The following is a 103,925-nucleotide window of genomic DNA, read 5'->3' on the forward strand; positions in this document are numbered from 1 at the left end:
ATAATGCTCATCCACATGTTTCAGGTGATGTAGCTGTTGTACATAATGGTATTATTGAAAACTACCAAGACCTTAAAGATGAATTACAAGCGCTAGGTTATGTCTTTACCTCACAAACAGATACTGAAGTTGTTGCTCATCTTGTCAACGACGCTTTAAAGCAAACTGATAGCTTACTTGAAGCTGTACAAAAAGTTATTCCTCGCCTAAAAGGCGCTTTTGCACTGGGTATTGTGCATACCGCACACCCTGATGAACTGATTACTGTGCGTGAAGGTTCACCATTGGTAATCGGTGTAGGTATTGGCGAGAACTTTATTAGTTCAGACCAATTGGCTTTATTACCTGTTACTAATCGCTTCGTCTATCTCGAAGAAGGTGATATTGCGCGCTTAACACGTACTAGTATTGAAGTTTTTGTCAATGGAACCCGTGTTGAACGTCCAATCAAAGAATTGGATGCAACTGTCAGCAATGCATCAAAAGGCGAATATAAGCATTTCATGCTCAAAGAAATTTATGAGCAACCAGAAGCGATTCAACAAACGATTTCACAAGCATTGAATGGCAATAATTTGCGTGAAGATTTTCTTCAACATGCCAATGCGGATTTTGACAAAATTCAGCAAGTACAAATCATTGCCTGCGGTACCAGCTACCACGCAGGTATGATTGCAAAATACTGGTTCGAGCAATTGATTGGTGTACCTTGCCAAGTTGAGATTGCAAGTGAATTCCGTTATCGCACGCCTGTCATTGTTGCTCATACACTGTATATCTGTATTTCTCAGTCTGGAGAAACTGCGGATACCTTGGCCGCATTACGCGAAACACAAAAACGTGCTCAAGCTCAGAACATCGACATTAGTACCATGACCATTTGTAACGTTGCCACTTCATCAATGGTTCGCGAAACAGATCATCATTTACTCACGCTTGCTGGTCCTGAAATTGGGGTGGCATCAACTAAAGCCTTTACCACACAACTTGCAGCATTGATGTTGTTAATCTTGAAAGTTGGTCAAGTTAAACAACGTCTTGCAGATGCTCAAGTGAATGAAATTACAGAAGCGCTATGGCATTGTCCGAAAGTGATTTTAGATACTTTACAAGGCAATACTGAGATTCAGCGCCTATCAGCACTCTTCGTTGAAAAGAACCACTGCTTGTTCTTAGGACGTGGCACACACTTCCCTATCGCATTAGAAGGCGCATTGAAACTGAAAGAAATTTCATACATTCATGCTGAAGGATATGCGGCTGGTGAACTCAAGCATGGTCCATTGGCTTTAGTAGACAATGAGATGCCTGTCGTGATCTTGGCTCCACAAGACGAAATGCTCGATAAGTTAAAATCGAATATGGAAGAAGTTCAAGCTCGTGGTGGGGAACTCTTTGTTTTTGCTGATGAAAACAGTGGTATTCATAGCAAAGATCGCCAACATGTCGTTCATGTTCCAGCTGTCAATGAATGGTTAGCACCAATTGTGTACAGTATTCCTGTGCAATTGCTCTCGTATCATGTTGCTGTATTACGTGGTACCGACGTTGACCAACCACGTAACCTTGCTAAGAGCGTAACAGTCGAATAATTACAAAATAAAAAAAGGAGGGTTAACCCTCCTTTTTTATTGCCATTGATGGTCATTTTTAAGCCACATAACGACTGCTTTTATGATTCAAAAGAATAATTGAATTTAAAATAACAGCCCCTAAAATTGAAATTAGAATCAATTTCCAATCTACGAAAAACAACGAAACTAATAAGATGGTAACATCAATTCCCATCTGCACTTTACCTGCTGGAATGTTAAAGCGTTCTTGTAAATATAGAACTAAGAGGTTGATTCCTCCTAAGCTTGAGCGATGGCGAAATAAAATCAGAAAGCTTACCCCCATCAACACATTCGCAAAAATCGTAGCATAAATTGGATTTACACTAGATAAATGAAAAAAATGAGGAATAATTTCGGTAAAACCAGCTAATAATCCAACGGCAATAAATGTCTTGACGACTAATGCCATGCCCATTTTTTTATAGGCAAAATAATAAAATGGGATATTGATCAGGAAAAATAAAACACCAAATTTGATGTCGGTAATGTAGTGGAGCAATAAAGATAAGCCCGCTGTACCACCTGTCATAATCCCTGCTTGCTGCAATAAAGTCATGGCAAACGATAGAATGAATGTTCCAATTAACATTGCCAATCCATCTTCAATCTTAGAGTGTTGGTCAATCACGGGCATGACTGGACTGACCAAAGATATATTCTGATCGGTATTCATAAGGATACAACTCAATAGGAGAACAACAGCAGGGAGAAATATCTTTCAAAGAAAGATATGGCATATTTGATCATTTTTATTCAAATTTCGCAATTTATTCTTATATTTTACCATAAATGCAATTTATACTCAAAATATTCTTTTTTGAATAATCTTTATGCAGTACAGTCCAATGCTTCAGTTTGAATGATATTGATCTAAGAGAAAGATTTTTTACTTAATCGCAATCCCATTTTCTTTTAATTTTTCCAACACAATCGATGTATTTAAATTACTGACGCCAAAGTTACTAGATGACAAAATCCCAATCAACTTGACCATTTCATCTAAATTTTTGACTGCAACCTTCAGTGCAAAATCATAACTTCCTGTGAGTTTATGAATATCTTTCACCGCAGGTTCATTTAAAAGAAACTCAACAAAGCGATCGTGTGTCGCATCATTGTAGTTTTGCAATTTTACTTCAATAATACCCATGATCGGTGTCGGATCTGCGCTTAATGCGATTTGCGCATAGTAACCCGTAATAATTTTATTTTGTTCAAGCTGAATACGACGACGTGAACATTGAGAAGTTGATAATCCCACCAATTCTGCTAATTCTTGATTAGCTAATCTTCCATTCATTTGTAAATAATGAATAATTTTCTGATCAAAATCATCAAGTTCAACTGACATAAAACGCTCAATTCTGTCTGAAGTTAGAGTTTAACTGATATTGATTTATCAGTTTTAGAAGTTTAACGCCTTTAGATCAAACGGCTCAAGCTTATGACAAAATTGTAGTCGATTGAATACGCTCAATCCCCTGCTCTAACATTGTTTGCCATGCGCTTTGTAGTGAACCATCCAAATCAATCGCTTTACAGGCATCTTCAATAACATAAGTTTTAAAGCCCATCTGTGCAGCATCTAAGGCTGTCCACGCAACGCAAAAGTCTGTGGCAATCCCTACGATATATACTGTATCAATTTGATGTTCTGTTAAATAACCCTTCAAACCCGTTGGTGTTTTACGATCTGCTTCCATAAAAGCAGAATAACTATCAATATCGGCATGAAAGCCTTTACGAATAACCAGTTGTGCAGTTGGAACATCCAGATCAGGATGAAATTCCGCATCGTGAGTGCCTTGAACACAATGTTTCGGCCATAACACTTGGGTTCCATACGGCAATTCAATGGTTTCAAACGGCACTTTATTGTCGTGATTATCTGCAAAAGAAATATGTTGCTCAGGATGCCAGTCCTGTGTTAGCACGATATGCTCAAACTTTTTTGCAAGTTGATTAATAATCGGAATAATTTGATCTGCTTTTGCAACGGCCAAATTCCCCCCAGGAGTAAATCCATTTTGGACATCAACAACAATTAATGCGACATGATGAGATTGTGTCTGCATACCATGCTCCAGTTTAAAACTTGTATTTTTACAATACCCTGCTGATTATGTTCTGGCTACTCATGTTTTCACTTTTACAAAAGATGAAAACAATTCAAGATAAAGATGAATTAAAGTTTTCCACAGTTTGACTAAAGCATATTGTTCTTATGCCTCCGATCAGTCATAATTTGCGTAATTGTCATTCAACCCGATCGAATTGTTGGGTGACCAATCAAAATACTGCAACCATCCAATATTTCGTTTCAACTAATTCAATCTCGGATGGGAAAATAGGATAGTTTTTTAAAATGACTCAGCTAGCACAGAATATTCAAGGCTCAATTGTCGCAATCGTCACCCCTATGTTTGAAGATGGCAGCGTAGATTGGAAGAGTCTTGAGAAGCTCGTTGAGTGGCATATCCAACAAGGTACACATAGTATTGTTGCGGTCGGCACGACGGGCGAAGCGTCTACATTAAGCATGGAAGAACACACACAAGTCATCAAAGAAGTGATTCGTGTAGCCAACAAACGTATTCCAATTATCGCAGGTACAGGTGCAAATTCAACGCGTGAAGCGATTGAATTGACTAAAGCTGCAAAAGAATTAGGTGCTGATGCGGCCTTACTCGTTACGCCATATTATAATAAACCAACACAAGAAGGCCTATATCAACACTACAAAGCTATTGCTGAAGCTGTTGATATTCCACAAATTCTTTATAATGTACCAGGTCGTACTGGTGTCGATATGCAAAACGAAACCGTTATTCGTCTTGCTGATGTTAAAAACATTGTTGGTATTAAAGATGCAACAGGCGACGTACCACGTGGTCAAGCCCTCATCGAAGGTTTAAATAATAAAATCGCTGTTTATTCAGGTGATGATGAAACTGCTTGGGAACTCATTTTACTGGGTGCAAAAGGTAATATCTCTGTAACAGCCAATGTTGCACCAAAGCAAATGAGCGAAATTTGTGAAGCTGCGTTAGTTGGAGATAAAGCAAAAGCACAAAGCTTGAATCAACAAATTGCAAATCTACACAATATTTTGTTTTGCGAATCAAACCCAATTCCTGTGAAATGGGCATTGCACGAGATGGGATCAATTGGTACTGGCGTACGCTTACCATTAACCGCTCTAGCAGAACAATATCGTGAACCGCTCCGCACAGATTTAAAAGCTGCGGGAATTATTTAATACGAGCAATTTATGATGCAATTACGTCTTGGTGTTGTCCTAGTCATTTCAGCTTTGAGTTTGACTGGTTGTGGTCGTTTTGCCCTCAATAATCATTCTTTAGATTATAAAAAAGCTCAAGCCCTTGAACCACTCAAATTTCCTGAGGGCATAACGGCAAGACCATTTACGCCATTGTATCCAGCGCCTACGGTTGACCCACTTGCAATTGAGCATGCGCCAAAGCTTGAGAATGAAAGTGGCAACCGCTATGCATTGCCTCGTCCAAAAGCGATGCAAAATTCAGCCGATAATACTTCAGCAACCGCTTCAACAGTGGGTCGCCCACAGCTCGTCACTGATGGGAATAAAAACCCATTACTCAAAGTTGATGGCCCAACAGCAGGTGCGTGGCAATATACTTTTGCAACATTGAGTAGCCTCAACTACAAAGTTATTTCTCAAGCAGAAAATGGCTATGAAGCAACGATTAAAGTAGGCGATCAAAATTACCTACTGAAATTATCGGCTGTAGGCTCAAGCAATACAGTTGCGCTATTCAAACTTGATACAACATTTGCAGACCCTGCTGTTGCAGCTGAAGTGTTAACCCAGATTTACCAAAATTGGCCAGCCTAGTCGTTTACTAGGCATACTTTTTCAAAAGGTTCCCCCATGTTAAAACAAACCTTGCTCTATACTGGTAAAGCAAAATCTGTATATGAAACAGATAATGCTGATCACCTGATTTTAGTCTTTCGTGATGATGCATCAGCATTCAATGGCGAAAAAATTGAGCAACTAGATCGTAAAGGCAAGGTGAACAACCGTTTTAATGCCTTCATCATGGAAAAGTTGGCTGAAGCGGGTATCGAAACTCATTTTGAAAAGTTACTTTCTCCAACAGAAGTACTTGTAAAGAAATTACAAATGATCCCTGTTGAATGTGTTATTCGTAACTACGCAGCAGGTTCATTATGTCGTCGTTTAGGTGTTGAAGAAGGTAAAGAATTAACGCCTCCAACATTTGAATTGTTCTTCAAAGATGATGCGCTTGGGGACCCAATGGTCAATGAATCTCAAGCAATTGCTTTAGGTTGGGCAACAGCACCTCAACTTGAAAAAATGAAAGAACTGACTTACCAAGTGAATGATGTACTGAAAGCATTATTCGATGCAGGTAATATGATTCTTGTTGATTTCAAACTTGAATTCGGTGTATTCCACGATCGTATCGTATTGGGTGATGAATTCTCTCCAGACGGTTGCCGTTTATGGGATAAAGACACCAAGAAAAAATTAGACAAAGACCGTTTCCGCCAAGGTTTAGGTGGTGTGGTTGAAGCTTATGAAGAAGTTGCTACACGTTTAGGCATTAACTTAGATAATATCTAAGCCTAAACTCTAACTTCTGAGTAAAAACCAGCCTGATTAGGCTGGTTTTTTATTGGTTTATCTACTTCCCTAATTTCTGATAAATCAGATTCCCTTCTTTATAGGTTGCCAATACCTGAATATTTTTGATCTCTCGGCTTGGAATCGTAAGCGGATTTTGATCCAAGATCACTAAATCAGCCAGTTTCCCTTGAGTTATCGTGCCCTTATGCTGATCTTCAAAATATTGATAAGCTGCCCAATCAGTCATGGATTTTAAAGCCATATAGGGACTCACGCGCTCATCTGCACCCAATACATAATTGCTGCGTGTCACTCGATTGACGGTTGCATCTAACATCATCAAACTATTCGGCGGCACAACAGGTGCATCATGATGCTCTGTAAAAATAAGCTGTTTCTTCAAAGCACTTGCCGTTGGTGAAATACGTGCTGCTCTCGCCTCACCTAAGGTTTGTTGACGATGCCAATCCCCCCAATAGAACGTATGCAATGAGAAGAAGGATGGAATAATATCCAAGGCTTTCAGTTGATCCAGTTGATCTTCACGAATCGTTTGAGAGTGAATCAATACGCTTCTACGATCTGCTTTGCCTTGTTTTAATGTGGCATCTTTTACAGCTCCAATAAATTGATCAATTGCCGCATCACCATTGGCATGTGCAAGTACTTGCCAACCCTGTTTAAACGCTAAATTAATATATTGATTGACCTGTTGGTTATCTTTAATCGCAGGATAGCCCTTATAGTTTTTATCTTTACCTTCAGGTGGAATTAAGTAAGGTTGTGTCAACCAAGCTGTTTTACCTTGTGGTGAGCCATCTAAACTGATTTTCACGCCACCGATACGGAAATGATGATCATATTGGCGATGACTGCCTTGCTTGAACATGTACTCTTGACTGGTGGTAATATCTGGATAAGAAACCACATCAATTGGCAATTGATTTTGTTTGGCTAAAGCATGCCACATCTCCGTTGTACCCTGATCAGCACGCCCTTCTTGTACCGTGGTAAAACCATTTTTGACGTAGGCATCAATACCTTTTTGCGCGATTTGGAACATCACTTGTGGTGGTACATCTTTAAAAATTGAACCAATCGCCGTAAATAAAGCCGACTCTTCTAAGACCCCATTTGGAACATTCGAATTCGCTTCGCGACGAATCACTCCTCCTTCTGGATTTGGTGTATTTTGATTAAAATTCAGTAATTCTAATGCTTTATGATTCACAGAAGCTAAATGCCCAGACTGATGTAAAATCATCACGGGTTGATCTTTGGACACCCGATCTAAATCACTTGCCGTAGGATGACGTTGTTCAGATAATTGTGCATCATCATAACCATTTCCCAAAATCCAACCACCCATCATTTTAATCACTGCTGGATTTTGTGTCTTCCACGTATTCATTACCTTTACAAGTGAGTTGATATCAGAAACTGAACCATCAGGCATCGGATACAAGTTCGCCACCATTTGATGAAAACCCACCATATTCACATGGCTATGCGCATCAATAAAGCTCGGTAATAAAGTTTTGTTGTTTAGATTAATATATTGAACTTGGGCATTTGCCAACCGCTCTGCTTGCTGCTTCGAGCCAACAAATACAATTTTCCCATCCTTTACTAATAGCGCCTCAGCATATTTAGGCTGCATTCCTTCCATCGTCAGAATAGAGCCACCATAAAATAATTTCTCCGTTGACTGCTGTTGAGCTGACTTGATGCTCATACAACCAGATACAGCAACGGCAAACAAAGTGATGAGAGAAACAGGATAAAAATATTTTAAATGCATAGAGCTAATTCCATGTTTTTATTATGCCTTTATTATTAAACCTTATTCTTTTTCTGTTGAAAAAGGTTAAAAGGATTCTTTTTGTAATACGAAAATAATATTTATCGTGCGATACAATATTCAAAAGACGAAATGAATACTGTAAAATTAAAATATCTTTGTAAGCCTATTAGAGACTTTAATTGCAATATCATCTACATAGCGACTATAAGGAGTAGCTAAAACAATACTTATAATCACTGTAAACAAACTCGCCCACAGACCCGCTACCCAATACGAAAAACCCAATTGAATATGCAATAGATTAAAACAAGGAATTGCTAAAGCATAAATCACAGCAAGATGAATTAAATAAATAGAAAATGAGATCTTGCCTAAGAAAACTAAAAATGGCGAATCAAAAAATTGTGCTAACCATTTGCCTTTTAATACCGCATACACGATACAAAAACCGCCAATGAAATTCAGGTAATCGTAGGTTTGCTCACCTAAAAATTGAGCAAAAATCCGATAACTCAAACTTTCATTATGCGCACCACAGAAATATAGCCCCAGCGTGAATAGCAACACAGATAACCCTGTTGCTAATTCTGATGCATATAGAAATAAACCCATACCTAAAATAAAGCTCAGCATACCGAGTAATACTGTTTGTGAAATCGTATAGGCTGTCGCAATACTCAACAGCAAGAATACACCTGCAAGCATCGGTCGTTTGCTATAAAAATAACTGGCGAGATAAATTACCAATGAACCGAGCAGCTCAATCTGCATCGTCCACAATACCCAATTATAGCTTGAGTCGCCAAATAAAAATGCTCCGATACTGCCCTCATACAAAGCTATACTTAATTTTGGATGAGGATTTGCCAAAGCTGCCCCCCATTCAGAAACATGCGTAACATCGACAGGAACAAAACAAACGAGGTAGGCAACAATACAAGAAATAAACGCAGGAATAGCCAAACGTGGATAACGTTTAATTAATGATTTTTTGAGTTTTTCAGCTGAATTTTTCTTTTTTAAACTCGATAAACTTAGGACATAACCGCTTAAAACAAAAAAGACAAAAACCGCGCCTGTACCTGAATAAAAGAATGCAAATGGAGAATGATAAAGTTGATCAAAAAAGGGATATTGAGGTACAGCACTTAAATCAAAATGATGCATTTGAGGAAAGAATGTCAACGATAGATGTGACAACACAACCGCAAGGCAGGCTAAACCTCGGATACTTTCCGCAGCATTGATTTTGTTTGTGATCATGGCAGAGCTTTATCATCCGTGATATGCCGCGATAATGCGATCTTTTATGTGAAGTGTCTAGTAGCCACTTAAAAAATATAGTGACTATAACAACTCAGAATAAAAGCATCTACCCATCTGAAATGCGCCTACTTATTGCTTCACTCGAGTCGAGAACCAACATAAAATTGACCCCATACACACCATAAAGGCACCATACCAAAAAGAAATCGTCAGTGGCGTACTGAGTAGAATTGCCGAGAAAAAAGCTGAGAATACAGGAATGAAATACGAAGCACCTGCCAATAACGTGACATTGCCATGCAAAATCCCGACATTCCATGCAGCATAACCAAAGCCCATAGCGGCAGCGGCAAAAAGTAAGGACGTGGAAGATGACCAATCAAAATCAAATGCGCCGCCGCCCATCAATGCATATTTAATCCAAAGCACCATCGAAACCAACATAAAAAATAAGGTAATCCCATTACTACCCTTAGCCATCTTCGCAGTGAGGGTACAATAAGCCGACCAAAGGAGCGTTCCGATGAAAGCCAGTGCATAACTCAGTGGGTTATGTTGTATGTTTGCCCACATGCTAGGTAAATCAAGACCTTGCTCACCGCCTAATACCCAGCAAATGCCCAAGAGAGAGATCATAAAACCAGGAATAATGAGAAAATTGGCTTTTTGTTGATTAAATACAATAGCAGCAACCATCGTGAATGTTGGCCATAAATAGTTCACCATCCCAACTTCAATCGCTTCTCGATTATTACTGCTAAAGCCAATAGATAGTGATAAACACACTTCATAACTAACAAATAAAATACTGCCCCAAATTAAATAGGCTTTTGGAAAACTTTTAAGATTGCTCCAACCTACTGAAAAAAATAGAAAAATAGAAGCAAGCGTATAAATTAATGCTGCGCCACCGACTGCACCAAAATGCGAACTGACATCCTTGATCAATGCAACAATCAAGCTCCAAAGGAAGATTGCAAGCAATCCAATGAATGTGGCTTTTTTTGAGGTCATATTGAAATAAATCGAATATAAAACCGCGGCCAAATTCCCATTTACACTTTTGGGAACTTGACTAGGTGAAATGTGAAAATACAACTCATCTGTTTAAACAGATCTTTATTGTTGCTGTTGTTCCTGCTGCCAACGGCGTTGCTGCAAACGTTCGGCTTCAACTTCACGTTTATTTAAGGCTCGCTCATACAGCTTCGTACCCCGCAATTCAGGCGGCAAATATTCCTGTAAAACAAAATGCTCAGGGTAATTATGCGGATAGAGATAATCCACGCCATAACCTTGTTTCTTCATCAATTTGGTTGGCGCATTCCGTAGATGTAACGGCACAGGTAAATTCGCAGTTTTTTCGGCAAGCTCCAAAGCTCGGTTAATGGCGAGATAGGTACTATTACTTTTCGGGCTGGTTGCGAGATATACAGCACATTGACCTAAGATAATCCGTGCTTCAGGCATACCGACCGCTTGTACTGAACGGAAACACTCACCCGCCAACAACAAGGCATTCGGATTCGAGTTGCCAATATCTTCCGATGCTGCAATCAACATTCGACGTGCAATAAAAATAGGGTCTTCACCACCTTTGAGCATGCGTGCCATCCAGTATAGGGTCGCATCCGCATCGCTACCACGAATTGATTTGATAAATGCCGAAACCAAATCATAATGCTGCTCACCTGATTTGTCATAACGTGCAATATTCTGCTGTGCGACTTTGACCACAATTGCATTGGTGACGATATTTTCAATATCAGGCTCAAAAGTGCTGGCAATTAAATCAATCAAATTAAGCGCTTTACGTGCATCACCCGCAGCAAATTGAATAAGCGCATCATATTCTTCAATCTGAATAAAACGCTCTTTCAAAAACTTATCACTTTGAATGGCTTTATTGATCAGGGTTTGAATCGCATCAGCATCCAAACTGTTTAAGGTATAAACCTGACAACGAGAAAGCAGTGCACTATTCACTTCAAAAGATGGATTCTCCGTGGTTGCACCAATCAAAGTGATTTTGCCTTTTTCAACTGCATTCAGTAAGGCATCTTGTTGTGACTTATTAAAACGATGAATCTCGTCAATAAACACCACTGGTGTCAGTAGATCACCACTTTCAGCAATCACTTCACGCAGCTCTTTTACGCCCGTATTTAATGCAGATAAACTAATAAAAGGGCGATCGACTGCTTGTGCCAATAATAAAGCAATCGTGGTTTTCCCTACCCCTGGTGGTCCCCAAAAGATAATCGAAGGCAAATGCCCCTGATCAATCATTTGACGTAACGGTGCATGCTCACCGAGCAAATGATCTTGCCCGATGATTTCTGACAAATCACGAGGGCGTAAACGTTCAGGTAAAGGAATATGCGTATCTGACATCATTATTGGCTTTATGCTGTTTTATCCTAGTCTATTGTGTCTGACTCAAATCTACAATTTGAATCTGCAATCACGCGACATTCTATTGCGCAGTATTCTTTTGAAGTAACTGCTGCATGACATGGTAGCTTGCAGTAATTCGAGCTTCATTCGGAAAATTAGTATTCGCGAGCATCACAATCCCAATTTTCTGCTGTGGAATAAATGCAGCATAGGCACCAAAGCCATTACTTGAACCAGTTTTATTAAACAATGTTGCTGCTGGAGCACGCTTTGGTTGTTTGATCGGTGTAACGATATGACTTTCTAAAGCCATTTTGCTTGAATTGCCTTGTAAAAGTGTTTCAAGCTTAACAGGATAAGCATATTGCTCCCAACCTAAACCTTGGGTCATCGCACCGACTTTAAAATACCCAACATGCGTATTTTCAATCGCTTTGCGAAGAGGGTGTTTTAATTTTTGTGGGTAAATTTGAGCATCTAAAAATTTCAGCATATCGAAACTGCTACTCTTCACGCCATACGCTTCCGCATCAAACATCCCCGCAGAAACGCGAATGGGTTGGTCATTTTTATACCCCCATGCGTATTGTGGCATCTGCTGCTCAGGCACATGAATAAAACTCTGTGTCAAACCAAGTTGCGGAAACAACGTTTTCTCAAGTAATTCTGCATACGGCTTTTTCATGGCGAATGCCGTGACATAACCCATCAAACCAATACTTGGATTGGAATATTGACGAGCTGCACCAACTTTGGTTTTTGGCTGCCAAGTCTGAAAATATTGAAGCATATCCTGCTGACTAACAACTTCATCTGGAAATTGCAGCGGAAAGCCACCTGCGGTATATGTACCTAAATTTAAAATCGTAGCTTTATTCAGTGCGGTATTTTTTAATTCTGGAAAATACTTGGCAGGATGATCAGACAACAATAATTGCCCTTGCGCCTGTGCATAGCCTGTCAAAGTAGCATTAAAGGTCTTACTGACTGAGCCAAGTTCAAATAAGGTCTTATTACTCATCGGTTGATTGCTTTGCTTGGAAGCAACACCATAATTTACAAAGTAATGCTGCCCTTTCAATGTCACCGCAACCACTAATCCAGGAATCTTATATTGATCTAATAGTGGTTTAAATTGCTGATCTACAATCTCTTTGACTTGCTGCTCACTGAGCGGTTGCGCCCAAACCGAAGAATAACAAGATAAAAGCCCTACGGTGAAGAACAGCATTCTTGATGCGATCATGTCTATTTCCCAAACTCATTTCATTCAAACAACTAGAGAGCCTGCGGCAACAATGCCTGCCTCTCGATGCTCATCCTATCGGGGGAATAGAAAAATTACTGTAAAAGTATTGTTTTTATTGCTGAGAAACGCTGATCAATAAAGAGAACTCTATCTTATCGTATCCAACGTACGACATAATCTTCGATATCTTCGTCATTGATATCTTGTTCTGAAATACAGCGTCCTGCTGCTGATTTTTTCGCTTTAATCACACTTTGACGTGAGCCCGTATTTAAATAATGCCATGACGGTAAATTTTTACCTTCATTCAAACGGCGATAAGCACAACTAGGAGGTAACCATGTAATTGTTTGCAATCTTTCAGGTGTCAATTGAATACAATCTGCAACATGCTGTTGACGATTCGGATAATCAGAACAACGTGCCGTTTTACAATCTAATAATTTACATGCAACTTTGGTGTATGCGACTTCTGCCGTTTCTTCATCTTCAAGCTTAACCAAACAACATAAGCCGCAACCATCACACAATGCCTCCCACTCAGTATTATTCAACTGATCAAGTGGATATAGTTTCCAAAAGTTAGCGCGCAATTCGGTAGACATGACAAATGTTTTAGGCTTTTAAAATTTGTGTTGATTATAGCATTTATTCTCAATCAAGCTGTTTTCCAAGCGACTTAAGCGATTAACAATACTTAAGTTATTGAACATTTCAACCACAGAAACACCACATTTGGTTCAAAAAATACACGCTATAGTAATCTCATAACGATAAATTTAGGAGTAAGTAATATGTTCCGTTGGGCTATTATCTTTGCAGTGATTGCATTAATCGCGAGTTTATTAGGTTTTGGTGGTGTTGCTGGTTTATCCAAAGACTTTGCCGTCATTTTATTAGTGATCGCGGCTATTCTTGCTGTAGTGGGTTTTTTATCACGCGGTAAAGCTTAGTTTAAAGAGAAATAAAAATTCAGAAAGAAAAAAGAAGAATCGCCGTATTCTTCTTTTTTTATTGTCATCATTTCAGCCGAATAAAAGTTTGTCTTTCCGCTAACATCATCAATTTTTTGCTTTTTTATGCTTTAATCAAAGCATTGAAAATATAGATCAGGATTAAAAAATGAGCTTTCCAATTACAACACGTGAAATTGAATATACTGCCCCAGATGGTCAACGCCTTATTGGCTATTTTGCGACACCTATCCGAGATGTACCAGTTGCAGGAGTTATTGTTGCTCCAGAATGGTGGGGACGTACCGAATATACCGAGCAACGTGCGCGTGAACTTGCAGAACACGGTTTTGCCGCTCTCGCAATTGATATGTATGGAGACAAAAAAGTTACCTCTGATGTTCCTCAAGCATCTGCATGGATGATGCAAACATTTGATCATGTAGACACCGTGGTTGAGCGTGCTCAAGCAGGCTTAGATGCTTTAAAAGCACAACCAGAGGTCAATACTGAAAAATTGGCAGCAATTGGTTTTTGTTATGGTGGTAAAGTTGTTCTTGATTTGGCGCGATCTGGTGCCGATTTGAAAGCTGTGGTGACCTTCCACGCGAATTTAAGCCCTAAAGCACCTGCACAAAAAGGAAAGATTCAGGCTGAAATTCTTGTATTACATGGTGAGATCGACACCATGGTTTCTTTAGATGATGTCGCAAGCTTCCGTCAGGAAATGCACGATGCAGAAGTCGATCATGACGTGATTATTTTTGAAGATGCCAAACATGGTTTTAGTAATCGCCTCGCAGATGAGCGAGCTAAAGCAAATAATGTTGACTTAGGCTATAACGCCGAAGCTGAACATCAAGGATTAGAAGCTATGTATAAATTACTAGATAAACATTTAAACTGATTCAAAATATTGGCATAAACTTTCGCAAAGACTTCATTCTGTGTAGGTGGCATTTATGTCTCCTACACACGAACAAATGTTTTTATCATTTAAATGAGTCCACGATTATATTTTCATTATACTAAGCCTCTGCTTTTGATAGTTCTGATTCATGTCTGATTTCTCATTTTCTGATGCACTACTCACGTGGTTCGACCAACATGGCCGCCACGATTTACCATGGCAAGTCGCTAATGATCCCTACAAAGTTTGGGTATCAGAAATCATGCTACAACAAACTCAAGTTAAAACTGTTCTGCAATATTTTGATCGCTTTATCAAAAGGTTTCCAACCGTAGACGATCTTGGTCAGGCCAGTTGGGATGACGTTGCCCCTTATTGGGCTGGTTTGGGCTACTATGCCCGTGCACGCAATCTGCACAAAGCCGCTGTAATCGTAAAGCAGAAAGGAAAGTTTCCTGAAACATTAGAACAGTGGATTGAATTACCAGGCATTGGTCGTTCAACCGCTGGTGCATTAATGTCTCTTGGCTTACGACAATATGGCGTCATTATGGATGGCAATGTGAAACGAGTTTTAGCACGTTTTTTTGCGATTGAAGATGATCTATCTAAGCCACAGCATGAGCGCACTTTATGGCAAATTGCGGAACAGCTGTGCCCTAAAGAACGTAATCATGATTACACCCAAGCAATCATGGATTTGGGTGCTACAGTCTGCACACCGAAAAAGCCTTTATGTTTATACTGCCCAATGCAACAACACTGTCAGGCCTATCAACAAGGTTTAGAACAAGAACTCCCATTTAAAAAAGCAAAAAAACCTGTCCCTGTTAAAACGGCGAATGTGCTCCTAATTCAAGCAGGTCATGAGTGGCTTTGGCAACAACGTGAAGCCCACGGTCTATGGGGAGGTTTGTATTGTCTGCCTGTTATTGAACAGGCAACCGAATTACAACAGATTGAACAGCAATTTAAGCTCCAAGCTCAAGTATCATCACTACAGATTAGTCATAGTTTTACCCACTTTACATGGATACTGCATGAGCAACTGTTCCACGTGGAACATGATCAAAAAGAGCAGCTCAGTATCGAATTAAATGGAGTATGGCTAAGTCCAGAAGCTGCGATTGCCAAAGGCATTCCAACCGCCATGAAAAAATTGATTACAGCAAAACAAAAGACTTGCTCTACTTAATTGTTGTAAATCGAAATCACAAGGAGTTTGTGTGCGTCTTTCGATTCCATTTATCGTGATTAGTCTATTGGCTATTCTAATTTCTGCATGTACGACAACGCCTAGTAAGCCTACGCCCCTACCAGCCACTCAAATCAATAAACTTAAAAATCTGCGTTTAGATAGCCGTTTGCCCGTTCCAGTCAAAGGTATCAATCGAAGTGAATTACGAGATACTTGGGGAGCTGCACGTAGCCAAGGACGTAACCACGAAGGGATTGATATCATGGCGGAGCGTGGGACGAAAGTGTATAGTGCTACCGAAGGGTTAGTCGCTGATTTACGTAATAATAATTTAGGTGGCAAAATCATTTGGATTCTTGGACCATCTGGTTCTTGGCACTACTATGCCCATTTAGATGGTCATAAACGTGGTCTTAATGTGGGAGACTATGTTCATAAAGGCGACCTCATTGGTTATGTGGGCAATACAGGCAATGCTCGTGCGACTGCCCCACATTTACATTATGGTATTTATTTAAATGGCAAAGGGCGTGGAGCAGTCAATCCATACTCATATTTACGTTAGGAACATAGAATGTCAGAAGCATTGATTGAACGACTGGTTAAATTTGCAGAGTCTGGAAATCAGCAAAAAATCATCATCAATGGTACAAGCTATCAAGGCTGGATTATGGAAATTACCGAAGATGCTCTGCTGATTAGCACAGGATTTGCAGATAAATCTGGTAAAGACTTTTGGCTTAAATTTACTGATTTAAATACAGCTGAACTGTATTATTGGGATACTCGCCCAAATGAATGGGTGGCATTCACACTTTAATGATTTTATATGAATAACAATAGGGAGCATCAAATATGACGATTCAACGCTGTGGCTGGTGCTCCAATGATCCACTCTATATTAACTACCACGATAAAGAATGGGGCAAAGTAGAACAAGATGAAAAACGATTATTTGAGATGCTTTGTCTTGAAGGTCAACAAGCTGGATTATCATGGATTACAGTACTAAAAAAGCGCGAGAATTACCGTTCACACTTCTTTCACTATCCAATTACTAAGATTGCAGAGTTTACTGATGATCAACTCGAAGACAAACTGAGTGATGCAGGATTAATTCGTCATCTAGGTAAACTTAAAGCGATTCGAGACAATGCAATTGCATGGCAGCAACTCAAAAATGAAGTTGGTGATGTATCTCATTGGCTATGGGCCTTTGTTGACCATCAGACTCCAAATAACGATGTCATTCACTATCGTGATGCACCTGCACAAACCGAACTCAGTCAAAAACTTTCAAAAACACTGAAAAAACGTGGTTTTAAATTTGTTGGCCCCACAACTTGTTATGCGTTTATGCAAGCGGTAGGAATGGTCAACGATCACGAAAATCACTGCCATTTTAAATAATATCAATTCATTTTCCTTTCCAAGGAGTTATCGAATGAGCAATAACCAAATTCGTGCTTATGCTGCAATGAAAGCAGGCGAGCAATTGGTTCCTTATCAATTTGATGCAGGTGAATTAAAGCCACATCAGGTTGAAGTTAAAGTTGAATACTGCGGTTTATGTCACTCAGATTTGTCTGTGATCAATAATGAATGGCATTCATCCGTTTATCCTGCTGTCGCTGGACATGAAATTATTGGCACAATTATCGCACTCGGTTCAGAAGCCAAAGGACTGAAACTTGGTCAACGTGTTGGCATTGGTTGGACAGCTGAAAGTTGCCAAGCATGTGATCCTTGTATTGGTGGTCATCAAGTTTTATGTACCGGTGGCAGCGTTGCGACTATCGTTGGTCATGCGGGTGGCTTTGCAGAAAAAGTTCGCGCAGGTTGGCAATGGGTCATTCCTCTACCGGAGGCTTTGGATCCTGAAAGTGCAGGACCATTGCTTTGTGGCGGCATTACCGTGTTTGATCCTTTGCTTAAACATCAGATTCAAGCAACACATCATGTCGGTGTGATTGGGATTGGTGGTTTAGGGCATATGGCCATCAAGCTACTTAAGGCTTGGGGTTGCGAGATTACCGCATTTAGTTCAAATCCAGACAAAACTGAAGAGCTCAAAGCCATGGGCGCTGACCATGTGGTAAATAGTCGTGATGCTCAAGCGATCAAAGCGCAACGTGGCAAGTTTGATCTATTGCTTAGCACCGTCAATGTAACCCTGAATTGGCAATCCTATCTCAATACATTGGCACCGAATGGTAGTATGCATTTCTTGGGTATTACCTTAGAGCCTATTCCAGTTTCTGTAGGTACTATCATGAGTGGTGCCAAATCTGTTACAGCTTCACCAACTGGGTCACCTTTAGCACTGCGCCAACTACTACAATTTGCCGCACGTAAAAATATTGCACCACAAATTGAGCTATTTCCAATGTCTCAACTCAATGAAGCCATTGAACGACTTCATTCAGGTCAAGCACGTTATCGTATTGTACTTAAAGCAGACTTTGATTAATTTAAAATCGACGACATACGCTCTCTCACCCAATCCGCCAACTGTTGAATTGCTTGGCGGATTTCGGTGGTCAACGCATGCCCTGCATTTAAGCGGATGAAGTGCTGATAACGCTGATCTTCACCAAATACTTCCCCTGGTACGATATTAATCCCTTGGCGCTGCGCTAAATAATATAACTCTAAGCCCGTAATATTTTCTGGTAGTTGCAACCACAAAGCATAACCACCTTCTGATTGACTCAAGGCGATTGAAATCCCATCAAATACTTCCAAAATATAAGCACGATACTGTTCGACTTGTTGCATCAACTTCGGTCTTAACTCATCCAAATGCTCACGATAACCACGACTATAAATGAAATCAGCCAAGCCTAACTGTAAGGGTGTATTGACACCGACGTTATTTGATAAGAGTTGTGGTCGTAAGTGTTGCAATTGTTGTCCCAAGCAAAACCATCCTACACGATAGGCCGTAGACAGTGACTTCGAGACTGAACCACACCAAATTACGTAGCCTTGTTGATCCCAATAACGAATCGGCAAAGGCCTCTCTTTTTGGAAACTGCATTCACCATAAATATCATCTTCTAAAATAAAACATTGGTATTGCTGTGCGAGTTGAGCAATTTTTTGCTTCTGTGAATGACTTAAACAGTAGCCCAATGGATTTTGAAAATTAGCAGTGAGTAAACACAGCTTGGCATCGCCCTGTTTCATAAAAAACTCAAGACGTTCAAGATCAATACCTCGATGATCTGCTGGAATCTCAATAATCTTACGCTTAAGACTTGCCAACATTTGCAACTGACCGTTAAAAGTAGGTGTTGGAATTAAAATACTGTCCCCTTCCTGACTGATCTGCTGAATTAACAGGGACAAAGCTGGCATACAGCCATTGGTAATAAAAATATCTTCCGTAGCGACATAAATTCCATCTTCACGCCAATGATCTGATAAAGCCTTACGTAACTGCTCATGCCCCTGTTTATTACAATATAAAAAATCTTCAGGCTGACAGTGTTTAAGCGCACGCTGTAGGGAACGACGTAGCCCATCTACAGGAATTAAATGGGGCGACAACTGAATAGCCCCTAAAGGGGTTAAATGATTTTGAATCGATGCTGTTTGAATCTGATTTTGTAAGTCTAAATTCGAGACTTGCCGTGCTTTGGACTCAAAGCTTGGACTTTTAGGAGCAGCACTTTGATATTGTCTTGAACTTACAAAATAGCCTGACTTGGCTTTGACATAAATCAGTCCTTTCGCTTCTAACAGTTCGTAGCATTGTTGTGCGGTACTCAAACTAATACTTTGCTGACGAGCAAATTCCCTTAAAGAACTCAACTTTTGCTGTGGCTGTAATTCATGTTGATAAATTTTATGAGCCAGTTGATCTGCTAGGCGTTGATATTGAAAAGTCATATCTGTACTGCTTTTTTATAAATTTCTGTATCTGTATTGGTTAATACAACACCGTTAAGCTATAAAAATCAACTGACAAAGGATAAGAGCATGAAAAACAATATCTTATTTATATTTTCTACAATTTTTTTTACAGGCTGCAATCTGACTGACCAGTCCACTTATCAGCAACAACAAGTGTGTAAATCACTCTCACAGGGATATCTGCAAATTCAAAACCAATCGACCTATGAATTATGGAAAATGGAGAAAAGTGAAGCCCCTGAGCAGACCCGTGTCATCAAACTGACCTATAAGAAGCCCAATGAAAATGGCCTGATGCTCTCAAGTAACTTTCTACCAACGGTCAAAATTGAATGCACGCAACAACAGCAACAGGTCAAAGTTGCAGTACAACAACCGACTGGACAACTTGTTCAAGTTTTAGAACTCAAACTTGCCGAAACAGCTATTGGCAAACCGAAAATCCATGACTTAACTGCTCAGTCAAAAACTCAATAAATAAGCGAACCCGTTTCGGCAAATGCGCTTGTTGATAATACACAGCATGGATGCTTTGATAAGAATGCTCAATCTGATCTTCAAATAGAGCCTCAAGGCGGCCTTCTTTCATATCCTGCCAGATTTCAAACTCTGATAATCGGGCAATCCCCTGCCCACGTAAACAGAGTTGTCGAACGGTTTCGCCACTCGATGCTTTTAGTTTCGGTTGGGCTTGAAAATACTCACCATCAATTTTAATGGGCCAAGTATTGATATAAGTGGGACGGGTGAAACCAATCACATCATGCTCAATTAATGTCTGGGCTTGTACAGGTCTACCCTTACGCTGTAAATATTCAGGACTGGCAACAATATAAATTCGGCTTTTACACACCAGCTTCGCATGCAGACTGGAATCATGTAATTCACCAAAACGAAATGCCACATCGGTCTTATGTTCTAATAGATCTATCACTAAATCATTACTATTCAGCTCAATCTCAATATTGGGATAACTTTGTCTGAATTTATGTACCAATGGCGTAATCACATGCAGAATAAACGGTGTAGCTGAGTCAATCCGAATCACACCCGAGGTATCCTGATCCGATTTTTCTAGGGCTTCTTCAGCTGCATTTAAATCACTGAGAATTTTACGCGCATGCTGTAAAAACTGTTGTCCTTCTTGGGTCAGTTTTAACTTTCGGGTCGTGCGTTCCAGCAAGGTAACTCCAAGCTTTGATTCTAGACGACTGAGAGAGCGGCTCATTCCCGACGCTGTCTGACCAAGTCGCTCGGCAGCAGCAATAAACGATCCTGTATCGACAATGGTCATAAAAGCAAGTAGTTCTTCTACCGTAGATTTCATTGCCACCTCCTCAATTATTGATATTTAGTCAACTATATTTTGCAAATTCATCTATTTTTTAGCAACAATAATCATCGCAAAATAACAGCCATCAATAGCTCTTCAGAGCATAAAAAAACAGGTGAAAAATATGCGCATCCCACAATTTGGTTTAGGTACTTTCCGTCTAAAAGATCAAGCAGTCATTGATTCAGTTAAAACCGCACTAGAAGTGGGTTATCGTGCCATTGATACCGCACAGGTTTATGAGAATGAAGCTGCGGTTGGTCAAGCCATTGCAGAAAGTGGTGTTGCACGTCAAGATTTATTCTTAACCACAAAAATCTGGGTCGATAACTTTACTGAAGACAAATTCATTCCAAGTTTAAAAGACAGCTTACAAAAACTTCGCACTGATGCTGTCGATCTCACCTTGATCCACTGGCCAGCTCCAGCATTGGGTGTATCCATTCCAAGCGTGATGCAATTGCTTTTAGAAGCGAAACAACAGGGTCTGACTCAACAAATCGGGATTTCAAACTTTAATATCGCCTTGACTCAACAAGCGATTGAGAGCATTGGTGTCGAACACATTGCCACTAACCAAATTGAGTTAAGTCCATATTTGCAGAATCGTACTTTAGTCAATTTCTTAGGCGAACAAAATATTGACGTGACCTCATACATGACACTGGCCTATGGCAAAGTACTGCAGGATCCAACCTTAATTGAAATTGCAGCCCAACATCAGGTAACCACCGCACAAGTCGCTTTAGCTTGGGCCTTACAAAATGGTTTTGCGGTGATTCCATCATCAACCAAACGTGAAAACCTGATCAGCAACTTAAAAGCTCAAGACTTAACTTTAAGTACAGAAGAAATGCAGTTGATTGCTCAACTTGAACGTAATGGTCGAGAAATAAATCCTGAACGATTTGCGCCTGAATGGGACAAATAACATGAGCAGCCGCATCAACCTTCCTTTGCTGGCACTGGCGATTGGTGCATTTGCAATCGGAACAACAGAGTTCTCTCCAATGGGGCTGTTGCCCAATATTGCCAATGATCTTGGGGTATCGATTCCAAGTGCGGGCATGTTGATTACCGGTTATGCACTGGGCGTGATGCTCGGTGCGCCAATCATGACCTTATGGTTTGGTGGATTTGCACGTCGTAATGCACTGATTCTACTCATGGCAATTTTTACCATCGGTAATTTGATTGCAGCCTTTGCACCCAATTACATGAGTTTAATGGGAGCCCGATTAATGACCAGCTTAAACCACGGTGCCTTTTTCGGGATTGGTTCTGTGGTGGCAGCCAGTGTTGTTCCAGCAAATAAACAGGCCAGTGCTGTTGCCACCATGTTTATGGGCTTAACCATCGCCAATATTGGCGGTGTATCCCTCGCAACGTGGGTGGGGCAAAACATTGGTTGGAGAATGTCTTTCCTTGCGATTTCTGCACTCGGTGTCATCACCATGCTGGCGCTCTGGAAAGCACTGCCTGTCGGTGCTGTGGGTCAAAAACCCAATATCAAAATGGAACTCAAAGTGCTCACTCGCCTGCCTGTGCTGTTGGCACTCTTGACCACGGTATTTGGTGCTTCGGCGATGTTTACCCTATACACCTACATCGCGCCAAGCTTGGTTGAGTTTAGCCATGCTTCACCGACCTTTATCACTATGATGTTGGTCTTAATCGGGATTGGTTTCTCTATTGGCAACCATTTAGGTGGAAAGTTTGCCGATTTATCAATCAATAAAACCCTGATTGGCTTCTTGCTATTATTGATCAGCTTGATGTTGATTTTCCCAATTCTTGCTCAAGCACAACTGGGCACAGCCATTGGTTTAGTCATTTGGGGCACAGCAGCATTTGCCATCGTTCCACCTTTACAAATGCGTGTCATGTCAGTTGCTCATGAAGCATCTGGTCTCGCATCTTCTGTCAATATCGGCGCATTCAACTTCGGCAATGCAATTGGTGCGGCAGCAGGTGGAGCAGTATTAAGTTTTGGTTTGAACTATAGCGCGGTATCGATCATCGGTGCTGTACTCGCGAGTATTGGGCTTATTTTGGTTTTAATTCAAATGAAATTAGCGAGCAAAGCCAATCTGCGGTTACAACAATACCTCCAAGTTTAATCTGCAAAAAAAAGCCTGATTTAAATCAGGCTTTTTATGTCGAATAGGATTCCACAAATTAGTTCATTATTTAAGTAAATCAGGTAAATGTGGCTGCGCATATAATGGGTTATAAATTTCTTTCTTCATCTTCATTAGCATTTGATACGGTTGCTGCTGCACAAACATATTTACAAAACTGAGAGGGATCGAACCTGCTGGATCGGCATAACCACTGGTCATGACTTTGACTTTATTATTGGCAAGTCTTTGGAACGTCCAATCTCCTGTATACTGAGTTAGACGAATCACATCAGGCTGCTCAGGATAAGTATTCTTCACTGTACTATTCTTGATCGTAATACTACCATCTGCATTTTTAATCATTTTACCTTTAATCACCACATCTCGGTCTTTCAAAGGAAACGGAAAATCTAACAACATATATAGGGTAAATTCACCTTTCTTTTCATCACGAGACAACAGTTGTGCTTTCGCAACATAAGGTACCCATTGTGGCGTACGTTCAACATCCAGTACCACAGCAACAGCCCGTTCTAATGGCACATCAAAAGTGGTTTCTGCTTTATATTGGAAAACAGGATTATTTTCTGTTTGGTAAGTCCAAACTTTAATATTATTGCGATGTAAACTCAGTTTAGGTGCTTCTGCGGCACTGACGACTAAACTCGTCGCACTTAGCAGTGTAGCAAGAATAATATGCTTTTTATTCATGTCATGCTCAATTGTTTTAGTCATTGTGAGAGCTTGTTTGAACAGCACATTTTTTAGATGCTCAACAAGCTCTTTAGGCGAAAAAAGAAAGATTAAACTTCAATATCATTAAAGCCAAGAACATCTTTCATATCATATTTACGTGCTTCACGACCAACAACCCATGCAGCCGCGCGCACAGCACCAGAAGCAAAATTCATTCGATTGGTCGCTTTGTGTGTGATTTCAACACGCTCACCTTCACCAATAAACATCACGGTATGTTCACCGACGATGTCGCCACCACGAATAGTTTGAAAACCAATACTTTGACGTTCACGAGCGCCTGTATGACCTTCACGGCAATACACTGCATCCGTTTTCAAGTCACGGCCTAAGGTATCTGCAATCGCCTCACCCATCATAAATGCGGTACCTGATGGTGCATCCACTTTATGACGGTGATGTGATTCGATGATTTCGATGTCAACGGTATCACCAAACACTTTCGCTGCGAGCTCTAATAATTTGATTGAAACATTCACACCAACTGAATAGTTAGCAGCATAAACGACTGGAGTCTGTGTTGCAGTTTCATCTAAGAAAGCCTTTTGTTCATCCGACATGCCTGTAGTGCCGATCACCATTGCAACACCTGCCTCACGGCATAACTTTAAGTGTTGTTCAGTGGCAACAGGCGCAGTGAAATCAATCACGACATCACAGTCTTTTAAAACTTCACTTAAACTTCCCACAATCTTGACGCCGATGTTGCCAATCCCTGCAAGTTCCCCTGCATCTGCACCCACCAAACTGCTTTCTGGACGTTCAACAGCTGCTGCGAGTTGGTAGCCTGCTTGTTGTACTGCTTGAATCAGAATACGCCCCATGCGTCCGCCTGCACCCAAGATTCCAATGCGTGGAGAAGTCGACATAATTTTTCCTAGTCTTTTATTTAAACAATTGGGCTACTATAGCAAAACTCTATGCCTACGCTAAAAAATTCCCATAAAAAAACCTGCCGCAGCAGGTTTTTTATTGATGCTAATTAATCAAACAAGCGATCAAAGAATGATTTTTTCTTTGGTGATGCAGCATGACCATCACCATCAAATGACGCTTGTAATTCTTTCAACAATTCACGTTGGCGACTGTTTAAATTCACAGGTGTTTCTACCACGATACGGCACAATAAGTCACCGACCATGCTGCTACGTACAGGACGAACACCTTTACCCCGTAAGCGGAATAACTTACCTGTTTGAGTACCTTCTGGGATTTTTAAGCTGACACGACCATCAAGCGTCGGGATTTCAATTTCTTTGCCTAATGCAGCATCAGCAATACTGACTGGCACATCCATATATAGATCTGCACCGTCACGTTGGAAGACTTCATGTTCACGAACTACGACTTCAACGTATAAATCACCCGCTTGACCATCACGAATCGCTTCACCTTTACCTGTTAAGCGAACACGATCGCCGTTGTCCACACCCGCAGGAATAGTGACTTCAAGCGTTTGTTGACGGTCTGCAACACCTGAACCATGACAAGTGTTACATGGATTCTTAATCATTTTGCCTTGACCACGGCAGGTACTACAGGTTTGCTGAACCGAGAAGAAACCTTGCTGCATACGCACTTGACCCGCACCATGACAGGTACGACACGTCTCAACATCATTTGGATTCTTAGAACCTTTACCATCACAGCTATCACAAGGTGCAGGTGCAGTAAACGTAATGGTCTTTTTCACGCCTTTGACTGCTTCTTCAAGCGTCAATTCCATCACATAACGAAGATCTGAACCACGGCGTTGGCGTTGCTGTTGGCGACCACCGCCACCACCGAAAGCACCACCAAAAATATCGCCAAACTGACTAAAAATGTCTTCTGCGCTAAAACCACCACCGAAGCCACCGCCGCCACCAAAACCGCCTTCAAAAGCACTATGACCAGCACGATCATACATGCTGCGCTTTTCGCCATCAGACAGGATTTCATAGGCTTCTGCAGCTTCTTTGAACTTATCTTCTGCTTCAGTATTGTCTGGGTTACGATCTGGATGATACTTCATCGCCAACTTACGATAGGCTTTTTTAATCTCATCATCACTTGCGGTTTTCGAAACGCCTAAAACCTCATAATAATCACGTTTAGCCATGGTTGGCGATGCTCCTCACGGAATTGGTTCAATCTCTACAAATAAATAGGCTCTGTTGACATTTTATTAACAAAGTCAACAGAGCCTTAATAAGGGCACTACTCTAAATTTACAAGGCCTAGCACAATAAAAAAGCGATAAAATTAGAATACCGCTTTATTTTTAAAATACTTAGCAACACCTTTGATCCATGCATTTAACAAAAACAACCATGCGATTGCACTGAAAATCACACCTGCGACCGTCATGCCTGTTACCCACAATGCACTATCCCATGCAAAAAAGAATAATGGAATAAACCATAACGCAGCAAAGCAAATGATCATGGTAAATAACAGCACGTTACGCATGATCCAAAGGGCATGTGCATGAATCCATACTTCAGCATTATCCACAATCGCAACTTTTCGCGCTAATAGGTATGCAAATACTGCAAACACGATTGTAAATAATGCAAGAAACATGAACACATAAGAAATCGCCACGTAACGGCGATGCTGCTCAACATTGTCTTGCCCCATGCTCTAGATCACCTCATTCATCGCATTTTGCCAAACCAATCATGCAATGAAATTCAATTATTTTTTGGTCTTCAAATATAGGTGCTACTATATTGAAATTTTCAATATTTCGCACCTTTATTCACAAAATAATTACGATAGCGGTGTTGCTTTCTTCACTTTGAACCATGCTGCATACAATGCAGGTAAGAAAAATAAGGTCAATAAGGTCGCAACAATTAAGCCTCCCATAATCGCAACTGCCATTGGACCAAAGAAAAGACTGCGTGATAACGGGATCATCGCCAGTACCGCAGCCAATGCCGTCAATACAATTGGGCGGAAACGGCGCATGGTTGCACCAATCACCGCATCCCACGGCGCATACCCTGCCTGAATATCTTGTTCAATTTGATCAATCAAAATCAGCGAGTTCCGCATAATCATCCCTGACAATGCAATCGTCCCAAGCATCGCCACGAAACCAAACGGTTTATTAAACAAGAGTAAGAATGCAACCACTCCGATTAAGCCAAGTGGTGCTGTCAGCAGAACAATCGTTGCACGTGACATACTCCGCAATTGAATCATCAACAAGGTCATTACCACAGCCAAGAACAATGGCATACCTGCATTGACTGAATTTTGACCTTTCGCAGATTCTTCAACCGTCCCCCCCACCTCAAGCAAATAGCCATTTGGTAAATCCGCACGTAAAGTTTGCATTTTATCTGCTAACTGCTGAACCACGGTTGCAGGCTGTAAATTGGTTCGAATATCGGCACGAACTGTAATCGTTGGTAGGCGGTTACGATGCCAAATCAAGCCTTCTTCGAAGCGCGATTCAATTTTTGCAATCTGTGCCAAAGGTACGGTTGTTCCTTTGGTGGTTGGCACAGCTAAGCTTGCCAAAGAAGCTACTTCTGCACGTTCAGTTTTATCACCACGTAGACGAATCTCAATCAACTCACGTTTTTCACGATATTGATTCATCACTGAGCCTGTCACCGAAGCATTCAAGAAATTGGCTAAATCAACACTAGAAACACCCATTTGACGGGCACGGTCTTGGTCAATTTCAATCGCAATAATTTTACTTGGCTCACCCCAATCCAAATGGACATTGGTGGTATTCAGGTCTTCACCTACAACTTTAGCAACTTTTTGTGCCTCTGCCCGAACCGTTGCCAAATCTTCACCTGAGACACGATACTGCAATGGATAACCCACAGGTGGGCCATTTTCAAGTAAAGACACACGGGTACGTACTTGTGGCAAGAGTTGCTTGATTTGTTTCTCTAAAGAGCGGCGAATTTCATTACGATCATCTAAAGACGATGCCAATACCACAAATTGAGCAAAACTGGCTTGTGGAAGCTGTTGATCCAAAGGTAAATAGAAACGTGGTGACCCTGTACCGACATAGGCTACATAGTTATCAATCCCTTTTTGTTTCGCAAGGAATTGCTCAACCTTATGCACCGCCTGTTCAGTCGCAACCAGTGATGCGCCTTCTTCTAATTTTAAATCAACCAAAATTTCCGCACGGTTTGATGCTGGGAAGAACTGCTGTGGAACGAATTTAAACATCGCCACTGACAACACAAATATGCCAACGGTCACTGCAATCACTGTCTTACGATAGGTAATACAGATTTCAACGACACCACGGAAAGATTGATAAAATTTTGACTGATATGGATCATGATGCCCAGCATGTGCCTCAACGACAGGTGCTGGTTGCTTACGTAACCTTGCCCATAGGCGTAAATACCACGCCGCTTGTTGATTTTGCTTGGTGAAATCAGGCAGTAATTTTTCGCCCAAATAAGGTACGAATAAAACCGCAGCAATCCACGACACAATCAATGCAATCGTCACGACTTGGAAAATAGAACGAGTATATTCACCTGTTCCAGATTGTGCCGTGGCAATTGGAAGGAAACCTGCTGCGGTAATCAATGTTCCTGTCAACATTGGAAACGCGGTGGTTTGCCATGCAAAGCCTGCGGCTTTCAGTCGGCTGTAACCCTGTTCCATTTTAATCGCCATCATTTCCACGGCGATAATGGCATCATCGACCAACAAACCCAGTGCAAGAATTAATGCACCCAAAGAAATCTTGTGTAGCCCTACATCAAATAAGCTCATCCCTGCAAACGTCATCGCCAGTACCAACGGTATCGACAATGCAACGACCAACCCTGTACGGAAACCGAGCGAGAAGAAACTCACCAATAAAACGATAATCACCGCTTCAGCCAGTACTTTTAAAAATTCTTGAATACTGCGTTGTACTGCTACAGGCTGATCTGAAACTTTTTGCAGTTTCATGCCCAAAGGTAAGCTTTTTTGTAGACTGTTAAATTCGGTTTCTAGGTTTTTGCCCAGTGCAATGATGTCTCCACCTTTGCGCATCGACACCGCAATCCCAATACCGTTCTCGCCCATGAAACGCATACGTGGCTGAGCAGGTTCACTGAAACCACGATAGACTTCAGCAACATCACCCAATTGAATGGTTTTATTCCCGACCAACAACGGCATTTTTTTCAGGTCATCGACACTATGTAAATGCCCACTGACACGAATTTGAATACGGTCGGTACCTGTTTCAAAGAAACCTGCACCTGCCATATCATTTTGCTTTTGTATCGCTTCCTGAATTGCAGTAACGGGTACACCGAGCTGAACAGCTTTGGTATTGGATAATTCAATCCAGATTTTCTGATCTTGCAGACCAACGAGATTGACTTTGCTGACATCTTTGACCCGTTGCAGTTGTAGTTGCAAACGATCGGCATATTCTTTCATTACCGCATAGTCAAAATCTTTACCCGTCAGGACATAAATATTCCCGAAGGTATCGCCAAATTCATCATTAAAAAATGGCCCTTGCACGCCACTCGGTAGCTGTGAACGTACATCATTGACCTTTTTACGGACGTTATACCAAATATCAGGAATCTGGCTCGATGGCAAACTGTCTTTCGCAACAAAGGTCACCAACGATTCACCAGGGCGTGAATACGCCATGATGCGATCATACTGCCCCGTGGTCATCAATTCTTTTTCAATACGATCGGTAACAAGTGTCGACACCTCTTTGGCTGTCGCACCTGGCCAATAGGTCTGTACCACCATCACTTTGAACGTAAAGGGAGGATCTTCACTCTGAGAGAGCTTGGAATAAGACATAATTCCGACAATGCCGAGTAACAGCATAAAATACAGAACAATACCCTTATTCTTCAGCGCCCATTCTGAAAGGTTAAATTTCATGCTTAACCTCCCGTTTTAACGGTGACTTCGCGATTATCACGATCTACAGGATGGATTTTTTGCTGGTCACGTAATAGATGCACACCACCCACCACGACCCAATCTGAAGCTTTCAAACCTGAAACGATCGGTACGCTATCACGCCCATAAGTGCCCAACGTCACAGGGACTTTACGTAAGGTTTGATTGGCATTGACCACCCAAACATACGCTTGTTGATTATTGGCAGTGACACTGGATAAAGGCACACTCAACACATTATTTTCATTTTCGACAAAAATTACTCGCGCACTTTGCCCCAACTGGATGCTCGATTGCCCTTCCAATAATGAAACTTTAACTGTGAAGGTTCGCGATTGATCTGCGGCAGGTGACACTTCACGAACTTTCGCTGCAAAACGAGCATCAGGCTGAGACCACAACGTAACCCAAGCAGGTTGACCCACTTTAATGCTGCTAACGGCTTGCTCAGGTACGCCAAACACGACTTCTCGCTCGCCTTCAATGGCGAGTTGATAGGCAGGTTGTGCTGCTGCGATGACCTGTCCAACCTCTATTTGACGTTGTGTAATCACTCCATTCTTATTCGAAATAAGCTGGTTATAGCCCGTTTGATTTGAAGACACTTCATAATTAGAACGCGCTTGCTGTAACCCTGCTTGAGCAGATTCATACTGATTTTTCACCGCATCAAATTGTGAGCGACTCACTGCATTGACAGGTAATAACTGTTGATAACGCTGATATTCTTCAGCAGCAATTTTTGCTGCGGCTTCAGCACTTTGCAATTGTGCTTTGGCAGCGTTCATTTGCAATTGTGCGTCTTTCACATCTAATTTAGCCAAAACCTGTCCGACTTTGACCCGATCACCCACATCAACATAACGTTCGGTAATTTGTCCCCCGACACGAAATGCCAATGCCGTTTGTTGCTTGGCTTGAACATCGCCTGCATAACTTTTTTGATCGATATGATTCGTATTCGGCTGCGTCACCATGACATAAGGAATTTCCTCTGTCTTGGGAACCTCTTTTTGACATGCCGTTAAAGTGACACTGCTGAGTACGAGCAACCCCACAATTACATGATTTAGCAGATTCATCTCTGTTTCGCTCTTATTCAAATTGATTTTTTAAGGCACAATATGCACATTATGATAGATTGTTTATTTTTTAATTAATATACTCATGAGTACACTAATTAAAAAATAAATCTAGCATTCTGATTTTTAATTGAATTAAAGAGAAAGGTAACGTGCAAATTCACAGTGGTCGTCCTAAAGATTTAGAAAAGAGAGCCAAAATTTTACAGGCTGCGAAATCTATTTTTTTAAAAATGGGCTACCACGCGACCAATATGAATCAGATTGCAAAAGAAGCAGGTGTCACCAAACTCACGGTGTATAACCACTTTCAAGACAAAGCCAATTTATTTATCTGCGCGATTGAAGAAAGCTGTGAAGAATCGATTCGAGCGAAACAATTTGAACTGACAGCTGAGTCCGATTTTAGGCAAGCATTGTATTTAATGTGTCATCGAGCCTTAAACATTATTTATTTGCCTGAGGCGCTTAAATTAGATTGTCTCTTGTTTGAACTTGCCGCTGAACAAAGTCCACTTACACAACAATTTTTTGATGCGTCACATACGCGAATGTGTAATGTTTGGTGTGATTTTTTTGAGCAGGCGATTGCGTTTAAATTCATTCGGGCAGACGCGCCACTCAAGCAAACAGAGCTGATCATCTCGCTGATGTTAGGTATCCGTCATCAACAAGTGTTACTGGGTCTAGCCCCAGTGCCCACGGCGGATGAAATCGATCAGATCATTCAACATGCCATCGAGATTTTTTTGCTTAAATATCAACCGACAATTTAGAGAAAATTCACATTTTTTTACGTTCTGCTCTTGGAATGTCTCCCAATCGCGCTATAGTCGAGTGAGAACAACAGGAGAATTAGAATGATTCAGCAAATCACTGCTCCATTACGTGAAGATGTCCGCTTACTCGGCAATTTACTTGGAGAGACCTTAAAGCAACATGCTGGGCAAGATTTGTTTAATCAGATTGAACAAATTCGCACATTAGCCAAAGGTGCACGTGACGGCCAGATCGAGGCAGAAAAACAGCTCGAACAATTGTTTCTCGGTTTAAAAGATGAAGAGATTTTGCCACTGACTCGCGCATTCTCACATTTTCTCAATTTCGCCAACATTGCGGAACAATATCATGTAGTGCGTAATCGTCGTCAGGCTGAGTTTGACGAACAAGCCCCTAATCCAAATCCTTTGTCACATTTATTTGAAAAATTCAAAACTGAACAGATCAACTCAAAACAATTATTCGAACAAATCTGCGATTTAAAAATTGAATTGGTCCTCACAGCGCATCCAACCGAAGTCAGCCGTCGTACCTTGATTCAAAAATATGATGATATTACCGATTGCCTATCTCAACTGGATCAGCAAAAACTAACGCCTCGTGAACGCCAACAAACCATCGCCACCCTGAAACAATTGGTCAGTTCAGCTTGGCAGACAGACGAAATTCGCCAACATCGCCCGACCCCTGTCGATGAAGCAAAGTGGGGCTTTGCAACAATTGAACAAACTTTGTGGAATGCTGTACCCAAGTTTATTCGTGAGCTGAATGAACTCACCCAGCAGCATTGTGAACAGTATTTGCCACTCAATATTGCACCCATTCGCTTTGCCTCATGGATGGGCGGTGATCGTGATGGTAATCCCAATGTGACTCATCAAGTGACGCAAGAAGTATTATGGTTATCACGTTGGCAAGCTGCTGATTTATATCTACGTGATATTGAAAATCTACGCTGGGAATTATCAATTCAAAGCTGTTCAGATGAACTCACTCAAGCACTCGGTTATGAACATCCTGAACCCTATCGTGAATATTTACGCGAAACCCGTGAACGCTTGAAAGCAACACGTTATTGCTTGGGTCAACGCTTACAAGGCTTAGAAGCCGATGATAGCCAGATCATTCGAAATAAAGATGAATTATTACAGCCCTTATTACTCTGCTATCGCTCACTGATCGACAGTAACTTAGCTGAAATCGCCAATGGGCAATTACTCGATTTCATTTATCGTGTGAATTGTTTCGGGATTGAATTACTCAAACTCGACATTCGCCAAGAATCAGGGCGGCATCGTCAAGCCATTTCAGCGATTACCGAATATTTAGGTTTGGGTAACTTTGAATCGTGGACGGAGCAAGCCCGTCAGAACTTCCTCATTCAGGAACTACAAAGCAAACGTCCTTTACTCCCTAAATATTTCAATGAACCTGAAGGCAGTTTGATTCAACATCCTGATGTACTCGAAGTCTTTGCGACCATGCGCACTTTGGCTGAACAACCTACCGAGAGCTTGGGTGCTTATATTATTTCGATGGCAGAATATCCAAGTGACGTCTTAGCTGTCTTACTCTTACAAAAAGAAGCTGGTATCCAACATCCTCTTCGAGTGGTACCCTTATTTGAAACTTTAAAAGATCTTGATGGTGCAGCCAAAACCATGAATACCTTATTCAATATGCATTGGTACAAACAGCATATTCAAGGCAAACATGAGGTGATGATTGGCTATTCGGACTCTGCGAAAGATGCAGGCTTTATGTCGGCGAACTGGGCACAATATCGTGCGCAAGAAGAACTCACCGCTGTCGCTCGACAAAATGGGGTGCAATTGACTCTGTTTCATGGTCGTGGCGGTTCAATCAGTCGCGGCGGTGCGCCAACCCAACAAGCACTATTCTCTCAACCACCAGGTTCGATTTCAGGTGCAATCCGTGTCACTGAACAGGGTGAAATGATTCGCTTTAAATTTGGCTTAGAAGGCATCGCATTACAAAATTTGGAAATCTATACAGCAGCGACTTTAGAAGCAACGTTATTGCCACCGCCAGAGCCAAAGAAACAATGGCGTGATTTGATGAATCAAATGACTGATTTATCAGTACAGGTCTATCGCCAAACTGTGCGTGAAAATCCGAATTTTGTCAGTTATCTACGCACAGTCACGCCTGAGTTAGAATTACAAATGCTACCGCTTGGTTCACGCCCAGCCAAACGAAAAGTCAGTGGTGGCATAGAATCTCTTCGAGCGATTCCTTGGGTATTTGCATGGACACAAATCCGCTTAATGCTGCCCGCTTGGTTGGGTACAGGCACGGCGATCAATCAGGTACATGGACAACACCAAAACACCTTAAATGAAATGCTTGAACAGTGGCCGTATTTCCAAACTTTAATTGATATGCTGGAAATGGTTTTATCCAAATCTGATGCAGATATTGCGTTGTACTATGAATCTCATCTCACCCAAGATCAGGACTTAAAAGTTCTAGGGATTGAGCTACGCCAACGCTTGCAAAATGCCGTCGATACGCTGTTACGTCTCAAAGGTGAATCCAAACTTCTGAGTAATAATGAAGTATTGGATCAATCCATGCAGGTGCGTAAACCATATTTATTGCCTCTGCATTTATTACAAGCAGAGCTGATGAAACGCCGTCGTCTGTATTTAGCCGAGCATCAAACCGAGCATAGCCCTGTCGATCATGCCTTAATGGTAAGTATTGCAGGGATTGCCGCAGGTTTGCGCAATACCGGCTAAATAAGAGCCTTGCCATCAACATAAATCACACGTGTTGATGGCAAGATTGGCAAAACATTCCATTTTTAGAAAAAAATTAGAAAATATTTTTTAAATAAGATAGTTAACTTTTCAAATAATTTAGAAAAAAATAAATAATAAATACGATAGTTTATTTTAAAACTAATTTTACCAAAAGGTAAAAATATTAAACTTCAACGGATTATCTAACGACATTCTCAAAGATCAGTAGATGAAAGCTCGTTTTAAGACAGGGTATCATACCCGCTGATATCACATAATGAGTCTCATCTATGTCAAATTGGTTTCCAAAATGGCAGCCGTATCAGGGAAAGATTGATCATCGCCCTGTTGCGACAAACGAATATTTACCGCCCTTACAAAGTGCGGTATTAGGGGTACAACACGCATTTGCAATGTTTGGTGCCACTGTACTTGCACCCCTCCTCATGGGTTTTAGCCCGAACCTTGCCATTTTAATGTCAGGGATTTGTACCATTATTTTCTTCTTGATCACGGGTGGACGTGTTCCAAGTTATTTAGGCTCAAGCTTTGCCTTTATCGGTGTTGTTGCAGCAGCGACAGGTCACGTTACAGGATCAGGTGCTAACCCAAACCTAGCCGTTGCGCTTGGGGGCATTGTTGCCTGTGGTATTTTTTATGCCTTGATCGGCTTTGCTGTGATGCTGACAGGAACACGCTGGATTGAGAAACTCATGCCACCTGTCGTCACAGGTGCTGTGGTGATGATTATTGGTCTCAACCTTGCACCCGTTACTATTAAAGGCGTTGCTGGACAGCCTTTTGAAATGTGGATGGCACTCATCACTGTTTTAAGTATGGGCATCATCGCCGTATTTACCAAAGGTCTATTACAGCGCTTGTTATTGTTGGTCGGTCTATTGATGGCATATGCAATTTATGCGATCACCACCAATCTTTTAGGTTTTGGTAAACCAATTGATTTCTCCCAAATCGCAGCAGCACCATGGTTTGGTATCCCAACTTTTTCACACCCAACTTTTGATTTAAATGCAATTTTAATTATTGCTCCCGTTGCATTGATTTTAGTCGCTGAAAATCTAGGTCACATCAAAGCAGTCGGTTCAATGACAGGCGAAGATCTTACACCTCAACTGGGTAAAGCTTTTGTTGCGGATGGTTTGGCCACAACGTTATCGGGTAGTGTTGGCGCACCAGGGATGACCACCTATGGTGAAAATATTGGTGTGATGGCAGTGACCCGTGTTTATTCTACGATTGTGTTTGTAATCGCTGGCGTATTTGCAATTTTCTTGGGGCTGTCTCCTAAATTTGGCGCAGTGATTAGTACTATCCCGACAGCAGTCCTCACGGGTGCTTCGATCGTAGTATTTGGTTTAATCACTATTGCAGGTGCTAAAATTTGGATCGAAAATAAAGTCGATTTTTCTAATAATAAAAACCTTATTGTTGCATCTGTCACCATTATTTTAGGTGCAGGTAACTTTGAATTACTGTTTGGTAGCTTTAATTTAGGGGGAATTGGAACCGCAACTTTTGCGGCAATTTTCTTAAACTTGTTATTCAGTTTAAAAGACAAAAACTAAAAAATGGAAGGCAGCTAAGGCTGCCTTTTTTATTCTTCGATGTACTTAATGAAGCGCATCTTTGAGCTGTTGGATACTGGCTAACCAAATCTCATAATCATCCGCTTCCTGCCATAAATCTTTTAATTCAGACTGATCTGACAAAACCAAAACAAGTACTTGCTGAGCTTGTAGTAATAAATCTGCGCTTGGTTTCAGTGAAACTGACTCAAGCCACTCATCTACTTTCTCAGTATAAACATCTGTTTGAGTACCATGACCCAGACTCTTGGCAAGCACTTCTATCGCAGCTAGAGCTTCCATCGCAACATCTGCATCAAGATATTCTTGTCCTTCATCCAATGCCGTCTGTAAAGTAGCTTCAATGACTGAAAAATCAGTCGCATCTTCTAATTCGTCAGCCCAATCATTTGCCATGTCATTCCCAAATGGTTCATGTGACCAAGTTCCCATCTTTATTTCCTATTTATTAGTTTTTTCAGGCAATTCCTATTCAAGCTTTTTATTGAGGAAAATCAACTATTCTTCACTCTCTTGCTTATATTTTTCTTCAAGTACATTACTAATGATACTTTCAATCATCCAAACCCGATACAAGCTATTAAACACATAACTTTGCCCATCTATACGTAATTCCAATACAGGAAAATCTGGCTGATGCTTTTGCTGACAGAGTTCATCATTCTGTTTCAATAAAGCTTCAACATCTTGTTCGGTAATGTTGTCAATCTCTAAACGCTTCTGCATACGTTGAAAGTGGGTTTTGAAAGAAAGATCTTTGCCACGCGTCCAAACACCTTGCAATATCTCATGAATACAATCGATCTGTTCTTCTTCAGGCACGCTATAAAATAGTTTTGCCATTTCATAAGTCGCTTCTTTGGTAGGCCGACAGAATGGGGTGAATGCGACCTGTGTACGTTTGGAAACACGGGTCGCCAAACTCCAGTCAAACCAATCTCGCCCATGATAGCTCAGCGGATAAACGCTCAATTGAATATTATAATAATTGGCCAATTCTTCTTTGATATAAGCCAATAATAGCCAACTCATAGGGTCTTCAAGCGCAATATACAGATCTAATTCTGGATGTAAGCTTTGGACTTCTGTCAGTGACTCACCGTCATTAATGAGATGCTCACGCCATTCGATATGATTTATCAGAAAAATTGGATTTCCGGTGAGTAATTTTTGTTGTTTCAAACGGCGTGTAAGGCGTAATAGATCATCAACGGCCTGATATTTACGCTCACCAAATTCGAAGTAACTGGCTGCAACAGGCACATCTTTAAAAATACGTTCAGGATAATCTTGAGGTGTTTGATGCTGACTTGCCATCGCATAAAGAGTACGTAATTTCCCATATTGTTGTTGCCATAACATGTGGAATACATCTTCGAGTAAATGTAAAAAACTTTGTTCTCTAAGAGGAGTATTTTTTAGAATTATTTCTGCTTGTTGTAATGCTTCTGGACTAGGTATTTCAGGGGTTTCATCGAAACCAAACCGATGTTGTTTGGCGAGAGTTTTAGCATCATTTAAACAATAACTCTGCCAATCTTGTTCTGACATACCATTAGGAGGCTCAGCACCCTGTCTTGAAATAATCACTTTTAAAGGTTTTAGTTCATCACTCAAAATTTCATTGAGCTGATCAAGCTGTTGTACTGCAAGATAACTATAAACATCGTCTAAACGCAGGTAAATACTTAAACCCTGTTCCGTGGGCAACACCGCCTGACGAGAAGGTTTTTGATAGAACCAACTCGATCGGATGGGATCAAACCAACGACGTAACAAAGACATGTCGATCGCCTCTAATGATTATAAAGTGATGAATGGATAAGCTTTCTCTAACTTGAATTCAAACAAGTGAGCAAATAAGTATAATGAGTATCTTATAAAATCAGAAAAAAGTCCCTCTTTATCGTAATAAAGAGGGATGATAAACATTGTCGCTTAGCAATAGTTTACAGAACGCGTACAGCACCTTTCGCAGCACTGGTTGAATGCAAAGCATAAATTTTCAAAGATTTTGAAACTTTACGCTTACGCTCTTCCGCTGGATGCCAACCTTTGGCTTCTTGAGCTGTACGGCGATGTGCCATCGTTGCATCATCTACATCAAGGTGAATGGTACGATTCGGAATATCGATTTGGATGGTATCACCATCTTCAACCAGACCAATTGCACCACCTTCCGCTGCTTCTGGAGACACGTGACCAATTGATAAACCTGAAGAACCACCAGAGAAGCGACCATCAGTAATCAATGCACAGTCCTTACCCAAACCTTTCGACTTCAAGTAACTGGTTGGGTACAACATTTCCTGCATGCCTGGACCACCACGTGGGCCTTCATAACGAATGACAACGATGTCACCTGCCACGATCTTATGATCTAAAATCGCTTCAACCGCTGAATCTTGGCTTTCAAAAACACGCGCTGTACCGGTGAATTTAAGAATCGACTCATCCACACCCGCAGTTTTCACAATACAGCCATCTAAAGCAATGTTACCGTAAAGGACTGCCAAGCCGCCGTCTTTAGAGAAAGCATGTTCAGCATTACGAATCACACCTTTCTCACGGTCACCATCCAAAGTTGAATAATAACGGTTTTGTGAGAATGCCACTTGAGTTGGAACACCACCCGGTGATGAGCGATAGAACTCATAAACATCAGCATCTTCAGTACGGATAATATCCCACTTGTCTAAGGCATCTTTCAGAGTAGGTTCATGTACCGTTGGGCAAGAGGTGTTCAGTAAGTTAGCACGATCGAGTTCACCCAAGATCGCCATGATACCCCCAGCACGGTGTACATCTTCCATGTGCACATCTGACTTTGCAGGTGCAACTTTAGACAATACAGGTACTTTACGAGATAAATTGTCGATATCATCCATAGTGAAATCAACTTCTGCTTCATGTGCAGCAGCAAGCAAATGCAATACGGTATTGGTAGAACCACCCATTGCAATATCCAAAGTCATCGCATTTTCAAATGCTGCTTTGGTTGCAATTGAACGTGGCAGAATGCTGTCGTCATTTTGTTCATAATAACGTTTCGCCAGTTCAACTACTAAACGACCCGCTTTTAAGAACAATTTTTCACGGTTGGCATGTGTTGCAACAATAGAACCATTACCCGGCAATGATAAACCCAAAGCTTCAGTTAAACAGTTCATTGAGTTTGCAGTAAACATACCCGAACATGAACCACAAGTTGGACATGCCGAACGCTCAAATGCTGCAACTTCTTCATCGGTATAGCTTTCATCTGCTGCAACGACCATGGCATCAACAAGGTCAATGGCTTTTTCATTACCACGGAATTTGACTTTACCCGCTTCCATAGGACCGCCAGACACGAACACCACTGGGATATTCAAGCGCATTGCTGCCATCAGCATTCCCGGTGTGATCTTGTCACAGTTCGAGATACACACCATTGCATCGGCACAATGGGCATTGACCATGTATTCTACAGAATCGGCAATTAAATCACGTGATGGTAGTGAATACAGCATCCCGTCATGGCCCATGGCAATCCCGTCATCAACGGCAATGGTATTAAATTCTTTTGCGACACCACCAGAAGCTTCAATTTCTCGTGCAACCAGTTGCCCTAAATCTTTAAGATGCACATGTCCAGGAACAAATTGGGTAAATGAATTGACCACCGCAATAATTGGTTTGCCAAAATCTTCATCTTTCATACCTGTCGCACGCCATAAACCGCGCGCGCCAGCCATATTTCTTCCATGTGTTGATGTTTTCGAACGATAATCAGGCATTTTTGATTCCCAACAAGTTTGTGCTCGAGAAGAATAGGACATTCTCTCTGGCGAAATGATACTGAGCTCTTTGCATCATACTACAAGTTATCGTTTAACAGATGACCAACAGGCCTATCTTTTTTTGCTCAAAAGCAATTCATGCCCTGAATTAGGGGCTTATCGCTTTTTCGCTTATAATTTGCGATAAGTTTTATTTGGATTCCATTTGTGAAAATCATTTTTGCTGGTACACCTGAATTTGCAGCAACTGCATTAGCGGCATTATTAAAAACATCACACCAAATTATTGCTGTTTATACCCAGCCTGACCGTAAATCAGGACGTGGTCAAAAATTAACGCCATCGCCTGTTAAACAATTGGCACTTGAACACGATTTACCCGTTTACCAACCTTTGAATTTTAAAGCGTCTACCGAAGAAGGCTTGGGAGCTCGACAAGAACTTGCTGCTCTAGGTGCTGATGTGATGGTGGTTGCAGCCTATGGTTTAATCTTACCGCAAGCGGTTTTAGATACCCCTAAATATGGCTGTTTAAATATCCATGGTTCACTATTACCCCGCTGGCGTGGTGCTGCACCAATTCAACGTGCCATTGCCACAGGTGATACTGAAACGGGCATCACCATCATGCAAATGGCGGCAGGTTTAGATACAGGCGATATGATGTATAAAACCTACTGTCCAATCACCGCCGAAGATACGTCTGCTAGCTTGCATGACAAATTGGCTGCTCAAGGTGCAGAAGCGATTTGTACCGTACTCGAATCTGAACAAAGCTTACAAGATTTTATCGAAAGACGTGAAGTACAAGATGAAGCTCTCACCGTCTATGCACATAAATTGGTTAAAGCAGAAGCTCGGATTGATTGGCGTCTGAATGCTAGTCAAATAGATCGTAATATTCGTGCTTTTAATCCTTGGCCAGTGGCTTTTATCCAACTGAATGAAAACAATGCTTTAAGGGTTTGGAATTCGATCCTTTCTGAACACAGTAAAACGGATGCTCAATTGGGGGAAATCATAGGAATTGATAAACAAGGCGTACATGTTGCCTGTGGCGACAATAGCGCAGTGTGCTTAACCAGTTTGCAATGGCCAGGTGCTAAAGCCCTCAATCCAGTTCAAATTAGCCAAACCCAGAAATTACATCTTGGACAAATTCTCCCATGAGCCAATCGAATCAATCATCTACAAAAAATTTGAACCTGCGTGCGCAAGTGATCAAAACACTTTTGGCTGTTCAAAATGGGCAATCTTTGGCTTCTGTTTTAAATCAACATATCAATATTGTTTCTGAACGTGACCGTGGTTTATATCATGAGCTTACTTTAGGGTGTTTACGCCAATGGTTTTCTTTAAAAGCAATTACTCTACCATTGCTTACGAAACCATTAGACAATGAAGCACTAGAAAGTTGTTTATATCTTGGTCTATATCAAATTTTATGTACCCGTATTCCTGTACATGCTGCGATTTCAGAAACGGTAAATGCGGCTAAGCAACTCGGTTTCGAACCAATGAGTGGTTTGGTCAATGCGATTCTGCGTCGTGTTTCACGTGAAACAGCTGAGTTTGAAACAGCGTTGAATAATACGCATGGTTTACCAAGTTGGTTATTCAAGCGACTTAAAAAAGATTGGCCTGAGCAAGCAGAGACTCTATGCCAAGCCTTAAAACAAGTCGCTCCACTAACTCTCCGCATCAATGAACGCCAAGTCAGTCGCAACGAATATTTAGAGATCTTGGACGAAGAGCAGATTGATGCTCGTCCTTGCACGCTTTCAGATGTTGGTATTGTTTTGGAGCAAACGGGCAATATTACCCATTTACCCGGTTTCGAAGAAGGTGGTTTTTCTGTTCAAGATGAACATGCACAATTGTGCGCGACGCTTTTACCGAACTTAGATAATAAAGTTGTTGTCGATGCCTGTGCTGCACCAGGGGGTAAAGCCGCACATATCCTTGAGCGCTTTAACCCTCAAAAACTGATTGCGCTGGATCATGATGCCAAACGTTTATTGCGTGTTTCTGAAAATTTAGAACGTCTTGCCCTAGATCAGGACAATGTTGAAATTATTACCGCTGATGCCACCACGTGGCAGGCACAGGAACTGGTTGATTGTATCGTGCTGGATGCGCCTTGTTCTGCAACAGGTGTGATTCGTCGCCACCCCGATATTCGTCTGTTAAGACAATCAACCGATATCGCACAAACGGTGGCCTTACAGCAACAAATTTTGCAGCAGATGTGGCAACAACTCAAAGTTGGTGGGACGTTGTTGTATATCACCTGTTCGCTTCTAAAGGCTGAAAATGAGCAGCAAATGGCGGCATTCTTTGCAGAACATGCGGATGCAGAAGAAATCAAAATCAATGCGGATTGGGGTATTGAACAGACTTATGGTCGTCAATTATTACCGTCTGCGCACTCTGGCGATGGTTTCTATTATTGCTATATTAAAAAAGTGGCGTAATAAAAAAAGCAGGCTGAAAGCCTGCTTTTTTTTAAATTAATTTACAGCGTATGTTGGTCTTTGACTTCTTCCAGAACGTCATCAAGCTCTTCTGGATGTTTCATCAAGTGTAGGATAGACAAAGCAAGTCCGCCCCATAAAAACACCATTGAAATGATCATCATCACGATTGCTGAAGTATTCATAACTGCGCTCCTAGCGATCTTTCATTTTGCTGAGTATAACTGCAACGACAGCACAGAAAATCACACTGCCCCATCCAAAGACACCTTGCAAGCTCATGCTATACGTATCGTAACCATTTTTGACCAAGTTAAACACTGTCATGCTCAATGTGGTTAATAAGATCAAAGACGTGATCACAGTTAAAGTGAAATCCCAACCTTTACCCAATTGAATCGTCGAAATACGGTTCACATGATCACGAAGTTCTATTAAAGCTGAACGCTTAAACCAAGCCACACTGATGATGGATAATAATGCACCACCAATAATCCCGATGTTATTGATAAAGTGATCCACAATATCCACCAGTTTAATCGCATTTACGCTTGAGAATAAGATAACTGAAACGAATGCGCTACCACCACCAATGATGGTTACTGCTTTCTTACGACTCCATTTTAACTTATCTTGCATCGCTGCAATTGGTACTTCCAAGATACTGACCATGGAAGAAATACCAGCGACAAAAAGCGAAGAGAAGAACAATAGACCAAATAAATCTGCACCTGCACCCAAGCTTGAAATGATTTTTGGAAAGGCAATAAATGCTAGACCAATACCACCACTGACAACATCATGTACTTCTTTCCCCGCCGCATGAGCCATAAAACCCAATGCTGCAAAAATACCAATACCTGCCAAGATCTCAGTTGAAGCATTGGCAAAACCAACGATCAAACCCGAGCCTGTTAAATTGGTTTTCGGCTTTAAGTAAGAGGAGTATGTCACCATGATCCCGAAGCCAACAGATAATGAGAAGAAAGTGTGCCCATAAGCAGCTAACCACACTTTATAATCCATCATTGCAGACCAGTTCGGAGTGAAAAATGCATTTAAGCCTTCAGCTGCACCAGGTAAACGTAATGATTGAATCACCAAAACTGTGAACAGAACGAATAATAAAGGCATGCAAATCTTATTTGATAATTCAACGCCTTTTTTAACGCCACCATAAAGAATAATTAATGTTAATGCCCAAATACCAACGATCGGCCAAAATAAATGACTGACAAACTGCAAATCAAAGCCAGTTGCTTTAGAGGTCTGTAAGTACGTATTAAAGAAGAAACTTTCTGGGTCACTGCCCCACGCCTGACCAATCGAGAAATACACATAACTTCCCGCCCACGTCAGTACGCTGGCATAGTACAAACCAATAATAATACAGACACAGACTTGCCACCAACCTAGTGTTTCACCACCTTTAAATAACGCTCTATAAGCTTTTGGAGGTGAATTACGCGCACGATGACCTGTCGCATAATCTAAAAATAAAAGAGGTAAACCAGCCGTAATGAGTGCGAGTAAATACGGAATAAGAAACGCACCACCACCATTTTCGTAGGCAACATAAGGAAAGCGCCAAATATTACCTAAACCTACAGCCGAACCAACAGCTGCAATAATAAAACCAGATCGTGATGTCCAGTTTTCACGAGAATCTGCCATATAACACCTAAAAATTTACTGCTGGCATTTTTCATACTGCGTTAGGTTTTATTATCCAACAGACATGAAAAGTGCCATAAAAAATATTGTTTTGCTTGCATGAAATTCCAACCTTGTGGGCCTCTCACTTTCATGAACAAACAAGCAAAAACCAAACCATCTTCCTTAAAGATTGGATTTTGTTTTTCTGCTTTTTAATAGCCGAACAATACCTGTTTTTATTTCTTTTTACTGTAATTTCTGTCTGAAAAATTATGTTTTTTAAATAACTGATTATTTTTTAACTGAATGAAATTTTGACCTTACAGTCAATTTATAAAATCAAGTATATAAACTAATCAAGCGAAGCCAGAACTCCGCTTGAACTTCTATTTTATTGTTTAATTGCGAGCAAACGTTCTTCTTGCATATCACGAATCGCTGAGTGAATTCCTTCGCGACCTAATCCAGAATCCTTCACGCCACCATAAGGCATGTTATCGACACGGAATGTAGGCACATCATTAATGATGACTCCACCAACATGCAAATGATCCCATGCATACAGTATTTTATTCAGATTTTGCGTATATACCCCTGCCTGTAAACCAAAACGACTTTGATTAATTGTATTAATACCCTGCTCAAACTCTTTAAATTTTTCTAAAATAGCAATCGGGCCAAATGCTTCATCCTTATAAATTTCTAGCTTGGGATCAACATTTTCCAGTAAGGTTGGTTCAAATAATACCCCTTGTAAATGTCCTCCCGTCAGAACCTTTGCCCCTTTTTTCTCGGCTTTATCAACCCATTTTTTCAAGCGAACAGCTTCAGCTTCCTTAATCATCGGACCTACTAATGTGGTATTGAGCTTTGGATCATCTACTTTAATTTTTTTCAGTTTAGCAATCAGTTTCTTTTTCACTTCCACATAAAGATCAGCATGAACTAAAATCCGTTGTACACTGATACAGACTTGCCCTGCATGTGCATAAGCGGCACTGATCAAACGATCAATCAGCGCCTCATCAATCACGGTATCTGCATCGATCAGAACCGCAGCGTTCCCACCCAGTTCCAAAGTAACTTTCTTACGCCCTGCACGCGCTTTCATGTCCCAACCAACCTGATCTGACCCCGTAAAGCTGAGTAATTTAAATCGATCATCTGTTACCAAAATATCCGCTGCTTGGCGATCACAAGGCAACACTGACCATGAGCCTTTGGGTAAATCAGTTTCCGCCAAAACTTTGGCAATCATTAATGCACTGATCGGTGTCAAACTCGCAGGCTTCAATACAAATGGACAACCTGCTGCAATTGCAGGTGCGATCTTGTGTGCCACCAGATTTAAAGGGAAATTAAATGGGCTAATCAGCGAAACTGCACCAATTGGCACATGCTTAACCATACCTCGAAAACGAGCAGCCGCAGGCGTTACTGCCAAAGGCAACATTCGACCATCATCAAGTTGTGTGACCGCATCTGCAGCCAATTGGAAAGTATTTATCAGACGTTCCACTTCTGCACTTGCAGCACCTCGCGGCTTACCCCCTTCAACAATCAATATTTCTGTCAATTCTTCACGTAATTCATTAAAACGTTTAACGCAATGTAATAGAACTTTTTGTTTTTCAAATGGCTTAAGAGTCGCCATATCTACCTCAGCTTTAACTGATGCAGAAATTGCTTTTTCCAACACTTTTTCATCTGCTAACGCAACTCTAGCATAGACCGTATTAGTATATTTATCATGAACTTCTAACCATTGACCTGTCGTTACTGCTTTTCCTGCAACATACAAAGGATAATCCACAACATTTTGTGCATCGGTCATTATTCTTCATCCCATTATCAAAATTTAAAATTAGACTACTGTATATTTTCAATTATCACTATATGATTCGCCCAATCACTGATGAATTCACAACAATTCATTACGGTTTTTGATATGAATTAGGACAATCAAATGAAAATATTAAAAATATCAATCTTAGCTTTAGGGACAAGTCTGTGTAGTCTAGCACAAGCAGATATGATTGGTGTAAAAGGCGATCTCAGCTACTGGAATTACAACGGTGAAGCCAATGTAGCTGCACAAACATCTGCACCAGATCAAGACCTTGATCGTAAGGGATCTGCACAGGTTTCGCTTGCATTTGAGCACCCGATTCCACTGATTCCAAATGCAAAAATTCGCTATGTGAATTTAAAATCACAAACTGAAAATGAAGTTGCAGGTCGGCCAGTTTATGACTTGAACATAGACCATACCGATTTCATTTTATATTATGAAATCTTGGATACCATCGTAAATGCAGATGTTGGTTTAGGTGCAACCAGTTTAAATGGTGATGTTAAAACACTCGGTTTAAGCAAAACAGACATCGATAAAACTGTTCCTGTGATCTATGGATCAGCAGGGGTAAAATTACCATTTACAGGCTTGAGTGCTAAAGCTGAATTGTTATATAGCAACATCAATGATACCAAAATTACTGATGCACAAACCGAATTACAATACAACTTTATTGATAATCTATTGGTCGATGTTGGCTTGAAAGCTGGCTACCGTATCTTAGACATTAAATTAGATGACTACGAAAAAAACGATCTTAAATTTAATTTTAAAGGTCCTTATATCGGTTTAGATGTTCATTTCTAAATCGTAATAAGATGAGAAACGGAAGCTTCTGATTCCGTTTTTTATTCTGCCGCATCGATGTAAGCCAAAACCTACAACAATCGCAGCGATTGGCGAATATCCCATTCTAAAGTTTTCACATATCATACAAATCATAGAGTGACAGGAAGTCTCATTGAAAATAACAAGATACGCAGGAAGCGGTCGTTCATAAGGAATATAAACGACAAGAAACTGAATACTAAGAAGCCCCGTCAGGATGATGGGGCTTCTTTTTTATCTGTCATTTTTATACGTGACTCAAAGACTTTTTAAATACGCAACCACATCGGTATTTTCTGCCATTTCAGCAAGCTGTAAGGCGGTGTATTCACCTTTATAAGCGACATTAGCCCCTTTGCTCACCAGTAGCTTCACCACAGCTAAATGATCATTCTCGGCAGCAGCTTGAAGCGCGCTATAACCTTCATCATCGGTCTGGTTTGGATCTATTCCCTCTACCAATAATTGCTCGACTTGTTTCACATCGCCAAGGGATGCCCAATACACTAGCTCAGGAAGATGCAGTTCTTCATCATCTTCAGGCAGTGGAGAAAAAGAGTTGAGTTTCATCAGAAATACCTAATTTTTTTATTTAAGATAAAGTGTTTTATACTGATCAGCTAGCTCCTTAGCCTTCTTCATTTCTTGAATATTAAAAATTTGAGTAAAATTCTTCAAATTTTTAATTGCCTGATCATTTTCGGTTTCAGCTGAAACACTGATCCATGCGTAAGCTTTATAATAGTCTTGTTCAACGCCTAAACCTTGAGCAAATAATAAACCATACTCATTTTGAGAAAAAGAATAGCCAGCTTTTGCTGATTTTTCATACCAAAAAGCAGCTTTAGTATAATCTTGTTTCACAAAGTTCCCTTTGCGAAAAGCATTACCTAAATTAAATTGAGATTGCAAATCTCCTGCATTCGCAGCCTTTTCAGTATATTCAAAACCCTTTTCCGGATTTTTTTGTACTCCAATACCTTCATAATACATAATCGAAAGATTTGCTAAGGAGGGAGCATAACCTTTTTGAGCAGATTGATTAAATAAGTTAAAAGCCTTCTCTACATTCTTGGGGACACCTAAGCCTTGAAAATACAAACTTGCTAAATAGTGTATTGCCTGAACGTTTCCCGTCTTTGCTGATTTTTCAAAACTGTCAAAAGCAACTTTATAATTCTTCTGATAATAAGCTTTTAGACCTGTATCCAAGTCATTGATTGCAAAAGCCATACTTGAAACTAATAAGCTAACAACCAATACCAACAAGCCTTTTTTCATATCTACTCCATCTCCCTAGACAAATATAGAGGGATATTAACACAAGCCAATTTATTTATTCTGCCCCAATAAAAAACACCCCCTCAGCATTAGCGGAGGGGGTGTTTTAGAATTAAAAGCTGGCGATGACTTACTCTCACATGGCAAACGCCACACTACCATCAGCGCTAAGAGGTTTCACTTCTGAGTTCGGGAAGGGATCAGGTGGTTCACTCTTGCTATTGTCGCCAGCAAACTGTTTATGGATACTTGCTTTGGTCTTATCTATGCCAAGGCTTTTTCCAAATGAGTTATTAACGGATTAGATATTGAGTCTAACTTTGTGTTCAGCATTTTAACTAGTTTTCACACTAAATCAAGTTATGTATTGAATTTATCTTGAATACAACAACTGTTTGGGTGTTGTATAGTCAAGCCTCACGAGCAATTAGTATTGGTCAGCTTCACACGTCACCGTGCTTCCACACCCAACCTATCAACGTCCTAGTCTCGAACGGCTCTTTAGAGGAATAAATTCCTAGGGAAATCTTATCTTGAGGTAGGCTTCCCGCTTAGATGCTTTCAGCGGTTATCCCTTCCGAACATAGCTACCCGGCGATGCGACTGGCGTCACAACCGGTACACCAGAGGTTCGTCCACTCTGGTCCTCTCGTACTAGGAGCAGATCCTCTCAAATTTCCAGCGCCCACGGTAGATAGGGACCGAACTGTCTCACGACGTTCTAAACCCAGCTCGCGTACCTCTTTAAATGGCGAACAGCCATACCCTTGGGACCTGCTTCAGCCCCAGGATGAGATGAGCCGACATCGAGGTGCCAAACACCGCCGTCGATATGAACTCTTGGGCGGTATCAGCCTGTTATCCCCAGAGTACCTTTTATCCGTTGAGCGATGGCCCTTCCATACAGAACCACCGGATCACTAAGACCTACTTTCGTACCTGCTCGACTTGTGGGTCTCGCAGTTAAGCGCGCTTTTGCCTTTATACTCTACGCGTGATTTCCGACCACGCTGAGCGCACCTTCGTACTCCTCCGTTACTCTTTAGGAGGAGACCGCCCCAGTCAAACTACCCACCAGACATGGTCCTCGCCCCGGATTACGGGGCAGAGTTAGAACCTCAACATTACCAGGGTGGTATTTCAAGGACGGCTCCATTGGAACTAGCGTTCCAACTTCAAAGCCTCCCACCTATCCTACACAAGTAAGGTCAAAGTTCAATGTCAAGCTGCAGTAAAGGTTCACGGGGTCTTTCCGTCTAGCCGCGGGTACACTGCATCTTCACAGCGATTTCGATTTCACTGAGCCTCTGCTGGAGACAGCGCCGCCATCATTATGCCATTCGTGCAGGTCGGAACTTACCCGACAAGGAATTTCGCTACCTTAGGACCGTTATAGTTACGGCCGCCGTTTACTGGGGCTTCGATCAAGAGCTTCGCTTACGCTAACCCCATCAATTAACCTTCCAGCACCGGGCAGGCATCACACCCTATACGTCCACTTTCGTGTTTGCAGAGTGCTATGTTTTTAATAAACAGTTGCAGCGGCCTGGTTTCTGTGGCTGCCAATAGCTCAGGGAGCAAGTCCCATCACCGTCAGCAGCGTACCTTCTCCCGAAGTTACGGTACCATTTTGCCTAGTTCCTTCAGCAGAGTTCTCTCAAGCGCTTTGGTCTACTCGACCTGACCACCTGTGTCGGTTTCGGGTACGATTCCTGTGTAACTGAAGCTTAGAGACTTTTCCTGGAAGCATGGTATCAGCCACTTCACTGTACAAGTACAGCTTGCTATCAGTTCTCAGCATAGAGTACCCCGGATTTGCCTAAGATACATGCCTACAACCTTCCACCTGGACAACCAACGCCAGGCTGACTTAACCTTCTCCGTCCTCTCATCGCATTACACAGAAGTATTGGAATATTAACCAATTTCCCATCGACTACGCCTCTCGGCCTCGCCTTAGGGGTCGACTCACCCAGCCCCGATTAACGTTGGACTGGAACCCTTGGTCTTTCAGCGAACGGGTTTTTCACCCGTTTTGTCGTTACTCACGTCAGCATTCGCACTTCTGATACCTCCAGCATACTTCTCAATACACCTTCATCGGCTTACAGAACGCTCCCCTACCACTTGACTATTGTCAAATCCGCAGCTTCGGCACATAGTTTTAGCCCCGTTACATCTTCCGCGCAGGCCGACTCGACTAGTGAGCTATTACGCTTTCTTTAAAGGGTGGCTGCTTCTAAGCCAACCTCCTAGCTGTCTATGCCTTCCCACATCGTTTCCCACTTAACTATGATTTTGGGGCCTTAGCTGGCGGTCTGGATTGTTTTCCTCTTGACTACGGACGTTAGCACCCGCAGTCTGTCTCCCGGATAGTACTCATTGGTATTCGGAGTTTGCATCGGTTTGGTAAGTCGGGATGACCCCCTAGCCGAAACAGTGCTCTACCCCCAATGGTATTCGTCCGAGGCGCTACCTAAATAGCTTTCGGGGAGAACCAGCTATCACCAGGCTTGATTAGCCTTTCACCCCTATCCACAAGTCATCCCCTGGCTTTTCAACGACAGTGGGTTCGGTCCTCCAGTTAGTGTTACCCAACCTTCAACCTGCTCATGGATAGATCGCCTGGTTTCGGGTCTATACCCAGCAACTAAACGCCCTATTAAGACTCGATTTCTCTACGGCTCCCCTATACGGTTAACCTCGCTACTGAATATAAGTCGCTGACCCATTATACAAAAGGTACGCAGTCACCGAACAAGTCGGCTCCCACTGCTTGTATGCATGCGGTTTCAGGATCTATTTCACTCCCCTCACAGGGGTTCTTTTCGCCTTTCCCTCACGGTACTGGTTCACTATCGGTCAGTCAGGAGTATTTAGCCTTGGAGGATGGTCCCCCCATATTCAGACAAGGTTTCACGTGCCTCGCCCTACTCGTCATCATTGTGTGTGCCCTTTCGTGTACGGGAATATCACCCTCTACGTTCGCACTTCCCAGAGCGTTCCACTAGAACACACACAACTTAATGGGCTGCTCCCCGTTCGCTCGCCGCTACTAAGGGAATCTCAATTGATTTCTTTTCCTAAGGGTACTGAGATGTTTCACTTCCCCTCGTTCGCTTCATAAGCCTATGTATTCAGCTTATGATACCCGCCTTATAGCGGGTGGGTTCCCCCATTCAGAAATCTCCGGATCAAAGGATATTTGCCGCCTCCCCGGAGCTTATCGCAGGCTATTACGTCTTTCATCGCCTCTGACTGCCAAGGCATCCACCACATGCACTTAATTACTTGACTATACAACCCCAAACAGTCGTTAACACATACAAGTCAGTGTTAGCGTTGCAAACTTAATTGCTACTATTCGTTGTCTGTGAACTTAATCACCATACAGCTTCAATCTAAATTCATATACCAAAACGCTTGATTCAGTGTTTTTGCTAGTTCTCAGATTAAATATTAATTTAACAATTACTTGTTATCTTCCTATTTAATCGAGTTTGAACAATTTATTTCAGACTCAAATTCTAATCTGTTAATGATTAACTACAGCCTCGTCAGCTTGCAGTAAACTGTGATAAATCACAGAGATTAATAAACCAGTCAAATTAGACTGTATTCACTAAACTCTATAATCTTCTTAGCTTGTACTCTGTAAAGTACATGGTGGAGACTAGGAGAGTCGAACTCCTGACCTCCTGCGTGCAAAGCAGGCGCTCTACCAACTAAGCTAAGTCCCCAGCTTATCACTTAATGAACGATATATCTTTCAGATTTGGTGGGTCTGACAAGACTTGAACTTGTGACCCCACGCTTATCAAGCGTGTGCTCTAACCAACTGAGCTACAGACCCTCAGATACATCTTCGAAGAACAACTTGTTGTGGATTCTTACCGATCGTCAATCTTTCGTTAAGGAGGTGATCCAGCCGCAGGTTCCCCTACGGCTACCTTGTTACGACTTCACCCCAGTCATCGGCCACACCGTGGTAAGCGTCCTCCTTGCGGTTAGACTACCTACTTCTGGTGCAACAAACTCCCATGGTGTGACGGGCGGTGTGTACAAGGCCCGGGAACGTATTCACCGCGGCATTCTGATCCGCGATTACTAGCGATTCCGACTTCATGGAGTCGAGTTGCAGACTCCAATCCGGACTACGATCGGCTTTTTGAGATTAGCATCCTATCGCTAGGTAGCAACCCTTTGTACCGACCATTGTAGCACGTGTGTAGCCCTGGCCGTAAGGGCCATGATGACTTGACGTCGTCCCCGCCTTCCTCCAGTTTGTCACTGGCAGTATCCTTAAAGTTCCCGACATTACTCGCTGGCAAATAAGGAAAAGGGTTGCGCTCGTTGCGGGACTTAACCCAACATCTCACGACACGAGCTGACGACAGCCATGCAGCACCTGTATCTAGATTCCCTAAGGCACCAATCCATCTCTGGAAAGTTTCTAGTATGTCAAGGCCAGGTAAGGTTCTTCGCGTTGCATCGAATTAAACCACATGCTCCACCGCTTGTGCGGGCCCCCGTCAATTCATTTGAGTTTTAGTCTTGCGACCGTACTCCCCAGGCGGTCTACTTATCGCGTTAGCTGCGCCACTAAAGCCTCAAAGGCCCCAACGGCTAGTAGACATCGTTTACGGCATGGACTACCAGGGTATCTAATCCTGTTTGCTCCCCATGCTTTCGTACCTCAGCGTCAGTATTAGGCCAGATGGCTGCCTTCGCCATCGGTATTCCTCCAGATCTCTACGCATTTCACCGCTACACCTGGAATTCTACCATCCTCTCCCATACTCTAGCTGACCAGTATCGAATGCAATTCCTAAGTTAAGCTCAGGGATTTCACATCCGACTTAATCAGCCGCCTACGCACGCTTTACGCCCAGTAAATCCGATTAACGCTCGCACCCTCTGTATTACCGCGGCTGCTGGCACAGAGTTAGCCGGTGCTTATTCTGCGAGTAACGTCCACTATCCAGTAGTATTAATACTAGTAGCCTCCTCCTCGCTTAAAGTGCTTTACAACCAAAAGGCCTTCTTCACACACGCGGCATGGCTGGATCAGGCTTCCGCCCATTGTCCAATATTCCCCACTGCTGCCTCCCGTAGGAGTCTGGGCCGTGTCTCAGTCCCAGTGTGGCGGATCATCCTCTCAGACCCGCTACAGATCGTCGCCTTGGTAGGCCTTTACCCCACCAACTAGCTAATCCGACTTAGGCTCATCATTTAGCGCAAGGTCCGAAGATCCCCTGCTTTCTCCCGTAGGACGTATGCGGTATTAGCATTCCTTTCGGAATGTTGTCCCCCACTAAATGGCAGATTCCTAAGCATTACTCACCCGTCCGCCGCTAAGATAAGGTGCAAGCACCTCATCTCCGCTCGACTTGCATGTGTTAAGCCTGCCGCCAGCGTTCAATCTGAGCCATGATCAAACTCTTCAGTTTAAAATCATTAGTAGCTTATGGCTACAAATCTTGGCTCATCAATTTTCTGACTAAAAATTCGCTCAAATAAACTTCGAGAAATTTCTACCATTCAATCAATGAAATATTTTCGATCGATCAACCAGTAAAAATCCACACAAGTTGTTCTTCTATTCTCTTAATGATCTTCTCGATGATTCGTCATCATCAAGCTAGGTCGGCTATGTTACTCTAATCTAAACTAAAGTCAACAGGTAATTTCGATATTTTTTAAACCTACCAATCAACCCAAGAATCTAACCTTTCTAGCCAAATCCTTGTTTCTCAACAAGTTTTTATCTGCATCACCGCCGATGGATGTGCATTCTACAGCATTTCACTACCAACGCAACACCTTTTAAAAATTAAATGATTCGGTTGTTTTTTTTTTAAACTTTAACTTACCTAATTTACTGATTTATATAATTTAAAATTTATTTAATTGCTTAATAGACAGCTTTAATAAGCTAAATATTTGTAATTTAATGACTTAATTCAAAATATGGATGTAATTCCACCTAATTTTGGTGATCAAATAAATTAAAGCAGAAATATTTTTAAATATTTCTGCTTTAATTTTTACTTCTTGTTCTTTATCTGAACACTAATGATTTTAATCGGCTGTTTAGGGACATTTTGGTGCATTCCATAATTACCTGTAGGAACACCAACAATCTTATCAACAATATCCATTCCTTTCGTTACTTTACCAAATACAGCATAACCAGCATCCATTTGTGAACGATTTAGGAAAGTGTTGTCAGCAACGTTAATAAAAAATTGACTCGTAGCAGAGTTAGGATCACTAGTACGTGCCATTGCTAAAGTCCCGCGTGTATTTTTCAAACCATTATTTGCTTCATTACTAATAGGTGCTTTAGTTACCTTCTCAATCATATTGGCATCCATCCCCCCTCCTTGAATCATAAATCCTGGGATGACTCGATGAAAAATAGTTCCAGCATAAAACTTACTTTTTACATAGCTTTCAAAATTTTTTGCTGATACAGGTGCTTTATCGTTAAAAAGTTCAATTTCAATATTTCCCATACTGGTTTTCATATCAACCATTGTATTGGCAAATAAATGGCTGCTTATTAATAGTAGACTGGTTGTCATCAACAACTTTTTCATGATTGCTTTTCTCTGATTTTAACGAGTGATTTGTTGTACTCTACAATATTAGTTTTACAAATTTATTTTTGCTATTTCTATTTGTTATCTACAAATAAAAAAACCTATGTTCCACGTGAAACATAGGTTAATTAATTTAATTGTATTTATCCCAAAACTTTCTGAAGTTTTTAGCGATTTCGATTGTATTGCGTTTAGCTTTACTCGAAATCGGGGTGAGATTAATAAATCCATGCGTTTGATCTGGATAATCGACATAATGCACTTTAACACCATTTTGTCTTAGTTTATGGCTATAAATCTCACCTTCATCATGTAATAAATCATGCCCAGCTGTTACCACAAATGCTGGAGCTAGTTTTTTCAGACTTCCGTACGTTGGTGAAATTAATGGATCATCTAACGCAACTTGATGCTGTGTTGAATAATATTTAGTAACGTAATCTACATCTTTACTGGTTATCACCAGACCCTGACCATAGGCATAAAAAGAAGGATGTCTACTTTTAAAATCTACAACAGGATAAAACAGCAACTGAGCTTGTGGTGCATATGATTTACCAACCGCATGCTGTGCAACTACAGTACTAATATTTCCTCCTGCACTATCTCCAGCAACAGCGATACGATTTTTATAAATTTTTAGCTGACGACGATTTTGATACACCCATGCTAATGCGTCATCACAAGATTTAATGAGTAATTGCGGAGATACTTCTGGTGCAAGCGGATAATCGATACTCAGAACTTGTACTTTTGCGTACTTGGCAATGAGGCGACAGGCTTCATCATGCGTATCTAAACCACCAACGACAAAACCACCACCGTGATAGAACACGATCATCGGTAATTTTTTATTAGGTGCAGGATGATAATGTCTTGCGAAAACAGTGCCACTCTGTAAAGGCAGACGTATATCTTCTACCGATTCTACGGAAGTCGATTTATTTAAAATCGCTAACATTTGTGTATCAAATTGACGGCGAGACTCGATCGGATCATCTCCAATAAAACCAACACGCCCTTGTTTAATTTGAACTGCCATTAAGCATTTTGTAAAAGCATCCAAATCTGGATATTGATATGGGTAGCCTAAAACTTTCGCCAATGATTCTTGTACAATCTTAGGCAGCTTATCCAGCGCTCGTGCAGCAGGACCTTGTCCTTTATCTAAAATCGTTTGAATTTTTTGAGGTAATGCTGACACGTTCTTCCCCTTTTTCGCTCTGTCCATAGTTCTTGTTCATATCGACTATATGCTGTTATAAAGTCGTAGATCAAGATAAAGAATTCAAAATCATGCTGTAACCTAAATGGCTTATCTTAAAAAGTCATTAACCATTTTGCTAATCACTACTTGCCTTTTATGCCAATAGACAAGCTCAAGCACAGATAAAAGAGGTATTTTCTGATTTTTTAATATTTCTAATCAAAACACATTTAATAAAAAACCCAGCTTTCGTTCAGATCTTTCATTGTTCAATCTATTCATTAGTTTGATCTTATTTATCGAATAGACAATCATGAACATTCAAATCAATTTATGTTCTTATAATTTGTTCATTTATTCATATTTACTTTAGAAAAAACGAGCATAAAAATTTAATTGCCCAAAAACTAAAAACGAGAATCAAAAGTTTGACTCTCGTTTTTCAATTCTTAAATCATGAATCAGGTTTAACACATCATATATAGCAGTATATGTAAAATTAGGTGTTGGCATCAGTATCCTAATCTATCGTGCTATGAACCTAAATCCAATTTATTGTCCTGATGCATCTGTACCAGCAGATCCAGAAACAGAACCTGAAACACCAGCTGAAGCTCCATTCGGTTGAACATCAACAGATGTACCTGCTTGCACGCCTACTCCGCCTTGTACATTTGCTGGGCTTGCACTCGTTTGAGCCGAACCAGAAGCATCCAAACCTGCTTGTGTCGAACAACCTACGGCTGTGAATGCAACACCTGATACAACCATTGAAATTAAGGCTAACTTTTTCATTGTATATTTCCTTTCATTATGACGAAAAGCAAAGTTATCTTTGCGTTGCCTATCATTCACAATTTTTTTATGTATCGTGATGTGGATTAGTTGCCGTTTGTTATTTATGCAGCATGTTTTTGCAATTTTTATTAAACCAATTCAATGCAGGATTCACACTTTTTTATTATTTTAAAAGTTCAGTTAAATGATTCTCTATTCAAAAGTTTTACTTGTATTCGCATCATGATTGCATCAGAAAAGCATGATCATCTTCATTTTTTATAATTTATAAAACATTATCAAACCCCACTAAAAACTTACATTGTAATTTACCTCTAAAAATTCGGAGTTTAGAAAAATAAAAACCGTGACTTCTCATCACGGTTCTTCAATTCATTTATTAGGTTTTAAGGCCACTGCATCTCGCCTTTAACCACTTTAGCACCCAACTCTAGGCTGCTTGACTCGCCTAAGGTTGGATATTGTTTTTGCATAATTGCAATTAATTCAGCTGAATTTTTACTGGCTTTTACCGCTTTCTCATATTGCTTTAAATAGTCGATTGAAAAATTCACTGCATCAAGACCTTCAGCCGCGCCTGCTTTCATATGCGCAGGTACAACCACTTGAGGATTTAAAGCTTTGATATTTTCCAAAGTCTGCACCACTTCTGCACGATCTTTCGCTGTTGCGGTATCCGCAGTCCAAAGATGAATACCTGATGACACCGGAATACCCCCAACAACCGCTTTGGTACTCGGAATCCATAAATAAGTCAGTTCTTTCTTACCTTTGATTTCGATATTTTCATTTTCGAGTTTTAAGGTTTTAGCCATATACGCTTGCGGAATAATAATTTTGCTCGGTGCATTGGCTCCCATTTTCGGTCCCCAATACGCGACTTTCAACGCTTGCGTATCTTGAATATGTTTTACCGTCTCTGGTGTCGCAATAATTTGCACATTAGGGAAATACTGTTTAAATACATCTAAACCAAAATAGAAATCTGGGTCGCCATAGCTGACAAAAATGGTTTTTAAGGTTTTACCGCTATCTAAAATATCGGCCGCAATACGTAATGCTTCTGATTTAGAGAATTGCGCATTCACCAATAATACTTCTTTATCACCTTCAATTAAGGTCGAAGTCACACCAAAGTGTTCAGGTTGAGCCAAAAAGTTCTGGATTTTTAAGTCTTGTGCAAAAGCAGTTGATGTTGCCGCCAAAGTAGATAAAGCAATGATGTAGGGTTTGGTATTCATGTTATCGTCTCCAATCTGATAAGAGACACTTTAAATTGCAATTCTTGCTGAATAAACACTCTAAATTAAGATAAAATGTTGCATAAATTGCAACAATAAGAATTTTATATGGATACTTTAAAAGCCATTCAAGTTTTTGTCTGTATTGCGCAGCAAGGCAATCTGAGCAAAGCTGCTGAACATCTCGATTATTCTAAAGCGATGGTCTCCCGTTATTTAGATCATCTTGAACATACTTTCTCGACTCGACTTTTCCAACGTAACACGCGCAAAGTTTCACTCACCCCTGCGGGTGAAAAAGCGTTGGTCTATTGTGAGAATATTTTACAGCAACAACAATTGCTTGAAGGTTTGGCTGCCCCTGAACAGCACAGTGGTACGATTCGTTTCACCTGTGGCTTGTTTCTGTTCCAACTGGGTGTGAATGAATGTATTAAACAATTTAAAAAATGCTATCCTCAAATTCATTTTGATGTGTATTTAACTGAAAATACGGTTGATTTGATGGATGCTCAGGTTGATCTGGCACTGCGTATTACCCAGAAAGTTGCAGATGGGCTGATTGCCCGACCAGTTTGTCAGATCGAATCTATCTTTTGTGCACATCCACATTATTTACAAGATCACACTCCCCTATCGCATCCCAGCCAGTTAATCCAACATGATTGCATTGCTCATCATACCCATAATCAATACTGGACCTTGTTTGATACAGATCAGCAACCGCAAAACTATCCTTTAAATGTTACGTTTAAAAGTAATGATGTGATTGCGCTTTATCAAATGTGCCTTAAAGCCCAAGGGATTGCCATGTTGCCAACATTACTGGTGCGTAAAGATATTGCACAACAGCATTTGCAACAGGTATTTCCAGATTTTGCTGCACCCGATCTGACTTTGTCCTTAGTCTATGCATCTAGACAACATTTACCGAAAATCACCCAAGAATTTATTGCTTTTGTTATCGAAAACTTAAATTTTTACTTAAATCAGCAAAATTAAAAGATTTAAATCGACCTGAACGCTTGAATTTTGTCGCCTTGCCCATACTTCATCCCTATCTATGAATGACCAAGATGTGGCAGTTCGGGTTTAACCCTATGAGCATTCACGCCAAAAAGGACTGTACATGTTTAAGAACCTTTTTCAACGGAGATCATCAATGGCTAATGAGCACAATGAGCAAGCTCAAGACATTCAAAATGAGCAACAGACTGAACAAACTCAAGCTGAAGGTGTAGAGCAGGCAAACGAGCTTAGCGTTGAAGATTTACAAGCGCAAATCACTAAACTCGAAGAAAGCCTGAAACTAGAAAAAGCACGTACTGCCAATGCTGTTTATGAAGCGCAGAAGAGTGTCGAGCGTATTCAACGCGAATCTGAAAAGCACAAAGAGACTGTGCTGGAAAAATTTGCCAAAGAATTATTGGATTCTGTCGATAATCTTGAACGTGCAATTCAAGCCGCTGGCGAAGAAGAAACACCTGTGCTTGAAGGTATCAAGCTGACTCTGAAATCATTACTGACCACACTGGAAAAATTTGGCGTGCTTGAAGCAGATACCCAAAATGGCTTCAATGCAGATTTACACCAAGCGGTTGGGATCGATCCAAATGCCAAAGCTAACCAAATCGGCACTGTTTTACAGAAGGGTTATACCTTAAATGGTCGCCTACTCCGCCCAGCGATGGTCATGGTGGGTCAATAATCTACAGAGCAAAGTATTTATTTGCTCAAAAGTGCAGAATTTTGAGAGTTTTTTGATTTTTTTTCATAAAAATGCTTGAAAAAAACTGATTGACTCTCATATCGAATAACAAGCAAAACATTGCAACAAAATTTTAGAGGAACATCCCAAATGGCAAAAATTATTGGTATTGACTTAGGTACTACCAACTCATGTGTTGCTGTACTCGAAGGCGATAAAGTAAAAGTAATCGAAAACGCTGAAGGCGCACGTACAACTCCATCGATCATCGCTTATAAAGATGGCGAGATCTTAGTGGGTCAAAGTGCTAAGCGTCAGGCAGTAACTAACCCGAAAAATACATTATTCGCAATCAAGCGTTTAATCGGTCGTCGCTACGAAGATCAAGCGGTACAAAAAGACATCGGTCTTGTACCTTACAAAATCATCAAAGCAGACAATGGCGATGCTTGGGTTGAAGTAAACGATAAAAAATTAGCGCCTCAACAGATCTCTGCTGAAATCTTGAAAAAGATGAAGAAAACTGCAGAAGACTATTTAGGTGAAACAGTTACTGAAGCGGTAATTACCGTCCCTGCTTACTTTAACGATGCTCAACGTCAAGCAACTAAAGATGCGGGTAAAATTGCAGGTCTTGATGTTAAACGTATCATTAACGAACCAACTGCTGCGGCACTTGCGTTCGGTATGGACAAAAAAGAAGGCGACCGTAAAGTTGCAGTTTACGACTTAGGTGGTGGTACATTCGACGTATCAATCATTGAAATCGCTGACCTTGATGGCGACCAACAAATCGAAGTGTTATCAACAAATGGTGATACTTTCCTTGGTGGTGAAGACTTTGATAACGCGTTAATTGAATTCTTGGTTGAAGAATTTAAGAAAGAACAAAGTGTGAACTTGAAAAATGATCCACTTGCGTTACAACGTTTGAAAGAAGCTGCTGAAAAAGCAAAAATCGAGCTTTCTTCATCAAATGCAACTGAAATCAACCTTCCATACATCACCGCTGATGCAACTGGTCCTAAACACTTAGTGATCAATGTAACGCGTGCAAAACTTGAAGGTTTGGTTGCTGATTTAGTTGCTCGTACGATTGAACCTTGCCGTATCGCGCTTAAAGATGCGGGTCTTTCGACTTCTGACATCTCTGACGTGATCTTGGTGGGCGGTCAGTCTCGTATGCCAATGGTTCAACAAAAAGTACAAGAATTCTTCGGTAAAGAGCCACGTAAAGACGTGAACCCTGACGAAGCAGTTGCGATTGGTGCAGCAATTCAAGGTGCAGTATTGTCTGGTGACAAAACTGACGTACTTTTATTAGACGTAACCCCGTTAACACTTGGTATCGAAACCATGGGTGGCGTATTAACAGCGATTATTGAGAAAAACACGACGATTCCTGCGAAGAAATCACAAGTGTTCTCTACTGCTGCTGACAACCAACCTGCTGTCGATATTTCGGTTTACCAAGGTGAACGTAAAATGGCTCAACAAAACAAATTGTTGGGTAACTTCCAATTAGGCGATATCCCACCTGCTCCACGTGGCGTACCGCAAATTGAAGTATCGTTCGACATCAACGCTGATGGTATCTTGAAAGTATCAGCTAAAGATAAGAGCACTGGTAAAGAGCAATCAATCCAGATTAAAGCAAACTCAGGTTTGTCTGATGCTGAAATCGAAGCAATGATTAAAGATGCTGAAGCGAATGCTGAAGAAGACCGTAAATTTGAAGAGTTAGCGAAAGCACGTAACGAAGCAGATGCTTTAGTCTCTAGCTCAAACAAAGCAGTCAAAGATCTTGGTGATAAAGTCACTGAAGATGAAAAAACTGCGATTGCTACTGCGGTGTCTGAGCTTGAAGCATCGACTAAAGAAAATGATGTTGAAGACATCAAAGCGAAAACTGAAGCTTTACAAAACATCTTGATGCCAATCACCCAACGTGCTTATGAACAAGCACAAGGTGCTGGCGGCGCAGAAGGTTTTGATCCAAATGCATTCCAAGGTGGTGATGCGGGTCAACAACAAAAAGCGGACGATGGCGTTGTAGATGCTGAGTTCACAGAAGTTAAAGATGACAAAAAATAATTTGTCTATTTAAAAAAAGACCGCGCGAAAGCGCGGTTTTTTTATATTTTAAGATGAATTCTTTTGCTCAAAATAAAGTTCGCCCAAAATCGGCATAAATAAAGGTATTACACCACACGCTTTTATTTCTTCAAAAAACTCAGGAATATTCACCCCTGGCAACAACTGAGGAACGTCATCAATCGGCGTCACCATGCTATCCCAATGACATGGAATAATGTATTTCGGTTTCAGTAGTCGCACCACATCTTTGACATAGTTCGGACGATATTTCCGTCCAATCGCACACAGGCACACGATATCTGCCCGTTTCCCCTGCAACTCTTGTTCAATAAAATCGGCGGAATCAATGTGTACGAGACTAAGTTGTCCTGTGCTAATCCACCAATTAAAAACTTGTCCATGTCGTAAATGATGAAATTTCGGCGGATAAGGCGGAGGTGTGGTCATATCCCCTGGTAAAGGCACGCGACCAAACAAGGCTTTGCCATGAATGGATAGCAAACCAACAACTTGCCATTGACCACAATCAATGATTTCTCGTCCCTTTGTTTCAAGCATTTGCGATTCAGACAAGCCTGCTGATAGTCCATACATTAAAGTCGCTTTGGATCCAATTAAACGTGCTCCTGTTTGCTTACAAACCTCAGGTGCATCTAAAATGTGATCATAATGAGCATGCCCAATCAATACATCATCTGCATTTGGTATATGTTGTCTGACTAATTCAGAATCACTCAATAAAGGCTGAGTAAACGTTTGAGTTAAGTTTGGACGACTGATAAAAGGATCAAGCACAACTGTACGATGCTGATCAGAAAGAATGAATCCCGCCGTCCCCAAATATTTGATTTTTAAATTTTCAACTTTTGCCTGAGCTGGAGAAGTGGCAGCCCATGTTGAATCAGGCGCTTTAAGTAAATATTTCAGCATATTGTCCCTTAATCTTTATTTTATTTATTCCTTCAGAATATGCATTAAAGCAGAATGTGATACATGTTGATATGTTTTCCAGATATCTCTTATTCTTGTTATAGTTCAATTCATTTAGATCAAAAGTCTCTCTTAAACTGATTCATCTCATTTTCAGAAGAATAGAAAATACAATCATGCGCTTTTTAATTTTTTCAGGGTTAATTATTTTCTTATTAGGGTTAAGTTATCAAACTCAGAAACACCCTCAACTAAAATTCAATTCATTAGCTGACCGTATCACTCATCCAATAGATACTCGCCTGCGTTATCGAATCGCTGAGGTAGATCCTCGTTTTAAACTCAGTATTGAACAAGTACAAGAAATCAGCCAACAAGCAACTCAAATTTGGAAAGATGGTACAGGTCAAGATTATTTTGTTTATGATCCGAATGCCCAGCTTGCAATTCATCTCATTTACGATGAACGCCAACAAGAAAGTGAACAACGCCGAGAACATATAACTCAACTCGAAGCGAATCAACAGGTATGGAAAGATAAAAAACAGCAATTAGATCAAATTGAACAAGAAATTATGCGGAGTAAGCAATTTTTAGATTTAAAACAACAACAACTCCATCAACAAATTCAGCAATATAATCAAGAGCAGCTTTCTGCTCAACACAACCAATCTTCATCTGGGAATTCGACATATTTTCAGCAGAGACAGCAAGAGCTACAAAGTAATATTGAGTTAGTGCAACAAGAAGTTAATCAATACAATCAAAGAATTACTCAGTTAAATCAAAAAATAGATGAACTTAATTCACTGGATCAACAACTAGATGCTTCAGTTAAACAATACAAACAACGCTTTCAACCCCATTTATTCCATAAAGGTTTATTTAATGGGAAACAGATATTAATCTATGAGTTTGAATCAGATAACGATTTACGATTAACACTAGCGCATGAACTAGGACATGCCCTTGGTTTACAACATGCAAACAGCCCTCAAGCTTTAATGTACCCTATTATGAAAGATCAAGAGATGGATCATTTCCGTCTCACTCAGGCTGACCGTGATTTATTATTAACAAGATAGCCTTTTATGACTGAATGAATATTAGATTTTAGAAAATGACGATGGACCTTAAATGTCATAAATGACCAATTTTTAACTTAAAAGTAAAAAAATTCCCCATTTTCAAAAATATTTACAAAAGTTAACAATAGGGTGATTTTTTGCCATCTTTTTCAGAAATTTCCATCAGTTTATATTTAATACTTTGATATTTTTCGACTTAAGATTAAAAAACAAACAACTATTTTTCTTTTCCATTGTGTAAATTATTCGATTTAATTTTTTATTTATTAGAAAAAAATCACACTTTTTATCTATATTTATTAAATGTATAGCGTTTTGACGAAACCTAGAGATTGCTTAAAAATAAGCTTTATTTAGGAGAGATTGCTCATGCGCCATCATCATTTCGCTTTTTTTGCTGCGTGTTTATGCATGGGAATTTCTAATCTCTCTTACGCACAAAGCAGCTCAGTCAATAACAATATTCACCCACATGAGTTGATAAAAGCTCCACTACATTATCGTATTGCTGACATTGATCCACGATTTAATTTAGATACTCAACAGGTGCTTGAGTTGACCCAACAAGCAGCTAAAATTTGGGAAAAAGAAACAGGTCAACAGCACTTTATTTACGATCCCCAAGCAGAATTTACGATCAATCTGGTTTTTGATGAACGTCAACAACGTAGTGCTGAACGTGTTCAAAACTTAGATCAACTCAAACAACAACAAGATCAATGGGAACAACAAAATCAACAATTACAGCAGTTCAAAGATGAGGTGCAAAAAACAACCAGTCTAATCGCCAGTAAACAATCTCAGCTTACAGCACAATTTCAACAGTACAATGTAGACGTACAACGTTTTAATCAAATGCGTTCATCATCGAAAGAATTAGCGGAGCAATTAAGCCAACGCCAAAAAGCATTACAGCAACAATCCGCTATCCTACAACAAGAGATTCAAGTTCATAATCAAAAAACTCAGCAACTGAATCGAGATATTCAAAAACTCAATCAAAATAATAAGCAGCTTGTGGCATCAGCTCATCAATTTAATCAAACATTTCAGCCACGTTTGTTTCACAAAGGGAATTTCAATGGTAAACAGATTTATATTTACGAGTTTTCATCTAAAAATGATCTACGTTTGACGCTCGCACATGAGTTTGGTCATGCACTTGGGCTAGAGCATACCAATGATCCAACATCGCTGATGTATCCAATTATTCAGCAACAAAATCTTGAAAAACTTTCACTAACTGAAGCAGACCGAGATCTTGTTCGAACAATGACACCCCCTTCCTCAACAAATGATTTGACAATGTCAGTTTCTGACAAAAATTGATCATTTAATATATTTATTTGCATTAAATGAAATTTATTTACGTGAAATAGAATGTATTTTATTATGTTCTATTTCATCTTATTTAATTTAAACTTTGAAAAAATGATTAAATTTAAACCACTGTAATCTGATCTATTGTGTAATATTTATAGAAAAAATAGCATATTAAAGTTCGTTTATTCTCGTCTATTTTGATAATTTTTTCGTCCCAACCTGAAATTAAAACTAGCATAAAACAGCTTTTGGGTAATTTGACTACAAATTAAATTTGATTAAAATGCGACCTTTTTCAATCTTTATCTTTCGTTATGCACCCGTTCTCCCTTGTTTTGGCTACATGCTTTTTCATGATAGCTTCAGCAACTGCTTTCGCTCAAATTTCAGCAAACTCAAGCAAAAATCCGATTGCATACAGTAGCAATAATCCCCTGCACTATCGCATCGCAAGCTTAGATCCTCGCTTAAATATAAGTTCGCAACAAATGATCGAACTATCGAAACAAGCTGCTGCGATCTGGGAAAAAGATACAGGTCAAAAGTATTTTGTTTACGATCCTAAAGCAGAGTTAGTCATTCATTTAGTGTTTGATCAACGTCAAGTTCGTAGTATGAAACGCTCAGAGAATCTATACCTATTGGAGCAGAAGCAACAAATCTGGTTAAATCAAAATCAGCAACTTCAAAATATAAGAGAAAATTTAGCGCAGTCAGCAACGCAACTCGAATTGCAAAAAATTGAGTACCAAAGTAATACTGCGAAATACCAGAAAACGTTGCAAAAATTAGAAAATTCACGCTTGCACAAAAGTCTAATGATGACTCTTCAACAGCAACAACAACTGTTAAAACAACAATCTGCTGACTTACAGAATCAAATTGAACAGCATAATTTGTTGGTTCAACAACTGAACAATGAAATGGAAAAATCCAAACAACTGCATCAGCAGTTAAATGAATCTGTTACAGCATTTAATCAAAACTTTAAACCACAAGTCATACATAAAGGTCAATTTGATGGAAAACAGATTTTTATTTATGAATTTTCATCACTTGATGATTTACGCCTCACTCTGGCACATGAGTTTGGACATGCACTAGGTTTAAAGCATACCAAAGATCCAAAATCACTGATGTATCCAAGAATCAAGGAACAAGATGCGAAGAACTTTCAACTCGCAGATGTCGATCTGGAACTACTCGGCTTTTCTCGTTAAGTCTCTGTTATAAGGATATGAGAAATCTATAAGCTGATGTTTTTAAAAAAGATCGTAACAATGAGTCGATTCTTTTGATTTATTCATGTTATTGTGGTGTCAAAACATCATCTTAGTCTTAATGGAGATCAGCATGAGTTATTATCATATCCTCATTGAAGTGAATGACCACATCAGTACGATTGAACAGACTCGTGATATTGAAATCTTAGATATTCAGGATCTTAGTCCGTATCTTCATTCTATTTTGATCCCCTATTTCAATGAACATGAATTAGAGTTTGAAGATGAGAATCTTACTTATAATGAAGTTCTACATCTCGAAGTTAAACAAACGCTCTTGCCGATTGAACACTTGATTGAAGAAGAACAAAAACAACTACCTAGCGATACAGATGTGACCATTACTGCTTACGAGATTTTTAATGATCGTGATTTAAGCCAAGATGTCACTGCTGTAATTTTTGATATTTTAGAAGCCATAAAATTAGATGCTGCACCCTAAATAAAATAAGGTCTGCGTTTAAGCAGACCTTATTTTATTTAAATATACTTATTGCATCATTTGCTTGGCTTGCTCTTGTCTAAATGCACGTAAAATCTGCTGCCCAGCGCGACCTGTTGGATTCAAACCTAAACGACTTTGCTCTTGGCGAATGGCTTGACGACTTTTGTCTCCAATCAATCCATCCACCACACCAATATCATAACCTCGCTTGACCAAAAACTGCTGAATTTCGCGACGCTCTGCTCGAGAAGTCCCTGCATCATCCGTTGGCCAAGACGTTAAAAATGCTGTTCCACCACGTAAACGATCAGATAAATGGGCAATCGCCAAACCATAACTTTCAGCGGCGTTATAACTATAAATCGCATCAAAATTTTTAAAGACCAAAAATACTGGGCCATTTGCTCCTGCTGGTGAAATCAACCCCGCTGGCGTACTACCCGATAAATTACCTTGAATTAAAGCTGTACCATCAGCACGTATCACTCCTTGCTCAATCCAACTATTTAGAGATTTTTTATTACGACGGCTTTCACCCGCAATCGACACACCTTGTGGAATTTTGACTTCAAAGCCCCATGGCAATCCTGTTTGCCAACCTGCTTGCTTTAAAAAGTTTGCAGTTGAAGCCAAAGCATCTGCTGTACTTGAAACTAAATCACGGCGGCCATCACCATCAAAGTCTACCGCCAAACGTTCATAAGTCGATGGCATAAACTGGGTATGCCCAAATGCACCTGCCCAAGAACCATAAAGTTGATCTTGGGTTAAATCACCGCGCTGTAAAATACGCATCGCGGCAAAAAATTCACCACGGAAATAACTCTGACGGCGTCCCTCACAACTTAATGTACCTAAGGCTTGTAATAAAGGATATTTACCTGAAATATCTCCATAATTACTTTCTACCCCCCAAACGGCCACCACAGTTTCCGCAGGTACGCCATAAGCTTGCTCGACTCGATTCAAGACAGCACGATGTTGAGCAAGTTTTTGTTTGCCCGCTTGGACACGCTCATCATCAACCAAACCAGATAAATAATCCCAAATTGCAGTTGAAAACTCAGGTTGATAATTTAATTTATCAATCACTGAATAATCTGGGTTTAGGTTTTGGGTATAGCGATCATAACTCGAAGCCGAAACACCTGAAGCAATTGCTTGCGAGCGTAAATTTGCTAAGCAACCTTGAAAATCTGAATTTGAAGTATATGTACTCGGACTTGAAACAGTTGTTGCAGAAGGAGAAAATGCTGCACCATTAATCACAAGTTCAGCATGTGCCTGACTGAAAAACGTAAAAATGGCAGTGCCTAGAAAAAAAGAAAAATAATGTTTCATGACTTAACCAAAATATTTGAATTCAAATTTCCATATCACCTTAACACGCTGCTTGAGTATGTATCGTTTGGAAACGTAACTTTGAATTCATTTATTGTCTTTTAAATTTAAAACCTAATTTTTAAATTCATAATTCTACCGTAGTTTTAAATTTAAAGTTATCAACACCCTTCATTTAAATTCAAAACAAGCATCAATCACTATCTGTATTTTTGAATTTAAAAATAACTTCATATCGACCATATTTTTTGAATTCAAAAACTCCCATTCAATTTAAATTCATTCCAACCGATTAAAACAGCTTAAACCCACACATTATTCCTTACATTTCATAAAATTGAGATCAAAAATAGATATCCACAATCTCAAAATTTAAATTCAAAACACAGTGATACCTTTAGTTTTAAATTTAAAAACTGCATATTTTTGAATTTAAACCACAACACCCAATAACCCACCATAGTTTAAATTCAAATTTTTCACACTATTTTAAATTCAAAAGCCCAGCTTAAAGTTATCCACAGCACACCCAAAGTAGTATCGCGCATCTTTTGAATTTAAAACTTTAAATTTAAAATAGTAGACGATAAAAAAGCGATCCGAAGATCGCTTTTAGATAATGTGGATAAGTTTAGAGGTTCATATCCGCTGTTAATGCCAATGGCACAGGTAAAATCTGAGCTAATTGGCGGCATAACACGGTCAATTCATCACTATTGTTTGGCATCAAAGTAATATGACCAAGCTTACGACCAGCACGCTCAGACTTATTATAAAGATGTAAATGCGCACCTTTGAGTGCTAAAACATCTTCTGATTTAGGATGTTGACCAATAATATTAATCATCACTGTTGGACGCACAACATCGGTTGAACCGAGTGGCAAGCCTGCTACTGCACGAATATGGTTTTCAAATTGCGAGCAAATTGCGCCTTCAATTGACCAATGACCTGAGTTATGGACACGACATGCCATTTCATTGGCATATAAGCCTTGCTCAGTCACGAACAGTTCAAGTGTCAATACACCCACATAATTGAGATGATTCAACAAACGAGTAATATAATCTTGCGCAACTGGCTGTAAATCTGTGCTATTTGGTGCAGGAACAATGGAGTGTGACAAGATACCATTGTGATGGTGGTTTTCTGCCAAAGCCCAAGTTTTCACATCACCATTTTGTCCGCGCACCGCAATAATCGACACTTCACGGCTGAATTTCACAAAACTTTCAGCAATCAAGCTTTTTGCAGGCCCTAATTCAGCCCAAGCCGTATCAATTTGATCCTCTGAACGTAACACAAACTGACCTTTACCATCGTAGCCACCTGTTACGGTTTTTAATACGATAGGCAAGCCTAACTCAGCCACGGCTTGCTTTAAGCTCTCTAAACTATCCACAGCACGATAGGGTGCAACTGGGATAGCCAATTGATCAAATAAAGCTTTTTCAGCCAAACGGTTTTGAGCGGTTGCCAAAGCAAGGCGAGGAGGGTGTAGTGTTTTGGTTTGGGTCAACACATCTACGTCGGCAACAGGTGTATTTTCAAATTCAAGGCTAAAGACATCGGCACTTGCGATGAAATCTTGTAAGCCTTGTTCATTTTTACTGGAAAATACAGGACCTAAAATTGCTGCAGGACAATTAGTTTCTGCTTCAAAAAAAGTACATTGAAGATTGAGTGGTAAAGCTGCTTGCGCCATCATGCGTCCAAGCTGTCCGCCACCAAAAATACCGATGGTTTTATTCATGATTGGCCTCGTTACACTTGACCAGGAATATTATTGCTCGATACTTTTTCCGTTTGTGCACTACGGAAATCAGCCACATTTTTAGCAATATCTGGACGTGTTAAACCAAGAATTTGCGCCGCAAGAATCGCAGCATTGGTTGCACCAGCCTGACCAATCGCTAAAGTACCTACCGCAATACCCGCTGGCATTTGTACAATCGAAAGCAATGAATCTACGCCATTTAAAATTGAAGATTTAACAGGCACGCCAAGCACAGGCAAATCAGTTTTAGCAGCACACATCCCGGGTAAATGTGCCGCGCCACCCGCACCCGCAATAATCACCTGAATACCACGATCACGTGCTGTTTCAGCATATTCAAATAAACGATCTGGCGTACGGTGCGCAGAAACCACTTCAGCTTCAAAAGGCACACCCAATTGTTTGAGCATGTTAGCAGTATGTTCAAGTGTTGCCCAATCTGATTGAGAACCCATGATAATTCCGACTAAAGGTTGGCTATCTGTTGCGACCGCATTCATTGGCTTTTCCAAAACATGATAAAAATAGAGAAGTATCTCGACTTACGCCAAGTACAAAGGAAGAAATTGGCAAATATTATAGCGGTTTTTTCAAGCATCCCCAACTAAAGAACATTTTTACTGATCCCCAAAATTAGCTTTGATGACGAAAAACAAAATAGACACAGCCCATTAAACAAAGCATCGCCCAGACATAGTCCAACTTGAATGGTTGTTTAAACAGAAAAACCATAAAGGGCACAAACACAATCAGCGTAACGACTTCTTGGGTGATTTTCATTTCTCCCAAACTCCAGCCCTGTTGATTTAATAGTTTAGTTGCAGGAATCATAAAACTATATTCCAATAGGGCAATCAACCAACTAAACAAAATCGCTTGCCAAAGCGGCGCATTGTGTAAAATTTTCAAATGCCCATACCATGCTAAAGTCATGAAGCAATTGGAGATAATTAACAATAAAAGGGGGAGCGATAAAGCCATTTTTAGCTCAAATGATTTTTGGAGTACTTTTATATTAAAATGAAAAAATTTACTAAGGGTAGTGATATGAAAAAATTAATTTTGTTAATTCTTTTAGTGCTATTCATAAATCATAGCTACGCTAAGGAGCAAGTAATGGAAAATCAGAATGATGTATTCAATGACTTTGCGACTCAACTCATTCAAGATGATAAAAATCCAACTTTTAATCGAGAATTTTTAAAGCCAAAACAATTAGATTACTCATTGGAAAGTTTAAACTTTATAAATGAATTCTTAATTGATGCAGATAAAAAAGAATTACATTTAATGCCTTATGAAGACGTTGTTCGCCTTGCTTTGCGTACAGGGGCTTATGTAGGTGAAACTGTTCGAAAAAATGATAAAAATATAGAATGGAATTGGGTTGAATATGATGAAGCAATCAAACTTCATCCTGAAATTGGTCAATATCAAGAAAAATCACTAGGAACTCGATTTCTATTGATTGGTACAAGTAAAAAGGATACTTTCGTGCATTTTTCATTTCCAATCAATAAGGTTTTAAAAAACTTAGAAAATGGTGATGAAGACAGTGTATATGCTTTCGCATTAACGCAAGTGAAATTACAAGATGAAATGCAGAATTTAGAAATCGATGCAAATAATCTAAATTAAGTCACTATCTTTTCCCCTTAACCCTTGCTATCGTTGCTTTCAAATCGAATTAATCACGACAACAGCACAACAAAAAGTGATGTGTCTAAAAAGCAGTGGAGTTAAAAAGAATGCATCTGCATATTCTGGGTATTTGTGGCACCTTTATGGGGTCTTTGGCTCTACTCGCACGAGATTTAGGACATAAAGTCACAGGCTCAGATGCCAATGTTTATCCACCGATGTCAACTCAACTAGAAAATGCGGGTATCGGGTTAATGCAAGGCTATGATCGTAGCCATTTACAACCGCATCCCGATCTTGTCATCGTCGGCAATGCCATGAAACGTGGTATTGATGCCATCGAATACATGCTCAACGAAGGACTCCCTTATATTTCAGGTCCACAATTTCTAGCTGATCATGTACTACAAGGCAAACATGTCCTCGGTGTGGCAGGTACACATGGTAAAACCACAACCACAACCATGTTGGCTTGGGTATTGGATCAAGCAGGTTTAAATCCGGGTTTCTTGATCGGCGGCGTACCGCTTGGTTTTAGTGAGAGCGCACGTCTAGGTGGTGGAAAATATTTCTGTGTAGAAGCCGATGAATATGACTCTGCCTTCTTCGATAAACGTTCTAAGTTCGTTCACTATCATCCAAAAACTGCGATTTTAAATAATCTTGAATTTGATCATGCCGACATCTTTGATGACCTCGCTGCCATTCAAAAACAGTTCCATCATTTAGTGCGTACCATTCCAAGTGAAGGTCGTATTATTGCGCCAATTACTGAAACCAATATTGATGAAGTACTAGAACAGGGCTGTTGGACGCCTGTGGTTCGTACTAGTCTTGAGCCAAATGACCAAGCTGCTTTATCTGCGGCGCTGATCAGTGCCGATGGCAGTCATTTTAACGTGCTTGAACACAGTCAAGTGATCGGTACAGTCAAATGGAATATGACAGGGCAACATAGCGTTGCCAATGCTTTGGCGACGATTGCTGCGGCACAACATGTGGGTGTAACGATTGAACAAGCCTGTGAAGCTTTATCCAACTTCGGTGGTGTTAAACGCCGTATGGAGCTGTTAGGCACGGTACGTGGCATCGAAGTCTACGATGACTTTGCCCATCACCCAACTGCGATTGAAACCACATTGGACGGCGCACGTAAACGTCTAGGCGAACGTAAACTTTGGGCGATCATTGAACCTCGTTCTAACACCATGCGTATGGGCAGCCATAAAGATGGTTTGGCACATTCAGCGCGTTTGGCTGATGAAGTGATTTGGTATCAACCAGAAGGTTTGGATTGGGATCTACAACCTGTGATCTCTGCGTCATCAAACAAGGCTGAAGTCAGCCGTTCATTAGATGACATCATTGCCCGTGTGGTGAATGAAGCAGGTGAGGGCGATGCTGTGGTCATCATGTCCAATGGTGGCTTTGGTGGATTACACCAAAAGTTGATTAAGGCTTTATCGTAATTAACCTCAACACTTTCTCTAACTTATTGAAAAACTATTGCCTCAACGGAGTCTTGCAAGTTCTTATCTAATTTCTGGATCAGCCTGCGGCTCGCCCTACTTTTCTTTCGGGAAAAGTAGGCAAAACCATTGTCATCTGCAAAACCTGTCCTCTTCTTGCATTAATCAACATATATCGCAGAAACAGTCTCTTACTTAAACCACGCAGGTTGCAGATGACGTTTCCGAGTATCACATTTCCTCGAAGTTATATTAATTCAGATCGTGACAGGCGGCATGGATGCCGCCAGTTGAGCAGTTCTTGCGCTGCTTTTCAAAGCAGTGCTTTGAAAAATTGCTCAGGATGTACCCTCTGCTCAACAAAAGATTTTTGTTACTTTTCATCTTTGAAAAGTAAGGAAACGCCTATACCCAAACAACTCGACTATTCAGCCTATATGAGGCTGTGAAATATTGCCGAATAAACATATTTGTCCATGCATTTAAAATTGCAATCAACTCAGTTTATTCACCAATTTTAACGGCAAAATCTTCATTGCAATCCCCATTGGCAACCATGGCCACTGCGGCACATAAGCCTTCACTGGTTCCTTCTCAATCGCTTTCACCAAAGCCTTACTTCCCGTTTTCTCATCCACCTCAAATGGTAACTTCTTCGCACCTTCATTCAACTCAGTTCGAATATAACCAGGGAAAATCGTCGAGACTTTGATTGGAGTATGCAGCAACTCAGCACGAATCCCTTCAGCCAAATGTGCCACCGCTGCCTTACTGGCTGCATAGGTCGATAAATGCTTGGGTAAACCACGCATCGCACTCATGGACGAAATCATCACCAAATGGCCTTTATTTTGCGCTCTAAAGATTTCAACCGCCGCTTCACACTGTGCCAGTGCCGAAATAAAATTGGTTTCAGCCGTAGCGCGGTTTACATCAAAATGCCCTTTACCGATACGACGACCTTCGCCTACACCTGCATTGACAATGATTCGGTCAATTGTCCCAAATTCTTGCTGAAAAGCTTTAAAAACCGTAAACACATCATCGTAATGAGTGACATCTAATACCTTGATACCCACTTGAATTGAATACTGGCTTTGTAATTCTTGCTTTAGTGTTTCTAAGCGCTCTAAACGTCGTGCACAAAGGGCAAGATTATAGCCTTTGGCGGCAAATTCACGCGCCATGCCTGCGCCCAAACCCGAGCTTGCCCCTGTAATTAAAATCGTCTTTGCCATGCCTGCCACCTATTTTTTAAATCCATGTTAAAAGTTCAGCATCACGCGCTTTTAAATAATGATGCTCATTAAAACTGAGTAATTGCAAACGACCATCTGTCCAACGCAATGTGGTGATACTGGCATTGGCAATCGACCAATTCAGCGCAAAGATCTGCTTTGCATTCAAACCCAATACTTTACCTACCGCCACAGAAATCACACCGCCTGAACTAAACACCACCGCCTGACGGGGTTGCGTAGCATCAATCTTCTGACACAAGCCGTGCAAAGCACTTTCTACACGCGATTGAAAGCCTAACCAAGTCTCATGATATTCATGGTCATATTGTTCTCCAATCCAGCGATCAATCGCCCCATCAAAAATTTTGGCGAGGTAAGCACGTGGATTGGCCACCAAATCAACATCCTGTTTCAGCAATTCAGGTTGATTAAAACGCGGTTCGTATTGTGCAAACACCTGTTGATGATCAAACTCATTCCATGCAGATTCGGTTTGAATCGGCGCATCACAAAAACTTTGCGATAAAGCGAGTTGCGCCGTCTGCTGATGACGTTGCATTGAACCTGCAACCACTAAAGGCGTTTGTTTTAGGGTTTGTTTAAAAAAATCACCCACAACCTGTGCCTGTTGTTCACCTTTAGCTGAAAGCTGATCATAGCTCGCTGCACCAAAGGATGCTTGCCCATGCCGCACCAAATAAATCGTGCTCATTGTTTTAAAATATCCTGTAGTTTTGCAGCATATTCAGGAATCAACTGCTGTGCTTCAGTATTGTTTTGGGCTATCAGTTTTAAAGCCCGAATATGTAAGGCATGAATCAAAATCCAAAAACCCTTAAAGGCAGGATTATCAGTTTGCTGATGGTAATAACGATAATAAATCTGTTGCGCAATCACGGCTAAACGAAACAAACCAAACACTTCATAAAAAGCCCAATTCGTTGGTTGCAAACCTGTTTTTTCCAGATAGTAATCCACCACCTGTTGACGTGTCAGCATACCTTTTAAATTGGTCGGTTGGCGGCGGCTTGATTTCATCAGCGCATCATCATCCTCTTGAATCCAGTAGGCGAGGGCACCGCCCAAATCCATCAATGGATCACCGAGTGTCGCCATTTCCCAATCTAGCACCCCAATCACTTGAGTCGGCTGTTGTGGATCTAAAATGACATTATCAAAACGCCAGTCATTATGAATTACACAAGTTTTAGAATCGGCAGGAATATGTTGCTGTAGCCATTGGCGAACAAAGGCAAAATCAGGCACATTCGGCGTGAGTGCTTTGCTATAACGTGCATCCCAACCTTCGACTTGACGGCGACAATAACCTTCACCTTTGCCCAGTTGTTCCAATTCTGTACCTTGATAAGGTACTTGATGCAGTTCAATCAATTTATCTAGAACATTCAGGCACAATTGCTGTACCTGTTGCTCATCTAACTGTAATTCTTTCGGTAAATTGGCGCGTGGAATAATTCCCTCAATCCGATTCATGACATAGAAGTCACAGCCAATCACGCTCTCGTCCTGACACAATGCGACCATCTCAGGTAGGACAGGGTAGAACGGCGCAAGATGCTTCTGCACATTGTATTCACGCGCCATATCATGCGCTGATTTGGCTTTGGTACCTTTGGGTGGACGACGTAAAATGAGATCAGCATTGTCATACTGCAAACGATAGGTCCAATTCGATGCGCCACCCGAATATTGGGTCACTTGTGCCTGTCCTTGTAGATTTACACCTTGGTCTTTTAACCACGTTTCCACTGCGGAAATATCCAATTCTTCACCGTGACGAACCTGACCGCCAACATCAATTACTGCCATTTGCTTTTATCCTTATCAACGACCATAGCCACGTTTTTTGAGTTCTAATTTGGCAATCATGCCTTTATGAACCTCATCTGGTCCATCAGCTAAACGTAAACTGCGTGCTTGGTTAAAAAATGCAGTCAGTGGGGTATCACGTGAAACACCTTCGCCACCGTGGATTTGAATCGCCATATCCACCACGTTTTGTAATACAGTCGGTGCAACCACTTTAATTGCTGAGATTTCCGTAAGTGCAGCCATATTACCTAAAGTGTCCATCTTGTAAGCGGCATACAGCGTTAATAAACGGGCTTGGTCGATTTGCACACGTGCTTCCGCGACTCGTTCTAAATTGCCGCCTAATTTAAGTAACTCTTTACCAAAGGCTTTACGTGACATGCCTCGATCAATCATCAGCTCCAATGCTTTTTCTGCTGCGCCAATACAACGCATGCAATGATGGATTCGCCCAGGCCCTAAACGCCCTTGTGCAATTTCAAAACCTTGTCCTGCACCACCAATAAAGTTGCCGACAGGCACACGTACATTGTCAAAACTGACCTGTCCATGTCCATGCGGTGCATCATAGTCACCAAAGACTGGCAACATTCTTTCAATCGTCACACCTTGCGTTTCAATTGGAACAAGTACCATTGAATGTTGATGATGACGGTCTTTGTTAGGATCTGGGGTATAGGCCATGAAAATAATCACTTTGGCATTGGGATCACCCAAGCCCGATGACCACCATTTACGCCCATTCAAGACAATTTCATCACCTTCAATCACTGCAGTGGCCTGCATATTAGTAGCATCACTAGAAGCCACCGCAGGCTCAGTCATACAGAACACTGAACGGATTTCACCAGCAAGCAGGGGTTGTAACCATTGTCGTTTTTGCTCATCGCTACCATAACGCCACAACACTTCCATATTGCCGCTATCAGGCGCATTACAGTTAAATACAGTTGGTGCAAGTAAGCTACGCCCAGTCAGTTCGGCAATATGCGCATATTCCTGAACCGATAAACCAGCACCCAATTCCGCATCGGGCAAAAACATATTCCATAAGCCAGCCGCTTTAGCTTTATTCTTGAGCTGTTCGAGTTGCGCTGGCCATTGCCATTTGGTCCAGTCCCCATCGACATTTAAATGATGCACTTCATCCCAAAATGCTTTTTCAATCGGTTCTATTTCTTGTTGAATAAAGGCTTGCGTTCGTGCAATAAAATCCTGTGCGCGCTCAGATAATGCAAACATCATCATTTCCCTCAATGTAAAATGTGGCGAATATTGATTCGCTGCTTTACATCACCATAAGCGAAAATTTATTATGAATGAAATGATTTTATTTTATTCAAAACTATGAATCAGATTCATAATAGCAACCCATTGGAAGTGGGACATTTTCATCGAATTGATATTAATTTATATCCGCTTTTTATTGCGATTTTTGAACAAAAAAGTATTTCTAAAGCTGCACAACTGCTCTGTATCAGCCAATCTGCGGTCAGTCATGCTTTACAACGTTTACGTGTACAACTTAAAGATGAACTGTTTGTGCGTAGTGGGCAAAAAATGCTACCCACCCCCTATGCCGAGCAAATTTATCAGCCGATTCAAATGGCTTTATTGAGTATTCAAAAGATCGCTATGCCTCAGCAAGATTTTATGCCGAGCATGCTACAAAGTATAAAAATCGCGATTCATGATGAAATCGAACCCATTATTTTTCCTCAATTGGTCAATCACTTTGCGAAACAAAACCTGAATATCCAGTTTTTTAGCTCTAAACTCGATCGTAAAAATATGTTGGCTGATCTTTCTGCACAACAAATTGATTTTGTAATTGATTTAGTACAGCCATATCAAGCCAATTTACAGTTTGAAAACCTGATTGAAGATCATTTTGTGGTCTGTACTCAGCAAGCTGAAATGGATTTATCTCTGTATTTATCATCACCACACATTGGTGTCTCATCACGGCGTACAGGCTTATTATTGGAAGATATTTATCTTAATCGCCAACAATTGTCTCGGCAAATTTTTCTACGCTGCCAGCACTATTCGACAGCTTTACAGGTATTAGCGCAGCATCCAGATGCAATACTGACTGTCCCTCAAAGTATCCTTAAACATTTGCACTATTCAAAGGATTTACAGATTCATGCGCTCCCGATTGAATTACCCAAAATCAATATGGGTATGTATTGGCATGAGCATGTCAAACACAATGCAAGACATCAGTTTTTACGCGCAGAGATTTTGAAAATTTTTAATCCTGACTTAATTTGCTGAAGATTTGCACATTTGCTAAAAATGTGTAATTCTATATACACATTTGGATGTCACCATCCATACAGAATTAGTTTGACAAGGGGAGTAGCCTCCTCCAAACCTAGGTAGTGTAGTTTAAATACTTAGGTGTCAGAGCTTCGTCATTACACTTTGCAAAAAGTCGGACTCTGAGCATCACAATCAATTTGTGATGTAGGCAAGACCTTGATCATGTTGAAACAGATGTATTTATTCATCTAGCAACTGGTCAAGGTTTTTTTATGTCCAGTTGCTAGATAGGGAGTTGTGATGGAAACTATCGGTAATCTATGGCTGTATGTCGTATTCTTCGGCCTTGTCACAGTCATGCTTTTGGTCGATTTTTTAGGCTTTAAACAAAAACAAAACCAAGATGTTCCAATCAAGCAAGCCGCTTACTGGAGTATTGCTTGGGTCACTGTAGCAATGCTATTTGGTGGGGGATTGTGGCTCTATCTACAGCAAACAGTAGGGCTCACCCTTGCGAATCAAAAAACCATGGAATACTTCGCAGGTTATCTACTGGAAAAATCACTGGCAATTGATAACGTCTTCGTTTGGCTGATGATCTTCGCAGCATTTGCAATTCCATCTGCATTGCAACGTAAAATCTTACTTTATGGTGTATTAGGTGCGATTGTTTTAAGAACCATCTTTATCTTTATTGGGGCTTGGTTCGTTCAAGAATTTTCTTGGGTACTTTATATCTTCGGTGCATTCCTTGTGTATACAGGTTTTAAATTCTTGAAAGGTCAAGATGAAGAAACCAATATTGAAGATATTAAATTACTGAAATGGTTACGCAAACACATGCGTATTACCCCTCAACTTGAAGGTAATAAATTTTTCGTCCGTCAAAATGGCGTGTTATGGGCAACACCTTTATTTTTAGTTTTAATCTTAGTTGAAGCATCTGATGTTATTTTCGCGGTTGACTCTATTCCTGCGATTTTCGCGGTAACCAGTGACCCGTTCATTGTCCTGACTGCAAACCTGATGGCGATTCTAGGCCTACGTGCAATGTTCTTCTTACTTGCTGGCGCTGCATCTAAATTACATTATTTGCCTTATGGTTTAGGCATTATCTTATTGTTTATTGGTGCGAAGATGTTATTGCTTGATGTATTCCATATGCCAATCTGGATCTCACTCGGCTTTATTATTGTAACTTTGACAATCACTGCTTATTTGTCATTACGTCACAACAAAAAACAACCGCAATCTTAATACATCATATAGGGCATCTAATAAAAATTTGGATGCCCTATTATTTAAAATATAAGAATAGACTATACATTAAAAAAACAGATCAATATGATATGTCGGCTTATCACTTTTATCTTTCTTAATCAGAAACATAATAAACAAGACTTGCTCACATATTTATGTCGATCAAGCAAATTAAAATGAGTGGGGTCTCATGCGTTCTAAAAAAATTAATCTTGTAGTTGTACCATTATTACTGAGTGCTTGCAGCCATAATGATGGGCCGCTAGTACAAGATGTTTATAACAATCAATATGATTGTGCAACAGACTGGAATACTGAAACTTGTGAAGAAGAAAATAGCTCAGGGGGTGGAAGTTCTACTGCTGGCGTTCGTTATTATGGTGGCTTTGGTTCTGGGCGTTATTTAGGACCACAATATTATCAACATAATCGTGAAGTCTCTTTTAAAGGCAACACCTTGAGACCACATACCAATCTCAGTGTGGGACAACCTTCAATTTCAACCACTGCAAAACGCTATTCTGTATCATCACCTATTCGTGGCGGTTTCGGTCGTGGCGGCTCATCATTTGGTGGCTAATTAAAAGACTGAAACTCAAGATGAAAAGAAAAATCCTTACACCGCGTACCGACTGGCAGCTTGAGCACCAAAAGATTGGTTTTGACTACTTTAACTTACCCTCACTGGATGGTTCGATTTATTGGTCAGAAGGAATTGCCTACGAATTTACATTGAAGCAAATTGAACAGCTTGAAGATGCAGCCAATGAGCTCCACCAAATGTGTTTAGCTGTGACAAGTGATTTGATTCAACGCGGTAATTATCCTGATTATTTCCAGATTCCATCTGCCGCAATTGCACAAATCGAGCAGTCTTGGCGACAAAATGCGCCAATGCTATATGGACGCTTTGACTTTGCCTATGATGGGCGCAATATCAAAATGCTGGAATACAATGCTGATACTCCCACAGGACTGTTAGAGGCATCAGTAGCACAATGGCTCTGGATCGAACAAGTATCTGGGATTTCGAATCGAGATCAGTTTAACAGTATTCACGAAGACTTGATTAAGCGTTGGGGAACGATTCTACCGCGAGGAAGTCACGTGCATTTTGCAGCCTGTCAGGAGGCAGGGCGAGAGGATTGGGGCAATCTAGAATATTTAATGGATACGGCTTTTCAAGCGCATCTACAAGTTTCTGAACTTTCAATGGAAAATATTGGCTGGAATGGACAACGTTTTGTTGATCTGAATAATCGACCGATTCAAAACCTATTCAAGTTATATCCTTGGGAATGGATTTGGGAAGAATCATTCTCTCAATATCTGAGTCCGCAATCGAATTGGATCGAACCATGTTGGAAAATGCTACTCTCCAATAAAGCGATTTTAGTCGAACTTTGGAAACGCTATCCAAATCACCCACTTTTGGTCGAGACTCATCATTTTGATCCACAGCAAAAATTCTCTGGCAAATGGGTGAAAAAACCGATCTTAGCAAGGGAAGGGGCGAATATCCGAGTATTGCAAGATGGTCAAGATCAAGGAGCTGCTTCTGGTAGTTTCTATTTTGATGACTATGATAAATATGGCTATGTGGTACAAAAATGGGTAGAGACTCCATTATTTTCAGGACAGCTACCAACGCTCGGTTTATGGATGGTCGGACATCAATGTGCTGGCATGTCTATTCGAGAAGACTGCTACGACATTATTGGCAATGATGCCCATTTTGCCGCACATTATTTTGTGGAATAATTTGCAGATTGAATCATTCAAGCCTTAACATGAACTATAAGAACAATTTCCCCTTATGAAAATATTCTTTACCCTTAAATTTTAAAAAGGAAGAATAATTATCATCAATCATGATTCGAAGTGGTGCAGAAAAATACAAATCATCAAAGAATCCCATATCTTTACTTCCAAAGTATTGGAGTTTTCCTTGAGGAAATAAATGGCTTAAATTGGTTGGATGGCGATAGCCTACTTGCTCCATGGCTTGCCAGTACTTAATAATTTCTTTATAGGATTGATATGGGGTATACCACAATGCGCCTTCTGCCCCATAATCCAATTGAATCGGAATAATTAAAAATTTACTCATATCTTTTAATTCTTTAAATCCTATGCGCTGCAACCCGTTTTATATAAGACACCAAACGAGTAAAAAATAAAATTTGCAGAAAAATGGTAAAAGCCGAAACACACCATTCGTACCACATTTCAAATGCTGTTTGCGCTAAACCAAAATATTGATAAATTCCCAATAAAACTAGCCCAAAAACAATTCCAAACACAGTATTTTGCATCAAAATAGGAAAAGACAACGCCGTGACTCGATTTAAGAAATGGACACCTTGATCAGCGCCATTGGCTTGATAAGTCCGTTGAATCCCAATCAGCATAATCAATAGGGTCAACGCAGCTTCAATCCCAATAACTCGAATATCAGAATAAGGGGAATACATACCGTAATAGTACACAGCACTCACCACCAATGCCGCTGCGAGATAATAGTTTTTATAATGTTGTTTACTTAGAGTGTCCTCAGCCAACTCATGTGCTAATGCTTTGGTATTCCAATAATACATCTTTATTTTTTCCAAAAAGTATAATTATTGCTGACAATTTACGTATTTACACCGAAAAGTAAAGTGAATTGATTCAATCAATTACTCATACCTCGCTCGGCTTTCTATACTTAAATTAGACGAATAATCCAGTAAAACCAGCAAAATCGAGTACAATCAATCGAAAAAAGTAAAATTGTAGGTTGTTATGACTTTGGCTACTCCCATCACTGTTATCCGTGGTCGCTTCTTAGATATTCAAAAAACTGTTGCTCAAGCAAATCAAATTGCAGATCAAGTCCGTTATCTCGAAGATGGTGTCATCATCACGGAACAAGGCAAAATTCGCTGGTTTGGCACGTGGAACGATGCTCAAGACCATCTTCCTGCAAACGTTGATATTCAGCATTATCCAGAACAATTGATCATCCCAGGCATGATCGATACGCATATTCACTTTCCACAAACGGAAATGGTCGGTGCTTACGGCGAACAGCTTTTAAGCTGGTTAAACACTTATACTTTCCCAACTGAAATCCAGTTTAAAGACAAAACTTATGCGAGCGAGATCGCCAAGTTTTTTGTGAATGAACTGCTTAAAAATGGCACAACCACTGCACTGGTATTTTGTACGGTTCATCCTGAATCAGTAGATGCTTTATTTGAAGCCGCAGAAAATCATCAGATGCGTCTAATTGCAGGTAAAGTCATGATGGATCGTCATGCACCTGAAGCCCTGTGTGATACCGCAGAGAGCGCCTATGATGATTCTAAGGCACTCATTGAGAAGTGGCATGGTCAAGGTCGTGCTTTATATGCCATCACCCCACGCTTTGCTCCAACCTCTACACATGAACAACTTGAAAGAGCAGGGCAACTCAAAGCTGAATATCCTGATGTTTATGTACATACTCATCTAAGCGAAAATAAAGATGAAATTGCATGGGTCAAAGATCTATTCCCAGTACAAAAGGGTTATTTAGATGTCTATCATCATTATGGCTTAACGGGTCAGCGTTCCGTATTTGCTCACTGCGTTCATTTAGAAGATGCTGAATGGCAATGTATGCATGAGACTGACTCTGCAATTGCGTTCTGCCCAACCTCAAATTTGTTCTTAGGCAGTGGTTTATTCCCATTGAAAAAGACATGGCAGCAACAGGTTAAAGTCGGTTTGGGAACCGATATTGGGGCAGGGACTTCTTTTAGTCTATTGCAAACGGTCAATGAGGCTTACAAAGTACAACAGTTGCAAGCTGACAAATTATCAGCTTACGAATCGCTGTATCATGCGACCTTAGGCGGTGCAAAAGCCTTAGATCTCGATGACAAGCTAGGTAACTTCAATGTGGGTAAAGAAGCTGATTTTGTGGTGTTAAATCTCAAGCCAACAGCATTGCAACAATTACGTCAGTCTCGTGCTAAATCACTTGAAGATAGTCTATTTGCATTATTTACCATGGGGGATGATCGAAATGTCGAGGCAACCTATATCTATGGACAAAAAGCCTATAGTCAAAACTAAAATTTTAAACAAACAAAAGTTTGGATTTTTATTGTTGGCTATTGGATCTGTAGTGCTATTGAAACGTGACAGTACATCTGCTCAAAATGAAACATTTTCTTCACCATCAAAAGGTGCATGAAATCTGATTTTGTTTTAAAATTGCCATATTAGCTCAAGATTACGAGGTGTTGCAGGTCAACACCTTTTTTATTTTCCCTTTTTTAAGTTTTAGGAATCTACCGATGACCATTGCAATGCGCATTATGATTTCGAGCGAAGAGATTCAAGCCAAAGTCAAAGAACTTGGTGAAAAGATCAATGCACACTATGCTCAAAGTGATAAAGAACTGGTATTGATTGGCTTACTGCGTGGCTCAGTCATTTTTATGGCAGATTTATGCCGTTCAATCGAAAAACCACACGAACTCGATTTTATGACCGTGTCTAGCTATGGTGGCGGGACAGTTTCAACCCGCGATGTCAAAATTTTAAAAGACCTTGATGGCGAGATTCACGGTAAAGATGTGCTTGTTGTTGAAGATATTATTGATTCAGGCAATACCTTGAGCAAAGTGGTTGAAATGCTTAAAACACGTAACCCGAATTCAATTGAACTGTGTACTTTGGTGAGTAAACCATCACGCCGTGAAATTGATTTGGACGTAAAATTCTTAGGTTTTGAAGTCGAAGATCGCTTTATTGTTGGTTATGGACTGGATTTTGATCAGAAGTATCGTCACCTTCCTTTTATCGGTGAAATTGGTCTTTAATCACTACATGCTCTAACGATATATAAATTATAAGCTTCATCTTGCGCTGTAATCGAAGCAGCGCATGACTCAGGTGCTAAAAGCGCCTTTTTTATTCTAGCTTGTTAATCAAAACACGATAAAGATTGCACAAAAATACGACATAACTCAGTAATCCACTACAGACAGAGTTAGGCTAAATCTAGCAGGATAATAACAAACAAATACTATGGTAAAACAAGGAGAAAAGGTGATGTGGTCTCTCATTGTAGCGATTGTGGTCGGTTTTTTTGCAGGTTTAATTGCCCGTGCGTTGCATCCTGGTGAAGATAAAGCAGGATTTATTGTTACCACCTTATTAGGGATTGCAGGTTCATTATTAGCAACCTACGGTGGCCGCTTACTTGGATTATATGGTGAAAACTCAGCGGCTGGCTTTATCGCATCCGTCATTGGTGCCATTATTATTTTATTCATCTACAATCTAGTCACCAAGAAAAGTTAGAACAAAATAAATTAAAAATGCCCAAATCATTTTATTACAATGCATTGGGCATTTTTATTTATAAACCGAGTTCTTTCCAAATCATCCGAATGTCTGCAGCACTCCGCCCGCCAACCATTTTCAGGCCATTCCCGAATATCAGCGTTGGCGTTCCTTCTATACCTAATTTTTTCCCTAATTCTAGATTGCGATCAATCGGATTAGCACAGTTTTTTTCTTTAGGCTGTACATTCTTTTGCAATAAATTTTTCCACGCGTAAGCTTGGTTAGGATCACACCAAATCGATTTTGAGACCGTAATCGATTGTGCTTTTAATGGGTAGATAAACGTATAAATGGTGACATCATTGAGCTTATCCAGTTCAGCTTCTAATTTCTTACAATATGGACAATTCGGATCTGAAAAAATAGCGAGCTGCTGTTTGCCATTACCCTTTACCGTTTTTATTGCATCTTTTAAAGGTAATTGTTTCCAGTCAATTGAATTTTGCTTTAGAACCAAGTCCTTGGTCAGATTCTTTTGATCTTTTAAACGAACCATCGAACCAATAAACATATGTTGGGCATTTTCATCCAAATAAATAATCTGATTGTCTAAATTGGCACTATAAAGTCCTGTCATTTCTGTTGCTTGAATATTGCTAACATGAATATTGGGGTATTGCTGATTTAAATTATTTTTTAAGGTTTCTACATTTGCAAAAATCATCGCAGACGTGCAACTCAATAATGAAAATAAAGCGATTCTTTTTAACATGTCTCATACTCAACTCATAATTAGCGCTATTTTAATCAGGCTTATCCTCATAAATTGCACAGCTTACTCAGTCACAACCAAAAGCCAACCAATCATCGTCATGTTTCACGTGGAACATCTGTTTTTTTTAAAGTGGTTTCAAATCACAGATAAAAAAGCTCGTTTTGGTAAAAAAATGACAAAAATTCTCACATTGTATTGATATTCATATAATAAATAAAAATCAAACTAGATCGTTTGGTTTATTTTTGGAATAATTAAAACAGAATCAGCAAGGCAACTTCTGTGTTTTCATTATGCTTGAATAGACAGAGATGAATTACAGAACTTTTGGGGCTTCATTTTAAAGAAATAAGGATATGTTTTCCTTTGCATGATTAGTTTTAACTTCACATCCTCTGACTATGTTCAGTCTTGTCTTAAAATTTAGGTATATCCATGTATAATTCGGAACTATTAGAAGAAGCCAAAACGTTTATGTTTCATATGCTGACCAAAGTGGTCGAATATGGCGGCTCAGATTTATTTATTACAGCAGACTTTCCACCGAGTATAAAATTACAAGGTTTGATGCGTCCGTTGGGACAGCAAATCTTAACAGCAGAAAAAACCAAGCTATTTGCATATAGCCTAATGAATGAAAAACAACGCCAAGAGTTTGAAAACGAATGGGAATGTAATTTCGCAATCAACATTCCTGATGTATCTCGTTTTCGTGTTAATGTATTTAAGCAACAACTACAAATCGGCATGGTCATCCGAACTATTACCTCAGAAATACCCACTTTCCAAAAGCTCAAACTTCCAGAATCTTTGAAAAATGTCATGATGGAAAAACGTGGCTTAGTATTAGTCGTAGGAAGTACGGGGTCAGGTAAATCAACCTCATTAGCGGCAATGATTGATTATCGTAATGAAAATTCGGCGGGGCATATTATTACGGTTGAAGACCCCGTGGAATATGTACACAAGCATAAGAAATCAATGATTACCCACCGAGAAGTAGGTGTAGATTGCCATACTTGGCACCATGCCTTAAAAAACACTTTGCGTCAGGCACCTGATGTAATTCTGATCGGTGAAATCCGTGATACTGAAACCATGGAACATGCGATTGCTTTCGCTGAAACAGGGCATCTGTGTTTAGGGACGCTCCACGCAAACAATGCCAACCAAGCCTTAGATCGAATTATCAACTTCTTTCCAGATGAACGTCGCAATCAATTACTAATGGATCTTTCATCCAATATGAAAGCCATTATTTCTCAACGCTTGGTCCGTACTCAAGATGGTCAAGGTCGTCGTGCAGCCGTAGAGATTCTACTGAATACACCATTAATTGCAGAAAATATTTTAAAAGGTCAATTTCATAATCTTAAAGAAATTATGACTAAATCTCGTGAATTAGGTATGCAAACTTTTGATCAGGCCTTGTTTGATTTATATAACGAAGGTGCAATTAGTTATGATGAAGCGTTACGTAATGCTGACTCATTGAATGAGTTACGCTTACAAATTAAGCTGAAAAGTACTCGTCAAGAAGGTGTTCCAGCCAGTGCAGCAACTTCTTTAAATATGCTGAAAGAAGACTCTGAAGAGCAAGAAATGCAAGGCGTTTAAACATAAAAAAACAGCCTAAATAATAGGAATTATTTAGGCTGTTTTTTAAAAATCTAAAGATTTATATTCAATATTTTAGGAATCAATTGAAAATTTCTTCTTTAAAGCATGCCAATAACGAATCATTTTATTCTTAAAATTTATGATAGTTGCTTTAAAACCGACTTCTTTTTTCGGCTGGTGCTTTAATCTCTCTTGTAAAAGTTTTTCTTTTTCCTGAATTTCAGCAAGTTTACGTTCTTTTGCTTGTTGTTGTTCTTTGACCTTATCAGCTACAGTCTGACCTGTACCTTTGCAAGGTTTGGATTGGAATATAACAGATCCATTCTCTTTACATTGATAGATCTCTGTTTTCGCATAAATAAATGTTGAAAACATACAAAAAAATACAGCCAAAATAAAATAGTTCACGGTATATAACCTAATATTAATTTTAGAATTTAATCAGTTTCTCATCACTAATTTTAAAATATATTAATTTATATTCACAAGATAAATTCAAGCTATATAAGCAAAATAATGAAACGAATTAATAATTTTTAAGTGTATTTAGGCAATTAAACATGCGTAAAAAATCAAAAACCACCATAAGTGATTGTATTTTATTTATTAATTTCAAAAAAAATACATGTTTACTTTTTAGCTGTTACTTATTAATCTAAAAAAATTAATTCTTTATTTGGCATAAAATACGCAATAAATTCTACAAAAAAGCACTAAGAAGATATTCTTAATGCCTATATAAAATTTTAGACTCTTAAAAAATTACTTTCCAATACAGAATGTAATTTAACCAATTAAAATAAATAAAAACAATTACTTAAAAAACTCATATTTTTATTGAGACTAATGTGGGACTAATTATGTCAACGCTAGGCTGTTTTGCGCTGTCATGATTGGCGGCTCAGGTATGGTTATCTTGACCACTGGGGGGAGGGGAAAATTTCAAAATTATTTTATTTAGAAACCGCCCGAATAATCACACTATAACTCTATTGGGATTTTAAGAATTAAAACCACGTTTTACTCTCTCCCTCGCGCGCGCGCGCGTTTTATTGATTATTGTCTGACGGTATAGCGGTTTGCTGTGTTTTTTCGCTCCCATCATTTAATTGAAGCGGAATAGAGTATTTAAAGCTGCTCCTCTATTTAGTGGCTCAGGTGGGATTAGATTTAGAATCTTATCCATTGTGAGTAGCTTAAAGATACTCACTAACTATCTTTGAGCTAGTCACTTGCATGGGTTTCGGTGATTACCGAAACGATAACGTAATCCTAAATTAACTTAGCCGTCCAAGTGGCTGATTAAGTAGCTTGGTTGTTTAGATGCGCTCAAATTTGAGCATATTCCCCCCAGTGGGGTAAATGTTCTTGATCCGCTACTACACTTTAAATGTAGTTAAGGGATAACCTCAATTTTAAGGATAAACATTGTTTTAAACTCTCATCAATGGTGAAAGTTAAGAGATGCCCCACTGAACGAAATTTTTCGCTGTCCGACTTCATAAAACTTCAGTTTCAAAAATACAAAACCTTATAAAACCTAGTATTCAAAGACGCCATGCTGTTAACAATTGTTGATATTCAAAACACTGCACATATTAGTAAATGTTAGTCAAAACCTATCAAAACCTATGGTTATAGACTGCATAAATACTAAGTAATACTAAGTTCACAACCTGATAAAACCTGAAATCATTACGGCATCCTTTGCGGTGCTGCCTGTTATCAATTGTTATGGTTTGAAATACTACAAAATACTACTTTCCACTGGCTGCTCGGACTTGTCAAAACTTGACATTGATAACCTGTCAAAACCTGTTATTCAAAACCGTGTCATTTTTTTTAAAATAGTGTTTTGGGTGCGCACTTCACTGTGAACTTGTTCTTTGCGTACCAACTTATCAGACTGTCAGAACATGAGTTTTCCGTAGTAGTTGCTAAGAAATCCTAAGTAATCCTAAGTTCAAAACATGACAAAACGTTACGTTTAATATTCTTATGGTCATTCCCAGTGTGCTTCATGCTCACCTACACCTTGATGGTGAACTTGCTCAACCGCTTGGGCGGTCAAGTCTGCTTCATGCGCCCTCACACCTGACTTGATTCACTACTTGGTGAATTATGAGAGCATAAGACTATATTTCTTCATTCTCTAATAGGTCGCTAAGCTGTGCCCCAACGATGCGCCTTGTAATGATGATTTCACGGTCTTTTTGTTCTTCTTCCGTTGGTGCTTCGATCAAACTAGCTTCACCATACTTTTTGGGTGCAAGTCTGCTTGTTATGTATTTACGAGCGTCAATCATGAGCTTGGCTTTCTGCACTTCGGCTGGGTCACAAGTGTCTGCAATGTGCTGTATTTCGTCAAAGATGCAATGAGCGTACATTTCTTTAGCTAAAGCATATTGCTTTGCAAACTCTGGATAATCATGTAACCACCGCATCACAGTAGCGACTGAGGGCATATCGACTTGAGAACATATGAATCGGATTGGCTGACCATCAATAACAAGGTCAATTATCTTTTCTGTGATTTCAGCATTGTAGCTTGTTGGTCTGCCGACTGGATTACTCATTATTTTTAACCTCATAAAAAAAGACTATAGGGGGGAGGGTAAAAGTTTTTAGTGGCTCGTTGATAGGACACCGCCCAGTACCACACTCACAAAAAAAATCTGATTTTCAAAAATAAGTTAAAGGTGTCTCAATTAAACAATCCGCTTTATAGCTTCTTTCTGTTCTTTAAACATTGCATTTGCCTGTTTTACTAACTCGTTTATGTTTGATGCTATACCGCCCTTGTAGGCGTTGCGGCTAACTGTTGCCTTGCCTGCTGCCGTTTTCGCACCTGTAGACTTTAACCACGGTTTGACTGCGTTGATTCTGTCTCGTTGTTCTTGGCGGCGTTCTTCTGTCCAGTAGTGTTTATTGCTCATATATGCCTCGCACGTGAGAAATATTTTAATTTAAACAAACAAACTATATTGCCTTAACCTTTCTAGCGGTAATTTTTGCATCTGTAACCGTTGGTATGGCTTGCTTTGGCTGTTGCTCAATAGCAGATTGTGCATGTTGTACTGGTTCGCTTGTTTGCTCACTTTGCGCCGTACCTTGTGGGCTATTGTTTACCTGTTGGTTATTGATTTGTTGATTGTGGGCAATGTTGGCGTGCTTAGCGAATATGACTGGGGGATTCTTGATATTGGACAAGGTTTCCAGTGTTGCCCTGCACTGGCTTTGTGCTTTGAGTGCTAGCCTTAGAAGTTTGTCCATATTCGCCACATATTCTTGCCTGTTAGCTCTTTTTGCCATATCACAAAACACGGCGTTAAGACTTTGCGCCTGTGACATTAAAATACGCTCCGCTAGTAACAAGGGAGTGTCGCTTTGTAGCTGTTCGCTGCTTTGCTGCAATGAGTCAATAATGCCGCCAAGTTCTACACGTTCGCCAAAAAGGTTTCCTTTGAATGAATCAATCACAATGGCGTTGAGTGTTTCGGGATTCTGTAGAAAGTCCTCAATCGCTTTGTCTGAATCGCTTTTTTTTGATTTGATTTTGCCGCCTTTATTTATCGCAACTTCGTTTTGATCTGTTTCGTTGGTCATCTCTGTTCACCTTGTTAAATTTTCAGCGTCTAACACAATCTAATTATTATCGTTACCGTGTAACAGTGTCATTTATGGGGCATTTTTTCACTCTACCTTGATGGAATTAAGATATAAAATTATCTATAAATAACCGTTTAAACCTTGTCATATATACGTTATAGCGTGGTTTTAAGTGTGTTTTTTAAAGGGTGTCGTCAGGGTAATAAGTTAGTGATTGTGAGTTTTTTTTCTGTTTTTTCAGCATTTCAAAATGCCCACTACATAAGATTCTTCGTCTATTGGTTGTATTCCTGTTGACCTTAATAGGATTAGGGTCAATAAAGTCAGGAATGTGGATACACATCGCTTTACGGTTCAGCTTATTTAGAGCCTTGATAGACTTCCAGCGAAAATACAAGAATATACTGCCAACCAAAATGGAAAGAGCAGTAACCCCAATTATGATGTGAATGACATTTGTCATGTTGTTCTCTCGTTTAGCTGTATGTATGTGCCTTTTTAGATGGGACGTGTGGGACTTTTGGGACGTGCATAGATAAGATATTGATTATATATAAAAAACATACGTCCCACTCTATAATAAATACGTCCAAAATATCAGTATGATACTTGGGACACAATGGGACGTATATTAAATGACGTCCCACACGTCCCATCTATGTCCCACATTTAAAAACCATATAATTTAATTAATGTGACGTTATAATATTTATATATAACAATGTATTACATTAAAATATATTGATAACGTCCCACACGTCCCATCTTAAAAACGCTATTTTAGGATTCATCATCAAAGCTGTGCATGACATCAGCCTTAAAGTGCATCATTCTCGGGCGGCTGCCATCGGGTAATTTTCCGCCCATGCGCTTCACTACTCGGTCATCTTCACCCAGTACAAGCCATCCATTCGATTTAAGCACCTTTTTGGCGGTGGCTTCATTGATGCCGATACACATTTCCTGTTTAAACATAGTGCTTGATACAAGGTAAATACGCTCATCAGGGTCATAGTAGCCGACACGGTTGTGAATACGTGGTCTAATCACTTCACCATCAGGATGGCGGATAACGGTTAGGCTTTCAAAACGGCTTGTCCCATGTGCTTCAAAGAATGCCTTGAAATGCTCCAGTATCTTGGTTTCCTCAATGTTTTCGCCGTTGCCCAGTGTGCCTAGCCAAGTATTAAAACATTGCCCTACAGCGTCAAAACTTCGCCCTTGCTGCCATCCCGTGATGCCTGCCTGTGTTGCTAGTTCGCCTGCAACTGCCACCAGTGCAAAACGGCGTAATACTCGCACCGCTTGGCTGTTTTTGGTGGCATGTTTGGCTATGAAGTCATCAAGCATGGATTGTGCTTGTAGCATCAAGTCATCTTTGTTTGCAGTCAGATATTCAAGCCACTTGATGCCTGCATGTCCGTAGTGTTTGGCGGATAGCTCATTGATACGGTTGCCAACATCACTGGAGCTATTGCCATAATTGATACACTCAAGTACCCCGTATCCTTTGCCTGCATCACTGGGAATATGAGCAAAGCGGAGTAATAACCCTGCATCCATTTCGATACCGCCACGTCTTAAATGATCTTCTAAAGCAATTTCACCTGTAGAGGTGTACATCAGATTGAATTGCTTATTTTCTCTATTTCTGCCCGATTTACTGCCCCGTGCTTTACCCTGTGCGCCTGTCAGCATATACACAATATCCGACACGGCTTTCGGGACTGCCTGCCGTAGTTCATCGAGATTGAGATAATTATCATTGCGGAGTTCTGCATCATTTTCTAAAGCGTTGTCAGTAGTGCGCCATGACTTCGACACGTCTTTCGGTCTGCCCCATACGCTACAAGCTGCCTTTGTAATCGTGCTTTTGCCATCGGTTGAAGTACCGTAAATATGAAAGCCGCCGCTTTCTATATCCAGTGGTGTCACCAATTGCCCCGAAAATGCACATGCAAAGGACAATACAGCAAGGGCATGAGGTTCAATCAATCGGCTTAATTCTTGCCATCCCTCAAGCGTTCCCATAGTGCTGTAAGGGTCTTTCATCTCGCTATTGAATAACAGTTGTTCATCGTCTTGGTTGCCATAGGTGCGGTTGGTGGTGACAAAGGTATTGCCATACCATCCAGTACGATCTACACAACGAAAACGCTTCTCGATGGGGTAGTCTTGAATGTAGTTGATGAATACATTTTTCTTGTAGGTCTGACGTGGTGGCATCAATCCATGACTAGCAATCAACTTTAAAGCGTCCTGTGCTTCACCCATGAAATGCTCATAAGGGATAATCAATGTATGCAAAGTACGATCTTTATCATGGAACTGGATAACACGTTTCCAGTTGTCATTTTTTAGGCTTCGAGCTTCTCCCAAAATAATCAAAGCATTTGAAATGAGTATTTTGCTTTGCTTGGTTTCGCCGTTCTCGTCCTGTTTTTCCTTGATCTGATATAAACCGCTTTCCAATACATGCAACCAAGAACCATCATCCATTTTGAACGGTTTGGCTAAATGTCCTTTGGGTGGGGCTTTGGCTTGTTCAACTGCCACCTGAATCATGCTATCCAGTTCATCTTGCGACATAGCAAAATTAGGCGGTTCAGGAATAAATGCTATTTTGACATCGAGGTCAGTATAACGGCGTTGTATGTCGTCCTGTTGATGGACTGGGGCAATCACATATAGATCAGGATGTGCTTTCATTAATGCCTTGAGGGTATAGGCTTTGATCTTGCTATCACTATATGGCGCATAGACTGGATATGTCGTTTTAAATGCAAGGTGAATATCATCAGTCACAATCAAAGGTAATTCGTTTAACTTTGACCGATTGAAATACAAGCCACCACGACCAAAAACAATATCCTTGAATCCCTCAATCGTTGGATTGGTAAATACTGCTCCAGTCGGTTGTAGGTTTTCGTCAAAAAGATCAAATACCGCCAAACCATATAGGGCATTCTTCTCTGCAAAACCGTACTGGGTGGCGTTCTCAATCACTGAACGGCGGATTTCTACAGGACAACCGCCCATCATTTTAACCATTGCACCGTGTAGCGGATTGTTGTTAAATAATGGAACTGTATATTCTTCAAGTGCTTCGACAATTGAATCGCTTGCATCATTGCCCACTCGCTCAAGTGGGCTTTGTTGTTTCTGAGGGGTAGCATTTGATAAACCGACTGCAACATCATAGATATTATCAGTCATGGGTTGGTTGTCGGCTTGAGTTGCGGATCTAAAATCTATTTCGCTCATGCTGCCACCTACTGCACACGGTTAAAATTAGAGTTCGGATTAATCAAAACCCCATCATTTGATAAACCGACCTTTTGGCGGTTATCCATCATCTGCAATAAACGCTGTTCTGCTTCTTCAAAACTGATGCCAAAATGTTTGGCAATGTCCTCTAGGCGGTACATAGGTTCGCCCTCATCGGTGTAACCACTTGGCGGTGGTAATAGGTTTAATTCCTTAGCCTTTTGGTGCATTTCTTCTTTGATATGCTCAGGCGTGTAGTGCATTGTTAAAATGAATGCCTGCTCAGTGATGGGGTGGTGTTCCCCATACTGCTCAAGCATTGCTTTGTAGTGGTCAAAGGCTTTAAAAAATTCAGGGTCTACATACTCAATCATGGTGTAACCCCTCAAAAGCAATCTGCAAATTTGCTTTGCATGTTTGGATACGCTTGGCGTTTAAATGCTTTTCATGCTTACGGCGGTGCATACCTAAGCTGTGAAATGTGCCTTTGTCCTTTGATACCTTTTCTTGCATACAAAGGCGGTTAAGTTCCTCATAAGCGGTTTGTCGTGCGTGTGGTGAACTGTATTCACCTGTCTTTCTAAGTATTGGCAAAACTTCTGCAAATACCCAGTTTTGGAAATTAATCGCTTCGGGTTTGTTTGATCTAAAAATGACACGGTATAGATTTGGTTCACTGATAAAAATCAGTTTTTGATTTCCGCCATTAGTAGGGATGTGGCAATCCGCCACACCCTTTGGGTCAAGTTCACGAAATAGGCGTGATGTACGGCTTATGTCTAAAGCTTTGTATACATCCGCCAAACAAAATAAAGGTTCGCCGTTGTCATCTAAAACAATACGAACGCAACTGGATTTAAAATCGAAATGGGTTAAGGCGTTCATGCTGCCACCTCTTTTAATTCGTATCGGGCATGTGTGCCTTTGCTGTTTAGGTTCTTTTCGTTATGGGTCACGATTTCAAAACCTTGCTTTCTTAATCGGTCAATGACAGCCGAAAGGCGGTAGCAGTCGCATAGCTCTATGGCTTCGGCTTGGCTTATGGTTTTGCCTTGTTGGAGGTGGTCTAGGATGGTTTGGTCTTGAGTAGTTTTGTTCATGTTATGCCCCCATCGTTGCAATGGTGGCTTTGTGCTGTGCAATACGATTAGCAATCCACTGGTCAACTTCTGATTCAATCCAAGCGACACGGCGTTCGGACAGATTCAAGCATTGTGGAAATTCACCATTTTTCATCATGGCGTAAATAGATGACGCACCAAGTCCAGTTTTGGTTTGGACTTCTTTGCGGCGGATTAAGCGGACGTTTTCGTTTTGCTGTTCTTTAGATAAATTCATCTAAACGTTCTCCAGTATGGATACGCCTAGACACAAAATAGGAAATAGAAAGTAATTAAGAGGGAAAAACTAATTATTATCAGACAGATAAAGCTATTCAATAGATTCAATCGCAAACAATAGTGTTTAGCTAGGTAAACAATCTGTTTGCATCAATTAATAACTATAGTTATAGTTTCATCTATAGGGTAAGCTCGCTTACCCATATCGGAGTACCGATAAAACTTGTTTTTTAACTGTCTTACATTTCCAAAAGTTCCTTTATTTCTGTGTCGGCTAGGACTATTTAATTTAAGAGCTTCAACATTTGCATAGCAGTTTTAAGACATCGACACGAAAGAATTGGCGTTCCGCCGTGTCACCAAAAGAGTTAAGAATTGGCGTTCTTAGCTCTTTTTTATTGTCCGCTTTCTACATAGCAAAGGCTTAGACTCAACGATTGTTTAAATAGTTTATGTTTTAGATGCAGTCGGTTGGGAGTAAGTCAGTATTTAATATTTCATTCATCAGTATATTCACTTAGTCTATTCGTCAGTTTGATCTATCAATTTCACTTTGCCCCAATCTTTTAGGCTGTACTTTCAAACTTCACTATCTGTATACCCACTGCCTGCATTTGAATTTGTTACAGCTCAATGAATAAATTAATCTTAATTGAGTTTTGTATAAATGGCTACCTCTCTACTGTTTAGTAAATCGCTAACTGCGCTAAATCTTGTCGTCCAATATCATTAATGCACTGTTTTGAAACGGACTTAAACGGATTGAAACGGACTTAAACGGACACATCCTATCTATTTGACTTGATTAAATAAGCTATAACAAAAATATAAGTAAACTTATATAAGTTGTTCACTTTAATGAATATTTTATTCAAATTAGAATAATATTGTTATCATGTGATTGATTACAACTCGTTACAAATATATCCTGTTTTAGGCTTAATTCCCTCGAATTCGAGGGAGTTAAAATCAAGATTTTTTGCGTGGTTGCTGCTTAGCGATTTGTTCTACGTCCTTAATAGCTTCTTCAAAATGCCGATCTACAGGCGTTTGATAATCAATGTATTGCTGTTTATAAAGTGCATATTCTGACTTGGCTTTATTTTCAGCTTGTTGGTGTGAAATCTTGCCATAATGGTCTAATACTTCACGACCATTAAAACTTAAAAACTGATCAAGCTTTGCTAACCAATCTTTCATATACATTTGAATGCCATTCATTGCCTGCATTTCAGCAAAGTCTAGGTACATGGTCACAATACGGTTAAGTAGGTCTATTTCTTTTTCATCTAAATAATTTTTTGCTATAGCAATGTCTTTGGACTTAGGATGTCCCGAGCCACTAAAACTAGTCATTCCCATGTTTGGTTTTGTACCGTCTACACGGTTAAAAACTACTTCGGCTGCTGTATGCCCATGTGCTGCCCAGTGCATTTTATTTTGCACGGTTTGAAAGAATTTTAAAGATTCTGCTGCTTTATGGTCATAATCAACACTAGTAGCATAAATGTCTAAAACCTTTCGATAAAACATCTTTTCCGATGCTCGAATGTCTCTAATACGTGCAAGTAATTCATCAAAATACTGGTTATTTCCGCCGTTTTTAAGCCTTGCATCATCCATTGCAAAACCTTTGACAATGTACTCACGCAATACCTTTGTTGCCCATATACGGAACTGTGTACCACGATTAGACTTAACTCGATAACCAACGGAAATAATGACGTCTAAATTATAATGCTGTGTATCATAGCTTTTACCATCACTAGCAGTTATCCGAAATTTTCGGATAACTGAATTTTGATCAAGTTCACCCTCATCAAAGACATTTTTAATATGGTCGCTAATGGTTCTAACGTCTTTCTGAAACATCTCAGCCATTTGTTTTTGGGTTAGCCATATTGTTTCATCTAACAATCGGACATCAATTTTTAACTCACCATCTTCGGAGACATATAAAATAAATTCACCAGTATTTGTACTTGTCATAAGCTACTCCAAAATTATTATTTAACTGCTTTTACGCTGCTTTACTTCATTAAAAAATATGAGATTCGGTTCATAAATCACACTAAATACAAAATCACTCCATTTCTGCATCATCTTGATTCGTTCCTCTGCATACTCTGCCTTGTTATATACGCCACGTACTCCAGTCGCCGTGTGGTTTAAGCATTTCTCAATTGCATCACGGTTAAAACCTTGTTCATTTAAATGTGTGCTTGCTGTGCGGCGTAGATCGTGAATCGTGAAGTTAGGAATATCGGTTAATGCCAGTGCTGTCTTTTGCGCTGTGTTAAATGCGTTTGCACTGATATGTGTGCCACGTTGACGACCAACAAAGACATAAGGTTCACCGCCTGCAATGGTCTTTAATTCCTTGAATATCTCAATCACTTGGCTAGACATATACACGACCATTTCACGGCTATGTCCAGTCTTGCTATCTGCTTTAGTTTCGGGGATTAGCCATATCTTTTGATCAAAGTCGATATGCTCCCACTTAGCCCTCAATAGCTCGGACTTTCTAACCAATGTCAGCAATGACAGCAACAAGCCTAATTTGCGTGACTTATAGATACGTGAATCGAGTAGAGTAGTGTAGTAGGTACGGATTTCTCCAGTAGACAGATAGCGGTCTCTAGGTTTGGCTTTGAATACATGACGTGTTGGTATAGCTAAAACAGGGTTATGCGGAACTAATCCAAGCGTCACTGCATAATCAAACATACGCTTTAATAAACCTCTGACTTGGTTAGCTGCTGCATCATATCCCTGTTCTTTTTTGCGCCATATCGTGCGGCGTATATCATCTATACCAATGTCTTTCATAGCGATATGCCCTAGCATGGGATAAATGTCATTATTGAGATACATCAGCATTGATTCAGGGTTTGCACGATCTTTTAGTATCACTTCTTTGGTGTAGCGTTCGCCGTAGTCTCGAAATAGTATCGTTTCAAGCTGTCCTTGTTGTTCTTTGATTTTTTGCTGTTGTGGTGAGATACCTTTAGCAACTTGGTTTGCTGCTTCATCTCGTGCCTGCCTAGCATCTTTAAGAGATAGATCAGGATAGCGACCAAGTGTTAGCTTTTCTTGCTTAGCGTTGAAAGTGTAGCGATATGCCCATGTTTTGCGTCCAGTCGGTCTAATCTCTAGGAATAGTCCATTATTCGACTTGTCTTTTGCTGTATAGATTTTTTCCTGTGGTTTCAGGTTTAGAACTTCCCGATCTGTACCAAAGGTATAACCATTGTCTGTGGGCATATATTTAGTCTCAAAATTACATTTATCCTAATCTCAATCTAAAGATACTACATCGAGACTAAAAAAATCATAGCACTGTATGAATGTATTGAATACTATTGAACAACTAAAAGGCATTAAAAAAGCACTAAGCCACTATAACTTAATGCTTTATATATTCTCTTTAAAACACACTGGAACTTATTGAACAATACCAAAATATGAAATTACTTTCCAATACAGAACGAACCAAAAATCTTTCCGAGTAAATCATCGGCACTGAAATCACCAGTGATTTCGCCCAACGCATTTTGAGCCAGTCGCAATGATTCAGCTACCAGTTCACCTGCATTGAACACAACTAACTGCTCACGTGCTTCTGCAAGATAACGCTGAGTACGCTTCATTGCATCTAAATGACGTGTTCGGGCGATAAAGGTGTCTTCCTCAGGTTGGAAGCCCGCATGCGTTGTAATCGCCTCTATGAGCGCCTGAACACCCATATCTTGTTTTGCGGAGACACTGATATGACGGAAGCCTTGATAATCACTTAATGTGGCATCTTGCCCCGTTAAATCGCATTTATTGCCAATCAATAGCAACCTTTTGGGTTCTAAATGATCAGCAAAATACTCATGTGCAAGCTCCAATGGTTCATCACCTTGATTCAAGTCATACACCAACAGCAATAAATCTGCCTGTTCGATTTCCTTGATTGCACGACGAATCCCTTCTTGCTCAACGATATCGCCAGTTTCACGCAAACCTGCAGTATCAGTTAGGGTTATCGGCAAGCCATTTAAACTGATCTTTTCATGTAGTACATCACGAGTAGTACCTGCAATATCAGTCACAATGGCACGCTCATGGCCTGCGAGCGCGTTCAACAGGCTGGATTTACCTGCATTTGGCTTACCCGCAATCACCACCTGTAAACCTTCACGCAATAGCTGTCCTTGACGAGCAGACTGCTGTACCGCTTGAACTGAGTCCTGTACCTCATCCAACAAAGCCAGAATCTTGCCATCGGCAAGGAAATCAATTTCTTCTTCAGGGAAATCAATCGCCGCTTCGACATGCAAACGCAAGTGAATTAGTTTTTCTAAAACTGTATTAATTTTGGTTGAAAATGCACCTTGTAAGGATCGAACTGCAGAACGAGCTGCTGCTTGTGAAGTGGCATCAATCAAATCGGCAATTGCTTCTGCTTGCACCAAATCCATTTTGCCATTTTCAAAAGCACGCATAGAAAATTCACCTGCTTTTGCAGCAGTCGCACCCAAGTCAAGTAAACGTGCTAATAACGCATTCTGAATCACAGGACCACCATGCCCTTGTAACTCCACCACATCTTCACCCGTAAACGAATGTGGGTTAGGGAAACATAATACGATCCCTTCATCCATCACCGAGCCATCGGCATCACAAAACTGACGGAAGCCTGCCATTCGTGCAGCAGGTAATTGTTTTTGGGTCAACTGTTCAGCAATGGCATAAGCTTTAGGGCCAGAAAGTCGAATCACGCCCACACCACCACGACCTAATGGGGTAGCAATCGCAGCAATTGTGGTTTGATGTTGCATGTTAAATTCACCTAAAAAACACAAGGGTTATGAAACAGGAACCCTAAATACAGACAAAGAAAAATCCGCCTAAGATTACCATCTTAAGCGGATTTATTCAGTAAAAGTTCGAACTTAAGCGCTCGGCTCAACTTTGTTGAGACGGTCTTTTTCGACACCTTTGTTAATAAACCATTGTTGCAAAATGGTAATACTATTGTTGACGATCCAGTAAAGCACGAGGCCTGCAGGGAAGAACAACATGAATACCGTAAACATAATTGGCATGATACGGAATACTTTGGCTTGCATTGGATCAGTTGGTTGAGGGTTCAACATTTGCTGAACGAACATGGTCACACCCATGATCAACGGCAAGATAAACCATGGATCCATCGCAGATAAATCTTGAATCCAACCTAACCACGGTGCATGACGGAGTTCAACAGATTCCATCAATACCCAATACAAGGCTAAGAAAATTGGCATTTGTAATAGCAATGGCAAGCAACCAGACAATGGGTTAACTTGTTCACGCTTATAAAGTGCCATCATTTCTTGAGAGAAACGCATGCGGTCTTCGCCAAATTCTTCTTTCATGCGTTGCATTTCTGGTGCAATCACACGCATTTTCGCCATCGAACGATAACTTTTTGAAGAAAGTGGCCATAAAATCAACTTCACTAAGATCGTCAATAAGATAATTGACCATCCCCAGTTACCGATAATGTTATGGAAAAATTGCAAGCCCAAGAACAATAATTTAGCGATCGGCCATAACCAACCATAGTCTACAGTTTGGTTTAAACCAGCAGCTAAATCTTTAAGTTCAGATTGAACTTTTGGACCGGCATACAATTTTGCGTCTACTTCCATTGAAGTACCAGCAGGGACATTGATCACAGGAGAGGTAAAGCCCATGATATTCATTTTATCATTAGACTGACGTGATTCTAATTTCGCAGCATAAGGCTGACCATCAGCCTGAGTCAGTTTTAAATTCCCAGGAATCCAAGCACTGACAAAATAATGCTGAACCATGGCAACCCAGCCACCTTTGGCTTCAACATTTAATTTTTCGTCATTAAAATTGGCAAATTTTAACTTGTTATAATGCGCTTCTGGTGTACCCCAAGCGCCACCAAGATAAGTACCTAAGGTGAAAATACCTTGTGAAGACTTGCCTGGATCATCCGAATTATCACGCTTTAACTGACCAAACATTTGACCTTGCCAGTTTTGCTGACTACGGTTAATAACTTGATGTTTAACGGTAATTGGGTAATCGCCTTGCGTGAAGGTGAACGACTTGATCACTTCCACACCTTCAGGTGTTTTAAATACCAACGGCACAGTCAACACTTGATGTGTTTTACCATCTTTCGACGCTACACTTTTCGCATCTGCCAAGGTGTATGCTGTTTTCTCAACATCATACATTGGACGGCCGCCACGGCTGCTATCTGGCCCATTTAAACCAATCAACCCCGATTGAGCGACGTAGGTACGTTTCGCATCACTTTCCAGCATGACAAACGGTTTATCGCTGTCTTTGCTTTCATCATGGCTTAACAATTCAATACGGACGATATCACCACCTTTTGGATTGATCCAAAGGTGATAAAGGTCAGTTTGTACTGAAATCAGTTGCTGACTCACAGATGTATTATGTTCTGTGGTTTGTGATGCAGTCACATTTGCTTGTGGCAAGTCTGAAGCCGCTGTTGCATTTTGAGCGTTTGGCAAATCTGCAGATACTTCATGTGCAGTCACAGCCGCCGCTTGTTGTTGCGGTGCCGGTGCAGCATGACCATAATCTTTTTGCCAAGCCAAAATAAGCAAATATGCGGTAACAAACATGGCTCCAAGAATTGCAAATCTGGCCCATTGTTGCATATCTATAATCCCAAATGGTTAGAGAGATTTTGCTTGAATAAACGATCACGAAAGGGTACAGCAACGTGATGCATTTGAGAATCTATTTGATGAAACGAAATAAAACGAAGTGCTTTGCGTGGTACTGGATCGTAGCCTGAGCCGCCCCAAGGATGACAACGGCAAATTCGTTTAGTCGATAACCAGACACCTTTGACCGTACCATGTGTTTGCAATGCTTCAATCGCATATTGCGAGCAAGTAGGAATATAGCGACAACGAGGACCCAATAATGGACTAATAGCAATCTGGTAACATCTTATCAACCAATGTAGTAATCGTACCATTGGAGATCTCTAATTTTGTGAGGATGTTATAACAGCTTTTGAATGCTTTTTTGCTAAGCGTTGTAATTTTTGCCAAGCAAACTCTAATTGTTGATGTAATTCTTGATTTGCGATTGCTTCTATACCAACTTTAGGCATTACCACAATATCGATATCAGCATTAAATTGCACTTTGTGTAAGCGAAAGCTCTCCCGAGCAAGACGTTTTATTCGATTTCGTTCATGAGCACGACGCACTTTCTTTTTAGCAACGACAATACCCAAACGGCTATTTGGCTGTTCGGTTAATTTTGCTAAAAAAAGGAAATGGGGCTGGTGCACTTTAAAAAGTGCACCATCAAATACACTTTTGTAATCAGCGGCACAACGAATACGAGATTCAATGCCGAAACTGTAAAGTGCCATCACCCAAATCTGGTCAGCTTAACAGTATTAAACAGTTAAGCTATGACGACCTTTTGCACGACGACGAGCTAAAACTTGACGACCTGCTTTAGTAGCCATACGAGCGCGGAAACCATGAACGCGTTTACGCTTTAATTCAGATGGTTGGAAAGTACGTTTCATATCGAAACTCCCAAAATGATCTTTCTATAAAGGTCCGCGATTTTATTGTGCAATGTTTACGCTGTCAATGGAAAATCAAAAACTTTACATTTTGTTTGTTCTGTTTTGAAGCAATAAGACACCTAGTAAATATCTCACATAATGGAAAACAAAAAATATACACAAGCTATCTCTTTATATTATATCAATATTCAACTATATTCACAGCTTACATACAGGCTTATCAACAACTAAGATTCTAATTTAAATTTAATTCTTGGATTTTGAATTTAAATTTCGATATGCTTAGTTATCCACAATCCAATCCAGCTCTATAAGTAAATTCAAATTTTAAAATTTAAATTTATTCTTATTAGTGTGCATTTTTTCTGTGGAAATTTCTATTTTTGTATGATTAAACATGGATTTACTTTGTGGATAACCATGTTTTTATTAATTTTATAAATTGTGGATAACTTTAAAGTTAAAACTATCCACAGCTTGTGCAAAAAGTTATACACAAGTGGTTTTAAATTTAAATTTATAATCAAATGCTTTCTTTTTCGGCAAAAGTCTCATAAATTTGCCTGACAGATGTGGATAACTTGGTTAGAATGGCGACCCCTTCGAAAGATGGGGTTGGTGGTTTCTTTATTTTTGAATTTAAAATGGATATTAGGGGATGCAC

The 103,925-nt window shown here is 40.3% G+C and carries 93 protein-coding genes, 2 tRNA genes, 3 rRNA genes and 1 pseudogene (1 of these 99 cut by a window edge); 37 read left to right on the forward strand and 62 right to left on the reverse strand.

Translation table 11 applies throughout. The annotated features are described in order from the left end of the window. A protein-coding gene (gene glmS, locus O1449_RS15240) for a glutamine--fructose-6-phosphate transaminase (isomerizing) (protein WP_269238742.1) crosses the window boundary here: on the forward strand, positions 1 to 1,592 show its 3' portion. Its footprint begins 247 nt before the window's first position; the window shows 1,592 of its 1,839 coding nt (coding positions 248–1,839); its start codon lies off the left edge, out of view; the stop codon is at positions 1,590 to 1,592. 58 nt (positions 1,593 to 1,650) lie between these two features. Here the strand turns inward: glmS and O1449_RS15245 are convergent, their stop codons facing one another. The 3 genes from O1449_RS15245 to pncA form a co-directional block, all read right to left on the reverse strand. Beyond that, on the reverse strand, positions 1,651 to 2,289 hold the full coding sequence (locus O1449_RS15245; RefSeq protein WP_269238743.1) for a YitT family protein: 639 nt from the start codon (positions 2,287 to 2,289) through the stop codon (positions 1,651 to 1,653). A 213-nt stretch (positions 2,290 to 2,502) separates the two neighbouring features. Beyond that, complete coding sequence (locus O1449_RS15250) at positions 2,503 to 2,967, reverse strand: Lrp/AsnC family transcriptional regulator (protein ID WP_004659756.1); 465 nt, start codon at positions 2,965 to 2,967, stop codon at positions 2,503 to 2,505. A gap of 91 nt (positions 2,968 to 3,058) precedes the next feature. Beyond that, positions 3,059 to 3,691 (reverse strand): bifunctional nicotinamidase/pyrazinamidase, encoded by a 633-nt coding sequence (gene pncA, locus O1449_RS15255; protein ID WP_269238744.1) that lies wholly within the window; start codon positions 3,689 to 3,691, stop codon positions 3,059 to 3,061. A gap of 290 nt (positions 3,692 to 3,981) precedes the next feature. On the opposite strand from pncA, the gene dapA reads away from it, so the two are divergent. Genes dapA through purC form a run of 3 tightly spaced genes read left to right on the forward strand, consistent with a single transcriptional unit; the run spans position 3,982 to position 6,249 of the window. Further along, positions 3,982 to 4,875 (forward strand): 4-hydroxy-tetrahydrodipicolinate synthase, encoded by an 894-nt coding sequence (dapA, locus tag O1449_RS15260; RefSeq protein WP_269229280.1) that lies wholly within the window; start codon positions 3,982 to 3,984, stop codon positions 4,873 to 4,875. A gap of 15 nt (positions 4,876 to 4,890) precedes the next feature. Further along, positions 4,891 to 5,493, forward strand: coding sequence for a lipoprotein-34 precursor (NlpB) (locus O1449_RS15265; RefSeq protein WP_269230383.1), 603 nt, complete (start codon positions 4,891 to 4,893; stop codon positions 5,491 to 5,493). Between the two features lie 36 nt (positions 5,494 to 5,529). Further along, complete coding sequence (purC, locus tag O1449_RS15270; protein WP_269229279.1) at positions 5,530 to 6,249, forward strand: phosphoribosylaminoimidazolesuccinocarboxamide synthase; 720 nt, start codon at positions 5,530 to 5,532, stop codon at positions 6,247 to 6,249. 61 nt (positions 6,250 to 6,310) lie between these two features. On the opposite strand, the gene O1449_RS15275 is transcribed toward purC, so the two are convergent. The 6 genes from O1449_RS15275 to O1449_RS15300 form a co-directional block, all read right to left on the reverse strand. Beyond that, on the reverse strand, positions 6,311 to 8,053 hold the full coding sequence (locus O1449_RS15275; RefSeq protein ID WP_269238745.1) for an amidohydrolase: 1,743 nt from the start codon (positions 8,051 to 8,053) through the stop codon (positions 6,311 to 6,313). Positions 8,054 to 8,200: 147 nt separating this feature from the next. Further along, complete coding sequence (locus O1449_RS15280) at positions 8,201 to 9,319, reverse strand: acyltransferase family protein (RefSeq protein ID WP_269238746.1); 1,119 nt, start codon at positions 9,317 to 9,319, stop codon at positions 8,201 to 8,203. 132 nt (positions 9,320 to 9,451) lie between these two features. Further along, entirely contained in the window at positions 9,452 to 10,336 is an 885-nt protein-coding gene (yddG, locus tag O1449_RS15285; RefSeq protein WP_269238747.1) for an aromatic amino acid DMT transporter YddG, read from the reverse strand. A gap of 105 nt (positions 10,337 to 10,441) precedes the next feature. Continuing rightward, the gene (locus tag O1449_RS15290) at positions 10,442 to 11,716 is read right to left on the reverse strand and encodes a replication-associated recombination protein A (RefSeq protein ID WP_269239723.1); all 1,275 of its coding nucleotides are present in this window, start codon (positions 11,714 to 11,716) and stop codon (positions 10,442 to 10,444) included. An 82-nt stretch (positions 11,717 to 11,798) separates the two neighbouring features. Continuing rightward, positions 11,799 to 12,965: a class C beta-lactamase gene (gene ampC, locus O1449_RS15295; protein ID WP_269238748.1), complete on the reverse strand. Its 1,167-nt coding sequence runs from the start codon at positions 12,963 to 12,965 to the stop codon at positions 11,799 to 11,801. 155 nt (positions 12,966 to 13,120) lie between these two features. Continuing rightward, complete coding sequence (locus O1449_RS15300; protein ID WP_269229274.1) at positions 13,121 to 13,573, reverse strand: YcgN family cysteine cluster protein; 453 nt, start codon at positions 13,571 to 13,573, stop codon at positions 13,121 to 13,123. 189 nt (positions 13,574 to 13,762) lie between these two features. Here O1449_RS15300 and O1449_RS15305 point away from each other — a divergent pair, with 189 nt between their 5' ends. From O1449_RS15305 to ahr, 7 genes are all read left to right on the forward strand, one after another. After that, complete coding sequence (locus O1449_RS15305) at positions 13,763 to 13,921, forward strand: DUF1328 domain-containing protein (RefSeq protein WP_004659733.1); 159 nt, start codon at positions 13,763 to 13,765, stop codon at positions 13,919 to 13,921. Between the two features lie 169 nt (positions 13,922 to 14,090). Further along, positions 14,091 to 14,828, forward strand: coding sequence for a dienelactone hydrolase family protein (locus tag O1449_RS15310; RefSeq protein ID WP_269238749.1), 738 nt, complete (start codon positions 14,091 to 14,093; stop codon positions 14,826 to 14,828). Between the two features lie 151 nt (positions 14,829 to 14,979). Continuing rightward, on the forward strand, positions 14,980 to 16,026 hold the full coding sequence (gene mutY / locus O1449_RS15315; RefSeq protein ID WP_269238750.1) for an A/G-specific adenine glycosylase: 1,047 nt from the start codon (positions 14,980 to 14,982) through the stop codon (positions 16,024 to 16,026). 31 nt (positions 16,027 to 16,057) lie between these two features. Beyond that, the gene (locus tag O1449_RS15320) at positions 16,058 to 16,594 is read left to right on the forward strand and encodes a M23 family metallopeptidase (protein WP_269229271.1); all 537 of its coding nucleotides are present in this window, start codon (positions 16,058 to 16,060) and stop codon (positions 16,592 to 16,594) included. 9 nt (positions 16,595 to 16,603) lie between these two features. Further along, positions 16,604 to 16,849: a hypothetical protein gene (locus O1449_RS15325; protein ID WP_269229270.1), complete on the forward strand. Its 246-nt coding sequence runs from the start codon at positions 16,604 to 16,606 to the stop codon at positions 16,847 to 16,849. 35 nt (positions 16,850 to 16,884) lie between these two features. Next, the gene (locus O1449_RS15330) at positions 16,885 to 17,439 is read left to right on the forward strand and encodes a DNA-3-methyladenine glycosylase I (protein ID WP_269229269.1); all 555 of its coding nucleotides are present in this window, start codon (positions 16,885 to 16,887) and stop codon (positions 17,437 to 17,439) included. 34 nt (positions 17,440 to 17,473) lie between these two features. Next, positions 17,474 to 18,499 (forward strand): NADPH-dependent aldehyde reductase Ahr, encoded by a 1,026-nt coding sequence (gene ahr, locus O1449_RS15335; protein ID WP_269229268.1) that lies wholly within the window; start codon positions 17,474 to 17,476, stop codon positions 18,497 to 18,499. Here ahr and O1449_RS15340 read toward each other — a convergent pair. Further along, positions 18,496 to 19,923, reverse strand: coding sequence for an aminotransferase-like domain-containing protein (locus tag O1449_RS15340; protein ID WP_269238751.1), 1,428 nt, complete (start codon positions 19,921 to 19,923; stop codon positions 18,496 to 18,498). The two genes, ahr and O1449_RS15340, sit on opposite strands and share 4 nt — an antisense overlap. Before the next feature lie 90 nt (positions 19,924 to 20,013). Between O1449_RS15340 and O1449_RS15345 the strand changes: the two genes are divergently transcribed. Further along, on the forward strand, positions 20,014 to 20,424 hold the full coding sequence (locus O1449_RS15345; protein ID WP_269238752.1) for a hypothetical protein: 411 nt from the start codon (positions 20,014 to 20,016) through the stop codon (positions 20,422 to 20,424). Here the strand turns inward: O1449_RS15345 and O1449_RS15350 are convergent. Beyond that, positions 20,372 to 21,274 (reverse strand): LysR substrate-binding domain-containing protein, encoded by a 903-nt coding sequence (locus tag O1449_RS15350; RefSeq protein WP_269238753.1) that lies wholly within the window; start codon positions 21,272 to 21,274, stop codon positions 20,372 to 20,374. The genes O1449_RS15345 and O1449_RS15350 overlap by 53 nt on opposite strands. 130 nt (positions 21,275 to 21,404) lie before the next feature. Between O1449_RS15350 and dkgB the strand changes: the two genes are divergently transcribed. Both dkgB and O1449_RS15360 read left to right on the forward strand, forming a co-directional pair. After that, positions 21,405 to 22,211 carry a 2,5-didehydrogluconate reductase DkgB gene (gene dkgB, locus O1449_RS15355; protein ID WP_269238754.1) on the forward strand — a complete coding sequence of 269 codons (807 nt, stop codon included), beginning with the start codon at positions 21,405 to 21,407 and terminating at the stop codon, positions 22,209 to 22,211. A gap of 1 nt (position 22,212) precedes the next feature. Further along, positions 22,213 to 23,400, forward strand: coding sequence for an MFS transporter (locus tag O1449_RS15360; protein ID WP_269238755.1), 1,188 nt, complete (start codon positions 22,213 to 22,215; stop codon positions 23,398 to 23,400). Between the two features lie 66 nt (positions 23,401 to 23,466). On the opposite strand, the gene O1449_RS15365 is transcribed toward O1449_RS15360, so the two are convergent. From O1449_RS15365 to O1449_RS15390, 6 genes are all read right to left on the reverse strand, one after another. After that, positions 23,467 to 24,114 carry an START domain-containing protein gene (locus O1449_RS15365; RefSeq protein WP_269238756.1) on the reverse strand — a complete coding sequence of 216 codons (648 nt, stop codon included), beginning with the start codon at positions 24,112 to 24,114 and terminating at the stop codon, positions 23,467 to 23,469. A 92-nt stretch (positions 24,115 to 24,206) separates the two neighbouring features. Further along, the gene (gene dapB / locus O1449_RS15370; protein ID WP_269238757.1) at positions 24,207 to 25,028 is read right to left on the reverse strand and encodes a 4-hydroxy-tetrahydrodipicolinate reductase; all 822 of its coding nucleotides are present in this window, start codon (positions 25,026 to 25,028) and stop codon (positions 24,207 to 24,209) included. Between the two features lie 113 nt (positions 25,029 to 25,141). After that, positions 25,142 to 26,260 (reverse strand): molecular chaperone DnaJ, encoded by a 1,119-nt coding sequence (dnaJ, locus tag O1449_RS15375; RefSeq protein ID WP_269238758.1) that lies wholly within the window; start codon positions 26,258 to 26,260, stop codon positions 25,142 to 25,144. 143 nt (positions 26,261 to 26,403) lie between these two features. Further along, complete coding sequence (locus O1449_RS15380) at positions 26,404 to 26,781, reverse strand: hypothetical protein (RefSeq protein WP_269229261.1); 378 nt, start codon at positions 26,779 to 26,781, stop codon at positions 26,404 to 26,406. Between the two features lie 132 nt (positions 26,782 to 26,913). Continuing rightward, positions 26,914 to 30,042, reverse strand: coding sequence for an efflux RND transporter permease subunit (locus O1449_RS15385; RefSeq protein WP_269229260.1), 3,129 nt, complete (start codon positions 30,040 to 30,042; stop codon positions 26,914 to 26,916). A 2-nt stretch (positions 30,043 to 30,044) separates the two neighbouring features. Beyond that, on the reverse strand, positions 30,045 to 31,145 hold the full coding sequence (locus O1449_RS15390) for an efflux RND transporter periplasmic adaptor subunit (protein ID WP_269238759.1): 1,101 nt from the start codon (positions 31,143 to 31,145) through the stop codon (positions 30,045 to 30,047). 152 nt (positions 31,146 to 31,297) lie between these two features. Between O1449_RS15390 and O1449_RS15395 the strand changes: the two genes are divergently transcribed. The 3 genes from O1449_RS15395 to O1449_RS15405 all read left to right on the forward strand — a co-directional run bounded on the left by O1449_RS15395 (position 31,298) and on the right by O1449_RS15405 (position 36,276). Continuing rightward, positions 31,298 to 31,921 (forward strand): TetR/AcrR family transcriptional regulator, encoded by a 624-nt coding sequence (locus O1449_RS15395; protein WP_269238760.1) that lies wholly within the window; start codon positions 31,298 to 31,300, stop codon positions 31,919 to 31,921. 84 nt (positions 31,922 to 32,005) lie between these two features. Continuing rightward, on the forward strand, positions 32,006 to 34,687 hold the full coding sequence (gene ppc, locus O1449_RS15400; RefSeq protein ID WP_269238761.1) for a phosphoenolpyruvate carboxylase: 2,682 nt from the start codon (positions 32,006 to 32,008) through the stop codon (positions 34,685 to 34,687). Positions 34,688 to 34,980: 293 nt separating this feature from the next. Next, entirely contained in the window at positions 34,981 to 36,276 is a 1,296-nt protein-coding gene (locus O1449_RS15405) for a solute carrier family 23 protein (RefSeq protein WP_269238762.1), read from the forward strand. Between the two features lie 45 nt (positions 36,277 to 36,321). Here O1449_RS15405 and O1449_RS15410 read toward each other — a convergent pair whose 3' ends face one another. The 3 genes from O1449_RS15410 to ilvD form a co-directional block, all read right to left on the reverse strand. Continuing rightward, positions 36,322 to 36,729 carry a DUF4259 domain-containing protein gene (locus tag O1449_RS15410; protein WP_269238763.1) on the reverse strand — a complete coding sequence of 136 codons (408 nt, stop codon included), beginning with the start codon at positions 36,727 to 36,729 and terminating at the stop codon, positions 36,322 to 36,324. A gap of 66 nt (positions 36,730 to 36,795) precedes the next feature. Next, positions 36,796 to 38,082 (reverse strand): hypothetical protein, encoded by a 1,287-nt coding sequence (locus tag O1449_RS15415; RefSeq protein WP_269229254.1) that lies wholly within the window; start codon positions 38,080 to 38,082, stop codon positions 36,796 to 36,798. A gap of 164 nt (positions 38,083 to 38,246) precedes the next feature. After that, positions 38,247 to 40,076 carry a dihydroxy-acid dehydratase gene (gene ilvD, locus O1449_RS15420; protein ID WP_269229253.1) on the reverse strand — a complete coding sequence of 610 codons (1,830 nt, stop codon included), beginning with the start codon at positions 40,074 to 40,076 and terminating at the stop codon, positions 38,247 to 38,249. Between the two features lie 210 nt (positions 40,077 to 40,286). Between ilvD and fmt the strand changes: the two genes are divergently transcribed. Both fmt and rsmB read left to right on the forward strand, forming a co-directional pair. Further along, positions 40,287 to 41,249, forward strand: a complete 963-nt coding sequence (gene fmt, locus O1449_RS15425; protein WP_269238764.1) for a methionyl-tRNA formyltransferase — start codon at positions 40,287 to 40,289, stop codon at positions 41,247 to 41,249. Continuing rightward, complete coding sequence (gene rsmB / locus O1449_RS15430) at positions 41,246 to 42,553, forward strand: 16S rRNA (cytosine(967)-C(5))-methyltransferase RsmB (protein WP_269238765.1); 1,308 nt, start codon at positions 41,246 to 41,248, stop codon at positions 42,551 to 42,553. The genes fmt and rsmB overlap by 4 nt, the downstream gene beginning before the upstream one ends. 41 nt (positions 42,554 to 42,594) lie before the next feature. Here rsmB and O1449_RS15435 read toward each other — a convergent pair whose 3' ends face one another. The 3 genes from O1449_RS15435 to O1449_RS15445 form a co-directional block, all read right to left on the reverse strand. Beyond that, positions 42,595 to 42,738 carry a methionine/alanine import family NSS transporter small subunit gene (locus tag O1449_RS15435; protein WP_241334418.1) on the reverse strand — a complete coding sequence of 48 codons (144 nt, stop codon included), beginning with the start codon at positions 42,736 to 42,738 and terminating at the stop codon, positions 42,595 to 42,597. A gap of 10 nt (positions 42,739 to 42,748) precedes the next feature. Further along, positions 42,749 to 44,227, reverse strand: a complete 1,479-nt coding sequence (locus O1449_RS15440) for a sodium-dependent transporter (RefSeq protein ID WP_269238766.1) — start codon at positions 44,225 to 44,227, stop codon at positions 42,749 to 42,751. Positions 44,228 to 44,600: 373 nt separating this feature from the next. Continuing rightward, the gene (locus O1449_RS15445) at positions 44,601 to 46,043 is read right to left on the reverse strand and encodes an aldehyde dehydrogenase family protein (RefSeq protein WP_269238767.1); all 1,443 of its coding nucleotides are present in this window, start codon (positions 46,041 to 46,043) and stop codon (positions 44,601 to 44,603) included. 132 nt (positions 46,044 to 46,175) lie between these two features. On the opposite strand from O1449_RS15445, the gene O1449_RS15450 reads away from it, so the two are divergent. Next, positions 46,176 to 46,871 (forward strand): TIGR04219 family outer membrane beta-barrel protein, encoded by a 696-nt coding sequence (locus O1449_RS15450; protein ID WP_269238768.1) that lies wholly within the window; start codon positions 46,176 to 46,178, stop codon positions 46,869 to 46,871. A gap of 279 nt (positions 46,872 to 47,150) precedes the next feature. Here O1449_RS15450 and O1449_RS15455 read toward each other — a convergent pair whose 3' ends face one another. The 11 genes from O1449_RS15455 to O1449_RS15505 all read right to left on the reverse strand — a co-directional run bounded on the left by O1449_RS15455 (position 47,151) and on the right by O1449_RS15505 (position 58,024). Then, positions 47,151 to 47,462 carry an ankyrin repeat domain-containing protein gene (locus tag O1449_RS15455; protein ID WP_269238769.1) on the reverse strand — a complete coding sequence of 104 codons (312 nt, stop codon included), beginning with the start codon at positions 47,460 to 47,462 and terminating at the stop codon, positions 47,151 to 47,153. A gap of 18 nt (positions 47,463 to 47,480) precedes the next feature. Then, positions 47,481 to 48,173 (reverse strand): tetratricopeptide repeat protein, encoded by a 693-nt coding sequence (locus O1449_RS15460; RefSeq protein ID WP_269229246.1) that lies wholly within the window; start codon positions 48,171 to 48,173, stop codon positions 47,481 to 47,483. Positions 48,174 to 48,290: 117 nt separating this feature from the next. Continuing rightward, positions 48,291 to 48,405: ribosomal RNA gene (gene rrf / locus O1449_RS15465) — 5S ribosomal RNA — on the reverse strand. Between the two features lie 174 nt (positions 48,406 to 48,579). Further along, a 23S ribosomal RNA gene (locus O1449_RS15470) occupies positions 48,580 to 51,470 on the reverse strand. A 367-nt stretch (positions 51,471 to 51,837) separates the two neighbouring features. Continuing rightward, positions 51,838 to 51,913 (reverse strand) — tRNA-Ala (locus O1449_RS15475). 36 nt (positions 51,914 to 51,949) lie between these two features. Beyond that, positions 51,950 to 52,026, reverse strand: a tRNA-Ile gene (locus tag O1449_RS15480). A gap of 59 nt (positions 52,027 to 52,085) precedes the next feature. Further along, positions 52,086 to 53,623: ribosomal RNA gene (locus O1449_RS15485) — 16S ribosomal RNA — on the reverse strand. The 16S, 23S and 5S rRNA genes sit together here with 2 tRNA genes alongside, the layout of an rRNA operon. A 597-nt stretch (positions 53,624 to 54,220) precedes the next feature. Beyond that, complete coding sequence (locus tag O1449_RS15490; RefSeq protein ID WP_269229202.1) at positions 54,221 to 54,775, reverse strand: peptidylprolyl isomerase; 555 nt, start codon at positions 54,773 to 54,775, stop codon at positions 54,221 to 54,223. A 136-nt stretch (positions 54,776 to 54,911) separates the two neighbouring features. Continuing rightward, a complete protein-coding gene (locus tag O1449_RS15495; protein ID WP_269238770.1) occupies positions 54,912 to 55,982 on the reverse strand; it encodes an alpha/beta hydrolase in 1,071 nt (356 codons plus the stop codon). A gap of 555 nt (positions 55,983 to 56,537) precedes the next feature. Beyond that, positions 56,538 to 56,780, reverse strand: coding sequence for a hypothetical protein (locus O1449_RS15500; RefSeq protein ID WP_004660486.1), 243 nt, complete (start codon positions 56,778 to 56,780; stop codon positions 56,538 to 56,540). A 389-nt stretch (positions 56,781 to 57,169) separates the two neighbouring features. Next, a complete protein-coding gene (locus O1449_RS15505) occupies positions 57,170 to 58,024 on the reverse strand; it encodes an MBL fold metallo-hydrolase (protein ID WP_269229204.1) in 855 nt (284 codons plus the stop codon). 108 nt (positions 58,025 to 58,132) lie between these two features. On the opposite strand from O1449_RS15505, the pseudogene O1449_RS15510 reads away from it, so the two are divergent. The 3 genes and pseudogenes from O1449_RS15510 (at position 58,133) to dnaK (ending at position 61,826) form a co-directional block, all read left to right on the forward strand. Beyond that, positions 58,133 to 59,091 (forward strand): annotated as a pseudogene (locus tag O1449_RS15510) (LysR family transcriptional regulator). Positions 59,092 to 59,186: 95 nt separating this feature from the next. Continuing rightward, complete coding sequence (gene grpE, locus O1449_RS15515) at positions 59,187 to 59,732, forward strand: nucleotide exchange factor GrpE (protein ID WP_269229206.1); 546 nt, start codon at positions 59,187 to 59,189, stop codon at positions 59,730 to 59,732. A 150-nt stretch (positions 59,733 to 59,882) separates the two neighbouring features. Then, positions 59,883 to 61,826 (forward strand): molecular chaperone DnaK, encoded by a 1,944-nt coding sequence (gene dnaK, locus O1449_RS15520; protein ID WP_269238772.1) that lies wholly within the window; start codon positions 59,883 to 59,885, stop codon positions 61,824 to 61,826. Between the two features lie 48 nt (positions 61,827 to 61,874). On the opposite strand, the gene O1449_RS15525 is transcribed toward dnaK, so the two are convergent. Next, positions 61,875 to 62,759, reverse strand: a complete 885-nt coding sequence (locus O1449_RS15525) for an MBL fold metallo-hydrolase (RefSeq protein ID WP_269238773.1) — start codon at positions 62,757 to 62,759, stop codon at positions 61,875 to 61,877. Positions 62,760 to 62,935: 176 nt separating this feature from the next. Here O1449_RS15525 and O1449_RS15530 point away from each other — a divergent pair, with 176 nt between their 5' ends. The 4 genes from O1449_RS15530 (at position 62,936) to O1449_RS15545 (ending at position 66,895) form a co-directional block, all read left to right on the forward strand. After that, positions 62,936 to 63,844, forward strand: a complete 909-nt coding sequence (locus O1449_RS15530) for a matrixin family metalloprotease (RefSeq protein ID WP_269238774.1) — start codon at positions 62,936 to 62,938, stop codon at positions 63,842 to 63,844. Between the two features lie 372 nt (positions 63,845 to 64,216). Next, positions 64,217 to 65,176, forward strand: coding sequence for a matrixin family metalloprotease (locus tag O1449_RS15535; RefSeq protein WP_269238775.1), 960 nt, complete (start codon positions 64,217 to 64,219; stop codon positions 65,174 to 65,176). Positions 65,177 to 65,484: 308 nt separating this feature from the next. Continuing rightward, positions 65,485 to 66,390, forward strand: a complete 906-nt coding sequence (locus O1449_RS15540; protein ID WP_269238776.1) for a matrixin family metalloprotease — start codon at positions 65,485 to 65,487, stop codon at positions 66,388 to 66,390. Between the two features lie 121 nt (positions 66,391 to 66,511). Beyond that, positions 66,512 to 66,895: a hypothetical protein gene (locus tag O1449_RS15545; RefSeq protein WP_152630147.1), complete on the forward strand. Its 384-nt coding sequence runs from the start codon at positions 66,512 to 66,514 to the stop codon at positions 66,893 to 66,895. Between the two features lie 48 nt (positions 66,896 to 66,943). Here the strand turns inward: O1449_RS15545 and O1449_RS15550 are convergent, their stop codons facing one another. The 4 genes from O1449_RS15550 to O1449_RS15565 form a co-directional block, all read right to left on the reverse strand. After that, complete coding sequence (locus O1449_RS15550) at positions 66,944 to 68,239, reverse strand: lytic murein transglycosylase (protein WP_269238777.1); 1,296 nt, start codon at positions 68,237 to 68,239, stop codon at positions 66,944 to 66,946. Between the two features lie 631 nt (positions 68,240 to 68,870). Then, positions 68,871 to 69,992 carry a 5-(carboxyamino)imidazole ribonucleotide synthase gene (locus tag O1449_RS15555; protein ID WP_269238778.1) on the reverse strand — a complete coding sequence of 374 codons (1,122 nt, stop codon included), beginning with the start codon at positions 69,990 to 69,992 and terminating at the stop codon, positions 68,871 to 68,873. A gap of 11 nt (positions 69,993 to 70,003) precedes the next feature. Next, entirely contained in the window at positions 70,004 to 70,516 is a 513-nt protein-coding gene (gene purE / locus O1449_RS15560; protein WP_208727585.1) for a 5-(carboxyamino)imidazole ribonucleotide mutase, read from the reverse strand. A gap of 133 nt (positions 70,517 to 70,649) precedes the next feature. Beyond that, positions 70,650 to 70,997: a DMT family protein gene (locus tag O1449_RS15565; protein WP_269238779.1), complete on the reverse strand. Its 348-nt coding sequence runs from the start codon at positions 70,995 to 70,997 to the stop codon at positions 70,650 to 70,652. Positions 70,998 to 71,063: 66 nt separating this feature from the next. Between O1449_RS15565 and O1449_RS15570 the strand changes: the two genes are divergently transcribed. Beyond that, on the forward strand, positions 71,064 to 71,654 hold the full coding sequence (locus tag O1449_RS15570; protein WP_269229213.1) for a hypothetical protein: 591 nt from the start codon (positions 71,064 to 71,066) through the stop codon (positions 71,652 to 71,654). A 110-nt stretch (positions 71,655 to 71,764) separates the two neighbouring features. Then, the gene (gene mpl / locus O1449_RS15575; protein WP_269238780.1) at positions 71,765 to 73,126 is read left to right on the forward strand and encodes a UDP-N-acetylmuramate:L-alanyl-gamma-D-glutamyl-meso-diaminopimelate ligase; all 1,362 of its coding nucleotides are present in this window, start codon (positions 71,765 to 71,767) and stop codon (positions 73,124 to 73,126) included. Positions 73,127 to 73,620: 494 nt separating this feature from the next. Here mpl and O1449_RS15580 read toward each other — a convergent pair whose 3' ends face one another. From O1449_RS15580 to O1449_RS15595, 4 genes are read right to left on the reverse strand one after another with little or no spacing between them, the layout of a single operon-like run. Further along, on the reverse strand, positions 73,621 to 74,364 hold the full coding sequence (locus tag O1449_RS15580) for an SDR family oxidoreductase (protein ID WP_269238781.1): 744 nt from the start codon (positions 74,362 to 74,364) through the stop codon (positions 73,621 to 73,623). 16 nt (positions 74,365 to 74,380) lie between these two features. Then, on the reverse strand, positions 74,381 to 75,079 hold the full coding sequence (locus O1449_RS15585; protein WP_269238782.1) for a histidine phosphatase family protein: 699 nt from the start codon (positions 75,077 to 75,079) through the stop codon (positions 74,381 to 74,383). Further along, positions 75,076 to 76,197, reverse strand: a complete 1,122-nt coding sequence (locus tag O1449_RS15590) for a phosphotransferase family protein (protein WP_269238783.1) — start codon at positions 76,195 to 76,197, stop codon at positions 75,076 to 75,078. Before O1449_RS15590 ends, O1449_RS15585 begins: the two co-directional genes overlap by 4 nt. A gap of 15 nt (positions 76,198 to 76,212) precedes the next feature. Then, entirely contained in the window at positions 76,213 to 77,442 is a 1,230-nt protein-coding gene (locus tag O1449_RS15595) for an acyl-CoA dehydrogenase family protein (protein ID WP_269229218.1), read from the reverse strand. A gap of 105 nt (positions 77,443 to 77,547) precedes the next feature. Here O1449_RS15595 and O1449_RS15600 point away from each other — a divergent pair, with 105 nt between their 5' ends. The 4 genes from O1449_RS15600 to O1449_RS15615 all read left to right on the forward strand — a co-directional run bounded on the left by O1449_RS15600 (position 77,548) and on the right by O1449_RS15615 (position 81,489). Next, positions 77,548 to 78,480 carry a LysR family transcriptional regulator gene (locus tag O1449_RS15600; RefSeq protein ID WP_269238784.1) on the forward strand — a complete coding sequence of 311 codons (933 nt, stop codon included), beginning with the start codon at positions 77,548 to 77,550 and terminating at the stop codon, positions 78,478 to 78,480. A 288-nt stretch (positions 78,481 to 78,768) separates the two neighbouring features. Further along, positions 78,769 to 79,725, forward strand: a complete 957-nt coding sequence (locus O1449_RS15605; RefSeq protein WP_269229220.1) for a TerC family protein — start codon at positions 78,769 to 78,771, stop codon at positions 79,723 to 79,725. A 193-nt stretch (positions 79,726 to 79,918) separates the two neighbouring features. Next, on the forward strand, positions 79,919 to 80,308 hold the full coding sequence (locus O1449_RS15610; protein WP_269238785.1) for a hypothetical protein: 390 nt from the start codon (positions 79,919 to 79,921) through the stop codon (positions 80,306 to 80,308). A gap of 20 nt (positions 80,309 to 80,328) precedes the next feature. Then, a complete protein-coding gene (locus O1449_RS15615; protein WP_269238786.1) occupies positions 80,329 to 81,489 on the forward strand; it encodes a glutathionylspermidine synthase family protein in 1,161 nt (386 codons plus the stop codon). 34 nt (positions 81,490 to 81,523) lie between these two features. Here the strand turns inward: O1449_RS15615 and O1449_RS15620 are convergent, their stop codons facing one another. Both O1449_RS15620 and O1449_RS15625 read right to left on the reverse strand, forming a co-directional pair. Then, positions 81,524 to 81,838: a hypothetical protein gene (locus O1449_RS15620; protein ID WP_269238787.1), complete on the reverse strand. Its 315-nt coding sequence runs from the start codon at positions 81,836 to 81,838 to the stop codon at positions 81,524 to 81,526. Positions 81,839 to 81,851: 13 nt separating this feature from the next. Next, positions 81,852 to 82,325, reverse strand: coding sequence for a hypothetical protein (locus O1449_RS15625; RefSeq protein WP_269238788.1), 474 nt, complete (start codon positions 82,323 to 82,325; stop codon positions 81,852 to 81,854). A 187-nt stretch (positions 82,326 to 82,512) separates the two neighbouring features. Between O1449_RS15625 and guaD the strand changes: the two genes are divergently transcribed. From guaD to O1449_RS15640, 3 genes are all read left to right on the forward strand, one after another. Then, a complete protein-coding gene (guaD, locus tag O1449_RS15630; RefSeq protein WP_269238789.1) occupies positions 82,513 to 83,829 on the forward strand; it encodes a guanine deaminase in 1,317 nt (438 codons plus the stop codon). A gap of 224 nt (positions 83,830 to 84,053) precedes the next feature. Then, on the forward strand, positions 84,054 to 84,581 hold the full coding sequence (gene hpt, locus O1449_RS15635) for a hypoxanthine phosphoribosyltransferase (RefSeq protein ID WP_018679859.1): 528 nt from the start codon (positions 84,054 to 84,056) through the stop codon (positions 84,579 to 84,581). 232 nt (positions 84,582 to 84,813) lie between these two features. After that, positions 84,814 to 85,065: a GlsB/YeaQ/YmgE family stress response membrane protein gene (locus O1449_RS15640; protein ID WP_004660536.1), complete on the forward strand. Its 252-nt coding sequence runs from the start codon at positions 84,814 to 84,816 to the stop codon at positions 85,063 to 85,065. 58 nt (positions 85,066 to 85,123) lie between these two features. Here the strand turns inward: O1449_RS15640 and O1449_RS15645 are convergent, their stop codons facing one another. Continuing rightward, positions 85,124 to 85,822 carry a DsbC family protein gene (locus tag O1449_RS15645; protein ID WP_269238790.1) on the reverse strand — a complete coding sequence of 233 codons (699 nt, stop codon included), beginning with the start codon at positions 85,820 to 85,822 and terminating at the stop codon, positions 85,124 to 85,126. Positions 85,823 to 86,260: 438 nt separating this feature from the next. Here O1449_RS15645 and O1449_RS15650 point away from each other — a divergent pair, with 438 nt between their 5' ends. Then, positions 86,261 to 87,442, forward strand: a complete 1,182-nt coding sequence (locus tag O1449_RS15650; RefSeq protein ID WP_269229228.1) for a PilT/PilU family type 4a pilus ATPase — start codon at positions 86,261 to 86,263, stop codon at positions 87,440 to 87,442. Positions 87,443 to 87,517: 75 nt separating this feature from the next. Here the strand turns inward: O1449_RS15650 and O1449_RS15655 are convergent, their stop codons facing one another. From O1449_RS15655 to rpmH, 16 genes are all read right to left on the reverse strand, one after another. Beyond that, the gene (locus O1449_RS15655) at positions 87,518 to 87,853 is read right to left on the reverse strand and encodes a hypothetical protein (protein ID WP_004660542.1); all 336 of its coding nucleotides are present in this window, start codon (positions 87,851 to 87,853) and stop codon (positions 87,518 to 87,520) included. 1,727 nt (positions 87,854 to 89,580) lie between these two features. Then, positions 89,581 to 90,021: a hypothetical protein gene (locus O1449_RS15660; RefSeq protein ID WP_005158876.1), complete on the reverse strand. Its 441-nt coding sequence runs from the start codon at positions 90,019 to 90,021 to the stop codon at positions 89,581 to 89,583. A 132-nt stretch (positions 90,022 to 90,153) separates the two neighbouring features. Continuing rightward, the gene (locus tag O1449_RS15665) at positions 90,154 to 90,381 is read right to left on the reverse strand and encodes a hypothetical protein (protein ID WP_151835370.1); all 228 of its coding nucleotides are present in this window, start codon (positions 90,379 to 90,381) and stop codon (positions 90,154 to 90,156) included. A 43-nt stretch (positions 90,382 to 90,424) separates the two neighbouring features. Beyond that, positions 90,425 to 91,051: a hypothetical protein gene (locus O1449_RS15670; RefSeq protein WP_269229229.1), complete on the reverse strand. Its 627-nt coding sequence runs from the start codon at positions 91,049 to 91,051 to the stop codon at positions 90,425 to 90,427. Positions 91,052 to 91,834: 783 nt separating this feature from the next. Beyond that, positions 91,835 to 94,270, reverse strand: a complete 2,436-nt coding sequence (locus O1449_RS15675; protein WP_269239724.1) for a DUF927 domain-containing protein — start codon at positions 94,268 to 94,270, stop codon at positions 91,835 to 91,837. A gap of 56 nt (positions 94,271 to 94,326) precedes the next feature. Then, entirely contained in the window at positions 94,327 to 94,695 is a 369-nt protein-coding gene (locus O1449_RS15680; RefSeq protein WP_269238791.1) for a hypothetical protein, read from the reverse strand. Further along, positions 94,688 to 95,206 carry a BRO-N domain-containing protein gene (locus O1449_RS15685; RefSeq protein ID WP_269238792.1) on the reverse strand — a complete coding sequence of 173 codons (519 nt, stop codon included), beginning with the start codon at positions 95,204 to 95,206 and terminating at the stop codon, positions 94,688 to 94,690. The genes O1449_RS15680 and O1449_RS15685 overlap by 8 nt, the downstream gene beginning before the upstream one ends. After that, the gene (locus O1449_RS15690; RefSeq protein ID WP_034602643.1) at positions 95,203 to 95,421 is read right to left on the reverse strand and encodes a helix-turn-helix domain-containing protein; all 219 of its coding nucleotides are present in this window, start codon (positions 95,419 to 95,421) and stop codon (positions 95,203 to 95,205) included. Before O1449_RS15690 ends, O1449_RS15685 begins: the two co-directional genes overlap by 4 nt. Position 95,422: 1 nt before the next feature. Further along, the gene (locus tag O1449_RS15695) at positions 95,423 to 95,659 is read right to left on the reverse strand and encodes a helix-turn-helix transcriptional regulator (RefSeq protein WP_005158892.1); all 237 of its coding nucleotides are present in this window, start codon (positions 95,657 to 95,659) and stop codon (positions 95,423 to 95,425) included. 971 nt (positions 95,660 to 96,630) lie between these two features. Continuing rightward, positions 96,631 to 97,650, reverse strand: coding sequence for a virulence RhuM family protein (locus O1449_RS15700; protein WP_005158893.1), 1,020 nt, complete (start codon positions 97,648 to 97,650; stop codon positions 96,631 to 96,633). Positions 97,651 to 97,671: 21 nt separating this feature from the next. Further along, positions 97,672 to 98,928: a tyrosine-type recombinase/integrase gene (locus O1449_RS15705; RefSeq protein ID WP_005158899.1), complete on the reverse strand. Its 1,257-nt coding sequence runs from the start codon at positions 98,926 to 98,928 to the stop codon at positions 97,672 to 97,674. Between the two features lie 206 nt (positions 98,929 to 99,134). After that, positions 99,135 to 100,490 (reverse strand): tRNA uridine-5-carboxymethylaminomethyl(34) synthesis GTPase MnmE, encoded by a 1,356-nt coding sequence (gene mnmE, locus O1449_RS15710; RefSeq protein ID WP_269238793.1) that lies wholly within the window; start codon positions 100,488 to 100,490, stop codon positions 99,135 to 99,137. A 114-nt stretch (positions 100,491 to 100,604) separates the two neighbouring features. Next, positions 100,605 to 102,365: a membrane protein insertase YidC gene (gene yidC, locus O1449_RS15715; protein WP_269238794.1), complete on the reverse strand. Its 1,761-nt coding sequence runs from the start codon at positions 102,363 to 102,365 to the stop codon at positions 100,605 to 100,607. A 2-nt stretch (positions 102,366 to 102,367) separates the two neighbouring features. Continuing rightward, complete coding sequence (gene yidD, locus O1449_RS15720; protein ID WP_269229233.1) at positions 102,368 to 102,691, reverse strand: membrane protein insertion efficiency factor YidD; 324 nt, start codon at positions 102,689 to 102,691, stop codon at positions 102,368 to 102,370. A 9-nt stretch (positions 102,692 to 102,700) separates the two neighbouring features. After that, positions 102,701 to 103,096, reverse strand: a complete 396-nt coding sequence (gene rnpA, locus O1449_RS15725) for a ribonuclease P protein component (protein ID WP_004675434.1) — start codon at positions 103,094 to 103,096, stop codon at positions 102,701 to 102,703. Positions 103,097 to 103,123: 27 nt separating this feature from the next. Beyond that, positions 103,124 to 103,258 carry a 50S ribosomal protein L34 gene (gene rpmH, locus O1449_RS15730; protein ID WP_000831329.1) on the reverse strand — a complete coding sequence of 45 codons (135 nt, stop codon included), beginning with the start codon at positions 103,256 to 103,258 and terminating at the stop codon, positions 103,124 to 103,126. Between the last annotated feature and the right edge of the window lie 667 nt (positions 103,259 to 103,925).

Source organism: Acinetobacter sp. TR3, from assembly GCF_027105055.1.
In the GTDB taxonomy this organism is placed as follows: Bacteria; Pseudomonadota; Gammaproteobacteria; order Pseudomonadales; family Moraxellaceae; genus Acinetobacter.

Excerpts from the sequence above, each read along its gene's own strand:
- O1449_RS15245 (WP_269238743.1), bottom strand. The coding sequence starts at position 2,289 with ATGAATACCGATCAGAATATATCTTTGGTCAGTCCAGTCATGCCCGTG.
- O1449_RS15250 (WP_004659756.1), bottom strand. The coding sequence starts at position 2,967 with ATGTCAGTTGAACTTGATGATTTTGATCAGAAAATTATTCATTATTTA.
- pncA (WP_269238744.1), bottom strand. The coding sequence starts at position 3,691 with ATGCAGACACAATCTCATCATGTCGCATTAATTGTTGTTGATGTCCAA.
- dapA (WP_269229280.1), top strand. The coding sequence starts at position 3,982 with ATGACTCAGCTAGCACAGAATATTCAAGGCTCAATTGTCGCAATCGTC.
- O1449_RS15265 (WP_269230383.1), top strand. The coding sequence starts at position 4,891 with ATGCAATTACGTCTTGGTGTTGTCCTAGTCATTTCAGCTTTGAGTTTG.
- purC (WP_269229279.1), top strand. The coding sequence starts at position 5,530 with ATGTTAAAACAAACCTTGCTCTATACTGGTAAAGCAAAATCTGTATAT.
- O1449_RS15275 (WP_269238745.1), bottom strand. The coding sequence starts at position 8,053 with ATGCATTTAAAATATTTTTATCCTGTTTCTCTCATCACTTTGTTTGCC.
- O1449_RS15280 (WP_269238746.1), bottom strand. The coding sequence starts at position 9,319 with ATGATCACAAACAAAATCAATGCTGCGGAAAGTATCCGAGGTTTAGCC.
- yddG (WP_269238747.1), bottom strand. The coding sequence starts at position 10,336 with ATGACCTCAAAAAAAGCCACATTCATTGGATTGCTTGCAATCTTCCTT.
- O1449_RS15290 (WP_269239723.1), bottom strand. The coding sequence starts at position 11,716 with ATGTCAGATACGCATATTCCTTTACCTGAACGTTTACGCCCTCGTGAT.
- ampC (WP_269238748.1), bottom strand. The coding sequence starts at position 12,965 with ATGATCGCATCAAGAATGCTGTTCTTCACCGTAGGGCTTTTATCTTGT.
- O1449_RS15300 (WP_269229274.1), bottom strand. The coding sequence starts at position 13,573 with ATGTCTACCGAATTGCGCGCTAACTTTTGGAAACTATATCCACTTGAT.
- O1449_RS15305 (WP_004659733.1), top strand. The coding sequence starts at position 13,763 with ATGTTCCGTTGGGCTATTATCTTTGCAGTGATTGCATTAATCGCGAGT.
- O1449_RS15310 (WP_269238749.1), top strand. The coding sequence starts at position 14,091 with ATGAGCTTTCCAATTACAACACGTGAAATTGAATATACTGCCCCAGAT.
- mutY (WP_269238750.1), top strand. The coding sequence starts at position 14,980 with ATGTCTGATTTCTCATTTTCTGATGCACTACTCACGTGGTTCGACCAA.
- O1449_RS15325 (WP_269229270.1), top strand. The coding sequence starts at position 16,604 with ATGTCAGAAGCATTGATTGAACGACTGGTTAAATTTGCAGAGTCTGGA.
- O1449_RS15330 (WP_269229269.1), top strand. The coding sequence starts at position 16,885 with ATGACGATTCAACGCTGTGGCTGGTGCTCCAATGATCCACTCTATATT.
- ahr (WP_269229268.1), top strand. The coding sequence starts at position 17,474 with ATGAGCAATAACCAAATTCGTGCTTATGCTGCAATGAAAGCAGGCGAG.
- O1449_RS15340 (WP_269238751.1), bottom strand. The coding sequence starts at position 19,923 with ATGACTTTTCAATATCAACGCCTAGCAGATCAACTGGCTCATAAAATT.
- O1449_RS15345 (WP_269238752.1), top strand. The coding sequence starts at position 20,014 with ATGAAAAACAATATCTTATTTATATTTTCTACAATTTTTTTTACAGGC.
- O1449_RS15350 (WP_269238753.1), bottom strand. The coding sequence starts at position 21,274 with ATGAAATCTACGGTAGAAGAACTACTTGCTTTTATGACCATTGTCGAT.
- dkgB (WP_269238754.1), top strand. The coding sequence starts at position 21,405 with ATGCGCATCCCACAATTTGGTTTAGGTACTTTCCGTCTAAAAGATCAA.
- O1449_RS15360 (WP_269238755.1), top strand. The coding sequence starts at position 22,213 with ATGAGCAGCCGCATCAACCTTCCTTTGCTGGCACTGGCGATTGGTGCA.
- O1449_RS15365 (WP_269238756.1), bottom strand. The coding sequence starts at position 24,114 with ATGAATAAAAAGCATATTATTCTTGCTACACTGCTAAGTGCGACGAGT.
- dapB (WP_269238757.1), bottom strand. The coding sequence starts at position 25,028 with ATGTCGACTTCTCCACGCATTGGAATCTTGGGTGCAGGCGGACGCATG.
- dnaJ (WP_269238758.1), bottom strand. The coding sequence starts at position 26,260 with ATGGCTAAACGTGATTATTATGAGGTTTTAGGCGTTTCGAAAACCGCA.
- O1449_RS15380 (WP_269229261.1), bottom strand. The coding sequence starts at position 26,781 with ATGGGGCAAGACAATGTTGAGCAGCATCGCCGTTACGTGGCGATTTCT.
- O1449_RS15385 (WP_269229260.1), bottom strand. The coding sequence starts at position 30,042 with ATGAAATTTAACCTTTCAGAATGGGCGCTGAAGAATAAGGGTATTGTT.
- O1449_RS15390 (WP_269238759.1), bottom strand. The coding sequence starts at position 31,145 with ATGAATCTGCTAAATCATGTAATTGTGGGGTTGCTCGTACTCAGCAGT.
- ppc (WP_269238761.1), top strand. The coding sequence starts at position 32,006 with ATGATTCAGCAAATCACTGCTCCATTACGTGAAGATGTCCGCTTACTC.
- O1449_RS15405 (WP_269238762.1), top strand. The coding sequence starts at position 34,981 with ATGTCAAATTGGTTTCCAAAATGGCAGCCGTATCAGGGAAAGATTGAT.
- O1449_RS15410 (WP_269238763.1), bottom strand. The coding sequence starts at position 36,729 with ATGGGAACTTGGTCACATGAACCATTTGGGAATGACATGGCAAATGAT.
- O1449_RS15415 (WP_269229254.1), bottom strand. The coding sequence starts at position 38,082 with ATGTCTTTGTTACGTCGTTGGTTTGATCCCATCCGATCGAGTTGGTTC.
- ilvD (WP_269229253.1), bottom strand. The coding sequence starts at position 40,076 with ATGCCTGATTATCGTTCGAAAACATCAACACATGGAAGAAATATGGCT.
- rsmB (WP_269238765.1), top strand. The coding sequence starts at position 41,246 with ATGAGCCAATCGAATCAATCATCTACAAAAAATTTGAACCTGCGTGCG.
- O1449_RS15435 (WP_241334418.1), bottom strand. The coding sequence starts at position 42,738 with ATGAATACTTCAGCAATCGTGATGATGATCATTTCAATGGTGTTTTTA.
- O1449_RS15440 (WP_269238766.1), bottom strand. The coding sequence starts at position 44,227 with ATGGCAGATTCTCGTGAAAACTGGACATCACGATCTGGTTTTATTATT.
- O1449_RS15445 (WP_269238767.1), bottom strand. The coding sequence starts at position 46,043 with ATGACCGATGCACAAAATGTTGTGGATTATCCTTTGTATGTTGCAGGA.
- O1449_RS15450 (WP_269238768.1), top strand. The coding sequence starts at position 46,176 with ATGAAAATATTAAAAATATCAATCTTAGCTTTAGGGACAAGTCTGTGT.
- O1449_RS15455 (WP_269238769.1), bottom strand. The coding sequence starts at position 47,462 with ATGAAACTCAACTCTTTTTCTCCACTGCCTGAAGATGATGAAGAACTG.
- O1449_RS15460 (WP_269229246.1), bottom strand. The coding sequence starts at position 48,173 with ATGAAAAAAGGCTTGTTGGTATTGGTTGTTAGCTTATTAGTTTCAAGT.
- O1449_RS15490 (WP_269229202.1), bottom strand. The coding sequence starts at position 54,775 with ATGAAAAAGTTGTTGATGACAACCAGTCTACTATTAATAAGCAGCCAT.
- O1449_RS15500 (WP_004660486.1), bottom strand. The coding sequence starts at position 56,780 with ATGAAAAAGTTAGCCTTAATTTCAATGGTTGTATCAGGTGTTGCATTC.
- O1449_RS15505 (WP_269229204.1), bottom strand. The coding sequence starts at position 58,024 with ATGAATACCAAACCCTACATCATTGCTTTATCTACTTTGGCGGCAACA.
- grpE (WP_269229206.1), top strand. The coding sequence starts at position 59,187 with ATGGCTAATGAGCACAATGAGCAAGCTCAAGACATTCAAAATGAGCAA.
- dnaK (WP_269238772.1), top strand. The coding sequence starts at position 59,883 with ATGGCAAAAATTATTGGTATTGACTTAGGTACTACCAACTCATGTGTT.
- O1449_RS15525 (WP_269238773.1), bottom strand. The coding sequence starts at position 62,759 with ATGCTGAAATATTTACTTAAAGCGCCTGATTCAACATGGGCTGCCACT.
- O1449_RS15530 (WP_269238774.1), top strand. The coding sequence starts at position 62,936 with ATGCGCTTTTTAATTTTTTCAGGGTTAATTATTTTCTTATTAGGGTTA.
- O1449_RS15535 (WP_269238775.1), top strand. The coding sequence starts at position 64,217 with ATGCGCCATCATCATTTCGCTTTTTTTGCTGCGTGTTTATGCATGGGA.
- O1449_RS15540 (WP_269238776.1), top strand. The coding sequence starts at position 65,485 with ATGCACCCGTTCTCCCTTGTTTTGGCTACATGCTTTTTCATGATAGCT.
- O1449_RS15545 (WP_152630147.1), top strand. The coding sequence starts at position 66,512 with ATGGAGATCAGCATGAGTTATTATCATATCCTCATTGAAGTGAATGAC.
- O1449_RS15550 (WP_269238777.1), bottom strand. The coding sequence starts at position 68,239 with ATGAAACATTATTTTTCTTTTTTTCTAGGCACTGCCATTTTTACGTTT.
- O1449_RS15555 (WP_269238778.1), bottom strand. The coding sequence starts at position 69,992 with ATGAATAAAACCATCGGTATTTTTGGTGGCGGACAGCTTGGACGCATG.
- purE (WP_208727585.1), bottom strand. The coding sequence starts at position 70,516 with ATGAATGCGGTCGCAACAGATAGCCAACCTTTAGTCGGAATTATCATG.
- O1449_RS15565 (WP_269238779.1), bottom strand. The coding sequence starts at position 70,997 with ATGGCTTTATCGCTCCCCCTTTTATTGTTAATTATCTCCAATTGCTTC.
- O1449_RS15570 (WP_269229213.1), top strand. The coding sequence starts at position 71,064 with ATGAAAAAATTAATTTTGTTAATTCTTTTAGTGCTATTCATAAATCAT.
- mpl (WP_269238780.1), top strand. The coding sequence starts at position 71,765 with ATGCATCTGCATATTCTGGGTATTTGTGGCACCTTTATGGGGTCTTTG.
- O1449_RS15580 (WP_269238781.1), bottom strand. The coding sequence starts at position 74,364 with ATGGCAAAGACGATTTTAATTACAGGGGCAAGCTCGGGTTTGGGCGCA.
- O1449_RS15585 (WP_269238782.1), bottom strand. The coding sequence starts at position 75,079 with ATGAGCACGATTTATTTGGTGCGGCATGGGCAAGCATCCTTTGGTGCA.
- O1449_RS15590 (WP_269238783.1), bottom strand. The coding sequence starts at position 76,197 with ATGGCAGTAATTGATGTTGGCGGTCAGGTTCGTCACGGTGAAGAATTG.
- O1449_RS15595 (WP_269229218.1), bottom strand. The coding sequence starts at position 77,442 with ATGTTTGCATTATCTGAGCGCGCACAGGATTTTATTGCACGAACGCAA.
- O1449_RS15600 (WP_269238784.1), top strand. The coding sequence starts at position 77,548 with ATGAATCAGATTCATAATAGCAACCCATTGGAAGTGGGACATTTTCAT.
- O1449_RS15605 (WP_269229220.1), top strand. The coding sequence starts at position 78,769 with ATGGAAACTATCGGTAATCTATGGCTGTATGTCGTATTCTTCGGCCTT.
- O1449_RS15610 (WP_269238785.1), top strand. The coding sequence starts at position 79,919 with ATGCGTTCTAAAAAAATTAATCTTGTAGTTGTACCATTATTACTGAGT.
- O1449_RS15615 (WP_269238786.1), top strand. The coding sequence starts at position 80,329 with ATGAAAAGAAAAATCCTTACACCGCGTACCGACTGGCAGCTTGAGCAC.
- O1449_RS15620 (WP_269238787.1), bottom strand. The coding sequence starts at position 81,838 with ATGAGTAAATTTTTAATTATTCCGATTCAATTGGATTATGGGGCAGAA.
- O1449_RS15625 (WP_269238788.1), bottom strand. The coding sequence starts at position 82,325 with ATGTATTATTGGAATACCAAAGCATTAGCACATGAGTTGGCTGAGGAC.
- guaD (WP_269238789.1), top strand. The coding sequence starts at position 82,513 with ATGACTTTGGCTACTCCCATCACTGTTATCCGTGGTCGCTTCTTAGAT.
- hpt (WP_018679859.1), top strand. The coding sequence starts at position 84,054 with ATGACCATTGCAATGCGCATTATGATTTCGAGCGAAGAGATTCAAGCC.
- O1449_RS15640 (WP_004660536.1), top strand. The coding sequence starts at position 84,814 with ATGTGGTCTCTCATTGTAGCGATTGTGGTCGGTTTTTTTGCAGGTTTA.
- O1449_RS15645 (WP_269238790.1), bottom strand. The coding sequence starts at position 85,822 with ATGTTAAAAAGAATCGCTTTATTTTCATTATTGAGTTGCACGTCTGCG.
- O1449_RS15650 (WP_269229228.1), top strand. The coding sequence starts at position 86,261 with ATGTATAATTCGGAACTATTAGAAGAAGCCAAAACGTTTATGTTTCAT.
- O1449_RS15660 (WP_005158876.1), bottom strand. The coding sequence starts at position 90,021 with ATGAGTAATCCAGTCGGCAGACCAACAAGCTACAATGCTGAAATCACA.
- O1449_RS15665 (WP_151835370.1), bottom strand. The coding sequence starts at position 90,381 with ATGAGCAATAAACACTACTGGACAGAAGAACGCCGCCAAGAACAACGA.
- O1449_RS15670 (WP_269229229.1), bottom strand. The coding sequence starts at position 91,051 with ATGACCAACGAAACAGATCAAAACGAAGTTGCGATAAATAAAGGCGGC.
- O1449_RS15675 (WP_269239724.1), bottom strand. The coding sequence starts at position 94,270 with ATGACTGATAATATCTATGATGTTGCAGTCGGTTTATCAAATGCTACC.
- O1449_RS15680 (WP_269238791.1), bottom strand. The coding sequence starts at position 94,695 with ATGATTGAGTATGTAGACCCTGAATTTTTTAAAGCCTTTGACCACTAC.
- O1449_RS15685 (WP_269238792.1), bottom strand. The coding sequence starts at position 95,206 with ATGAACGCCTTAACCCATTTCGATTTTAAATCCAGTTGCGTTCGTATT.
- O1449_RS15690 (WP_034602643.1), bottom strand. The coding sequence starts at position 95,421 with ATGAACAAAACTACTCAAGACCAAACCATCCTAGACCACCTCCAACAA.
- O1449_RS15695 (WP_005158892.1), bottom strand. The coding sequence starts at position 95,659 with ATGAATTTATCTAAAGAACAGCAAAACGAAAACGTCCGCTTAATCCGC.
- O1449_RS15700 (WP_005158893.1), bottom strand. The coding sequence starts at position 97,650 with ATGACAAGTACAAATACTGGTGAATTTATTTTATATGTCTCCGAAGAT.
- O1449_RS15705 (WP_005158899.1), bottom strand. The coding sequence starts at position 98,928 with ATGCCCACAGACAATGGTTATACCTTTGGTACAGATCGGGAAGTTCTA.
- mnmE (WP_269238793.1), bottom strand. The coding sequence starts at position 100,490 with ATGCAACATCAAACCACAATTGCTGCGATTGCTACCCCATTAGGTCGT.
- yidC (WP_269238794.1), bottom strand. The coding sequence starts at position 102,365 with ATGCAACAATGGGCCAGATTTGCAATTCTTGGAGCCATGTTTGTTACC.
- yidD (WP_269229233.1), bottom strand. The coding sequence starts at position 102,691 with ATGGTACGATTACTACATTGGTTGATAAGATGTTACCAGATTGCTATT.
- rnpA (WP_004675434.1), bottom strand. The coding sequence starts at position 103,096 with ATGGCACTTTACAGTTTCGGCATTGAATCTCGTATTCGTTGTGCCGCT.
- rpmH (WP_000831329.1), bottom strand. The coding sequence starts at position 103,258 with ATGAAACGTACTTTCCAACCATCTGAATTAAAGCGTAAACGCGTTCAT.